This window comes from Flavobacterium notoginsengisoli (assembly GCF_014207905.1).
Taxonomy (GTDB): domain Bacteria; phylum Bacteroidota; class Bacteroidia; order Flavobacteriales; family Flavobacteriaceae; genus Flavobacterium; species Flavobacterium notoginsengisoli_A.
In genome coordinates this window covers 461,372-576,714 of sequence record NZ_JACHLB010000001.1, presented here as the reverse complement: position 1 = coordinate 576,714, position 115,343 = coordinate 461,372, and the positions used below count along the sequence as shown (strand labels likewise).

Genomic DNA, 115,343 nt, shown 5'->3' with positions numbered 1-115,343 from the left:
CAAAAACCTTAGCCGACTTTCTTGGATCCAATCCAGGCTTTTCAAGCTCTTTTATGATATCTTTCAGCGTCAATAAACCAATTTCTGGTGTTACATACTTTTCGGGCTTAATAAGCGCTGTTTTCTCTTTGTTTGCAATTAATTCATTCAAAGAAATATTCAAATCTTTCGCCATCTTTTCAACAACGGGATAAGCTTCCGGATGCACCGCCGAATTATCCAACGGATTTTTAGCATTTGTAATTCTGATAAACGCTGCTCCTTGCTGATACGCTTTATCTCCTAAACGAGGCACTTTTTTCAGCTGTTTTCTGTCTTCGAAAGGGCCGTTTTCAGAACGGTATTGAACAATATTTTCGGCCAGCTTCTCCCCGATTCCACTCACATAACTCAGTAAATGTTTACTTGCCGTGTTGATATTGATTCCGACCGAGTTTACACAACGAATTACAGTGCTGTCCAATTCTTCTTTAAGTTTCGTTTGGTCAACATCGTGTTGATATTGTCCTACTCCAATTGCTTTCGGGTCAATTTTTACCAATTCGGCCAAAGGATCTGAAAGTCGTCTTCCGATAGAAACTGAACCACGAACGGTTACATCATAATTAGGAAATTCTTCTCTCGCAATTTTTGATGCTGAATAAACCGAAGCTCCAGCCTCAGAAACCACAAAAACCTGAATTGGTTTATCAAAAGCAATTTTTTTGATGAAAAATTCAGTTTCTCTTGAAGCGGTTCCGTTTCCGATAGAAATAGCATCTATTTGATACGCATTGACCATCGAACGGATTTTTTTTATCGCCATTGTTTCCTCATTTTGTGGCGCGTGCGGATAAATGGTTTCGTTGTATAACAAATCGCCTTTTTCGTCCAGACAAACTACTTTACAGCCACTTCTGAATCCTGGATCTATTGCCAAAATACGTTTTTCTCCCAATGGCGGAGCCAATAATAACTGACCCAAATTGTTAGCAAAAACCTGAATAGAATTAGCATCTGCTTTTGCTTTTGCTTCTTGTAAAGTTTCGTTTCCAATTGCAGGATTCAACAAACGTTTATAACTATCCTCAATTGCTAATTGTAAGTGAGCTGTGGTATTATTTTGTTTTTTAATGATAATTTCATCGATAACATCGTAAGCGTCATCGATATCAACATCGATTTTCATTTTGATAAAACCTTCATTTTCTGCTCGTAACATAGCTAACAAACGGTGCGCTGGCGCTTTTGTCAATGGTTCTTCCCAATCAAAATACTGGTTGAATTTTTGAGCTCCTTCTTCTTCCGCTTTCTTTTTAACCACTTTTGTAGCGATTGTAGCTTTACGCTGAAACAATCTTCTTAATTGTTTACGAACATAAATATTCTCATTAATCCATTCGGCAACAATATCTCGTGCGCCCTGAATTGCTGCTTCTTCGTTGATAACATTTTCATTAATATATTGAGTCGAAATAAAATCAATATCGGCATCACTTTCAGATATAATCAATTTCGCTAATGGTTCTAAACCAAATTCACGCGCCACATCTGCTTTTGTTTTTTTCTTCTTTTTATACGGAAGGTAAAAATCTTCAATTTCTTGTAAGTCAAAGCTATCTTCAATTTTTTTCTTCAATTCTGGCGTAAGCGCTTTTTGTTCTTCAATCGATTTTAAAACCGCTTCTTTACGTTTTATCAAAGTATCGTAATCTTTTTGAAGTTTGGCAATCTGCTCAATAACAGTTTCATCCAGATTTCCTGTTGCATCTTTTCGATAACGAGAAATAAACGGAATCGTACAATCTTCTTCTAATAGTTTTACTGTATTTTGAATGCTTACAGCAGGTGCCTGCACTGACTTGGCGATGAATTGAATGTTAGTCATATTTTTAATGAAATAAATTCTTAATGTTAAAGTGATATATTTTACTTGTTAAAAACAAGATATATAGATCAATTAGTTTGCTAAAATAATATCTTTGTTTTTAATTTTTAGCCTATGAAAGTTTTATTACTCTATTTTTTATTTGTAAACTGCTTTACATTTCTCCTCGCTGGCTACGATAAATTTCAAGCTAGAAGACATAGAAGGCGAATTCCAGAAAGTGTATTGTTTATCATGGCTTTTATTGGCGGATCTGTAGGTTTGTTAATAGGTATGTTTTTCTTTAGACATAAAACGGCAAAAACTACTTTTATTATGAAGTTCTCTTATATTATTCTTGTTCAGATTGTCGTAATCTATCTAAAAATGACTCAAAAAATTTAGATATTAACATTGTTGATAACTCCAAAATTTAAAAATAACTATTTGAATTTTAAATATTTATAAAATAAAAAACCGGAAGAATTATTAAAAATCCGCCCGGTGTGTTTATTTTCTTAATGGTGCGCAGCACCGAATTTTTTCTACTTTTTAAGCGCAAGCAATTTTATTCACTCTATTTTGATGTCTTCCCCCTTCAAAAGCGGTATCTAAGAAAGTTTCAACAATTTCTACAGCCTGATGAATAGAAGTAAACCTTGCCGGAATACTCACAATATTTGCATCATTATGTAAACGTGTTAAATACGCGATTTCTTTAGTCCAACATAATCCAGCTCTCACTTTCGGGTGTTTATTAACAGTCATTGCAATTCCGTTACCGCTACCGCAGATTACAATTCCAAAATCAGCTTTTCCTTCAGACACATCATTGGCAACTGGATGTCCAAAATCAGGATAATCAACAGAAGCATCAGTATCTGTACCATAGTTAGTTACTTCATAACCTCTTGTTTTCAGCATTTCAACAATTGCTTTTTTATATTCTGGGCCTGCGTGGTCGTTTCCTATCGAAATTTTCATTTTTTATACTATTAAGTTGTGTTATGCAAATTTACTTAATTAATGAATGGTTGCCACGAATTACCCTAATTTTCACAAATTTTTTTCTTTTTAAATGGTGTATATAAACATTCCAATATAAATTCTTGTACATTCGTGTAATTCGCTTTAAAAGCCTCTGTTTTGCAACTATCTTACTGTCAAAATCTTAACAGTTATTAACAATTTTGATAACTCTCTAAGTATCTCATAATCAATAAAGAATAAACAGAATTTTTGTTAAAATTTTGAGGTGTTAATAGGAGTTTGTAATTGCTTGATATTCAATTAACTTTAAGTTAACAGAAAATGTTAATAAGTTCGAAAAGAAAATTAGAAGTTTTTTTTGGTTGTTTACAAAAATTTCATAATCCAAAACTGGAATTAAATATGCAAGAAAAGTTTCGTGAATTTTTGGAAAAGTTATCAATATCAAAAATACCATTTTCAACAACTATCAACATGTTAACTTATTTACAAAATCAATTCACTTTTGGTTGTCAACCGTTGTTAATTAAAATACAAAAAGTCTTATAAATAAGTAATTTAACTAAAAATAACTATGTTGATAACTCAGAATAAATAAGTAAAACGAGATTTCAATGACTTCAAAAAAAAATTTATTCGACATATTAACAAGCTATAATAACCATAAATTTTTTTTAAATTTTTAAAAATCTTTTTTGTTGTATTTAATATATGTTGAAAACTAAAAAAGTTGAAAAGGAAAAAAATTAATTTTTTGAAATTGAGATTGAAACTTAAAATTGATTTTTGAGATTGTTTCAGACGATTTTAAGCGGATTATTGAGATTGTCCAAGATTTCTTGAACTTGCTCGAAATCGTTTGGATGAACTTTGAGTTTTATTCCGCCCAGCGCATTGGAGTAAAACGGCATGACAGAAAGTGTCATTTCGTTTTCGAAAAAATATGGGATTCCTTCCTGTTCCAGTAAGTGTTTGAGAACTACGGTTTCGTGCAGATAATTGAATACAGCAATCGTTTTAAAGCTTCCCATTTTAGGTGTTTTTGTAAATGTACGAAAAGTTATATTTTTAATAATTCTATTTGTTAAAAAGTATTATCTGATTTCTTATTTGTAATTTTAAACCTTATAAGAAAAGATTATATGAGTAAGAAAATTAGAAAGCCGATAAAAAAAGAGAAAGATTTCTCTGGGAAGATCCTGAAGATTTTATCGCAAAACGCCAATAAATCATTTAATTACAAACAGATAGGAGCAAAGTTAGAACTTGATGATACAAAAAGTAGAAATCAGATTATAAAAGATTTAAAGATTCTGACAGCTCAAAAAAAGATTATAGAAACAGAACCTGGAAAATATTTAATTAAAGCGGTTAGCCAAGATTATTACGAAGGAACGATAGATATGACGAGCAGAAAAACGGCATATTTTATTTGTGACGAATTTGAAGAAGATGTTTTTATCCCGACCAATAACTTGAATCGTGCTTTAGATAAAGACAAAGTAAAAGTTTACGTTTATAACCGTAGAAAAGGGAAAAGACCTGAAGGTGAAGTTATTGAAGTTATTGAAAGAGATAAAACAGAGTTTGTTGGTGTAATTGATATGCAGCCAAATTTTGCATTTGTTTCTACTGCAAACCCGAAAATGTATACCGATATTTTTATTCCGAAAGATAAATTGGGAGAAGCAGAAAACGGTGATGTTGTTTTGGTTAAGATTGAAGATTGGCCAAAAAGAGCCGATAGTCCGTTTGGATCTGTAATTCGAGTTTTAGGAAAACCTGGAGAACACAATACAGAGATTCACGCTATTTTGGCTGAATATGGTTTGCCAGCTGATTTTCCGGTAGAAGTAGAGGTTTTTGCACAAAAATTGGATACTTCGATTCAGGAATCTGAGATTGCAAAACGTCGTGATATGCGTGATACGCTTACGTTTACGATTGATCCAAAAGATGCAAAAGATTTTGATGATGCCTTGTCTTTCAAAAAGTTAGAAAATGGAAACTTTGAAATCGGAATTCATATTGCCGATGTTTCTTATTATCTTGAAGAAGGAACAATTCTGGATGATGAAGCGTATCAAAGAGCTACTTCGGTTTATTTAGTCGATAGAGTAGTGCCAATGCTTCCTGAAGTATTGTCTAACTTTGCCTGTTCGCTACGTCCGAATGAAGAGAAATATACTTTCTCTGCCGTATTTGAAGTTTCTCCAACAGCCCAAGTTATTAACCAATGGTTTGGAAGAACTGTAATTTATTCAGATCAGCGTTTTGCATATGAAGAAGCACAATATATCATTGAAACAAAAGACAATACAATTCCAGTTGATGTTTCTATTACGGGAGAATCTTATGTCGTTTCAGATGAAATTGTTGAAGCTACTTTAAAACTAGATGAATTAGCTAAGATTTTAAGAAAGAAAAGAATGCAGCAAGGTGCAATTTCTTTTGATAAAGTGGAAGTTAAATTCAATTTAGATGCTGAGGGAGAACCAGAAGGAGTGTATTTCAAAATATCAAAAGATGCCAATCATTTGATTGAAGAATTCATGCTTTTGGCAAATAGAAAAGTTGCTGAATACATTGGAAAACAAAAGAAAACATTTGTTTATCGTATTCATGATGAACCAAATGAAGATAAACTAATTGCAATGCAGACAGTTATCGCTAAATTTGGTTATAAAATTGATTTTAGAAACAAAGGTGATATTTCGAAATCATTGAATGCTTTGATGGAAGAAGTAAATGGAAAAAAAGAGCAAAATCTTATTGATACTCTTGCAATTAGAAGTATGAGCAAAGCCAAATATTCGACAGATAATATTGGCCATTATGGTTTAGCTTTTGATTATTACAGCCATTTTACATCGCCAATTCGTCGTTATCCAGACGTTATGGTACACCGTTTGTTACAATATTATCTCGATGGAGGAGCTTCTGTAGACGAAGAAACATATGAAACAAAATGTTTACATTGTTCTAACATGGAAAACTTAGCAACAAATGCTGAACGAGATAGCATCAAATACATGCAGGTTAAATACATGCAGGATCATCAGGATGAAGAATTCCTTGGAGTTATTTCTGGTGTTACTGAATGGGGAATTTATGTTGAAATCGTCTCTAATAAATGCGAAGGAATGGTGAGAATCAGAGAAATAAAAGAAGATTACTATACTTTCGACGAAAGACAATATGCTTTGGTAGGAGCCACTTCAAACCGTTTATTGCAATTGGGAGACGAAATTTACGTTAAGGTAAAAAATGCAGATTTAGTTAAAAAACAACTGGATTTTCATTTTTTGAGACGAGCAGAATAAAGTAATTAATTAAAAAAAATAAAAGTATGAAAAAGCTAATTATTGGAGCAGCAATTTTATTTGTACAAATGTCTTTTGGTCAAGTTACCAAAGAGTTAGGAGATTTTGATACCGTAAAAGTTTACGATAAGTTAAGTGTAAAACTAGTTCCGGCATCTGAAAATAAAGTAGTTATAAAAGGAGCAAGAGAAACTGAACTGGAAGCTGTTAATAAAAATGGTGTTTTAAAATTGAGAATGCCATTTCCAAAACTTCTTTCAGGAAATGATCTTGAAGTAACTCTGTATTATAAACATTTAGAATTAATTGATGTTAATGAAGGAGCTGAAGTAACAAGTAAAGAAACCCTAAAAGCAACTTCATTTAAAGTATCTGCACAAGAAGGTGGAAAAATTAATGTAGATTTGAATGTTGATAAACTAAAAGTAAGTTCGGTTTCTGGTGGAGAAATCACTGTTACAGGTAAAGCAGATAACCTTGATGCAGGATTAGGAGCTGGTGGATATTTCCTTGGAAGTAAATTAGCCACTTCTCAGACCAAAGTAAGCGTTTCTGCGGGCGGAAAAGCCGATGTTAATGCTTCGACCCTTGTCGATGCAAAAGTGAGCGCAGGAGGCTCTATTTACATTTATGGAAAACCAAAACAAATTAACCAAAAAACAGTCTTTGGTGGTAAAATCGAAGAAGTAAAATAATAATTGGTACTTAATGATAAATGATATTTTAGCTGGACTGCCATGGGGACTTTTTCTAAGTTTTATGGTAGGTCCAGTATTTTTTATATTACTTGAAACCAGTATTACAAAAGGATTCAGAGCAGCAATTGTCTTTGATTTTGGTGTAGTATTAGGTGATATTTTTTTTATTGCAATTGCTTATTTGGGAAGTTATAGACTGATTTCCAGCTTAAAAGACAAACCGGCATTATTTATTTTCGGAGGAATAATAATGCTTGCTTATGGCATTATTTCTTTCGTAAAATTGAAGAAAGAAGAAAAAATTAATGACGAAGAAATTGACCGTGATATTATTAAAAGAAATTACGGAAGTTTATTTGTAAAAGGTTTTTTACTTAACGTTATCAACATTGGTGTTTTAGGTTTTTGGCTTGCTGTAATTATTTCTGTCGGACCAAAATTAGAAATGCAAAACTCAAGAATGTTTACTTTTTTTGCAGCTGTCATCATAACTTATTTATTGGTTGATTGTCTTAAAATATTATTAGCCAAACAATTAAAATCTAAAATGACACCGACTAATATCCTAAAAATTAAAAAAGGAATTAGTATTGTCTTAATGGTTTTTGGAGTTGCCTTAATGGTTCAAGGCTGGTTTCCAAAAGAAAAAGAAATGGTTAAAAATGCTTTTGAGAAAATAGAAAAATAAGATATTTTTTTGTTTAATTTTAAAATGTTATGTGTAGAAATCTGATATTTAAAATTCTTTTTTTATTATTTTTTTTTAAATGTATAGGACAGGAAAATGATACAAAAAAATTAGGAATTGGATTTTTATATGCTAATACCGAAAATCCAATTCCTTTATATAAAAATCCAAAAAATAGTGCTCCAGTCGATACTATAAAATTTGAAAAAGATGAATCTGGGGTAATGAAATTCATATCTAGTTTTAATTTAAAACCTTATATGATCTATGGTGGAGCTTCCTATGAAGAAGATAAAAGAAATGTATATCACCATTTTCCTGTACTAGCATTTAGAGTTATTGATACTTCTAAACAGTATTTTAAAGTAGTTTTAAATGAGCAAACTTTTGAAGAAGCTTTTATAAAAAGAAAAAAGGAGAATGTTTATTATTCAAAGCAAAAAGATTTTATTGACTATTTTGATGCTAATTACAATTCAAAGTGGTTTCTTTTTGAAACTTGGGAGAGAATGTTACTTGATGCTACTAATATTTCTTTCATTAATTTATCAATTTACGATAAACCTAATGGTAAACTAATCTATAAACAAGTTAACTATAGAGATTATTTTCCTTTTATAACCAATGAATGTAAAGGTGATTGGATTAAAGTGATAAAAAAGCCTGGAAGTGAATTTTTTTTCGAAAAAGATACAAACTATGATGGTTGGGTAAAATGGAAAGAAAATGGAGTGTTAAATGTTAATTTTGGTTCGACATCAAATGTATATGGTGGAATTAAAAAGTAATTTATAAAAACATTTTCATCATATGGATTTGAATTATTCTTCACTTAAATCTAAAATTTAGAAATAAAAAAAAGAGACACATTTCTGTATCTCTTTTAGAGGCATCGTCCGGATTCGAACCGGAGTAGGAGCTTTTGCAGAGCCCAGCCTAGCCGCTCGGCCACGACGCCATTACTTGAACGGTTGGCAAAAGTAACTAAAATCTTTAAATTTCAAAAGTTTCAAAGTAACTATTTTAAATTTTTCGAATTTTAATTTTCAAAATTACTTTCTAATTTCCGTCATTTTTATAGTAACTGACTCAACATCACCACCAATAGGCGGATTTATTTTTGAAACCCAAACTGTTGTTTTTTCTACCGTTTCTATTTCTGCCAGCACTCGAATATTGATTCTTTTGGCTACATGTTCCAATAAATGCGAACGAATTGCCATTTCTTCAGCCACAATTTTGTTCAAATGAACATAGTCAACAGTGTCTAAAAGATGATCAGTTTCTGCCGATTTCTGTAAATTGGTTTTAATTTTTAGATCAACTGTGTAATCAGATCCAATTTTTCCTTCTTCAATTAAACATCCGTGGTAAGAAAAAGTACGGATATTTTTCAGTTTTATAACTCCCATTTTTGTATTGTTTCACGTTTAAAGTTTCAGGTTTTATGCCAGTTAGATAACTTTAAACCTGAAACCTGAAACCTTTTTTTTATCTTTGCTAAAATTACTATAAAATAATGGCATCAGAAGAGAAATCACTCAATTTTATTGAACAAATCATAGAGGAAGACGTAAAATCAGGTCTTTCAAATACTAAACTTCGCTTTCGTTTTCCACCAGAACCAAATGGTTATTTACACATTGGGCACGCGAGTTCTATTGCGTTAAATTTTGGTTTAGGAATTGATTATCAATCTCCTGTGAATTTACGTTTTGATGATACAAACCCTGAAAAAGAAGAACAGGAATTTGTTGATGCTATTAAAAAAGATGTGGAATGGCTGGGTTATACTTGGGCTGAAGAATGTTATGCATCAGATTATTTTCAACAATTGTACGATTGGGCAGTTTTATTAATTAAAAAAGATAAAGCGTATGTTGACAGTCAATCTTCTGAAGAAATGGCGATCCAAAAAGGAACTCCAACAACTCCAGGAACTGATAGTCCGTACAGAAATCGTTCTGTTGAAGAAAACTTGGATTTATTCGAAAGAATGAAAAACGGTGAATTTGAGGCTGGTACACATATTCTTCGTGCAAAAATTGACATGAAATCAACCAATATGTTGATGCGTGATCCTATCATGTACAGAATTTTACATAAGCACCACCATAGAACTGGAGATGCTTGGAAAATTTATCCAATGTACGATTGGGCACACGGACAAAGTGATTATTTAGAGCAAATTTCTCACTCATTTTGTACACTTGAATTTTTGCCTCACCGTGAATTATACGATTGGTTTTTAGATCAGATTTTTGATGATAATAAGCTTCGTCCAAAACAAAGAGAATTCGCCAGACGTAACTTATCACATACGGTTGTTAGTAAAAGAAAATTACAGCAACTAGTTAAAGAAAAGCATGTTAACGGATGGGATGATCCAAGAATGTCAACAATTTCTGGATTAAGAAGACGTGGTTATACAGCTGCTTCATTACGTAATTTTGCCAACACAATTGGTATTGCAAAACGTGATAATTTAATAAATGTATCGGTTTTAGAATTTTGTATTCGTGAAGATTTGAACAAAATTGCACCTCGTGTAATGGCGGTTTTAGATCCTGTAAAATTGATAATTACAAATTATCCAGAAGGAAAAGAGGAGTGGTTGGAAGCTGAAAATAATCAGGAAGATGAAAATGCAGGTTTTAGAAAAGTACCTTTTTCTCGTGAATTATACATCGAAAGAGAAGACTTTTTAGAAGAAGCTCCAGCTAAATTTTTCCGTTTGACTTTAGGCAAAGAAGTTCGTCTTAAAAATGCATATATCATTAAAGGTGAATCGGTTATAAAAGATGAAAACGGAAATATCACTGAAATTCATGTTACTTATGATACTGATTCTTTAAGCGGAAGCGGGACAGAAGCAAGCCAAAGAAAAGTATCTGGAACATTGCATTGGGTTTCAATTCAGCATGCATTAGAAGCAGAAGTTCGTTTGTACGATCGTTTGTTTACAGATGAAGCTCCGGACAGTTATAAAGAGAAAAATTTCTTAGATTTTGTGAATCCAAATTCATTAGAAATTGTAACGGGATATGTTGAACCAAGTTTATCAACAGCTCAAAATGAAGATAAATTTCAGTTTCAACGTTTAGGATATTTTACTGTTGATAAAGACTCAACTGCTTCAAAATTAGTATTTAACAAGACCGTTGGATTGAAAGATGCATGGGAAGAAAAAGGTAAAAAAGAAGAAAACAGCATCAATAATTCTTTAAAAGAAATCAACAAATATTTTAAAGTTGAGACGAAACCAGAGCGTATTGCAATTGAAAGTGCAATAGGGGAGAATATTAAAAATATCTCTAGTTTTTCTTTATTACAGAATTCATTAAAGAAAAATATCAACAATAATAAAGCTTCGCTGTTGTTTTCTCAGTTTATTTTGAAATATTCAAACTGGAAATCTACTGATTTTGAAGAAGATGATATTAAAAAATTGTATTCAATGTCTTTAAAAAGTGAATCGACTTATGTTAGATCAAAAGCACTTTTGAATTTGAGAGATTTAGAGAAAGAAAGTTTTAGAGATTTATTTCAAGATGAAATTTTAAAATTATACTCTAATCCACCTAAAAATTCAACTGATAGAGAAAAAGAAATTTTAGAGAACGTTGTAAAAAAATAAAAATAATTAGAATCTATTGAAAAGCGCTTATAAAAAGCGCTTTTTTTATTATTTATAAAATCTATTCAATTTTTAAAATTATAATTTTAGTATATTGAAATTGACTTTCATATTTTTAATTTAAAGAAGAATTAAAATTTACTGGATAACTAATTCATTTTTTTAGTTTTAATTCTTTAAATCGCTTTATTTCAATTTTTGTACTTTTTAAGTGCAATTTTTTTGCTTTAACTTCTAATTATAAATATTAATTATAGTTTTTAAATTTCAACTATTATAATCACTATTATTTATAAAGTTTATTATTTTTATAATTACAATAGTTTTATTAAATTAAAATTGACTTTCATAAATTTGATTTAAGAGATGATTAGAATTTGCTAAATAAAGAAGACGTTTTTCTGATTTTCGTTCATTACAAATCTCTATTTTAAGTTTTTGCTTTTTTTGCTTTACTTTTCCTTTCTAAAATTAGAAAAATAGGCATTTTCTTATTTTTTGTATTTTTCCACCTCTTTTTTATTATATAAATTTTAATGATTAATTTTTATTTAAATTTAGTTTTTAATTATTATTTATAAAATTGATAATAAATTTAATTTTTATAGTTTTTATAAATTAATTTTAACCTTCATAAATCGATTTTAAGACGTTTTTAAAAGTTAGTTGATAGATAACTCATTTTTTAAATAATTGTTTATTTAGAGTCTTTATTTAACTTTTTGCTGTTATTTTTGTCAGTTTAACGGCTTGTTAACACACAATTGTTTATAAAGTTGCTATTTTTAACTCAATACCAAAAGTCAGAGATGATTTTTGTAAAAATTAAAATTTGCCGTAAATAATCTAAGTTGAAATTTATCGTTTTTAAAAACTCGTAATTTTTATGACAATAGATTTTCAAAATTGATTTCCCAAAAAGACAATTTTATGTTCTCATTTTTATTGTGATGTAACTTTGATAATATTTCGCGTAAAAGGTATTTTTCAATTTGTATCATAATGTACAAAATTCCATAATATTGAATTTGTGTGAAACTTTAGTTTTAAAATTTCAAATCTGATCATTTTTAATTTAAATCTAATAATCATGAAAATTTTATATTTTACGCTAGCGATGTTATTTGCAAATATTGCAATTTCTCAAACACATCAAATTACAAAACACAATGGTGAACAACTTGACGTTAATTTCATAAAAAATGAAAATGGCTTAGTTTATTATTCTACAGTTGGAAGTTCTGAAGAAATAAAAATTAGCAAACATGCGGTTTCATCTATTACTAACAAACAAACAAAAACAACTCAGAAAATTTCTGATAAAATAGTAGTAGATTCAAAAGACGATTACAAAATGGTAACTGTTTTACCTCAGGAAAAAACAATAGGACTGAAGCAAGTTGCAAGTTTTACAGGTGTCTCGACAAGGACAAAAGGTGAACCGCCAATTGCAAATCAGAAACAGACTGCTATGAGAATCAAAAGTAAATCTGCTTCAAATGGTTACCCTTTTGTAAGCATTGTAGAAAAAGCAAACGGCAAATATGAAGCTGTAGCTTATGCGTACTAATTATATTGTTAATTTTTAGTAAATAACAATTAATCAAAGTTTTATCATTTTAAAAATGAGTATCTTTAATAATAATTTAAAAATTGTAAAATCATGTCTAAGAATTTAAATACAGCGGCAGCAATTTTTGCAGCTGCGGCAGCAGGAGCGGCAATCGGAATTTTGTTTGCTCCAGATAAAGGATCAAAAACGAGAGCAAAAATTAAAGAAGGTATCGATGATGCTAAACATAATATCAAAGATTCTTTTGATGCTAGCTCTGAAGTTCTTCGCGAAAGATTTACAAGTGCTACTCAAAATCTTGATGGAACTTTGAATGATTTACTTTCAAATGTTAGCCATAAAACAGAAGAAGTAATTACTTTTCTAGAAACTAAATTAGCTGAATTGAAAGCACAGAACGCTAAACTTCAGAAATAATAATTTTTTAAAAGCACAGAACTTGCTTATTTTTATAGTAAAGTTTTGTGCTTTTTTTTTATTTTAAATTTATAATTATGGCTTTTGAAGAGTTAAAAGAAAACACTGAAAATATTCAAGATCAAGCTAAAGTGTATATTGATAGTCATTTAGCTTATTATAAACTTTGGGGATTTAAAGTGGCAATGAAATCTACAACTTTAATTTTCAAATTCACTTTGATATTGTTGTGTTTCACGATGGTTTTAATTTTCGGATCTTTTGCTGCAGCTTATGCTTTTGGTTCTTTATTTGGAAGTAATGCTTTAGGATTTTTAACAGTAGGAGGGATTTACCTTCTGTTTACTATTTTACTTTTCTTTGTAAAAGATAAAGTTGTTGAAGGTCCAATTTTAGAGAAGTTTTCAGAAATATTTTTTAATGATTAAGATTTATGGAAAAGAAAAAATACTCCTCTTATGCTGAAATTGACAGAGATCTAGAAATCTTAAAATTAGAAAAAGATATCAATTATCAGAAATTGGTTTTGAGTTTTCAGAGAACTAAAGAAAGCATTACACCGCAAAATATAGTAAACGGATTTGTTTCCTCTTACACAGGTTATATCAAAAAATCGTTTCCAGAAATTTTACAATCAGTTTTACCATTTGTAATCAATTGGTTTATTAATAAAAAAAGAGGCAATTAAGCCTCTTTTTTATTTTGTAATTATTGTTGAACATCTGGTTGAATGTCGTCTTCATAACCAGATTGTCTTGGTGCTTGTTTTGGTTTTTCAATTTTTTTGGTATTCTTTTTCATCATTTCACCAACTTGATTTGAAGCTGAGAACGAAGCAACCATATTGTTTAACATGTCACTTCCAGCTTGTGGAGAATTTGGAAGAAGAATTAAATTTGAATTTGTATCAGATCCAATTGATTGTAAAGTGTCATAATGTTGTGTAACTACAATCAGGGCAGAAGCTTCTTGAGAATTAATTCCAACTTGGTTCAAAACTTCAACACTTTCTACAAGACCTCTTGCAATTTCACGACGTTGGTCTGCAATACCTTGACCTTGTAAACGTTTACTTTCAGCTTCAGCTTTTGCTTTAGCAACAATTCTAATTCTTGAACTTTCTGCTTCAAATTCTGCAGCCGTTTTTTCTCTATCGGCAGCATTAATTCTGTTCATTGCATTTTTTACTTGAATGTCTGGGTCAATATCTGTAACCAAAGTATTGATGATATCATATCCGTAAGTAGACATTGCTTCGTTCAATTCGCGTTTTACTGCAACTGCAATATCATCTTTTCTTTCAAAAACGTCATCCAATTTTAGTTTTGGAACTTCGGCACGAACTACGTCAAAAACATAAGAAGTAATTTGATCGTGTGGATATTCTAGTTTATAAAATGCTTCGTATACTTTTTCTTGAATTACTTTAAATTGAACAGAAACTTTCATTTTGATAAAAACGTTGTCTCTAGTTTTAGTTTCGATAATAACATCCAGCTGTTGAATTTTTAGATTTACGCGTCCTGCAATTCTGTCCACAATTGGAATTTTTAATTGTAATCCTGAATTTCTAACACTAAGAAATTTTCCAAATCTTTCGATTACGATAGAAGTTTGCTGCTTCACTGTAAAAAATGAAGACATGAAAATAAAGAATGCCAATACTAAAAAGATAATAAATGCTGCGTTCATGGTTATGTATTTAATGTTTATGATTTCGGTAAATTACGAAAATTCTTCTAAATTAAAATTATCAAACATTAAAAAAACGCTAAGAACATTTTTGATATGTTGCTTAGCGTTTACTTTTATAGATTAAATTTCTAATTATAAACTTGAAATTGCTTTCTGAATTCTAGAAATAGTTTCTTCTTTTCCAATGATTTCAACAATGTCAAATAGGTGAGGACCTTTTAAAGCTCCAACCAAACTTAGACGGAAAGGTTGCATCACTTTACCCATTCCGATTTCGTTTTTAGTTAACCAATCTTTTACGATTGCTTCAATATTTGCTGAATCAAAACCATCAATATATTCTAGAGTTGAAATTAATTCTTGCATTAAAGCTGGAGTTTCTTCCTTCCAGTTTTTGCTTGCTTTTTCATCGTAAGATGTTGGCGCCTGGAAAAAGAAATCTGTCAAATCCCAAAAATCTGAAACGAAGTTTGCTCTTTCTTTTACAAGTGAAACAATACGGGTTGTCACTTCGAGCGGAGTCGAGAAGCCTTTTTCTTCTAAAATTGGAGAGAAGGTTTTCGCTAAATCTGCATCATTTTGTTTTACTAAATATTGGTGATTGAACCATTTGTTTTTCTCTGGATCAAATTTAGCTCCAGCTTTATGAACTCGGTTTAAGTCAAAAGCTTCTGCTAATTCTTCTAAAGAAAATAATTCTTTATCAGTTCCATCATTCCATCCTAATAAAGCAAGGAAGTTTACAACTGCTTCTGGGAAAAATCCTTTTTCTCTGTAACCAGATGAAACGCCTTCTTCAGTTTTCCATTCTAAAGGAAATACCGGGAATCCCATTTTGTCTCCATCTCTTTTTGATAATTTACCATTTCCAACTGGTTTCAAAATCAAAGGTAAGTGTGCAAATTCTGGAGCTTCCCAACCAAATGCTTTGTATAATAAAACGTGAAGTGGCATCGATGGCAACCATTCTTCACCACGAATTACATGAGAAGTTTCCATCAAATGATCATCTACAATATTAGCTAAATGATATGTTGGCATTCCGTCACTTTTGAAAAGAACTTTATCATCCAAAAGATTCGTTTCAAACTTAACATCGCCACGAATAATATCTTTCAAATGTAAAGTTTCATCAACCGGAGTTTTAAAACGAATTACATAATGCTCTCCATTTGCAATTCTTTTAGCAACTTCCTCAGCAGAAATTACCAAAGAAGTATCTAACTTTTCACGATTATGATGATTGTAAATAAATGTTTTTCCTTCAGCTTCGTGTTGTTTTCTATGTGCATCCAAAGCTTCCGGAGTATCAAAAGCATAATATGCCCAACCAGAATTAATTAATTGATCGGCATATTGTTGGTAAAGATCTTTACGTTCGCTTTGTCTGTACGGACCAAATTTTTCATTTTTTCCAACCGTTTCTTCAGGAGCAATTCCTAACCATTCAAGAGCTTCCATAATGTAAGCCTCTGCACCTGGAACAAAACGAGTCTGATCTGTATCTTCAATTCTTAGATAAAAAACACCGTTATGTTTTTTTGCAAATAAATAATTAAATAGGGCAGTACGAACTCCGCCAATATGTAACGGTCCAGTCGGACTTGGTGCAAAACGCACACGAACTTGCTTTGACATTTGTTTAAAATTTTGTTGCAAAGATACGACTCTGAATTAGAAAATTAGGTAATGAGAAAATTAGATAATTGCTCGTGTTAAGCTTAATTGACTAATTTTCTAATTGATCATTATCTAATTAATAATTACTACTTTTATAGGTTATAATTAAAACAGATTTATTTTGAAAACATCATCTGCAATATATCAAAAGTTAGAGGCTTTCATTAAGAAATATTATACCAACGAACTGATAAAAGGGATATTACTTTTTACCGGTTTTGGTTTATTATATTTTCTATTTACGCTTTTTGTAGAGTACTTTCTTTGGCTAAAACCTTTAGGAAGAACTTTTCTATTTTGGTTATTTGTCGGAGTTGAAGTTTTCCTTTTAGTCCGTTTAATTCTTTTTCCATTGTTTAAGTTATTCAAACTTCAAAAAGGAATTGATTATGCTCAGGCTTCAAAAATTATTGGAAGTCATTTTACAGAAGTGAGCGATAAGCTGACTAACTTTTTACAATTGTCATCTGAAAATAATGCTGAAAGTTCAGAATTGGTTTTGGCTTCGATTGAACAAAAAGCAAATTCTTTACAGCCAATTCCATTTGGAAATGCGATCAATTTTAAAGCTAATAAAAAGTATTTGCCATTAGCTTTAGTTCCAATTTTGCTTTTTGCTGTGTTTTATATTTCTGGAAATAGCAATATCATCTCGCAAAGTTTGAATAGAGTAGTGCATTTCAATTCTGCATTTTTACCACCAGCTCCTTTCAAATTTGTGGTTTTGAATTCTAATTTGCAAGCAGAACAAAACAAAGATTTCGTGATTAAAATGGAATCTGTTGGAAACGTTGTTCCAGAAAATGTGATGATTCATATTGGTGATGAAAGTTATTTTATGGAATCTTCTCAACCTGGAAAGTTTGAATTTAAAATTGAAAAACCTGTAGAAAATATTCAATTTTCTTTTGAAGGAAATTCGGTTGTTTCAGAAGAATATGAATTGAAAGTTATCACAGTTCCGTCAATTGCTAACTTCGAAATGGTTTTAAATTTTCCTTCTTATCTAAAGAAAAAATCAGAAACAATTCAAGGAACAGGAAACACAATTGTACCTGAAGGAACAACTGTAACTTGGAGAATGAACACCAAATCTACGCAAGAAGTAGTATGGAAAAGAGATAACGAGGTATTTAAGTTTAATAAGGTAGAAAATGAGTTCAAATTAGCTAAAAATATAAGTCAAAATACCGAATATCAAATACTTACGTCTAATGATAAGGTTAGAAACTACGAAAAACTGGATTATCAGCTGTCTGTAATCAAAGATCAGTTTCCAAGCATTAATGTTGGCCCAGCACCAGACAGTTTGAAGCTGGATAAGAACTATATCTTGGGTAGATTAGGTGACGATTACGGACTTTCGAAATTACAAATTGTATACTACGAACGTAACAAACCACAGTCTGCTAAGCGTGGAAACATTCCGGTAAAGTCTGGAGTATTTGATCAGTTTGTTTTTAATTTTCCAAGTAACCTTCTGGTAGAAGAAGGAGTTTCATACGAGTACTATTTTGAGGTTTTTGATAATGATGCTCCGCACGGATTTAAGTCTACAAAGTCTTCTACGTTTTCAGATCGTGTAGCTACAACAGATGAAATTCAGGATCAGGAATTGCAACAGCAAAATCAAAACATTAATAGTTTATCTAAATCTTTGAAGAACCAAACGAAGCAGATTTCAGAAATGGATAAGCTTCAGAATACAGGAAAAGAAAAAGATAATTTAGAGTTTAAAGATCAGCAGAAGATCAATGATTTTATCAAACGTCAGAAACAACAAGACGAAATGATGAAACAGTTTTCTGAGAAAATGAATAAGAATCTGGACAAGTTTAAAGAGGATAAGAAAGATAAAACGGCTGAAGATTTACAAAAGCGTTTAGATAATGCACAGAAAGATTTAGAAAAGAATCAGAAATTATTAGACGAATTGAAGAACTTAAACGACAAATTAAACAGTGAAGAACTGTTTGATAAGATGGAAAAGTTCAAACAAATCAGTAAAAACCAATCTCGTAATTTAGAACAATTGGTGGAGCTAACCAAACGTTTTTATGTTTCAAAGAAAGCAGAACAGGTTGCAGAGAAATTAAATAAACTGTCAGAACAACAGGAACAGTTATCAAATAAAGAGAAAGAAAATACTAAAGAGAAGCAAGATGAAATCAATAAATCTTTTGATAAAATTCAAGAAGATTTAAAAGACTTGAAAGAAGAAAATAAGACGCTAAAGAAACCTTTAGATATTCCGTCTGATGCTTCAAAAGAGAAAGATGTAGACAATGATTTGAATAAAGCTTCTGAAGAATTGAGCAAAAAGAATACATCTGGAGCTAAACCAAAACAGAAAAGCGCTGCAAAGAAAATGAAGTCTATGGCTCAGGAAATGCAAAGTGAAATGGAAGGTGGTGAACAGGAACAATTAGAAGAAGATGTAGCAATGCTTCGTCAGATTCTGGATAACCTTTTAGCATATTCTTTATCACAAGAAGATGTGATGAAACAGTTTAAAGCAATGAAATTAGGTTCTTCTGCATTCACAAAAAACATCAAGATTCAGCAGAATTTGAAACAGCAGTTCCGACATGTTGATGATAGTTTGTTTGCACTTTCATTACGTAATCCAAAGGTAGCTGAAGATGTCACCAAAGAGATTGGAAATGTTCAGTACAACATGGACAAAGCTATAGAAACTTTAACCGATGTTCAGATTCCTAGAGGAGTTTCACACCAACAATATGCAGTTTCATCTGCTAATAAGTTAGCCGATTTCTTAAGTGATTTATTGAACAATATGCAGATGTCTATGCCTAAACCGGGAGCAGGAAAACCAAAACCTGGAGACGGCCAAGGAATGCAATTACCAGATATTATTCAGAAACAAAAAGGTCTTGCAGACAAGATGAAAGAAGGAATGAAACCTGGACAGCAACTCGGAGATAAACCTGGTGAAGGTAAAGATGGAAAGTCTGGACAAGGACAAAACGGACAAGGCAAAGATGGCCAAGGCAAGGAAGGCCAAGGAAATAAAAGCAGTGATAAAGGCACTTCAGGTAAAGACGGAAAGAATGGAAAAGGGGAGAAGAACGCTAATGAAGGAGAAGATGGAGAAGGCGATGCTGAAGCAATAATGGAAATTTACAAAGAGCAAGTTAAGCTTCGTGAAGCGTTACAAAAAGAGTTAGCTAAGAAAGGTTTAGATGCCCAAGGCAGATCTATTATTGATCAGATGAAACAATCTGAAAAGCAGATTTTGAATAAAGGATTTAAGAATGAGAACCTGCAACGTATTCTAAATATCCAACAAGAATTATGGAAGTTAAACAATGCAGTTCAGCAACAAGGTCAGGATACACAAAGACAATCTGAAACGAATAAGGCAGAATTTACTAATAGATCAAATGCTTTACCGAGTTCACTATTGGAATATTTAAACAGTGTGGAGATATTAAACAGACAATCACTACCTTTGCGCTCGAATTTTAATCAAAAAGTTCAAGAATACTTTAATACAAAATGATAAATTTTAATTACGAAACAGATTTTACTTTAGGAGACGAGCAGGCTTTTAGTGACTGGTTAAGTGCTGTAATTGTTTCTGAAGGAAAGAATGAAGGCGAGATAAATTACATATTCTGTGACGATGAATATCTTCATAAGATTAATGTTGAATATCTAGATCACGACACTTTAACTGATATTATTAGTTTTGATTATACTGTTGGTAACGAGTTGAATGGTGATATTTTTGTTTCTGTAGAACGTGTCGCAGACAATGCAAAAGACTTCAATGTTTCATTTGCTGAAGAACTGAAAAGAGTACTATCTCATGGTATACTTCATTACTGCGGGTACAAGGATAAGACAGATGAAGATGCTCAATTAATGAGAGCAAAAGAAGAAGAAAAGATGAAGATGTTTCACGTGGAACAGTAATTAAATCTCTTTTATATATATGTTTCACGTGGAACGTTTTTAAATTTTGATTTTTTACAACGTTCCACGTGAAACATATTTAGAACTTACAAGTAAAATAATAACGTTCCACGTGGAACGTTATATAGAAATTTAAACAGTAGATTGAATCGTTCCACGTGGAACGATTTTTAGATTTGAATTTAAAAGAATAAAATATGATGTTTCACGTGGAACGATTCATGGAATTGAAATTTCGAGATTGATATTTTATAACGTTTAACGTGGAATATAAAAAGTTTTTGATTAGAAAGTTTAGTTTGGAAGTTCTAGTTTGGAAGTTCTAGTTTGGAAGTTCTAGTTTGGAAGTTCTAGTTTGGAAGTTCTAGTTTGGAAGAATTTTATAGCGTTCCACGTGAAACGTTGAATTTGATTTCAAGATTTGAAGATTCTGATTTGAAGATTCTGATTTGAACTTGAAACTTCAAACCTGAAACTTGGAACAAAAAAAATATCCGTTCCACGTGGAACAAGAAAAATATAAATGTAATTCTAGAAACCGCGCCAGCGGTTTTTAGAGAATAATAAAACAAAATGTTTTTAGAAGAATACGATGTTATTGTGGTTGGTGCTGGCCATGCTGGATCTGAAGCTGCGGCTGCGGCTGCAAATTTGGGATCCAAAACTTTATTGGTTACAATGAGTTTGCAAAACATTGCACAGATGTCTTGTAATCCTGCGATGGGTGGAATTGCAAAAGGACAAATTGTTCGTGAGATCGATGCACTTGGAGGATATTCAGGAATTGTTTCAGATCGAACTGCAATTCAATTTAAGATGTTGAATAAATCGAAAGGACCTGCAATGTGGTCTCCGAGAGTTCAAAGTGACAGAATGCGTTTTGCAGAAGAATGGAGAATGATGTTGGAGGTAACACCAAATCTTGATTTTTATCAAGAAATGGTAAAAGGGTTGATTATTGAAGACGGAAAGATAAAAGGAATTAGAACTTCACTTGGTGTGGAGATTCGTTCCAAATCTGTGGTTTTAACAAACGGTACTTTTTTAAATGGTTTAATTCATATCGGAGAAAAACAATTCGGAGGTGGTAGAGCTGGAGAAAGTGCTGCAACCGGAATTACCGAAGATTTGATTAAAGCAGGTTTTGAAGCTGGAAGAATGAAAACAGGAACGCCACCTCGTGTAGATGGACGTTCTTTAGATTATTCTAAAATGAACGAAGAAAAAGGAGATGCAAAGCCAGATAAGTTTTCTTATTCAGATGTGACTTCTCCGTTAACGCATCAGCGTTCTTGTTACATGACGTATACGTCTTTGGATGTTCACGATATTTTGAGAGAAGGTTTTGACCGTTCTCCAATGTTCAACGGAAGAATCAAAAGTTTAGGACCAAGATACTGTCCGTCGATTGAAGATAAAATTAATCGTTTTGCAGATAAAGAGCGTCATCAATTATTTGTAGAGCCAGAGGGATGGAATACTTGTGAAGTTTATGTAAACGGATTTTCAACTTCTCTTCCAGAAGATATTCAGTTCAAAGCGCTTCGTTCTGTAGCAGGTTTTGAAAATGTAAAATTCTTTAGACCTGGTTACGCAATCGAATATGATTTCTTTCCGCCAACACAATTGAAACACACTTTGGAAACGAAGTTAATTGAAGGTTTATATTTCGCTGGACAGATCAACGGAACAACCGGATATGAAGAAGCAGCTTCTCAAGGTTTAATGGCGGGAATTAATGCGCATTTAAAAGTACACGAAAAAGATCCGTTGATTTTAAAACGTGATGAAGCATACATCGGAGTTTTGATTGATGATTTGATTACGAAAGGAACAGAAGAACCATATCGTATGTTTACCTCAAGAGCGGAGTATAGAACTTTGTTGCGTCAAGATAATGCCGATTTCAGATTGACTCCAATGTCATACGAAATTGGTTTAGCTTCTGAAGCTCGTTTACGAAGAATGGAAAAGAAATTGAATGAATCTGAAAAGATGGTTCAGTTCTTTAAAGAAACTAGTGTAAGCGTTGCAGAAACAAATCCGATTTTGGAAGCAAAAGAATCTGCACCGATTTCACAGGGTGATAAAATGTTCAAGATTTTTTCTCGTCCACAAATTGAATTAGAGGATATGTTGAAGTTTGAAAAAGTTTCTGCATATATCGAAGAAAACGATTTGGATGAAGAAATTGTTGAGCAAGCCGTAATTCAGGTGAAATATTCTGGATATATCGAAAAGGAAAGAAATAATGCAGATAAACTGAATCGTTTGGAAGAAGTAAAAATTCCGGACAATTTCGATTATAATAAAATTAAATCAATGTCGATTGAAGCCAAACAGAAATTAAGCAAGATTCGTCCTGTAACCATTTCGCAAGCTTCAAGAATTAGCGGAGTATCACCAAGTGATATTTCCGTGCTTTTGATTTATATGGGAAGATAAAAAGTCTTCAGTCGCAGTTTTCAGTCGCATTAATATTGGAAACTGAGACTGAAAACTAAAATAATGTTCCACGTGAAACGTTTTAATGAAAAATGATCAAAAAATGAAAGTTGTACATCAAAATAGTTTTTCGGAAAATGAAAAAGAAACATTGTGGCAACTTCGAAATAATGAATATCCAATTCAATTTGGTCACGAAACTTTTCATGAATTTGAAAGTTATGTAAATGCTATTTTAGAAATCGATAATTATCTTTTAATTGATTCTAAAAATGAAATTCAAGGTTGGGCTTATACCTTTCTGCGTGACAGCGAAATTTGGTTTGCAATAATGTTGAATTATCAAATTCAGGGAAAAGGGTACGGAAGAATTTTATTAGAAGAAATTAAAAAGAATAATGAAGATTTAAACGGCTGGGTAATCGATCATGAAAATGATATTAAACGAAATAATGAATATTACAGATCACCATTGGAATTTTATGTTCTAAATGGTTTTGCTGTTTTGGACGATATCAGATTAGAAAATGAAAAGATATCAGCTGTAAAAATCAATTGGAAAAAGAACAAATAACAAAAACTAAGAATCCTAAAAATGATGAAATTTCGTTTTTAGGATTTGCTATAAATTAAACCCAAATATCTATAATTTAAAAAATGGACGTTTTAAACAAAAAACACTTTCTTACGGTAAAAGATCATTCTGTTTCAAAAGAAATTTTTGATTTGTATTATGATGAAGAATTAGATATGCTAATTACTTCACCACAGCCAGAACTGCAAAATTTAGGCAAATATTACGAAAGTGAAGATTATATTTCGCATACAGACAATAAACGTTCATTATTTGAAAAAGCATATCATTTTGTAAAAAATATTGCCCTTCAAAATAAATTGAATTTAATTAATAGCCAACAGCCTCAAAAAGGCAAATTGCTGGATATTGGTGCTGGAACAGGAGATTTTCTTTTAACAGCAAAAAATAACGGTTGGGAGACAGTTGGTGTAGAACCAAGTGATAGAGCAAAAAATATTGCAAAACAAAAAGGAATTTCATTTGTAGAAGAAATAAGCAGTTTAGAAAATAATTCTTTAGATGTAATTACGATGTGGCATGTTTTGGAACACGTTCCAGATTTAGAACATCAGATACAAGAATTGAAGCGTTTGTTAAAACCAACTGGAACTTTAATTGTTGCCGTTCCAAATTATAAATCATTTGATGCCAATCATTATGAAACTTTTTGGGCAGCTTATGATGTGCCAATTCACTTTTGGCATTTCTCTAAAAAATCAATTCAGTTGCTTTTTGAAAAAGTAGATATGAAATTAGAAAAAATACTTCCAATGAAATTTGATTCGTTTTATGTGAGTCTTTTATCAGAAAAATACAAAACTGGAAAAATGAATTATATTAAAGCTTTTTTTGTTGGTTTGAAGTCAAACTGGAAAGCAAAAAGCTCAAAAGAATATTCTTCGCATATTTATGTTTTGAAAAACAAATAATCGAAAGAAAATATAAACAGAAGCCATTTTGTCAAAATCTGATAAAAATGGCTTTTTTTAGTTGAAAAAGCAGAATAAATATTGATTTTTAAAGCAATAGTGACCGATTATTGTTATTATTTTTTCTATAAATAAAAACAATATCATAAAATTTGAGCATTTTTTAAACTTTATGTTAATCCTATTGATTTTTTTATATTTTTGTCTTTCATACTTAAAAAAATAGAATTTAAAAAAAATGAAAAAAGCATTAGTTATTATCGCACTTTCAGTTTTCGCAGTTTCTTGTAACAAAACAGCAGAGGTAAAGGAAGTAAAAACAGCTTACGTGGATACTTCGGTTTTGATGAAAGAATACACTGAGGCAAAAGATTTAGAGGCAAAGTACAAAGCTCAAGCGGAAGAAAAAGGAAGACAATTACAAGCTGAAATTTCACGTTTTAAACAAGACGCTGCTAATTTTCAAAGCCAGGCGCAAGCAAACGGTCAGGCTTGGGCACAGCAAAGAGGTGCTGAATTGCAAAAAAGAGAGCAGCAGTTAGGTTATGCACAACAAGCGTTGGCACAACAATTACAACAAGAAAGTGGAGTAGAAATGGATTCTCTTGTTAGTGGTGTTAAAAAATTCATTAAAGATTACGGAAAGAAAAACGGTTACGCTTATATCTACGGAACTGGAGATGCAGCATCTATTTTATATGCTGAAGACAAATTCGATATCACAAAAGACATCATTAAAGAATTAAATGATAAATACAAAGCGTCACCAAAAGCAGATGCAAAACCAGCAGCTGAAACTAAAGAAGGTGAAGCAAAAAAATAAAAACTACCCAAACTAACTAAATTACTGAAAACCTAAATCCACTACGATTTAGGTTTTTTCTTTTTTATAAAATGCGGTAATTTTATTCTTTAATACAACCCCAATGCAAAACGTTTCAGAAGCGGCAGCTTACACTTTACAATTCATCAACCAAACTCAAAAATCTATTTTTCTTACGGGAAAAGCGGGTACTGGAAAAACTACGCTTTTGCGCGAAATTATTGCGACGACTCACAAAAATACGGTGGTTGTTGCGCCAACTGGAATAGCTGCTTTGAATGCGGGCGGAGTTACAATTCACTCCATGTTTCAATTGCCGTTTTCTGCGTTTATTCCATCCTACGAAGCTAGTGCGCAGTTTACAGAAACGGTAAAGTTTGAAAATAAAGAATCACTTCGTCGCCATTTCAAAATGAATAACGTTAAACGAAATGTAATCAAAAACATGGAATTGCTGGTTATTGATGAAGTTAGTATGATGCGTGCCGATTTGTTGGATGCGGTCGATTTTATGATGCAAACTGTTCGAAGAAATACTCAGCCTTTTGGAGGAGTTCAAGTTTTGTTTATTGGAGATTTACTGCAATTGCCTCCGGTAATTCGCGATGAAGAATGGCGAACGCTGAAAAACTATTACCGCGGAAAGTTCTTTTTCCATTCTCATGTACTTCAAACCTATCCGCCGATTTACATTGAATTGTCAAAAATTTATCGTCAAACCGATGATGCTTTTATCTCGGTTTTGAATAATCTTCGAAATAATCAGATCACTCCAGAAGATATAGCCGTTCTAAATCAGTATGTTAAGCCTGATTTTGACTTTAAAGAGAACAAAGGTTATATCACGTTGACAACCCATAATGCCAAAGCAGATTCTATCAACTCACAATCAATCAATGACTTAGACGGTAAAGAATTTATTTATACGCCATTTGTGGTGGGTGATTTTCCTGAAAAGATATTTCCTGTCGAAGAAGAATTAAAATTGAAAGTCGGAGCACAAATCATGTTCGTCAAAAACGATTTGTCTTTTGAGAAAAGATATTTCAACGGAAAGATGGGAGTTATCAAATCGCTTTCAGATGAAGAAATCTTTGTTCACTTTCCAGAAGAGAACATGACTCTCGAAGTAGAAAAGTACGAATGGAAAAATATCCGTTACAAAGTCAACGAACAAACCAAAGAAATCGAAGAAGAAGTTTTGGGAACTTTTGCACATTACCCGATCAAATTGGCATGGGCGATTACAGTGCATAAAAGTCAAGGTCTAACTTTTGACAAAGCAGCGCTCGACGTATCGCAAGTTTTTCTGCCTGGGCAGGCCTATGTAGCACTTTCGCGTTTGCGTTCGTTAAATGGGCTTATTTTGCTTTCTCCGATGCAGATGAATGGTATTTCGAACGATCAGGATGTGATGGATTATGCTTTGAATAGAGCAACAGAGCAGGATTTACAAAATTCGCTTCATTTCGAAACCAAAAATTTTATCCATAACTATTTGATAAACAGTTTTAATTGGGGAGAATTGGCGCAAGAATGGCGAAATCATCGTTTCAGCTATAACGAAAATGCAGCTGGTTCGGAAAAATCGAAACATTCCGTTTGGGCACATAAACGAATGGATACTATTGAGCAACTTTTAGATCCTTCACAGAAATTCATTGCGCAGCTCAATAAAATTTTCATCAAAGAAACGGTCGATTTAATTTTTGTGAAAGAACGAGTAGAGGCAGCCTATGATTATTTTTTCAAACCAATGGACAAATTGGTCGATGATCTAATTTATAAAATAGCTGAAATTCAAAAATTTAAAAAAGTAAAAGAGTTCTATGAAGAACTTAATTTTTTAGAAGATCTTCAGACGAAAGCCGTTTTGAGATTGATGAAAGCCAAGTTATTGATTGAAGTAGTTGTTTCTGGCGAAGCGATCTCCAAAGAAAAATTATCATCGCCAATTATTAGAAATTATAAAATCAACAAAGCGGAAAGAATCCGTGAAGAGCTCAAAACGACAAATACAGACATTTTCAGAACAGAAGAACCTGTTGTTCGATACAAATCAGCTAAAGCGGATAAAAGTGAGCTTAAAACGGCTAAAAAAACGACGGTTGAAGAAACCTACGATTTGTGGATCGAGAAAAATTCTGTAGAAGATATTGCAAGAATGCGTAAATTGAATGTTCAAACTATCGAAGGCCATTTGATAAGACTTATCCAGTCAAAAAAGATTGAAATTACCGATGTTTTGCCCTATGATAAAATTTTGGCTTTGCGCGAAGCATTTCAGTTTTACCAGGAAGAATCTTTGAGTGGTTTGAAAGAAAAACATGGAGATGAATTTACTTGGGATGAACTGAAAATGTTCAAAGCGAGCATAAATTGATTTTTTGAACGTCCTACGTGAAACACTTTTTATGTTTTTCAAAAATCTAATTTATAACCGATTAAATAGTTTTTGACATGAAAATATTTAAAATATTGCTAACAATTCTGATGTTTAATTCTTCGTTTTTGATTGCTCAGGATTTGAAACCTGAGTATCAAAAATTCATTTCAAAATTTATTTCTGAAGTGAAAAATGGCGATAAAGAAGCAATTTCAAAACGTATAAAATTTCCGCTGAAGAGAGAAACTCCAATTCCTTCAGTAAAAGACAAGCAGGATTTTATAAAAAGATACAATCAGATTTTTGATAAAGTTTTGATTCAAAAAATAATAATATCAAATCCTGCAAAAGATTGGTCAGAAATGGGCTGGCGCGGGATTATGCTAAATCAAGGCGATTTATGGATTGATACCGATGGGAAAATTACGGCAATAAATTATCAGTCAAAAGCTGAAGAAGAATTAAAGAATTCATTAATTGCAAATCAGAAAAAAACAGTAAACGCTTCACTTTCAAAATTCAAAAAACCGATTGCAATTCTTGAAACTTCCAAATTCAGAATTAGAATTGATGATTTAGGAAACAACAATTATCGTTACGCTTCTTGGTCGATCAAAAAGAAAATGACTGACACTCCAGATCTTATAATTGAAAACGGAATTTTCTTCGGAGACGGAACGGGAGGAACTCATCTTTACGAATTTAAAAAGGGCAATTTCAGATACGAATGCCATTTTATTGTTTTGGGCGAAAAAAATTCGCCATCTGCGGCGTTATTAGTATTTGAATCTGATAAACAAATTCTTATGCAAAATGCAAAAATTGTTTCACGATAAACAATCAAAAAAGAATCGATGAAGCCCCAGAGGGGGAAAATATTTATAGAATTCGATTAAGAAGAATTAAAAAAGCTCCGGCGGAGCGACATTTTTTAAATTCAAATTATGTCGCTCCGCCGGAGCTGTTATATGGAAAAATTATTTTTTTCTATAAATATTTCGCTTCTCCGAAGCTTATAAAAAAGAAATGCTTTATTAAATATTCAACATCATTTTATCAAGCTCTTTTTCTTGATTAATTTGTGTTAATTTCAGCTTCTGAATATTCACCTCATTTTCTTTAGTTTTAATTCTTTGTTTTTGAATTTCTTCATCAGAAATGGAAGTAGTAGTAATTTTATTTTCAATTTTCTGATTGGCGAGTTCCAGTTTACTGATTTTTTCTTTTGTTGATTTTAAATTACTTTCAGATTTTAAAAGATTCTTTCTCTTGTTTTCCAATTCTTTTTGCTCTTTTTTTAGCTGATTGATTTTTTCATCAAGATTGGCATAATTTTCTTTAAGTGCTTTTTGCGTTTGCATTTCAGCTTTTTGACGCTCTAATTCTTGTGCCGCACTAGAAACTTGCTGAGCAAAGAAAGATTGGGAACTTATTAAAAATAAGAAAACTAATGTTTTGAAGATTTTATTCATCGTTGTATTATTTAAATTTTACCTAACGAATTTATAGTAAGAAGTCTTGATAAATTGCCAGTTAAGTTTTTTAAAACGATAGAATAAGACAAAAAAAAATCCTGTTCTCTTGAACAGGATTTTTTACATTTTATAGATTTTCGACCAGAATCCAAGCTTGTGGATTTTCGCCTTTTTGTATTTCTTTTTGAGCTTGTTCCGCTTCTTTCATTGTAGCATAACTTCCATACAAAACCGGAAATAAACCGTGTTTGTTTTCTTTCAGCATTCTAGCTTTAAAGCCATCTTTAATTAATTGATTGTAAGCTTTCTTTGCATTTTGTTCGCTTCTAAAAGCACCAGCCATAATGTGATAAGGCATTGTTGGTTCTGCCGTTTCAACAGTTGCAGAATCTACTGTAAGAGTAACCGCTGGAAGAGGATTTTTGATTAAAAATGTTGCTTCCTGAATTTTATTCTGTACTTTTTTCTGAACGGCTTGTTCTACTAAAAGTGTTTGATTTTCAATTTGATTTTGATACAAAGGATATCCGATACTTCCTGAAATTCCAAGTCCTAAAACCAAAATAGCAGCATATCTCAAGAATGAGTTAGATGATTTAGTTGGCTCTTCATTGTCATCCAATAAAACAACTTCTTTTTCTTTAGCAGCAATCTTTTCGATTTTTTTCTCGAAAAGCTCTTTTTTCACCATTGGAGAAACAAATGGGCTTAATCCGAAAGAAGTAGACAAATAATTAGTTTGATCATTTGGAGTGAAGATAATATTGCTTTCAGAATTTAAACGCAATTCACCAATGTTTTTCAAAGAGATTACGCCATCTTCTTCCAAGGATTTTTTCCAATTCGTAACTTCAAATGCAATAGCACTTACGGCAAATCCGTAAGATGTTTTTTCAGCTTGTGCAATATGATTTGCCAACAAACCGTCATTATTTTTGATACGGCTGTTGAAAGAAATGGTTTTTTTTGGAGGAAAAAACGAATTAGTGCTTTCATTTAGCTGAGCTGAATGAGTTTCGGTTAAAAATGCACCAAATCCTGGAACCGTTACACACTGATAACGATACAATAACTGTGAGATATATACTTCGATTTTCATAGTAACAAAGTTATGCAACGCTTATAGTTATCAAAATTTTATTCACAATTTTTATTAACAATTCTAATATATTTTTATACAATTCAAAATCAATATATTAAACATAATATTCTGTTATTCACATCGAACGCTTTCTTTTTAATTTTAAAAATTATTAAGAAATTACTTTGTTTTTATTGATATTTGCGCTTTCGAAAATTCAATTATAATTTTCTATTTTACATAATGTTTTAAAAATATGAACGATCAAGATTTGTTTAATTTACTGGCACTGCTAAAAGTGGATGGAGTGGGTGATATAATGGGTAAAAAGTTACTTCATTCTTTTGGGAATGCATCAGCTATTTTTAAAGCAAAAAGTGTTCAACTAGCAGCAGTTGATGGAATTGGATTAGTATTATTAAAAAATCTAAAAGACAAAACCATCTTTGAGAAGGCTGAAAAGGAATTAGAATTCATCAGAAAAAACAATGTAAATGTTTCTTTTTTTCAGGATCAAAATTATCCCGAAAGGCTTAAACATTGTTTTGATGCTCCGATTCTTATGTTTACGGCTGGAAATATAGATTTTCAAAACAAGAAGATGATCAGTATTGTCGGTACGCGACAAATTACTTCCTATGGTACAGATTTTTGCAGAAAGCTAATTGAAGATTTGGCGCCTTTGGATCCTCTGATTGTTAGCGGTTTTGCATACGGAGTAGATATTGTCGCACATCAAATGGCAATGGATTGTAATCTGCAAACTATTGGCGTTTTGGCTCATGGATTAAATCAGATTTATCCGCGTACGCATAAAAAGTACATGGCAAAAATGGAAGAAAATGGTGGATTTATTACTGAATTTTGGAGCGATTCTAATCCTGATAAAGAAAAATTTGTTCGTCGAAATCGAATCGTAGCTGGAATGACAGAAGCTACAATTGTAATTGAATCTGCAGACAAAGGCGGTTCTTTAATCACAGCTAATATGGCAAATGAGTATAATCGAGATGTTTTTGCCGTGCCTGGAAGAGTTACAGATAAATATAGTCAAGGTTGTAATAATCTGATTAAAACTCAGAAAGCTAATGTTCTAACAAGTGCTGCCGACTTAATTTATATGCTGAATTGGGATATTGAAGAAAAGCCAAAAAGCATTCAAAAACAGCTTTTTGTCGAATTAGAAAAAGACGAGCAAAAGATCTATGATTTTCTTCAAAAAAATGGAAAAGAATTATTGGATATCATTGCCTTAGAATGTGATTTTCCAGTTTTTAAAATATCCGGAATTCTTGTAAATATGGAACTTAAAGGTCTTATTCGGCCGCTTCCAGGAAAACTTTTTGAGTCAATTTAACGCAGAAAATCTTATTTTATTTTCCTTTAAAATGTTTATACAATCGATAAAGAATATAAATCAGTAACAAACCAAAAACTATGTTTAGGATTTGAAACAAATAAGGTGGAACATCGTAATCTTCAATATATTTATTCATTTTTTTGTATTTTAAATGATTAATATTCTTGAAGTTACGAAAAATAAAATCAAAATAAGATATTTATTGAATGAAAAAGCGCTGATCAAATTGTAAATCGACCAGCGCTTTTTTTATTTTGAATAATTAAGATTTATTTGCCAAATCCTAAAACCTCTCTAACTTTTGCTAAAACACCATCGGCAATAACGGAAGCTTTTGCGGCACCTTTTTTTAATAAAGTATCTACTTCTTCAAGGTTGTTGATGTAGTAGTTGTATTTCTCTCTTTCTGTTTTGAATTTTTCTGTAATCAATTCAAACAAAGCTTGTTTTGCATGTCCGTAACCATAATTTCCACCTAAATAATTGGCTCTCATTTGTGCAGTTTGCTCTTCGTTTGCTAAAAGAGAATAAATTGCAAAAGCATTACAAGTATCTGGATTCTTTGGATCTTCAAGTGGAGTTGAATCCGTTTCGATACTCATTACTTGTTTTCGTAAAGCCTTATCATCCAAGAAAATATTAATAATATTATTGGCAGATTTACTCATTTTACCTCCATTTGTTCCTGGAATCAACATAATGTTTTCCTGAATTTTAGCTTCTGGAAGTACAAATGTTTCACCCATTTGATGGTTAAAACGAGAAGCTACATCACGAGTAATTTCTAAATGCTGCAATTGGTCTTTTCCAACAGGAACAAACTCAGCATCGTACAACAAAATATCTGCGGCCATTAACATTGGATAAGTAAAAAGACCAGCATTTACGTCGTCTAAACGATCTGCTTTATCTTTGAAAGAATGCGCTAAAGTCAATCTTTGGAACGGAAAAAAACAGCTCAAATACCAAGTCAATTCTGTTGTCTGTACAACATCAGATTGTCTGTAAAAAGTAACTTTTTCAGGATTTACACCACATGCAAGCCAAGCTGCAGCGGTGCTATAGGTGTTTTCTCTTAAAGTTTTTCCATCTTTAATTTGGGTAATGGAATGCAAGTCTGCAATAAACAAATAAGATTCGTTTGCCGGATTATTTGATAATTCAATTGCCGGAATAATTGCTCCTAATAAATTTCCTAAATGCGGTGTTCCTGTACTTTGAACACCAGTAAGTATTTTTGCCATTCTCGATTTTTTCTGAATTGCAAATGTCGTGATGTTTTTTGTAACCGCAAAGCACGCAAAGGTTTTACGCAAAGCACACAAAGATTTTTTATTTAGTGGATTCAAATCTTTAAAAGAAATAGCTACAGATTAAAATGATTCTCACAGATTTAAAAAATCCATTTAATTATTTTAATCTGTGGCTATAAACTTTGCGAACTTTGCGTAAAATCTTTGCGAGCTTTGCGGTAAAAATGAATCTCCAAATAAATTCAATGTCGAAAATCATTTCGGTTTTATTACATTTGAAACTATGAAAATATTAAAAATTGCTTTTTGGATTCTTTGGCGCGTTTGGTTTTACGTCTTAATGGCTATTCCCATAATAATCATGCTGCCACTTCTATTGATTTCTATTGCATCAGAGAAAGGTTATCCGTACTTTTTTAAAATGGCTCGTTTATGGGCGAGATTTATCCTTTTCGGAATGGGTTTCTATTACACCGTAAAACGCGAACAGAAGCTCATTAAAGGCAAAAGTTACATGATTGTAGCCAATCATACCTCGATGACAGATATCATGCTTATGCTAGTCTTAATTAAAAATCCTTTTGTTTTTGTTGGAAAGAAAGAATTAGTGAAGATTCCGCTTTTTGGATTTTTCTACAAAAGAACCTGCATATTAGTTGATAGAAATTCATCAAAAAGCAAAAATGAAGTTTTTAAAAGAGCGCAAAACCGCTTAAATCAAGGATTAAGTATTTGTATTTTCCCTGAAGGCGGCGTTCCAGATGACGAAAGTGTTTTGCTTGACGAATTTAAAGACGGCGCTTTTAGACTCGCAATTGATCACCAGATCCCGATCGTGCCAATTGTTTTTCCAGATAATAAAGAACGTTTTTCGTATACTTTTTTAAGCGGAAGCCCAGGTAAAATGCGAGTTCGAATTTTGCCATTTATAGAAACAGAAGGATTAACAATTGATCATAGAAAAGAACTGAAAGACAGAGTTAGAAATGTTATATACGATGCTTTAGTTGCTTTTGATAAAAAATAATTTGAAGGTAATAGAAAATAGAAAAGCCGGTAGATCTGATTAAATCTACCGGCTTTTATTTTGAATTAAAAACCCCCATTTTTATTCAAAATTTATCTATGAATTATCTTTTCGGAGATAAACCGCAATACTTTCTTTAACTTCAATTTGGTTTTTCTTCGGTTTTTATTGTACAACAATTCTATTTTTTCTTTCATGGTTAAAAATATTAATGGTTGATAATAAAGAGTTTAAAGTTATAACTCAAGTTAACGTCACATTATTATAGATGAAGAAAAATAAAAAAGGTTGCGTGGAAAATGAAAAAATATTTAAGCATGGAATAAAAATCCGTTAGCACCAAACAACTAACGGATTTTAACTCAAATAACCAACCAATGTAAATTCTAAAAAAACCTGCAAATTGATATATGGCAGTATCAAATTAGCAGACTACTTTTTTTTAATAGATGATGAATGAATGAAATGGTTGCGTCTAAAATGAAATTTTTTTGAGAAAAATAAAAAACCTCGACAATTGCCGAGGTTTATAGTAAGTTTTTTTGACTTTATAAGATTAAGCGTCTGCTAATTCTTTGATATGTTCTTTAATTTTAACTTCCAGTTCATCAGCAAGTTCTGGATTATCTTTAATTAAAGTTTTAACTGCATCACGTCCTTGACCTAGTTTTGTATCGCCGTAGCTGAACCAAGATCCTGCTTTTTTAACGATATCAAATTCTACAGCTAAATCTAGAATTTCACCAGTTTTAGAAACACCTTCTCCGTACATAATGTCGAATTCGGCAGTTTTAAAAGGCGGCGCCACTTTATTTTTAACGATTTTTACTTTAGTTCTGTTACCAATTACGTTTTCACCATCTTTAATTTGAGCAGAACGACGAATATCTAAACGTACAGACGCGTAAAATTTAAGCGCATTACCACCAGTTGTAGTTTCTGGGTTTCCGAACATTACACCAATTTTTTCACGAAGTTGGTTGATAAAGAATACCGTACAATTTGTTTTACTGATAGTTCCAGTAAGTTTTCTTAAAGCTTGAGACATTAAACGTGCATGAAGACCCATTTTAGAATCTCCCATTTCACCTTCAATTTCACTTTTTGGTGTTAAAGCTGCAACAGAGTCAATTACTACAATATCAATTGCTCCAGAACGAATTAAGTTTTCAGCAATTTCTAATGCTTGCTCTCCATTGTCTGGCTGCGAGATAATTAAGTTCTCAATATCAACATTTAATTTTTCTGCGTAGTTTCTATCAAATGCATGTTCCGCATCGATAAAAGCAGCAATTCCGCCAGCTTTTTGAGCTTCAGCAATGGCGTGAAGTGTCAAAGTAGTTTTTCCAGAAGATTCTGGACCGTATATTTCGATAATTCTTCCTTTTGGATATCCGTTTACACCAAGTGCTAAATCAACTCCAAGTGAGCCAGAAGAAATTGTTTCTACTTCTACAATAGCTCTGTCCCCCATTTTCATTACGGTTCCTTTTCCGTAGGTTTTGTCAAGTTTATCAAGTGTTAATTGTAACGCTTTTAATTTGGCTTCTTTCTCTGAACTCATCTTTTATATTAATTATCTTGATTTTTATTTTTTAGTAATTCAAACAAAAGTAAGAAAAAACTTCTTTATTGATTTACTGCCGTTTTACAGTTTGTAAAATTAGTTCTTTTTTTTCGAGTTTGATTGTCACCAATTGTTCCAAATTGTCACAAATTTCACTATAAGAATAAAGCCTTTAATTCTGTTGCATCAGCGGGTTTTATCTTTCCTGCAAGTAGTAAACTCAATTGTTTGCGACGAAGTGCGGCATCAAAACGCTGAATTTCAATTTCAGTTTCAGGTACAATTGGTGGTACTTCTACTGGTCTTCCGTTGTCATCGACGGCAACAAAAGTATAAATTGCTTCGTTTGCTTTTGTTCTGTTTCCAGATTCGCGGTCTTCTACCCAAACATCAATAAAAACTTCCATAGAACTTTTGAATGATCTTGAGACTTTTGCTTCGACAGTGACAACACTTCCAAGCGAAATGGCTCTGTTAAAAGCAACGTGATTTACAGAAGCTGTCACTACAATTCGGCGTGAATGTCTGCGTGCCGCAATACTTGCCGCGCGATCCATTCTGGCTAATAATTCGCCACCAAAAAGATTGTTTAAAGGATTAGTTTCGCTCGGTAAAACTAAATCAGTTAAAATAGTTAGAGATTCTGAAGGATGTTTTGGATTCATTTTTTTGATCTAAATAATTTAAAAATTAGGTTGTCTAATTCAACCAATAAACCGCCATTACGGCTGGTATAAAATAAATGACAATGGTTCTCGCACCATCGTAATCTTTAGCAAGTCTTTGTCCGAAAAGCATCATTAACAAACAGATACAAGAAAAAATTGCGCCATAAAAACCAAATTCTCTTCCGTTATTTGTTAAAAGTTGAATGCCTCCAACAACACATAAAATTCCCGAAATTAATTCTAAAATCAGTAAATGTAAAAGAGCAAGCGGCACTTGATTTTTAAGAGGTGTTTTGGCAAAATGCTCTTTTAGCCAAGCTACATTATCTTTCCAATAAAAAATCTTTTCGTAACCTGATTGTAAAAATGTTAAAGCTAAAAAAGCTAAAAGTAGGATGGAGGCAACATTATTCATTGGAATCTATTTTTTATGAATTAAACGAGTTAATTTAATGGATAAATCGGTTAAAATTATTTTTGCATTTCCGTTTCTTTCAATGTGATACATCGCATCTGAAAGTTCTTTGAAAATTTCATGAATGTTATTTCCGTTTACGAAAGGAGCAAAATTTTCTAGTTTAAATTTATCGACTTTTGGCTCAATATAGACCAAGCTTGAGGCCTGATAATTTAACATCAATGCCTGTCTAAACATTTCGATACAAAACTGAATAAATTTTTTCTGGCTTTCGCGTCCCAGCGCAGCAATTTGCTCACTCCAAGTAATTAAATCCTGAATGGCTGCTGCATTTCCTTTTGCTCTAAAAGCAGCGCGAACCCAATTGACAAACCATTGTTCAAAGGGAAACTCGTCGTCGTCTTCTTTTAGCAAATGCAAAGCTTTATTAAAATTGCCCTGTGATTGATGCGCAATTTTTTTAGCTAAATTCAAATCTATATTTTCTTGTGAAACCAAAGCTTCAGCGATGACTTTTTCTGGAAGTGCATTAAAATGAATTACTTGACAACGTGAACGTATGGTCTGAATAATATCTTCTTCATTTTCAGAAATCAGAATAAACATGGTTTTGTCTGATGGTTCTTCAAGAAGTTTCAACAGTTTGTTAGAAGCTGCAATATTCATTTTATCGGCCATCCAGATAATCATGATTTTATAGCCGCCTTCGTAAGATTTCAGCGCAAGCGATTTTAAAACTTCTTGAGCATCTTCTACTCGAATTTCTCCTTGCTTGTTTTGAACGCCAAGAATTTTGTACCAGTCAAACAAACCGCCGTAAGGCATTTCTTGAATGAAACTTCGCCAGTCTTGAATAAAATCTAAACTTTTGGGTTTGGTTTTTACATCTTCGGTCGTAACAGTTGGGTAAATAAAATGCAAATCTGGGTGAGAAATATTGTCGAACTTTAGATTGCAAGAATCATTTCCGTTCGAATTTTCGTTACCAGTATTGCCGCATAAAATGTATTGTGCGTAGGCAATTGCGGTAATTAAAGTTCCACTTCCTTCTGGTCCAACGAATAATTGTGCATGTGGAATTCTACCAGATGCAGCACTTTTTGTCAAGTGGCTTTTGATGTAATCTTGACCTAAAATTTGAGAAAATTGCATGGAGCAAAGATAGCAGAAAATGATGTAGTCAAAAATTTTCGGGATAAAGTTTCTTTCGTAACTATAATTTTCAAATTATAAACTTAAAACGCCAAAAAAATTCTTTCGATTTGAATACAATTTTGTTAATAAACATCTCAACCTGAGCATTTATCAAGATGTTTTTGTTAATATTTTTTTTCAAAAAACGGCAAACGTAAGGTTTTTTTGATTATTTAAAGTTTGAAAATTTTATTTTTTATAGCGAATACCTTACTTTTTAAGACTACGCTGTTTTAACAAAAAGAGCGTTAAAACGCACATTTTCTCGACATAACGCTGGTTTTTAAGCTTTTTTTAAGAAAATATTTTGAAAAAAAAATCCATTAGAGTTGTTAATTAAGTTAATTTCTATATTTTTGTTTTTATCAACAACCAATTATAAAATAAGAATCTATGAAAGGGAAAATTACTCTATTAAGTGCTTTTTTTATCTTAACTACTGCTGCTGTTTCAGCACAAGCAAAGAATGCTCCTAGAAGTATTATCAGTACAACGGCTCTTATCCGTAAATACCATGATCAAAAAGAATTGAGTGGTATGCAAAAAGGTGAGCTTTTGGAATTATACATTGAGCGTATTAAAGTTTTAGTAAAAACTCTCCCTTACATTGCTTTGGTTACTAAACCAGGAGTTACAATGGCGGACTTAGGTATTCCAGACGATGGTGATCACAAAAAAATCTTAGATGCTCAGGCAGTTGGTACTTCAACATTTTTGGATACTACTGTAGAGTTTCAGAGAAAAATGATGCCTTACTCAGATAAAGGAAATCTTATCGCTGCAATTTTATTTTACGAAAGTACATTGAAATCATTACACGAGTTCAACGATTTGAACGAAATGTAATAAATGATTAAATTTTTTTAAAACCTTTTTCGAAGTGTTTACGTAGATGGAAATCTAAAGTGGAATGCTTTTGAAAAACAAAATAAAAAAAGACTCATTCTCGGAGGTTCTGAAATTTCGGAAAATTCGAGAGGAGTTTTTTCATTTACGCATACCCAAATTTATTATTAACCGTAATACCCCCTTATCATGAAAAAAATTACTCAATTAATCTGCGTTCTTTTGACAGTTACGAGTATGAGTGCTCAACAAGAGAAAGGAATTATGGGCTACACTAATTGGTTAAACAACTGGACCGAATTTAAGCCTAACAAAGTAGACTATGGAGAAGCAAACCAAATTTTAGCAGGAAACATTTCTGTTAATACTAAATTGCTGAAAAGAAACATCTACGTTTTGCAAGGAAACGTATACGTTACAAACAATGCTGTTTTGACTATTGAGCCAGGTACAGTAATTATCGGTGACTTTGAAACTAAAGGAACTTTGGTAGTTACAAAAGGTGCACAATTAGTTGCAGACGGTTTAGAAACAGATCCAATTGTATTTACTTCAAATCGTAGCATGAAAAAAGCTGGAGATTGGGGTGGAATTGTAGTTCTTGGAGATGCTCCAATTAACAAATTTGGAAATGTTGGTTCTTACAACCTTGACCTTGATCCAACTCTTACTACCTACGGTGGAGATAACGTGGCTTCTAACTCTGGAATTTTAAGATTCGTAAGAATCGAATTTGCTGGTAAAAAAGTTAAAGGTGTAGATACTTTCAATGGTTTAACTCTTGCTGGTGTTGGAAACAAAACAGTTTTAGAAAATATCATGGTTAGCTATGCTGGAGGAGATTCATTCGGAGTTTTAGGTGGTGACTTAAATGCTACAAAATTTGTTTCTTATAAATCAGTTAATGATGACTTTAAATTTTCTCAAGGAGTACAATGTCGTTTCTTTAACTCTTTAGCAGTAAGATCTTCTTACTTCTCTAGTACTAAAGACGGATCTCGTTGTATGGAAGTTAGATCTTTTGAGAAGAAAAGTGAAACAGACTTTACTAAAAAACAAACTTTAGTTGTTGCAAGTAATATTACAATGGTTAATGACAGTGAAAATATTAAAGCTGATATTCAAGCAGGTTTAGTAAAAGAAGCTGTTTATGTTGCAGAAGGTGCTTCTCTTGAAATGAAAAGAAGTGTAATCTCTGGATTTAACCCTGCGGTATTATTAGACAGCAAAACAGAAATCAATGATGCCAATCTTAAAAAAATCAAGTTTGAAGAAATGTATTTCAATTTATGTAATGGAAACATCTTTACAGAATACAATTCAAATAATGAAGATTTAGAAAGCTGGTACGGAAATAGTATTTTCTTTAACGTTTACTCTCAAAGTGACAACAAAGAAACTTTCATTGATATCTTCAATCCTAAAAAACCAGATTTCAGATTACAATTAGGAAAAATCACGGCTTCAAGCGGTAAATAGATAATAGTTTCGATTTTTATTCCCTCGCGTAAATTTTATTAATAAAGTCCCCAGACACAATTTATGTATCGTTAAAGGACCCCAAATAAAGATCAAGACATAATGGTATCTACGAAAAAATATTTTATATATATAATATTTTTGGTTTCGCCTATATCGTTAACTCTATATGCACAGAATACAGCAGGAAAACCTACAAAGGCTGCTGATTCTGAGTGCAGTTTAACTTTAGGTAATGTTAACCAAAATAGTACTACTGCTGTTGTAGAAAACAGCAATTCAGACAAATTTAATCAGTTTATAGTAGGGATGTCCAACCCCAAGGACAGCCTTACTATAGTTGCTGAAACCCATACAGTATCTAACGATTGTAAAGATGATTCATCATTTGCAGCAACTTCAATTTTAGCAAAAGATATTATTGAAAACTACAAATATGATTTCTCAGAAACATTCATTGATATTTTGTTTTTTGAGCGTATCGACTTAGCAAGAACACGCACTATATGATTCAAAAAACTACTTTATCTTTACTTAAAGTTTTATTCCTATTTAGTATATTCTTATGTACTGAATCAAGCTCCTATGCACAGGCCGTAATCGTTCCTCAACCTTTTGATGGAATAGAAAAACTCTGCGCAGGAGCTTCTTTTAATGAATTCAACGTTACTTTTAGTTACGTTAATTTTCCAGCAGGAACAACGTTCGAAGTTGAAATTACTGATGCTTCAGGAAACTTTACGACTCCTCCTACTTATGCGCCAAAAGTGCAGCCGCCTACAGATATCAATGCAACTCAACAATCTATAAAATTTGCTCTTCCAACAAATTTAGTCGGATCTGAAATTTATGGTTTTAGAATTAGAAGTTCTGTTTCTACTGCCGCTCCAAGTGCTAGAATTAGAAGTTCAATTAATAGCTCAACAGATTTTCCGGCTTATTATAAAGCCTTTGAAACTGCCTTTTTTATAAACAACAAGAGCACTAGTGCTGCAATTTGTTCTGGCGGAAGTTTAACCCTTTCCGTAGACAATGATACCCCAAGTGTTCCAAATTCGTCTCCAGCAAATTATCCAAATCTTAAATACAAATGGTACAAAGATGATGTTTTAATTGCAGGACAAAGTGCTAAGTCGTTAGTGGTAAATGCTGCAGGTGAATATTATGCAGTAGTAGATTATGGTGCCTGTACAGAAGTAAACATTAGCTCTAATCGTGTTAAGGTTATAAGTGCAAGCTCAGGATCTAGTGCGACAATAGATTCAAGCTTAGGAAATCCATTTTGCGCAAGTGGTACAGGAACTGTTTTGACAGCAACTTCTGGAAATAGCTATGTATGGAAAAAAGACGGAGTAGTTATTAGTGGTGCAACTGGAAGAACTTATTCTACAAATGAATCTGGTGTTTATACTGTAGAGGTTGATTTTGGAGGATGTAAAGCTACTGGATCAATTAATCTTCAAAGCAATGGTTTTGACGCAAGTATTGATGTAGAAGATGGATACAAGTTAAGTGAAGGTGAAACTTTAAGCGTTAATGTTACAACAGATGCTACGAGCCCTACTTTTGAGTGGTATTTAAATGATAATTTAATTTCTGGAGAAACTGGTAGTTCTTACACTGTTTCTGTAAAAGGTAATTATAAAGTAAAGATCTCTCAAGCATCGGGCTGTATTGCAAACAAAGAGTTTTCTTTTAGAATTAATGGTGATTCTGGTCCAGCGACGGTTATTCCGAACATTATTAAATTAAGCGGAATGAATCCGTATTGGAATATTCCAGATGAATATAAAAATGCTTCGACTAAGGTAATCATTATTAGTTCAAACGGAGATAAAGTCCTTGATGTAGTAAATTATCAAGGCGATTGGCCCCAAAGCAATATAGATTTTAAAAATGTAAATCCGGTTTATTACTATGTCATTCAATCAGACACTGGTGAAAAAAAAGGATCAATAACTGTTATAAAATAATATGAAGAAAATCCTACTATTCATCACTTTATTTTACGGCTTTTCAAATGTACTCTATTCTCAAAATGCAAATGAGGATGGAGTTGTTTCGTTTTCATTACCCATTAGAAATTCTTTAAAATTTAATAGATACTTAATTAACCCAACATTTAGTTTTGTTAGAGAAGCAAATCCCTATATAAGTTTTTACAACAAAAGACAATGGGTTCAATTTGACAATGCACCGCAGACTTATATAGCCAATTATTCTGGTCGTATTAAAGAAAATGATGCTTTCGCAATTGCCTTATTCCAACAAAATTACGGATTGATGACCGTTTTTGGTGGAGTTGCCAATTTTGCTCACAATATTGTCCTTGATCAAGATAGCAATTTGACTTTTGGTTTAAATGTAGGTGCTTATCAAAGTGGTTTAAACAAAGGAAAAATTATATCTGATGATTCTGATATCTTGATGGGAGAGTATCCGTCTAGCACTTTGCTTACTGTTAATCCAGGAATTAACTATGGTACAGAGTTTTTAGACTTCGGATTGTCTATTAATAATTTGATATTGTACAATTTTGGTGCTGGAATGGTAAAAGAAGATCCAGAAAGAGCTATCCAATTGCATGCTATGTACACAGGATATATTGACAGTTACGGATTCTTTGATAGAAGTAAATTTTCGGGAATTGTTAGAACAGAAATTAAAAAAGACAAAACAGTTATTTCAGGTCTTGCGATGCTAACCTTGCAACAGGGAATTTGGGCACAAGCTGGATATAACACTTTATATGGAGTTTCAGCAGGACTTGGGGTAAATATTTCTCCGAGTATTGCTATTGAATATAATTACGAAAGAGGAATGGGCAATTTCTCTAATTTAGGTGGTTCTCACGAATTTGCCATTGCCTACAGATTCAAAAACAGAAATTACTATTACGCAGATGAAGATGAAGGATCATTAATAGATCCTGCAAAACCAAAACCAGTAATGGCTAAACCATCTACAACTGCAAAAGTAACAAGAGAAGATGGTGCTGAAAAAGCGAGATTAGCTGCTGAAGCGAAAGCAAAAGCCGATGCCGAAGCAAGACAAGCTAGACTTGCGGCTTCAGAAAAAGTTAAAGCAGACGCAGAAGCTGCAGCAAAAGCAAAATTAGAAGCAGACAATAAAGCCAAAGCAGATGCTGAGGCTGTTAAAATAAAACTAGCTGCAGAAGCCAAAGCAAAAGCAGACGCCGCGGCAGCAGCAAGAGCACAAACAGCAACGGCAAATAGAGCGGTTGCAACAACACAAAAAACGCAGGCACAGTTAGCAGCAGACAAAGCTAGAGCTGATGCTGAAGAGCGTAGAATTAAATTAGCTGCAGACAATAAAGCAAGAGTAGATGCCGCCGCTGCTGCAAGAGCACAAGCAGCAGCAAATAAGCCAGCTGCAGCTGCACCAAAAACACAAGCACAATTAGCTGCTGATAAAGCGAAAGCCGATGCAGAAGCAATGAAATTGAAATTGGCAGCTGATGCAAAAGCAAAAGCTGATGCAGAAGCCGCAGCTAAAGCGAAAGCAGAAGCCGCAAAACCTGCTCCAGCTCCGCAAAAAACAGCAGCACAATTAGCTGCTGATAAAGCAAAAGCCGATGCTGAAGCGGCAAGACAAGCAAGATTAGCAGCAGCAGAAAAAGCGAAAGCAGATGCGGAAGCAGCGAGAATTAAACTTATTGCAGATAATAAAGCAAAAGCAGATGCTGCAGAGGCAAAACGTAAAGCAGAAGCAAAAGCGAAGGCAGAAGCTGCAGATATGCAATCTATTTTAGCAGCAGATGCAAAAGCGAAAGCAGATTCAGATGCATTACAGGCAAGATTAGCAGCAGAAGCGAAAGCAAAAGCCGCTGCAGAAGCAAAAACGAAAGCATCTATTGATGCAGCAAATAAAGCTAAATTGGCCGCAGACGCTAAAGCAAAAGCAGCTGAAGAAGCAGCACAAAAAGAAAAACTAGCAGCAGATGCAAAAGCCAAAGCAGATGAAGAAGCAAGACAAGCTCTTATTGCGGCTGAAGCAAAAGCAAAAGCAGATGCGGAAGCATTAAAAATAAAACAAGCTGAAGAGGCGCGTCAGGCTAAATTAGCAGCAGATGCAAAAGCTAAGGCAGATGCAGAAGCACTTCAAGCTAAATTGGTCGCAGATGCAAAAGCGAAAGCAGACGCCGAAGCTGCAGCTAAAGCTAAATTAGCAGCCGATGCAAAAGCAAAAGCAGATGCCGAAGCAGAAAAAGTAAGATTAGCAGCAGAAGCCAAAGCGAAAGCAGATGCAGAAGCTGAGAAAGCAAGATTGGCTGCCGATGCGAAAGCAAAAGCTGATATGGAAGCTTTACAAGCTAAATTAATTGCCGACGCAAGAGTGAAAGCAGATGCTGAAGCTACTGCAAAAGCAAAAGCCGATGCTGAAGCGAAAAAATTACAAGAAGCTGAGGATGCTCGTCAAGCTAAATTAGCGGCAGACGCAAAAGCTAAGGCGGATGCAGAAGCAGAAAAAGCAAGATTAGCCGCTGAAGCGAAAGCCAAAGCTGATGCTGAAGCATTAAAAGCAAAACAAGCTGCTGAAGATAAAGCTAGATTGGCAGAAGAGGCTCGTCAGGCGAAATTAGCTGCTGATGCAAAAGCTAAAGCAGATGCAGAAGCATTGAAAGCAAAACAAGCAGAAGAAGCACGTCAAGCTAAATTGGCAGCAGATGCAAAAGCTAAGACAGACGCAGAAGCGCTAGAAGCAAAAGTAGCTGCAGATGCAAAAGCGAAAGCAGATATGGCAGCTTTACAAGCAAAATTATTAGCTGATGCAAAAGTAAAAGCAGATGCTGAAGCTACTGCAAAAGCAAAAGCAGATGCTGAAACGAAAAGATTACAAGAAGAAGAAAATGCTCGTCAAGCGAAATTAGCAGCTGATGCTAAAGCAAAAGCAGATGCAGAAGCATTAAAAGCGAAACAAGCTGCAGATGAAAAAGCAAGATTAGCAGAAGAAGCACGTCAGGCTAAATTGGCTGCCGATGCAAAAGCTAAAGCGGATGCAGAAGCAGAGAAAGCAAGATTGGCTGCCGAAGCAAAAGCGAAAGCAGATGCTGAAACATTAAGAATAAAACAAGCTGCTGAAGAGAAAGCAAGATTAGCAGAAGAAGCTCGTTTAGCTAAATTGGCTGCAGATGCAAAAGCAAAAGCGGATGCTGAAGCTGAGAAAACAAGATTAGCTGCAGAAGCAAAAGCGAAAGCAGATGCAGATGCGTTGAAATTACAGCAAGCGGCCGAGGAGAAAGCAAGATTAGAAGAACAGGCTCGTCAAGAAAGATTAGCGGCTGAAGCAAAAGCAAAAGCGGATGCTGAAGCAGAAAAAGCTAGATTGGCAGCTGAAGCAGCTAACAAAGATGCAACGGCAAAAGCTATCGAAGAGTTGACGGCATCTATTGCGAATACAAGTAAAATGCAGAATGAGTTATTAGCGCAGTTTACAGCAACAGTTGCTAATAAACAAAAAGACTTGAATGACTTAAAAGAGGAGAATGATTTAAGTGAAAAAGGAATTTATAGAGAGCCAAAACCATTCAAAAGTGTAGCGGCAGAGAACAGTCAAATTGAAGCATTGAAATTACAGATTGCTGATGCAAACACTAGCATGAAAAATGAAATTGCGAAGATGACTAATCTATATAATGACAGGCTTAAAAAATTCCCTAAAAATGATCCTTTAAACAAGGCTTATTTAGAGAAGATAAACGAGTTGAAAGCAGCTCAGTTGAGAATGGAACAACAAGGCGCTGCATTAATAGCAGATTTAGAGCGTATCAAAACGGAAACTGAAATTGAGCGTAAACGTAGAATTAAACGTGCTGCTTATGAGAATGATCAAGGAAGATATGCACAGGACGTTGCTGCTCTTAAACGTATAAAAGAGACAACTAAAATAAGTAATACGCCATTGACGGCAAATGATTTTGATTTTGGTGAAGAGCAGTCAAACATGCAGATTATTAAGAATATTAAAAATTCTGATAGTGGTTATTATTTAATTCTTGCGGTTCACAACAGTGTTCAGAAACGTGATGAATTCTTAACGAAAGCAGTTGCTGCCGGAAGAACAGATATTAATTTCTTTTACAATGTAACAACAAGTAAATATTACATCTACTACGAGAAGTTTGATGGTTTACAAGAAGCTACAAAAGCATTGGAGGCAAAAGGCAATAAACCTTATAACGGAAGAATGGCCATTGTAAAAGTCGAGAATTAATAAAGAAAGTATAAAATAGTCTCTCTTCAATTTGGAGAGAGACGTTGAAATAAATGTTATCAAAAATAAATGGTTTTATAGACTAATGCCCCTTAGCTATAAAATAGAAGTAACAAAAAAATGATTATGAAAAAACCTACTACTTTAAGAACGCTGTTTTTTGCTTTAGTTCTGCTATTCAATTTTGTCTCCCATGCACAAAATGGAATTGCATTTAATTCAAAATTTGCTTCAAGTTCAAATGGGAATTTATTTGTAAAAACCGATCAGTCCGCTAATCCATTTAGCCTTGATGCAAATGATGGTGGGGGAACCCTTAAAGAGGAAGCTGTACCAGAGATTCCAAACCCGGTTATTAAATACGCTCAAGGTAATTATGCTGGAGTTGTTGCAGAGTGTCCTAATGATGGTAAAAAGCTTCCTAAATTATTTCTGTGTGGACTTAATGACTCTAGGTTAATAGAAACGGGAATCACTAATGCTACTCTTATTACGTGGCAAAGAAGAACGGGAGGTTGTGCTCCAATGGCTAATTCTGATTGTGCTAATACAGGAAATACTTGTACTTGGGCAGATGTAGCCAATGGACCAAACTATAATGCAAATGCTGCAGGTGAATTTCGTGTAAAAATAAGATATGCAGACGCTACTGAATTTGTGTTTTATTTTAACGTTTATAAAAATGAAGTAGACCCAAGCGGAATTGTTAAAAGTGATATCGTTAAAGACTCCAATAATTGTACTATTCCTGGAAGAATTGTTGCAAGTAATTTTGGAAGTAGATATGAATATAGCTTTACACCAAATCCAGCTGCAAATGTTTGGCAAGACAGTAACACTTTTGACGTGACTACTGCGGGAACTTATAATGTTTTCATTAGATTAAAAGATGTACCAGAAAGTTGTGTTTTTAATGTAAAAGGTATCGTTGTTACTACTATTAATTTTTCTTCTACAGTAACAGCAACACAACCTTCGTGCTCGGGTCAAAACGGTAGCATTAAAGTGGTTGCTAATACATTAAATAATCAATATAATTATAAACTTTATGCTGGTACTGATACAACAAAGCCAGCAGTAGCTTCTTTTGGACCTTCAACTATTTCAGAATATACATTCTCAAATGTGGCAGCGGGTTCTTATACAATAGTTACAAGTATAGAAGGTGGGTGTGCTACAGATTCGCAAACAGCAACTCTTACGGCAGCTAGTGCGATTGTAAATAATTCTTCACAGACTACAACCTTAACAAGCTGTAGAAATGGAGTAATTACTGGAAGTGCAAGCGGGGGAACTAAACCTTATATCTATTATATAAGTTATGCCGGCGGTGCTTTTGAACTTGTTCCAAATGGTAAATATACGGTGCTACAATCGGGATCTTATGTGATGCGTGTTACAGACCTTAATGGATGTAGCGTTGATAAAACCATTACTGTGGCTCCAATTGACAAACCAGAATATACTATTGCAGTGACAAATGGAAAATGTGGAGAATCTGGAACGATTAGTGTAAATGTTATAGATGCAAAGAGCTATACACTTCAATATAGTATTGATGGAGGAAGCTTTTCAGCTACTAAATCCTGGTCTCGAGCTCCTGGACAATATACGATTGTTGTTAGATATGCAAAGTCTGGTGTTAATAGCGGAAATTATTGTACTGACGCTGGACAAACTGTAAACATCGGAGCAACAACTGCATTAACAGCTTCTGCTGGTGTTGCAGGTTTATCTGGTTGTGGACCTGAAGGAGATGAACTTAAAGGTATTGTTAGAATTACGAATCCACAAGGAGGAACTCCGCCATATCAATATTACATTAGTCCTATAGTGGGGTGGTCAAGTGCAAATGAGGGATACCTTGATCCAGGAACTCATACAGTAAAAATTAGAGATTCGGCTCCAGGTGGTAGTTGTGAATATGTAATGACAAACATTACTATTGATCCTAAACCAGCAAAACCAAATATTCAGCTTGGAACTACAGTTTATAATTGTGATGGAACGGCAACAAGTACTGTTACTGTAAATGGAGGTAGTGGTGATCCTAAATTTAGCTACCAATATTATTTAGATGGTATGCCAAATACGAATACAGCTCAGCCTAACGTATTTTTAAATGTACCTCAAGGAGATCATATTATTACAGTAGATTATCAAGTATTATCTGCTACTACAAATAGTATATTATTAGATGAAAGTTTTGGTAGTGGAGCGAATACGCAGTCTCCTGGTATTAACACTTTCTATTACTGTTTTGAGAGACAAATTAAAGATGCAGCATTATGGTGTAATGGATCTGAGGCAATTAATGATGGTGATTATTCTGTAACAAGTTCTATCGACAAAGCATCAACTAATGGTTGGAGTTGGAGATATCCAATTGATCATACTAAAAATGGTGCAGATCCAAAAGGAAGATTCTTAGCAGTAAATATTGGAGATCAGATTCCGGAAACTACTATTTTGTATGAAAAACAAATTAATGATGTTATTCCGGGTCAGCCTATCATGTTTGAGTTTTATGCCATGAACTTGATGATGCCTGGAGCAGGTAAAACAGATCCTAATTTAAGAATTGCTCTAGTAGATGCTAGTGGTAACGAAATTTCTTGGTTTGCTACTGGAAATATTCCGAGATCAAATACAGATTCTGATTGGAAGAAGTTCCCTCAAACAGCAATTACATTAGATCCAGGTAATAATACTACATTACGATTAATTGTTCGTTCTAATATTAAACAAACCAATGGTAATGACGTTGCTATTGATGATATTAAGGTTTTCCAAACTCCTAGAGCTTGTGGAACGTCTGTTAACTTCCCATTTAAAATTAATACAGATAAAATCTTTACAGCAAGGGTTGATGATATTAATAATGTAAAATGTAATGGAGAAACTAATGGTTCATTCAATATTTATGCTGAAAACTTTAATGGTGATTTTGAATATTCAACAGAAGGTGGTGCAGCTGGAACATGGAAAAAATCTACAACTTCACCAGTTACAATTAGTGGATTATCGCCAAAAACATACGATGTAAGAATTCGTTATAACTCAACAGCTACAGGATGTAATTTTACAATTCCAACTGTAGTAGGTTCTCCAGCTAAATTTACTGTAACAGCTACTACACAAGCGGCTACTTGTGCAAATGACGGTAAAGTTATTTTAACCGCAACAGGAGGTGTTGGACCTTATAATTTTACATTAACAAAAAAATCAGATGGATCAACATCTAATTTTGTTTATAATAGTGCTACAGATAAATATGAAGTAAGTGCAGCAATTGGTGTTTATACTGTTGCAGGAACAGATACTAATGGCTGTCCAGCTTTAATAAGTACTGATGTTACTATTTCTGGAACAGCCGGACCTGACGCAAAAATTGATGAAACTTCAAATTTATGTTTTAATAATACAACCGGAGCATCAATAAAAGTAAATGTTTCAGGTGGTAGAGTTCCTTATACGTATGAAGTTAGCCGTGATGGCGGACTTAATTATGGTCCTAAAAGTGCCGAATTTTCAACTTCAAGCTTTACTTATCCAGTAACAACAATTGGAGATTATGTTTTTAGAATTGTTGACAAAAATAATTGTGATGTAAAAACAGCTAATACAACAATTAATCCTCAATTGGGCGCTAAACCAGCAATCAAAGCAGCATTAAGCTGTAAAGCTGGTGCAACAGCAGCCATTATTGAAGTTACAGTTGAAGGCGGAACAATTCCTTACAATTATGTAATTAAAAACAGTTTAGGTAATCAAGTTGCTAGCGGATCGACTTCAACAACAACAATTGATTACAGTACTACAATTGCAGATACTTATACTTTCGAAATTTCAGATTTCAATAAATGTCCGATTACAATTAAACAAAAAGTAGACGATTTAGTGCAGGTAACTGCAAAATCAGATCCACATAATGCAACTTGTTTTGGCGGAATGGGTTCAGTAGATCTTGAAGGACTTACAGGATTAGCACCATTTACTTTTGAATTTAATGGTACTGGTGGTTTCGTAGATCAGACTCATTTTGGAAATTTAGCAGGTTCTGTCGCAGGAACTTCTTATAGTTTTAGAGTTAAAGATGCGAACGACTGTATTAGAAGTTATACATTTACAATCTATCAGCCAGCAGATATTTCTGGACAAGCAAGCATAACAACCCCTTACACTTGTGATACACAGGCTACAATTACAGTTTCAAATGTAGGAGGAGGAACACCACAATATACCTACACTTTAATAAGAGACGGCGTAGCGGTTGTTGGTCCACAAGCGGGACTTACTTTTGCAAACTTAAGTACACCTGGTGTTTACGAAGTTAGAATTACAGACAAAAATTCTTGTTCTAAAACAGTACCAGCAGGAACAATTAATGCGTTAAATCGCCCTGCTGCAATGACAATTTCGACTACTACGGCAGCGACTTGTCCTACAAACAAAGGAAGTGTTACAATCACAAATGTTAGAAATTCTTCTGGTGTTGTTATTACAGGAGCATTAGAATATAGAATTATTGCTCCAATAACAGCTGGTCCTAATACTACAGGTATATTTAATGGTCTAGATGCTAATGTTGAATATACATTTGAAGTAAGAGATGCTAATCAATGTAAGTTTACTGATAAACATACGATAGCTCCTCCAGCAAGTTTTACAGTAGGAAGTAAATCAACTCCTGTAAAATGTTTTGGAGACAGCAATGGTACAGCTACATTTACTGTAACTGGAATTGCAGCAGGTACAAATTATTCTTATAAAGTTGATGCGTTACCAGTGGTTAATGGAACATCAACAGCTAGTCCTTTTGATATTACAATTCCTGGATTAAGTGCAGGAAGTCATAGTATTGTCGTAACAAATTTAACTACAAACTGTCCAATTACCGAAAATGTGATTGTTGGTGGACCAACGGCTGCATTAGCTTTAAATGCACCAACTCTTACACATGTAACTTGTCTAGTTAAAGGTACTGCTGAAATTAATGCAGTAAACGGTTCTGGTTCTTACACGTATACAGTAACACCAACTTCACCAGCAGGAACACCAAAAGTTCAGGTAAATGACAATAAATTTATTAATCTTGATGCTGGAGACTACAGCGTTTCGGTTACAGATTTAACGGGTTGTACAGTTACAGGACAAACATTTACAATTAATGGCTCAGTAAATCCATCAGCAACTATAAGTGTAACATCTTCTTATTGTGCTGGAGGCGCTGGAGCAACATTAATTGCAACTCCATCTGTAGCACCACAGCCAAATCCAAACTATGAGTATAGCTTAGATGGTGTAAATTACCAAGGTTCAGGAACATTCCCAGGATTAACTCCAGGAAAATATACTATTACAGTTAGAGATATTGTAACAGGTTGTACAGCAGATTTAGCTGAGCAAACAATAGCTGCGCCATTATCAGCTAGCGCAAAAATTGATACAGATTTAACTTGTGATCCAACTAGCCCAGAGGCTATCATTGGAGTTACAATTCAAGATGGATATCCAGATTACAGATACAGAACAAACACAACGGGAGCTCCTTTTACAGGGCTTTATACTAATGTAGCTGCAGGTTCAAATACATTTACTGTACCTCGTTTAGCTGGAACTTATTATTTTGAGATTACAGATAGTAAAGGTTGTACTGTTGTAATTTCTCAAACTGTAAACTCAACTGTAAAACCAGATTTTACAACAAGTAAAGTTGACGTTTTATGTAAAGGAAATTCAACAGGAAGCATTACTGTAAATGCTACTCCAGTAGGTACCTTTACTTATGAAGTAACGCCAATTTCTCCAGCAGGAGCTAAAATTACACAGACAACAAATTTATTTGAAAACTTAGGTGCAGGAAGCTATAGTGTTGTTGTTATTGATGCTAAAAAATGTGCTTCGGACCCCAAAACGGTTACTATTATAGAACCAATAAATGGATTAAATGCAACGGCTGATGTAGATGTAAAATTGAGTTGTGATACTTCAAACGGTCCTCAAGCTGCAACAATTGAAGTTACGGCTTCTGGAGGTACTCCGTTCCCAGCTCCAAATCTTTACAGATATAGCTATAACGGTCAAACGCCAGTTACTTCAAATACTTATAGTACAACTACAGCAGGTAATGTAACGGTAGAAGTATTTGATGCTAGCGGATGTTCATATGTAGTTCCAACTGGAGTTACAATAGATGCTTTGGATCCTCCACAATTACTTACAATAACACCATCAAATGCTATTACTTGTGCTGCAGGAAATGCAAATTTAACTTTAGCATTTACACACGGTGTTGGACCATTTAAATATGAAATTACTAGTCCAACAGCAAGTATAGTTTCAGTAAACGGTACGAATAGAAATCATACTTTTAATAACTTAACTCCAGGTCATTATTACTTTAGAGTAACTGATGCTAATAATTGTACAATTACAGGAGATTATGAAATTTTAGATGTTGTAGCTATTCAGTCAGTTGGTAAAATGATCAGCAATGTAACTTGTAATGGAGCAAATAATGGTTCTATTGAATTTACAGTTTCTGGAAACAGAACAGGAGATTACACTTACACTTTAGTTGGAGATGTTACTGGAACAATTACTTCAACTCCAGCGGTATTAGGTGATGTTATTACTTACTCAGGATTATCTGGTGGTCAGAAATATACCTTTACGGTTACAAATACAGCAACGCAATGTTTTGCTATAAGCGAAGTGACTCTAACAGAACCAGTTGCTATTACTGCTTTTGCAGCTACAGCTTCACACGTTTATTGTTCAAATGCAAAAACGGATATTAAACTTAGTGCAACAGCAACAGGAACAACATTATATTATGCACTTGTAAAAACTGGTGATCCAGCTCCTACATTCCCTGCAGATTATAATACTACTGGGGTATTTAATAAAGATACTAGTGTTGATGGTCTTTCTTACACTGGTTATGTTATTAATAAAGATGGAAATTGTCGTCAAAATATTCCTGTAAATATTATTACAGATACTCCTCCTACAATTAATCCAATAACTGCTGCACAATGTTATTCAGGAACAAACTTTAATGTAACAATTACTGGTTCTACATATAACAATTTAAACATAACGTATGGTCTTGACGGAACATATGATACAAATCCTGTAAAAACAATTACAGGACCAGGAACATATACTTTAGGAATAAAAGATGACCATGGTTGCGAGAGAACTACATCAATAACGGTTAATGATATATTGACAATTAAGGCAGATTTAATTAAAGATCTTACTTGTACTACTGTACCACCAACAGCAACAGCTGCACAAATTGATTTGTCTGCGACTGGAGGTGATGGTATTAATTATACTTACGAATACAAATTAGGAACAGGTGGAACTTATGCTTCTACTGGTACAACATTTAATCCAACTGTTGATGGTGATTATTATTTCAGAGTAACTTCAGATGGTTGTTCAACAGAAACAACTGTTGCTGTTAATGTAACTATTCCTGTACCACCAGCAATTACTAATATTTCAGAAGTACAATCTATTAAATGTAATGGAGATGAAACAGCTGCAATTAGTATTACAACTGATGATACAAGAGGTGTTGGTCCATTTACCTTTAGAGTAGAAAGAACTAGTCCTACTTATCAAGATTATGGTGCACAAACGACTGGCTTAGCTGCGGGTGATTATACAGTTACGGTTACAGATTCTAAAGGATGTACAGGTACTGGAAATATTAATATTGCTCAACCGAATGCGATAACTTTCACATTAGATAAAGTAAACATTCAATGTACGGGAGGAACATATACATTAGGTTCTGTAATTGTACAAAATGTTATGGGAGGTACAGCACCATTTACATATTATATTACTAATAACTTTGGTGACATAATTCCTTTTAATCCTTATGCTGCTACAGCTAGAGAAAATCATACATTTAATGACCTAATTAACTTTGGTATCTACACTGTAACAGCTGTAGATGCAAACGGATGTAAACATTCTGAAGATATTTCGATAACATCTCCACCTAGTGATTTATTAGTTGTTATTGATACCTCTGCTCCTAACTGTTCAAGCGGTACTGCGGTTGTTACAGTAAAAGCTTCTCCTTTAGGAACTAATTATACATTTGGTATTCTTACTAGTAATGTACCACCATTCTCAACTAGCTTCGTTGCACCAGATGTTGTAGGAGGTGACACTAAAACTTTTACAGGTTTAACTCCAGGTGTGACATACACATTTGTGGTTCATGATGGTGATACAGGTTGTGATTTTGTTAATACTGCTAATATTCCAATTCCTGGAAATTCTACATTAGCGCCAGTTGTTACAGCTAAAAATGTTAGTTGTAAAGGAGCAAATGATGGAAGTGTTTCAATTAACATTTCAGGTTATGATGCAGCGGCTACCTCTATTAGTTATCAAATATTCACGAATCAGTCTAATCTTCCTGTTACAGGAGTATTGACTTACAATGTTGGAGATCCTCAACCAATAACTTATCCAGCGCTTCCAGCGGTAGGAAATATGGTTCCAGGATACTATTACATTACATTTACTGAAAATGGAGGACCAAATAACGGATGTAAAAAAGCATCTGATCCTTTCTACATTAAAGAATCTTCTGTAGAATTATCAGTAAAAGCGACTATACTTAAAAATGAAAATTGTAGCACTTTAGGAACTATCATTGCTGAAGCAAAAGATGGTACAGGGCCTTATTCTTATTTTGTAAATACTACAGGTGCTTTACCAACAGTAAGTTCAGCTTGGCAAACAAGTGGAACATTCAATTTAGCAGCAGGAACATATTATATTTTTGCTAAAGATTCTTATGATTGTATCAAACAAGCTACAACTACAATTGTATTGCCTAAAGATCCAGATCCAGACTTTAGTTTAGCTGTTGCTGATAGATGTGTTGCGCAAGGAAATTTTGTGGTTAATGTTACTATAACAGATCCAACTCCAACAATGGCACCATATACTATAAGTGTAAATGGAGGAGGTTTCGTAGGTGTTACCGGTACAACTTATGCCGCAACAGGTCTTAATTCGGGAACTCAAACCATCATTGTTAAAAACAAAAATGGTTGTCCAATTACTCATACAATCGACATAAACGAAAAACCAACTGCAAAAGCAGATCCAACTAAAGTAATTGCTTGTGCTGCTGATGGTACAACAATCGAGGATGCAATCATTCACGTTACGATTACAAAAGGAACCGGAGATTTCGAATATTCATATAAAAAAGATTCAGATCCGTATACTGCGTTTGTGCCAGTAGGAACTGGATTAACAGCATTTGATTTCACAGTAACTTCTGCTAATGCAGGTACATATACATTCCAAATTAGAGATGTAAATAACTGTATTGCACAAACTAGTTCTGTAATAATTGAACCGAATGTGCCTATTATTCCAACTGTAACACCAGTACAGCCATTATGTTATGGTGGTTCTAATGGATCAATTGAATTATCGGCAACTGGAGGAAAAGGAACTTATACATATACACTTACACGTACATTACCAGCACCAGCTGCTCCGGTAGTACAAACGAACAATGGAGTGTTTACAGGTTTAGCAGCAGGAAGTTTCACATACATTATCAAAGATGATTTAGGTTGTGAAGTTACAGGACCTGCAGTTCTTGGTGAACCAGCTGATTTAGTTTTAGGTACACCAACAATTGATCAGCCAAAATGTGGTCCAAATAATGCACCACAACAAGCTAAGGTTGTTTTATCAGCAACAGGAGGTACGGGTACTTATGAATACAGTTTCAATAATAGTGCTTTCAGTACAGAAACAACATATTATGTAACTGAAAATGGAGCAAGTCAAAATATTTCTTATGCTATAAGAGATGCAAACAATTGCCCTAAGACAGGATCGGTAAATATCTTATGGTTAAATCCTCCGACAGATTTTGATTTTAATCAGCCAGATCCAATTACTTGTTCTAGATTAACAACTAGCGTAGAAATTCAAAATGTTACAAATGGTATCGGACCATTGTCATATCAAATTGTTTCGCCTCTTTCGGCAGCAGTAAATAATTTTGCAAATCCAGTATTTACAAATCTATTGCCAGGAGATTATGTTTTCCAAGTTACCGATGCAAATGGCTGTATTAAACAATTGCCATATAAAGTTGAAGATGTCATTAAAATTGATATCAAAGGACAATCTATAACTAATATAACTTGTTTAGGCGCAGATGATGGAAAAGCTAGTTTCTTAGTAACTGGTTTTGAAACAGGTACAAATACAGGTTATAATTATGTGTTAGATACAAATGGTGCTGTTGCAATGACATCAGGAACAATCGATTTAACATTATTGACTCCAGGACCTCATAGAATAACAGTAACAGATACTGAAACGGACTGTTCAGATTTTATTGATTTCAATATTGATACTATTACAACAGCATTAGATTTCAGTATGGTTGTTACACCACTAGGTTGTAAAACGACAGGTGCGGTAAATGTTACAGCAGCTGGAGGATGGGGAACTTATACTTATACAGTTACAGAACCTGCTCCAGGAAGTGCAGTTTTACCTTCAAACACAGATGGAATCTTTACAGGTCTTACAAAAGCTGGTACTTACTCAGTTTCTGTTAAAGATGCTAATGGTTGCGTTGTAACAAAACCATTCGATTTGACTACACCAATAGAACCAGTTGCTTCAATTGATGCAGCATCAGTTTATTGTTATACAGGTACAGGTGCTGGGCAAGGTGCGACAATTATTGTAAATGCAACTACACCGGGAACACCTGCATATACGCCAGTTTACCAATATAGTATTGATAACGGTGTAACATGGAGCGGAACTAACACATTTGTAGATTTAGGACCAGGTACATATCAAATTACGGTTAAAGATCAGTTTGGATGTGAGGCAGTAACATCTGTTCCGGTTGAAATTAAAGGTCAGATTTTTGCTTCTGCGAAAAAACAGACTGAAATTTTCTGTGGACCAGTAGACGGATCAATTAAATTAGAAGTAATTGGTGGTTATGCACCATTTAGCTATACAGTTACTAAAGATGGAATTTTAGACTCAACACCTATTCCATTCCCAAGTGCTACAGCAACTACGGCAGATTACGCTGTAAATGGAGCAACAGGCGCTGGTACTTACACATTTACTATTACAGATGCTCATTCATGTCCTGTAACGACTAATGCTGTTATTATGACTAATCCGACTCTTATTACTTATAATGCAACACCAACTTCGCCAAGTTGTGATACTACGCAAGGTAATGGAGCAAACGGACAAATTTTAGTAGAACTTACAGGAGCTGCACTTGCAGATAACCAACAATATACTTTCACGTTAACTCCAACTGTTGGATTACCAGTTACACAAAATATTGGTTTATTCACTGGATTAGCGGCAGGAACTTATAGTGTTACAGTATCATCAGCAAGATCATGTCCAGTAACTCAAAATAATATTATTATTGCTGCTCCAGCATTAGCTGTGGCAGATGCAACAGCAACAGCATTCACTTGTACTCCAGCAAATGTTATTAGAGAAACAGTTGTTACGGTTACGGGTAATCATGGTGGAGCTACTGAGCCAATTGCGAATTTTACATATAGCGATAATGGAACAGATTGGTACACTACAAACACTTTCAAAGTTTTTGATAATGGTTCTATTCAACATTTAACGTACTATGTTAAAGATTTAAAAGGTTGTGTTGACTCTTTTGATTTAGATGTTAATCCATTCCCACAATTAGTTTCGGCTACACCTTCATTAGTAACTTTAGCTGATTGTAAAAACGGAGGATTAGAAACAATTAGAGTTGATATCGTTGGTGGAGCAACTCCATACAACTTCGAATACCAAGTTTCTGTAGATGGAGCATCATATAGTACTCCTGCAACTGCAGTAAATCCAGGTGATAATACATTTAATTATGTAGCACCACAAGCAGGTCATACATATCAATTTAAAATTACAGATGTAACTACTGGTTGTACTGTTATTTCAAGTGCTTACGAAGTAAAATTATATGACTTAATGACTGTTACAGCAACTGCTTCAACAATGGTTAGCTGTGATGGATTCAATGATGGTGCAATTACAATTAATATTGAAAATTACACTGGATTATATGATTACAGAGTTCTTTTAGCTGGAGCTCCAGTTGCTGGTGCAACAGGAACTAATATTGATGCAGCAACGAACAATCCTTATGTAATTACAGGATTATTAGCTGGATTAAATTATACAGTTGAGGTAACTCAAAATACTTACCCTGAGTGTACAGTAACTTCAAATACAGTTGAAATTACGCAACCAACACCAGTTGACATTAGTTTAATTAATATTACAGTTAAAAATCAAAACTGTCAAACAAGTACAACAGGAGCTGTAATCACGGTTGATCCAGCTAGTATTTCTGGCGGAACTCCAGGATATGTGTATGCATTTGTACCAGCAGGAACAACTCCAGTTGATGCAGATTATCAATCTTCAAATATTAAATCGTTTATTACGGCTCAAGTAGCACCACTATTTGATTCTTACGATGTATATGTAAAAGATATTAATGGATGTAACAGATTCCAAAATGTACACATTTCATTAGATCCAATGCCGGTAATCAACAGTGTAACTGTGGCAAGCCAATGTGCTAGCGCAGCAGGATACAGAATTGACATCGCTGCAACAGGATTAGCAAAATTACAATACAGCTTAGATGGAGTTCAATATCAAGATGATAATTTCTTTATCGTAACAGATCCAGGAGATTATACAGTTTGGGTATGGGATAAAAACCAATGTGCAGTAAAAGCGACAACCCCAGTTACGGTTTTCGAACCATTAACTTTAAGAGCTGAGACAACGCTTCCAATTTGTAACAATGCTGACGGAACAATTACATTGTTTGCAACTGGAGGATCTGTAACACCAGCAAATAACTATGTGTATACAAAAGACAACTGGTTGACTTCTCAAGTAAATTCAGACTTTACAGGATTGTCTTCAGGAGTTTATACATTTAAAGTTAGAGATTTAGGTACTAATTGCGAGAAAGAAATCACAGAAGAAATTACAGTTCCTACTAGTATTTTAGGAATGGTATTAACTCCTAGAAAAGTTTCTTGTAAAGGATTCTCTGACGGAGCAATCTCAGTAAGTATTTCAGATACTAATGATAATCCAGTTTATACATACAGTATTTCTGGCCCTGGTGTAAATATTGTTGATCAGGTTTCATCAGAGTTTAAAAATTTAGCTTACGGTACTTACACGGTAACAGTAAAATCTGGTAGAGGTTGTGAATTACCAATGTCAATTCTAGTTGATGAGCCTGCAGAAGTTGTAGCTACAACAAGCTATACAGAATTTGCTTGTACAACAGGAAACACTAGAAACAATGCTACAATTTCGATTGATAACGTTACGGGAGGTTCTGGTAAATATATCTTGTACCAATTTATTAAAGGTACAGATATCCTTCAAAGTGGTACTTCAACAACTTATACTGTAAATGATCGTACAGGAGGAACTTATACAGTGAAAGTATTTGATGAAAATGGTTGTGTGGGAACATCTGCAACACCAATTCAAATTGCACCGTTTACTTCTTTAGATGATATTACTTTCACTGTTACAACACCTATTACTTGTGTTAACAATGAAACAATTCAAGTAAATGTTCCAATAACAGGAACTTTAACAGCTCCTCTAGAGTACACTATTAGCGGTACAAACGGAACTGTTTTTGCACCTGTAATGAACAATACTGGATTATTCTCAGGATTAGGAATAGGAGATTACTTAATTTCTGTTTTAAATCCTGCGACTGGATGTGTAATTTCAGATTACCACCACGTATTTAATCCAAACACATTTGTTCTTGATGTGAAAGCTATTCAGACTGAAATTTGCTACGGAACATCAGATGGAAATGTAGAAATCACGATGGTAGATACTCAACCACTTCCTTCAGACGAAGCAGGAATATTTGATTACACTATCACTGGTCCAACTGGCAATGTTACGGGAAGAACAACTGGAGTTACGCTTCCATTAACAGGCTTAATTGCCGGTAAATACACAATTGTAGCAAGATTAGTTAACAGCCCTGAATGTGAGGTTACTGGAGCTTTCGAAATTACACAACCAGTTACTCCATTGACTATTACCGTATCTCATACAAGAATTACTTGTGCTGCAGGCGGAAATGATGGTACAATTTCAGTTGCTGTAGATGGCGGATGGCCAGGTGGTCACTTCTTTGAATTAGTTGGTCCTGTAAGCCATGACTATTCTGAAGAGTTCTACTTTGAGAATTTAACTCCTGGACACTACATTGTAAATGTAAAAGATAGCGAAGGATGTATTGCTTCAGATGTTGTAGACTTAGTGATTCCAGATCCAATTCAATTCACGGCAGTAGCTACTACTCCAGTATTGACTTGTTATGGAGATGATAATGGTATTATTACAGTTTCAATTCCAACAGGAGGAGAAGGTGCGAATTACACTTATACATTAAACCACACAACAGCTGATGGTGAAGTAATAACTTCAATTCCTCAGGATTCAAATGTATTTACAGGTTTAATTGCAGGAAACTACACAGTTACTGTAGTAGATTCATTTGGTTGCCAAGCTACATCAGCAAATGTGACAATCAACAATCCTGTAAAAGTGGAAGCAAGTTTAGCTCAAGAAACTCGTGTTACTTGTTTAACTGATGCTACTCTAACGCTTACAGCAACAGGTGGTACAGGTCCTTATACTTATAGCGAAGATGGAATTACTTCATTAGGAAGCTTCAATAGTTCAGTGACATTCTCAGTTTCGGTTGGAGCACATCGTTATTTCGTAACAGATAATTTAGGCTGTGTGAGCGAGGCATCTGGAGAAGTAAAAGTTTCACCAATTGAGCCATTAACTATCGAATTAGACTTGAATTATGCACATGTAAATTGTACAGGAGAAAACAGTGCAATTGTTAATGCTGTTGCAAAAGGAGGTTTAGGAAATTACCAATACTCTCTATTAGATAGTGCTAAAAACGAAATTAGACCTGCTCAAGCAGATGGTCTTTTCACACAACTTTATGCAGGAACTTATTTCGTTCATGTTATGAGTGAAGATTGTCAGCGTGACGAACAATTTGTAGTTACTGAAACATTAACGGCATTAAATTCTGATTATACTGTTGAGCCAGTTAAATGTAACGGAGATAAGACTGGTAAAATTACCATTACCGCTTCTGGTGGAACGGGAGTTATTAAATATGCAATTGAACCGCATTTAGATCAATTTTTAGACAATGGCGTTTTTGATGGTTTAGCTGCTGGTACTTATACTGTTCTTGTTCAAGATATTTTAGGTTGTATTAATTCACATGAGATTACAGTTGATCAGCCTGGAATTTTAATCGCTTATGAAGTGCCAAATTCTATGATTCCTGAAATTTGTGAAGGAGATAAAGATGGAGCATTTAGCATTGAAATTGCTGGAGGAACAGCGCCATATTTTGCAAGTCTTGATAACGAAAAAGGTCCATTCGTTCCTGTGAACGGAACAACAGTAGATTACACTGGTCTTTCAGGAGGAACACATACAGTTTATGTTAGAGATACGAACTTATGTAGCATTCCTGTTCAAGTTAATATGCCAGAACCAGTAATTCTTAATCCAATTGCTGAGGTAACGTATGACTGTATTGATAATGCACAAGCGAATAGAGTGGTAGTAACTGTTGATGCTTCTAATACAAACCCTGCAGATATTGATTATGCTCTTGACAACGGAACATTCCAGCCAAGTAACATCTTTACAAATGTGGCTCCTGGACAACACTTTATCGTAGCAAGACATACTAATGATTGTAGAAAACAAACTGTACCATTTACTATTAATGCAGTTGCTGAATTAGATTTAGTAGATGTAACAAATTCAAGTAAAGACATCAACATTCTTGAAGTGAAAGCTTCTGGTGGTATTGCTCCTTATGAGTACAGTTTCAATGGAGAAGCATTCTCATCATCTAATACATATAGAATCTATAAAACTGGTGATTATCCAGTAACAGTTAGAGATAAAAACGGTTGTGAGAAAACAATAATTCTTCATGGTATTTTCTATGATTTCTGTATGCCAAACTATTTCACACCAAACGGAACAGGTACAAATACAACAATTGGTCCTGACTGTGGTGCATTAGCATACAAAGAATTAACATTCGATATTTTCGACAGATACGGTAGAGTAGTAGCGAAATACCGTGTTGGTCAGAAATGGGATGGTAAATACAATGGAAATGAATTGCCAACCGGAGATTACTGGTACGTTCTTAAGTTAAATGACCCGAAAGATCCAAGAGAGTTTGTTGGACACTTCACTTTATACAGATAACAAAATTATAGCCCCAAATGATGTTATCTAAAAAAATTATTACAATGAAAAAGTTTATTCTATCCTTAGTACTCATGGCTGTAACAACAAGTTACAGCCAAGAGTTAAACCTACCAGTGTTTACTCAGTATTTGGCTGATAACCCTTTTATTCTTTCACCTGCTTATGCCGGAATTGGAGATAATCTTCGTATTAGAGCCAATGGTCTTACGCAGTGGGTTGGAATTAAAGATGCGCCAGATAACCAATCATTGTATGCCGATTTTCGTGTTTTAGACCGTTCAGGAGTTGGTTTGTCATTGTACAATGATAGCAACGGAAATACTAGACAAACCGGAGCTAAGGTTTCGTTTGCGCATCACCTTATCTTAGATTATTATTCAGAGCAATATTTGTCTTTTGGTATTTCGTATAACTTCAATAGCTTTCGTTTAGAAACAGGAAATTTCATCGGAGATGTAAATGCTCCAGGAGGACCGATAGATCCGACAGTAACTGACAATCGCCAAACATCAAACAACAACTTTGATATTAGTGCTTTGTATCGTTTTAAAGGCTTTTATTTAAGTTTTAATGCCAATAACGTTTTAAAGAAAAACTTGACTAAAGAAAGAACAAACGAACCAGATTTGCTTTCAAACTTTCAGGTTTATTCTGGATTTACTTTCAAAGATGGAGAAAATAGACGTATCGAATACGAACCATCAGTTTTCTTGCAATACTTTGCGAGTGACGGACGTTCTACAACCGATTTCAACTTCAAATACAGACGTTACAATCGTTACGAAGATTATTATTGGATTGGAGTTTCATACCGTTTCTTAAACGACCAATTTCCAAAACCGTTGGCAGCAGGTCCAATGGCTGGTTTTATGAAATCTAAGTTCTATTTCGCTTATTCATATCAAATGATGTTTAACGGACTTGGAAGCTATAATTCAGGAACACATTCGATCACAATCGGATTCGATTTCTTACAATCAATCAGTAACTGTCCTTGTACGCAGAGTCCAGTTCACGATTAATTTAATGCTCAAAAGAGCACAATTTTTAAAGCGAGCCGCAACATTAGGTGTTTTCACCGCAATAATTTGAAATAAAGTTCTAATAATATTAAATTTGAGTTTTATCGTTTTGTTTTTCAAAAGGATATAAATCAAATTTGATTCATGAAAGCAAAATTTTCACTTTATGCGAAACACATAGTTTTGTGCCTCGCTTTTTTATTTTTGCCGTATGCGTTTACGTCAACAAATACCGTTTTTTCATTACCGCATTTGTATACGAACGCACACGATCGAATTTACCTTTTCATTTATTGCACGCTTCTCGGGTTCTTTTATTTCAATTATTATTATTTGATTCCGAAGCTTTATTTCTCAGATAAAAAGTTTTTATACTATCTAATAATCATAGTTTTTCTTCTATTCTTTCTTTGGATTTCAACCGTTTTAGATCATCCAAGCCGCAATTTTTTAGATTTTGAATATCATTCAGGAAAGTTTCCCGTACATCCAAAACCATTCGATCCAAGATTTCCACCTCCGCCACACGGCAGCAATCCGATGTCTTTTGAATTCAATGGCGGTCCTCCAACACAATACGGACATACAACACTTGTATACTTAATTGGAGTAGTATCGAGTTTGCTTTTTGCCATTACCGGAAGGCTTCAAAGTGTAGAAAAAGAAAAAGTAAAATCAGAATTGGCTTTTCTAAAAGCACAAATCAATCCGCATTTTTTGTTTAATACATTAAATAGCATTTATGCGCTTGCGCTAAAGAAAGACGATAAAACTCCAGATGCAGTAGTTCAGTTATCTGAGTTAATGCGTTATATTATGACCAATTCCAACGATGAAGTTATAGAATTAAGCAAAGAAATTAATTATATAAATAATTACATTTCACTACAAAAAACGCGTTTAGGAAACACCGTAAACATTATTTATTCTGTAGTTGGTAATACTTTTGGCAAAGTTATAACCCCTCTCATTCTGATTTCGTTTATTGAAAACGCATTTAAATACGGAGTAAATCCTGATCAGACTTCCGAAATTTATATTAAAATTGATATTGAAGAAGAAATACTAACTTTATACGTTTCTAATAGAAAAACATTTTCAGTTCAATCAGATTCTGGAATTGGACTTCAGAATACAATAGAAAGATTAAAGCTCGTTTATCCGAATAAACACGCTTTAATGATTGAAGATGCTGCAGAAAAATATATTGTCAATTTGAGTATTAAAATACAATGATAAAAGCGATAGCATTAGATGACGAGCCATTGGCGCTAGAAATCCTCCAAAGTTTATGTGATACGATTGAATACATAGATTTGGAAAAAACGTTCACAAAGTCTGATGAAGCATTCAAATATTTAAAAAAATATCCTGTAGACTTATTGTTTCTAGATATCAATATGCCGTCTATTTCTGGATTAGATTTTTATAAAAAACTGCCTCATAAAACCATGGTTATTTTTACCACAGCATATTCTGAATTTGCTGTAGAAGGTTTTACGTTGAGCGCAACAGATTATCTGCTCAAGCCCATTTCACTTTCCAGATTTCAGCAAGCCACAGAAAAAGCCTATTCACAATGGAAATTGCAAAATCAAAATATAGAACAGCAATATCTTTTTATCCGTGCGGATTATAGTCTCATTAAAATCCTATTTTCTGATATTCTGTTTATAGAAGGATTAGACGATTATCTAAAAATTCATATTCAAAACCAAAAAACAGTTGTAGCACGTATGACGTTAAAGGCAATTCTTCAAAAACTGCCCGAAACAGAATTTGTACGTGTTCATCGTTCGTTTATAATTCCTGTTTCGAAAGTTTCAAAAATTAGAAACAAAATCATTTTTATAGATCAGACAGAAATTCCAATAAGTGCCAGTTATGAGGAAGCTTTCTTCGCCCTTTTGGACGGAAAGTGATATAATATAAACAGTCTAGTTTTAGACAATCATATTTGTTTTTTTATCTCAGTTTATAAAGCTTCGGAGAAGCAAAATATTTATAGAAATTACAATTGCGTCAATGTAAAAGAGCTCCAGCGGAGCGACATCCACAAAGGCATTGTAAAAATATATCGCTCCGCTGGAGCTTTATCAGCTATGATAATACGATTGCTATAAATATTTCGCTTCTCCGAAGCGGATTTCTTTTCCTATACATTTAATTAAAATGGAATATTTTTCAACTGAATTTTATTACAAAAAAATATATTTCACCAGTTTACCGCATAAATAATCTCGTTTACCTCAAACTTTTTACATCGGCTCAATTTCCGATAATTTTACTTCAAAATAACTGTTAATCATTTAATTGAATAACATTTAAAAAAGCAAAAAAATGGAAAGAAAAGAGTTTTTAAGAGGTTTGGGTTTAGTAGGTATTGGTACTTTAGCAATTCCAATCATAAACTCATGCAGTAAAGATGACGATGTTACATCAGATTCTTCAACAGGTACAGATTCTAGTTCAAGCTCAGGCTCAAGTTCTGGATCATCTTCAGGATCATCTTCAAGCTGTTCTGTTACACCATCCGAAACAGCGGGACCGTTTCCAACTATCACGCCATCATCTTTAGTAAAATCTAATATTGTGATGGATAGAACGGGTGTAGCTTTTACTATTAAAATTACAATTAAAAATACCAAAGCAAGTTGCGCAGCATTAAAAGATGCAATTGTTGATATCTGGCATTGCGACAAAGACGGTTATTATTCAGAATACGGTGGAACTTCGATGCAATCTGTAAATTATACATCTTATCACTTTTTAAGAGGAAGACAAACTACAGACGAAAACGGATTGGTTACTTTCACGTCTATCTTTCCAGGATGGTATTCTGGACGTGCCACTCACATTCATGTTCACATATACAATTCTAGCGGAACTTCTCTCTTGGTAACACAAATTGCTTTTCCAGAAGGAACAGGCAGCGCAGTTGCGACCGTAAATGCATCAACAGCAAACGGCTATACAAAAGGAATGTCTGGTTATACTTATAATGCTTCAGATAATGTGTTTTCAGATTCAGTGGCAAATGAGTTAGGAGCAGTAACAGGAAGTGTAAGTGAAGGTTACACTTTAACGCATACCATTAACGTAGCAAGTTAATTGTCTTAAAATTAGTTTACCATGATAGCGCAGATTCCAGCCCAAATTTATAAGTCAGATTCAAGAGGTTTTTTCAATTCGGAAAGACACAATCGTTTTGCGACTTTTAATTTTGAACAATATCAAGATTTGTCCAGAAATGCATTTGGCTCATTAAAGATTTTGAACGAAGTAATATTAGCTCCGCAAGAACGTATTTCTAGAGTCATAAAATCAAGGACAAATGTTATCATTCTACCTTTGTTTGGCGGAATTGATTATAAAGATAGTATTGGTAATGAAGAGTTTCTGCGTGTAGATCAAATTCGAGTTCTTGCGGCTGATGATGAATTGACGGTGGAAACCTTTAATCCGTACGAAAATGAAAATGTGAGTTATTTGGAAATTGAATTTGAAATGGGAAGACAATATTTTAAAAACTATTTTCAGCAGTATAAATTCGATTTTAATGCTCATAATAAACTTCATTCTTTATTTGAAGTTGAAAGAGCGCTCGGATTTATTGGACTTTTTGATGGAAGAAAACACGGATCATTTACTTTAAGAAATGCTAAAAATGGTGTTTTCGTATTTGTTCTAAACGGTGCTTTTGAAGTCGAAGATCGATTGATGGAAGCTAAAGACGGATTGGCTTTAAAAGAAACAAAAAAAATTGAATGGGAAGCGCTTTCAGAAAATGCAATTCTAATGGTAATCGAAGTTCCGATTAAAACACTTAATTCATGAAAATCACTAAAATAAAGTTGGCGTATCGTATTGTAATCGATAATTCGTCTACGTTTCTGTGGGATAAATATGTTTTTGAAGATACTTTCAAAGAATATCAAATGCAAAGCCAACAGTTCAATTCGGCGACAAATCCGAAGAATACTTTTAGAGAGTTATTGAGTGAAAACGAAAAAGCAACTCAGTTGCATTTCTTAACCGGAATTGCCGCAAACGGTTATGTAGAGCAGTTAAAAGGAAATTTTCATCGAGTTGCAGACGTTTTAGGAAACAATTATTTTCCATTTATCAATTATCAGTTAGACATTATCAATACAGATATTACAGATTCTTCAAAACATAAAATTGGAATTACTTTTTATACGCCTTTATTGAATTATTTCGGAATCATCGAAGGGAATTATCTCGTGTCAAAAAACATTGAAAACAAAAAAGAATACGAGACCATCATGTTTCCAGTTCAGAACAATTTGTCTATCTGTTATATTCAGACAGAAGACTAGATTTATCCTCCAAAAACAAAAAATAAATCTATTTCATTTTTTGCCTTTCCTGTTTTTCTGTTGACAGGAAAGGTTTTTTTATTTCTAGCGGTAATGATTTACTGCCTAAAATTGTTTTTAATCTCAAATAAATCATTTTTTTTGTAATATTATAACGTTTTCGTTCTTTTTCTGGCTTCTTTTTTAGTTTATTCGAATTTATTAGAAGTCTAAAAGTCCTATATTTGTTTTTCTTTCTAAAAAAACTAAAAAATATCAAGATGAAAACTTTAAACGATTTCGATTTTAAAAATAAAAAAGCAATTATCCGTGTAGACTTTAACGTGCCTTTGGATGAGAACTTTAATGTAACTGATACAACACGTATTGAGGCTGCTAAACCTACAATTGATGCTATTTTAGCACAAGGCGGAAGTGTGATTTTAATGTCGCATTTAGGAAGACCAAAAGGAGCTGAAGAAAAATATTCTTTAAAACATATCTTAAGCACAGCTTCTGAAATTTTAGGAGTTCAAGTAAAATTTGCTGAAAACTGTGTTGGAGAAGCGGCTCAAGCAGCAGCAAAAGATTTAAAACCAGGTGAAGTTTTATTATTAGAAAATTTACGTTTCCACGCAGAAGAAGAAGCTGGAGATGTTGCTTTCGCTAAAGAATTAGCTTCTCTTGGAGATATTTACGTAAACGATGCATTTGGTACAGCTCACAGAGCGCACGCATCTACAACAATTATTGCACAATTTTTCCCGAACGATAAAACTTTCGGAACATTATTAGCAAAAGAAATTGACAGTTTAAATAAAGTGCTAAAAAACAGTGAAAAACCTGTTACTGCTGTTCTTGGAGGATCTAAAGTTTCTTCTAAAATCACAGTTATCGAAAATATCTTAGATAAAGTTGATCACATGATTATTGGTGGAGGTATGACATTTACTTTCATTAAAGCGCAAGGCGGAAAAATCGGTGAGTCTATCTGCGAAGATGATAAATTAGATTTAGCTCTTGAAATTTTAAGATTAGCAAAAGAAAAAGGAGTTCAAGTTCACATTCCAGTTGATGTTGTGGCTGCAGATGATTTTTCAAATTCAGCAAACACACAAGTTGTAGATGTAACGGCAATTCCTGACGGATGGCAAGGTCTTGATGCTGGTCCAAAATCTTTAGAGAACTTCAAAAAAGTAATTTTAGAGTCAAAAACAATTCTTTGGAATGGCCCATTAGGAGTTTTTGAAATGGAAACTTTCTCTAAAGGAACTATTGCATTAGGAGATTATATCGCTGAAGCTACAGCAAACGGAGCATTTTCATTAGTTGGAGGTGGAGATTCTGTTGCGGCAGTAAAACAATTCGGATTTGAAGATAAAATGAGCTATGTTTCTACTGGTGGAGGAGCAATGTTAGAAATGTTAGAAGGAAGAATTTTACCTGGAATCGCGGCGATTTTAGACTAAAATATCACAATTAACATTTTTTTAATTAGTTTTCTTTAATAAAGAACTTATTTTTGCAAAAGTACGCTTCTCGTAATTATTTGAATTACAGAATTTTAAAATAATGTTATATGATTGTAAGGAAAATATCAATAGTGGTTTCTGCTTTCTTTACGATGGCTGCCTTTTCACAAGAAACAGCATCAACTTTAGAAAGTAAGCCCGAAGTTAAGGTAACATATTTAGACTCTATAAAAAGCACATTCAAAAAAAATGAACTAGCTTCAAAAGTAGATAGTTTATGGATGAACGAATTAGTAAGTCTAGATATATATGAAGACCTGACCAAAGACATTCAAACCATCAACAAAGATGTTACGGTTGATGAAGAATTGCCAACAGAATTGCTAAAACAGCGTTTGGCAGCGATGAATGAGAAATCACCTTTTGAAATTGAATACAATCAAGGTTTAGAAAATATAATAAAGTCATTTCTTAAGAACCGTAAAAAATCGTTTTCTCGATTAATGGCTTTATCAGAATATTATTTCCCAATCTTTGAGGAAGCTTTTGCCAAACAAAATGTTCCTTTGGAAATAAAATATTTAGCTGTTGTAGAATCTGCTTTAAATCCTAAAGCAGTTTCTAGAATGGGCGCTACGGGACTTTGGCAGTTTATGTACGGAACCGGAAAACAATACGCTTTAAAAATAGATTCTTATATCGACGAAAGAAGCGATCCTCTTAAAGCTACAGCCGCATGCTCTGAATACATGACCAAAATGTTCAATATTTTTGGCGACTGGGAACTGGTTTTAGCTTCTTACAATTCAGGACCAGGAAATGTTACTAAAGCAATTCGTCGCTCTGGCGGAAAAACAAAATACTGGGATATTCGCAATTATCTTCCAAAAGAAACTCAAGGTTACGTTCCAGCTTTCTTAGCAACAATGTACCTTTTTGAATATCACAAAGAACACGGAATTAATCCGGAAAGAGCTGTGGTTAAAAACTTCGAAACGGATACTGTAGCAATCAAAAATCAAATGTCTTTCAAACAGATTGCCGATTTATTAGACATGCCGCAATCGCAGATTCAGCTTTTAAATCCTTCTTATAAAATGGGAGTTGTTCCTTTTTACCAAGGAGAACAGCATTTCATTCGTCTTCCAAAAGATAAGATAGCAACATTTGTATCTAACGAACCTCAGATTTATGCTTACGTAAAGTATGATTCTGAAATGAAATCTACTTCATCAAGATTAGCTGTAAAATATGCTCCAAAAGCAAAACCAGCTTCGGTAAAACCAACTACAATTGAAAATAATAACAGCGATTTCGAATTTTATAAAGTTCGAAAAGGAGATAATTTAGGAGCAATTGCTTCTAAATATAATTGTACAACAGCAGAACTTAAGAAGTGGAATAATTTGAAAACCAATTCGGTTGCAATCGGAAGGAATTTGAAAATTAAAACTGAGGAAGAAACACCTGTTAAATCTGCTCCAATTATTGATAAAAGAGAAGAAGCTATCGCATCTGCTGACGAAAAATCAAAGGGAGGAGCTGTTGATATGGACTATGTTGTGGTAGCAGGAGACAATTTAGGTAGCATTGCAAAGAAATTCGGTACGACTATTGCGGAGTTAAAAGAACTTAATAATTTGACTTCGAATAATATTGGTTTAGGAAAAACGATTATTATTTCGAAAGCGGCTATAATTATTGAAGAACCTGCTTCAGCTTCGACAGCAATTGCATCAAACTCGGTTGATTCATTCAAGAAAAAAGCAGTTTCTAAAAGCGTTAGTGAAGATTATTACGTAAAAAAAGGAGACTCTTTATACAGCATTTCTAAAAAATATCCTGGAGTGACAATTTCAGATATTAAAAAATGGAATGGTATTAAAGATGAAGATATTAAACCGGGAATGAAACTTAAAATAAACGGATAAATACAAAATCTTATTTAAATTTGGGTTTTATTTCATAAATTAAGAAAATGAATAAAACCCATTTTTTATTGCTATTACTTCCATTTTTTCTGACTTCATGTTTCAAAAGTGAAAAACAAAATGAAACAGTTTCAGGAAAAACAAATACCATTTCGGTCATAATCGATGATCAGTTGTGGTATGGAGAAGTGGGAGATAGTATTCGAAATAAATTTGCTTCGCCAGTTCTTGGACTTACGCAAGAAGAACCTCTTTTTACCATCAATCAATATCCTGCAAGATTATTGGAAGGCTTTGTTACCGACAGCCGAAGCATTATTGTGGTAAAAAAAGCGCCAGTCGATAAATTCGAAATCATTCACAACAAAGCATTACCTCACAATACTTTTCGCATTTACGGAAAATCTGTCGATGATATTATCTGTAGTATCGAATTAAATTCTGCTCAAATTATAAAAGAAATTCACGATGCAGAAATCCAAAAAATCCAAGAAGACAATAGCTCTTCATTACTGAATAAAGCCATTATAAAGAACAAATTTCACATTGATATTCAGATTCCAACGGGTTTTGAATATATGCTACATAAGAAAAAATTTATTTGGCTGAAAAAAGAAATCATTAGTGGAAACACTAGTCTATTGCTCTATCAGATTCCGCTGAACAATTTTAAAAAGAAAAAAGATGTCGTTAATGCCATTGTAAAAATGCGTGATTCGGTTGGAAAATATATTCAAGGACGAGAACAAAATACGCAAATGATTACCAGTGAAGCTTACGCGCCTTACTTTTCAAAAGTAAAAGTAGATGGTAAAGAAGCTTATGAAACAAAAGGAACGTGGGAATTAAAAAACGATTTCATGACCGGACCTTTCATCAATTATGCAATCTTAGACGAAACCTTCAACCGAGTTTTAGTTATAGAAGGATTTTGCTATTCTCCTTCGCATCAAGAACGTGACTTAATGTTAGAATTAGAAGCGATTATCAAAACAGTCAAAATCGATAAACGATAAAAGAATTTGTTTCAGGTTTCAGGTTTGAAGTTTGTGTAGAAGTTTTCCAAGTCATAATAACAATAGCGCTCTTTGCGTAATCCTTTGCGAACTTCGCGGTTAAATACACAAAGCAGATAAAACTTGAAACCTGAAACTTCAAACTTGAAACAAAAAATATTTCGTAACTTTATTTGTAACAAACATAAAAACAAATAGTTATGAAAAAAGTAGCAACCGCATTAGCACTTATAACCTTGTGTTTTATTTCCTGTAAAAAAGAAGTAAAGACAGAAATTCCAACCACAGCCGATTCTCTTGCTGTTAAAACCGAAGAACCGCTTATAGAAGAAACTGTAGATTCTGCAGCACAAATGAAAGCTTGGCAGGAATATGCAACACCAGGAAATCCGCATAAAATGATGGCAGACGAAGTTGGAACTTGGAATTGCGATATGACTTTCTGGTCGGAAGCAAATGGAAAACCTGAAAAAGCAACTTCTGTTGCCGTAATTAGAATGATTTTGGGCGGACGCTATCAAGAATCCGATTACAAAGGAACCATGATGGGACAGCCTTTTGAAGGTAAAAGTACTCTAGCTTACAATAATGCTAGCCAAGAATACACAACAACTTTTATCGACAATATGGGAACAGGAATGATGGTTGCCATGGGAAAATATGATGAAAGCAAAAAAAGCATGGAACTAAAAGGCGAAATGGTTAATCCGGTTAATGGCAAAAAAACAGCTTATAGAGAAGTCTATACAATTGTGGATCCGAAAACAAGAAAAATGGAAATGTACGATGTCAAAAACGGATCAGAATATAAAAGCATGGAAATTGTAATGACTAAAAAATAGTTTTCTATTTTAGTTACAAAGAAACAAAGCTGCAAAGGCACAAAGGTATATTTCTACGAAGTATACCTTTGTGCCTTTGCAATTTTTATAAAAAACTTTAGCACAGCTAAAAATAAATCTAACTTTGCGTTTTAGTGCCTTAGCGGCAAAAAATAAACAAGAATGGAATTAAAATGGAAAATAAAGCCTTTTGAGGCATTAAATGTAAATGAGCTATATGATTTGCTCAAACTTAGAAGTGAAATCTTTGTAGTGGAGCAAAATTGCGTTTATTTGGATCTTGATGGCAAAGACAAGAAAGCTTTACACTTAATGGGAGAATTTGAAGGTAAAATTGTTGCGTATTCGCGTTTATTCGATGCCGGAATTTCATTTGACAATGCCTCAATCGGAAGAGTTGTTGTTGATGAAAACTACAGAGACAGAAAATGGGGACATGAATTAATGCAAGTCGCAATTGCTGAAATTAAGTCTAATTTCGGGAAAGATAAAATTACTATTGGAGCTCAATTATATTTAAAGAAATTCTACGAAAGCCACGGTTTTGTACAAACAAGCGAAATGTATTTAGAAGATGATATTGAGCATATTGAAATGATTCGAGAATAAAAAATCTTAAATATCAGTAATCAAAAACTCCACACGCCGATCGTATTTATCTCCTTTTTTTAGCGGATATTTATTCCCACATCCAAGATAAGTCATACGGCTTTTGGAGATTTTTTTGGAGATTAGATAATGAAAAACAGTTTTGGCTCGATTCCAAGAAAGTCTTCTTTCTTTAGTGTCTCGATCAATGCCGTCGCTGTAAATTTCGGGTGTACAACAGACATGGCCGCGAATTTCAAACTTTATATTTTGATGCGTTAAAAGTGTTAATGCAACGTTGTTCAGTTCTTTTTTAGCAGTATCTGTTAGCTTTGCACTTCCAATATTAAATAGAATATTTTCCAGATAAACCCTATCGCCAACTTTTAACTTCTCTTTAAAAGAAGTGTGTACATCCTTTCCGAAATTTTCTTTTGTAACAAGAATTAAATCAACCCGCCGATTTTGTAAGCGGGTTTCATGAAGATTTTTTACAGTATCTGTTTTAACGATTATGCGCCCTCGTCCTTCTAGAATAATAATTTTATTCTTTTTGAAGCCGTTGCGAACTAGAAGATTCTGAATAGTAATTGCACGTTTATCTGATAATCTAAAATTGTATGAATCTGTTCCTCTATCATCGCAATAACCATAAATCTGTATAGACTGAACCTTTGAGGTGTCTAGATTTTTTATAAAGTTCGAAACAACCGTTTTTTGTTTGTTGGTCAAATCATATCTGTCGAACTCAAAATAAATGGTTTCAACAGGTTTTTGCTGCGCCGATACTGTATAAAATGAAAGAAGAAGTATGGCTAGAGATAGCTTCATTCACTACATTTTTAAAATCGTTTTATATTCTGTTTGGTTATTTAATACGCTCACTGCTCTTTTAATTTCCGAATTGTTTTTGATATAAAACTGATACAGACCTTCCTGATATTGATACCTTTTAATCAGTTCTTCTTGAATCATGTTTTTGATTTCCTTTTGGTTTTTATCCAGCAAAGTAGTTTCACTTTTTTCTAAAGCAGCCAATAATTGCTGATATTCAGGAGCAATAGTTTCGTCAATTTTTTCATTTTTAGCTGCAGCTAAAGTGTTTTTCAGAGCAACTTCGGTTTCAGTGTCAAATGTAATTTTATTCGTTTTCAAATATTGTTTGAAAGCAGAGTAATCTGCATCTGTTATTGTTGGAATCTTATCTCCCAAATTCGGATTTTTATAATAATAACTCGTTGCATAATCGAAAACTCCATCATTTTTAATTAAAGCTGTAGCAATTGCACTTGTTTTGGCTTCTTCCAATTCGATGTCTGGTAAAACTCCGCCACCATCATAAACGGTTCTTCCTTTTCTGGTTTTAAAAGCATTATAATTTTTAGCATCGGTTTTTTGTGCCACACCATTTTTGTCTTTGTGCGCATAATCTAAAGCCTGAATGCATCTTCCTGAAGGTGTGTAATATCTAGAAATGGTCACTTTTAACTGAGTTCCGTAAGTCAAATCAACAGAACGTTGCACCAAACCTTTTCCGAAACTTCTGCTTCCTAAAATTACCGCACGATCCAAATCTTGTAAAGCACCTGAAACAATTTCAGATGCTGAAGCACTTCTTCCGTTTACTAAAATTGCCAACGGAATTTGTGTGTCAATTGGTTCTTTTTGTGTTTTATAAGTATTGTTGTGTTTTTCGATTCTCGATTTAGTTGTTACAATAACTTCATTTTTTGGAACAAACAAATTGCAGATATCAATTGCTTCATTCAAAAGTCCTCCTGGATTTCCTCTTAAATCTAAAACAATTTGTGTTGCACCATCCGCTTTTAGTTTTTCAAGGGCTTCTTTTACTTCGTTTGAAGCTTTTCTGCTAAAATGTGCCAAAACAATATAACCCGTTTTATCGTCGATTTTTCCGTAAAAAGGAACCGATTTAATATCAACTTCATCCAAAACCAAAACAGTTGTAAATGGTTTTCCTTGACGAAGATATTTAATGTTGATTTTAGTGTTTTTTGTTCCTTTTAATAATTGCGAAGCATCATCTTTAAAATCAGCAATTAGAACATCTCCAATCTGAATGATTTCGTCACCCGCTTTTAGTCCGGCTTTATCGGCTGGATAATTTTTATAAGGTTCGCGAACAACCAAACGGTCTTTTTTTCTAGAAATTAAAGCGCCAATTCCGGTATATTCTCCAGTATTATTGATTTTAAAATTGACAACATCTTGCTCGTTAAAATAAACCGTATACGGATCTAAACTTCCCAACATGCTTTTTATGGCCTTATCCATCAAATCGCCCGGATTGGTTTCGTCAACATAATTGGTATTTACGGCTTTAAATAGAGTTGTAAAAATCTCAATCTGTTTGGCAATTTCAAAAAAATCTTCTTTAAAACTGGTTCCAACAAACAACATTCCCGCAACAGCTACAGGTATAATAAATTTCTTTTTGAAATACGGATACATGATTATTCTTTTTTTCTTCTTTTTAATCTTTTTCTAATAAAATAGGCAAATACAACAAACAAAATTACAAAAGGCCAAGCACTTAATAGTGAAATTAATAAATCGGATAAAGTGTAGAATCCAGATTCGATTGCACTCCAAAGTTTTGAACCGTAAGATATTTTAACGCCCTCTTTTTCAGGTATTGTTTTATAAAATTCAATAGTAATTGTACTTTCAGAAACGCGGCTTTCCAAATATTTCAGCTGACCTTCTTTGGCTTCTATTTCTTCGCGAATGGCTGAAATTTGTTCTTCAATTTCTAAAATTTCGCTGACTTTGTTCGCTTTTTTTAGAATTTCAAGATAGCGTTCTTCTAGTTTTTTCTTTGTTTTTAATCTAGAAGTCAGATCAATATATTGTTCAGTAACATCTTGCGCAGATATATTTTTAACTTCAAAATACGAAACACCTTTTGAAACATCATTTATAAAACGGTCAAAATTCTGACTTGGTACTTTTATAGTAAGATTTCTAAAAAGAGTAGCAAAATCTTTTCCTTCAGAGTCGTTTATAATTCGTGCTTTACTATTCGCAACAGCTTTTCGAATTTGACCAAAGGAGTTTTCTAGATTATCGGTTTCAAATTTTAAAGTCGCTTCCTTTATAATTTTTTGCTCGATTTTATCTTTATTCTTCGGAGCTGGCGGCGGTGGAGTTACCGGATCAGGGCTTCTTTCATACGAATCACTTTCTGCTTTCGCCGGTAGTTTTACAGCCGAAACAATAATATTACTATCTTCCGCTTGGTAAGATTTATTACATCCAGAAAGAATTAGAAACAAAAAAGATAAAAAGAAAAGTCGACGCATAGAATTTCAATTTAGAGCTAAAACTACGATTTTTTTGTCTAAGTTGCTTATTAATCTTACGTTTTGAAATTTACGACTCGGTTTTCTGTTCGGAATCTAAAGGTTTATTGATTTGAAGTGAAAACTTCTCAAACAATTGAATCATTTTGGTATTGATTTCTTCGTAAGATAATCTGTCTTTTGTCTGATAAAAAAGCATAATCGAATAAGGTTGATCTAGATTATCTAAAAGCAAATGTTTGTTCAATCGATAGGTTTCTCTCAAAACCCTTTTGAAGTAATTGCGGTCAACAGCTTTTTTGAAATATTTCTTTGAAACCGAAACGCCAATTTTGGTTCCTTCTTCTGAATTTTCTTCCGCTTGACGGTAAACCAAACGTAGCGGATATTTAGAAACTGATTTTCCTTCAGAAAACAGTAATCCAATAGTAGTTTTGCTTTTTAAACGCTCGTTTTTAGGGTAATTGAAGTTCATTTAATTCAGAAAAAATTTGCAAATTTTGCTACAAAGGTACAATTAAACCAGAAAAACGGTTATTGTTTTTAATTTTAATAAGTCTAAAAATATATTTATTACTTTTGCGCATTAATTTTTGAAGCATGGAAAAAATTATATCTTATCCAATATCGGTAATTTACTATTTATTATTTGGTTTATGTTTGGCTGTTTTTCATCCCATTCAATGGATTTGTTTAAATGTTTTTGGTTACCAAGCTCATAAAAAAAGTGTAGATTATTTAAACTTCTGCCTTTTAAAATGTACCAATTTGGTTGGAACAACGTATACAATTGAAAATCGAGAAACAATTCCGCAAGGAGTGCCGATTATTTTTGTTGCCAATCATCAAAGTATGTACGATATCGTGGCAATGATTTGGTACTTTAGACGTTTTCATTGTAAATTTGTAAGTAAGAAGGAATTAGGCAGCGGAATTCCAAGTGTTTCTTTTAATTTGAAATACGGAGGATCTGTCTTAATTGACCGAAAAGACCCTAAACAAGCTATTCCAGTTATCAAAGGCTTGTCTGAATATATCGAAAAAAACACAAGATCTGCTGTTATCTTCCCAGAAGGAACAAGAAGTAAAACAGGAAAACCAAAAGAATTCGCGCAAAGCGGTTTAAAAATTTTATGCAAATATGCACCATCGGCATATGTTGTTCCAGTGAGTATTAATAATTCTTGGAAAATGGTAAAATTTGGTTTTTTTCCGGTTGGTTTAGGAAATCATCTAAAATTTACTGCTCATCCAGCTTTAGCTGTTAAAGATTACAAATTTGAAGAGCTAATGGAGATTACGGAAAAAGCAGTTAAGGAAGGAATAAATGAGTATAAACAGGTTTAAGTTTTAGTCCGAGCTAAAGCATAAAACCCAAATTTAATATAAGTAATGTCTATAAAAAACATTAGATTAGAAGTAATGCAGTTTTTGGAAAAAAACGTGGATAGCTTCGTTGAACAGTATTTAATTCCAGTGGAAAAAATTTGGCAGCCGTCTGATTTTTTACCAAATTCTGAAGGAGAAAATTTCTTTGAAGAGGTAAGAGAATTACGCGAAATAGCTAAAGAACTTCCATACGATTTCTGGGTTACGCTTGTTGGTGATACAATTACCGAAGAAGCTTTGCCTACATACGAATCTTGGTTGATGGATGTAGAAGGAGTAAATCAAGTTGAAGACGGTGGTAATGGCTGGTCTAAATGGATTCGCCAATGGACCGGAGAAGAAAACCGCCACGGAGATCTTTTGAATAAATATCTGTATTTGTCTGGTCGTGTTAACATGCGTGAAATCGAAATGACAACTCAGCATTTAATTAACGACGGTTTTGATATTGGAACAGGTTCTGATCCGTACAAAAACTTTGTTTACACAAGTTTTCAGGAATTAGCAACCTATGTTTCTCACAACAGAGTATCTCAGATTGCAAAGAAATTTGGAGATAACAAGTTGTCTAAAATGTGTAAAATGATTGCAGGTGACGAAATGCGTCATCACCATGCATATAGCGAATTTGTAACTAGAATTTTCCAAGTTGATCCGAGCGAAATGATGTTGGCTTTTCAATACATGATGAAACAGAAAATCGTTATGCCAGCGCATTTCTTGAGAGAATCTGGACAAAAAATTAGTACAGCTTTTGAACAGTTTTCAGATTCTGCGCAACGTATCGGAGTTTACACTGCAACAGATTACGTTGAAATTATGCAGAAATTAATGAACAAATGGGAAATCGATAAAATTTCTAATTTGACTGACGAGGCAGAAAAAGCACGTGATTATTTAATGAAATTACCAGCTCGTATGGCTAAAATCTCAGAAAGAATTGTGATTCCACAAGAATCTCACATTTTCAAATGGGTTGAACCTGCGAGACTTTAAATTTTAGAATGTAGATTTCAGATTTTAGATTTGAAATTTAAAAAATATACTTGTTGATTGTTGAGGTTTAGTATTAAACTTTGACAATCAACATTTTTTTATAAAATATAAATATCCCTTTATGAATACTTCTGAACTTATAAATAAAACGATTGCTTTTGTAAAAGAAAAACTAAACGATGCCGAAGGCGGTCACGATTGGTTTCATATCGAACGTGTTTATAAAAATGCACTTTTAATTGCAAAAGACACTGACTGCGATCTTACAGTTGTGCAATTAGGTGCTTTGTTGCACGATATTGCAGATAGCAAATTTCATAACGGAGACGAAACTATTGGTCCAAAAACAGCACGAGCGTTTTTAGAGGCTCAAAATGTTTCGGAGGAGATAATTGTTCATGTGGTGAATATCATTGAAAATATCTCTTATAAAGGCGGAAATTTCGAAAAGAAGTTCTCTTCTGTCGAATTGGATATTGTTCAAGATGCTGATCGTTTGGATGCAATTGGTGCAATTGGAGTAGCAAGAGCCTTCAATTATGGCGGATTTAAGAACCGAGCTTTATACAATCCAGAAATTGCGCCAGTAACAAATATGACAAAAGAGGAGTATAAAAAGAATAACGCTCCAACGATAAATCATTTTTACGAAAAGCTTTTGCTTTTAAAAGATAAAATGAATACAGAAAAAGGAAAAGAAATCGCTGCCGAAAGACATCATTTCATGGAATCTTTTCTGGCACAGTTTTATGCAGAATGGGAAGGTTTGAAATAAGTTTTCAGTCTCAGTCTCAGTTTTCAGATTTCTAACTCAATGATTGCCTTTCATTGCTAAATAAGTAATAATGGTTGCGGAGAAAAATCCTAAAGTAAACCATAATAATCTTGCAACTCGATTGTCTCGAATTATTTCTGAGTTATTTCTATTTGTCATTTGAACGAATTTATAAGCCAAAAGTAATCGCTAAAAAATATACAAATAATCCAGTTAAGCCTTAAAAACAACATTAAAAGGCATTTTTAAAAGAAAAAAAAGCGTCACATGAATTCAAAATTCATGTGACGCTTTTAATGTTTAAATCTTAGTAGCTTAGAATCTTAGCAACTTAGAACCTTAATTATGAACACCCGCAATCGGTTCCTCCGCCGCAGTCTTTTTTCTTTTTCGATTTGAAGAAGAACTTCTTAATCAAAAAAGCAACTGCTAATCCTAATATTGTAAAGGCGATAATTTCTTGAAACATAACTTTTTATTTTAAAAGTTGGTATGCAATTAAAGCGGTAAAATAAGCCAATCCGCTCATGAAAATTAGTTGCATTGCAGGCCATTTCCATGAATTGGTTTCTTTTTTAGTAATGGCCAATGTACTGGCGCATTGCATCGCAAAAGCGTAAAATAAAAGTAATGAAATTCCTGTTGGAAAATCGAAGACTTTTTTGCCCGTATCTGGGCGAACTTCTGCCTGCATTTTACTTTTTATAGTTGACTCATTATCAGAATCTCCAACACTATAAATAGTTGCCAAAGTTCCAACAAAAACTTCACGCGCGGCAAACGAACTAATTAATGCAATTCCGATTTTCCAATCGTAACCTAAAGGTTGAATTGCTGGTTCGATTGCTCTTCCCATTAATCCTATGTATGAATTTTCTAATTTTTGAGAATTAACTTCATTTTCAAACTGAGTTTCATCTAAGGTTGTATTTGCAAATCTTTCTTTTACAATTTTTTCAGCATCATTAAATTCTTCTCCAGGTCCATAAGACGCTAAAAACCAAAGAATAATCGAGATTGCAAGAATGATTTTTCCTGCTCCGGCAATAAATGCTTTTGTTTTTTCAACTACGTTAATTCCGACGTTTTTGAAAAGAGGCATTTTATAACTTGGCATTTCAACCACAAAATAGGTTTTAGATTCCAATTTTAAAACTTTATTTAAAATATAAGCCGATAAAATTGCCATAAAAAAACCTAAAACATAAAGAGCCATTAAGGTTAAACCTTGAACATTCAGGAATCCAAAAATGCGTTTGCTCGGAACAACAAGAGAAATTATAATAGCATAAACGGGTAATCTTGCAGAACAAGTCGTGAATGGCGTCACTAATATCGTAATAAGACGTTCTTTCCAGTTTTCGATATTTCGTGTTGCCATAATTGCTGGAATCGCGCAAGCTGTACCAGAAATTAAAGGCACAACACTTTTTCCTGAAAGTCCGAATCGGCGCATGATTTTATCCATTAAAAAAACTACTCGACTCATATAACCGCTTTCTTCCAAAACTGAAATAAACAAGAAAAGCACGGCAATTTGAGGTATAAAAATAACGACTCCGCCAATTCCAGGAATAATTCCTTGAGAAAGTAAATCTGTCAAAATTCCGCTTGGCAATTCTTCTGCTACCCAACTGCTTAATGAAGCAAATGTGCTGTCAATAAAATCCATTGGAATTGTTGACCAGCTGAAAATCGATTGGAAAATTAAAAACAAAATGGCAAAGAAAATCAAGTAACCAAAAACTTTATGCGTTAAAATTCGATCTAATTTGGCGCGAACGTCTTTTGCCATTGAGGCATCAATTTTTAAACCTCCTTTTAAAACATCATTGATAAACTGATATCTTTTAATCGTTTCTTTTTGCTGTAAACGTTTTAATTCTGAATGTGATTTGGTGAATGTGTTTCTAACTTCATTTCGATCTAAATTAGAAAAATTGACATCTTGCGTAATCACAAGCCACAATTTATACATCAACTGATTTGGAAATGCATGCTCTAATTTTTCAAAATATTCGGGATCAATTACAGAAGCATTCAAGCAAGGTTCGTGCGTAATGGTTTTATAAGAAACGATAAGTTCCTTTAATTGATCAATTCCTAAACCTTTTCGAGAACTTACTAAAGCAATTTTCGTTTTTAGTTTTTCTTCTAAATAAGGAATGTCAAGTGTAATTCCTTTGCGTTCCATACGATCAGACATATTGATTACTAAAATCGTCGGAATTTCAAGGTCTTTAATTTGAGTGTAAATCAGTAAGTTTCGTTTCAGATTTTCTACATCTGTAACTACAACTGCTACATCTGGATATAATTTGTCGTTTTTGTTTAATAAAAGCTCGATAACCACACTTTCATCCATCGAACTGGCATTCAAACTATAAGTTCCAGGTAAATCTAAAATGTTTGCTTTTACGTTATTAGGCAATTTGCAAAAACCCATTTTTTTCTCAACCGTAATTCCAGGATAATTTCCAACTTGTTGATTAAGACCTGTCAATTGATTAAAAACAGAAGTTTTTCCGGTATTTGGATTTCCGATTAGGGCAACATTGATATTCTGAACGCTCATTATAAATTGTTTTGGATAAGTTCAACTTCAATTTCACGAGCTGTTTCAATACGAATTGCAACATGTGAGCCGTTTATATCTAAATATAAAGGATCGCCAAAAGGTGCAACCTGAAGTAATTCAACTAAGCTGCCAGGCAGACAACCCATTTCTAATAATTTCAGTGGAATAAGATCGATATCAAAATCTTTGATAATGGCTTTTTCGCCTTTTTTCAGAGTGTGTATTGTATTTTGCAAGCTTATTTAGATTGAATTTAGATTGCAAAAATAGGTAATTATTATATAAATACGGGTATTTATTGCTTACACAAATGCTAAAAGTTTCTAAAAATAAGGGATTGAGCGAAAAAATTCGAGTTTTAAAATCTTAATTGAAAAAATAACTACTCCTTAAAACTATTTGATTTTTTTTAATTTATAGGTGCATTCTTCAATACAAGTGGAGGGATTAAGAAAAAGAGTTTTGTTTTCTATGCGAAAATATCTTGTCTGTTTGCCTTCATCATTTTCATGTCCTGTGTTAAAGTTTTCGCAATCATAATCCAATGCTAATATGCGACCAGAAGTTGTAAAACGACCGGTTGAACAACTTGAAAATTCTGTTGAGGTAAAAGTGCTATCAGTATTAAAAGTGTATTCGTAACCATTTTTTACTCCTCGCCATTTTGTGTCAATTCCACCATCGCTAATTTTTGCTTGAGTTAATTTCCAAGTACCCATAATTGTGGTGTTTTTAATAGCGTTTTCTTCGCGATCACAACTGATAAATAAACATGAAAATAAAATGGATAGAAATAGCGATTTCATAATCTTAAATATTTAGACAATTATTAAACACATCGCGTAATTTTTCTAAGAAAATCACATTCTAAAATTATAAAAAAAATCTCACTATTATAGAAAAATATTCTTGAGTATTTTTTTTAATGTGTTTTAAATCAAATAGTAAAGAAAATGATTCTTTGTAATTATGAAAAGTAAAAAAGTAAAAGATTTACTCTTGAGAAAGAAAATCAATATCTTCTAAAAGACGTTTTATATCTTCTTTATTTGTTCCGTCATAAAAACCTCTAACGCGACGTTTTTGATCGACCAAAACAAAATTTTCGGTATGAACCATATCATAAAGCTGGTCTGGTCTTCCCATTTTTACAGCCAAGTATGATTTTCTCGCCATTTTGTAGATGTCTTTTTTATCTCCCGTAACCAAATTCCATTTGCTGTCTACAACTCCATATTTTATAGCATACGCTTTTAAAACAGAAACACTGTCAACTTCTGGAAAAACAGTGTGAGAAAGCAACATTACTTTCGGATTATTTAAAACGGCTTTTTGAACTTCAACCAAATTTGTTGACATTTTTGGACAAATAGAACCGCAAGTAGTAAAAAAGAAATCGGCAACATAGATTTTTCCTTCGTAATTTTTCTGGGTAATCGTATCGCCATTTTGATTTACAAATGAAAAATCGGCAATTGTGTGGTATTTGCTTTTATATTGAATGGTACTATCTACTAATTCAGGATTTACATCTGCCGGATTGTAGATTGGTAAAGTTTTTTTAGGTTTTAATGCAGTATAAAACAGAGATATCGTAACAACCGAAAATACTATTAAAACAATAAAGAATTTTCGGTATCTGTATAAAAGCGATTTCATAAAAATAATTTGGCGCAAAAATACAAAAAGCAGATTTTAAAAACTTTACTGTCTTATTTTTTTAACAGGCTTTTGTAACATTTACAACTAAAGATTGTCTAATAATATAGTTTTAAACTTCTAATTGTGAAATTTGCACGTCTTTTTGACTTTGCAGTTAGAATTTTAACACAAATTTCAAGATAATAACAATATGTTTGTATTTTCCCTTAAACACTAAAATTTTATGAAAAAACAATTTGCTAAACCTGTGTTTGGTGTTTTATCTGCAATGTTTTCGCTAACAGCAGTTCACGCACAAAACGCTCCAAAAGAACCAGGTATCAATGTATCTTATATGGATACCAAAGTAAAACCGAGTGAGGACTTTTTTAAATATGTAAATGGAACTTGGTTGGATAAAACTGAAATTCCTAGCGACAGAACAACTTGGGGAAGTTTTAATGAACTCATTAAAAGAACAGATAAAGATGTAATGGCGGTTTTGAAAGAAGCTTCGAAAAACCCAAAATACAAATCGAATACAGATCAGGGAAAAGCAGTTAATTTATTTAATACTTATTTAGATTCTGTTGGAAGAAATAAAAGAGGAATTGAGCCTTTAAAGCCTTATCTGAAAAAAATTGACGCTATTAAAAATGTTGCTGATGTTCAGAAATATTTAGTGGAAATGGAAAAAGAAGGTGGTTCTGGATTTTTCGGAATTTACATTGGCGCTGACGATAAAAACAGTTCTATAAACTCTGTAAATCTAGCACCAAGCAGTCTTGGACTTTCTGATAAAGATTATTATACTTCAGATGATAAGGATTCTAAAGAAAAACGTGCTAAATACGAATTGCACGTGGCAAGAATGATGCAGTTTATTGGAGAATCTCCAGAAAAAGCAAAACAAAGCGCTGCTGAAATTTTGGCTTTAGAAACAGAATTGTCTAAACCAAGATTAAACAGAGTTGAAAGAAGAGATAGCCGTTTGCAATACAATCCGATGACAATTGCTGAAATTCAGAAATTGACTCCAGCAATTAAATGGAATGAATATTTTGCAGGTTTGGGAATTACGAAATTAGAAACGGTAATTGTTTCTGAGCCTAAATACATGACCGCTTTAGAAACTGTTTTTAAAGAAAATAAAGTAGCTCAATGGAAAGAATACCTAAAATGGGATCTTCTAAACGGTGCAGCTAGCCAATTGACTACAGAAATTGACCAAGCTAATTTCGATTTTTACAGCAAAACATTAAGAGGAGCAATTAAGCAGCTTCCTGCTGAAGAAAGAGCATTAAATCTAGTTAACGGAACAGTTGGTGAAGCTCTTGGAAAGCTTTATGTGGAGAAAGTTTTTCCAGCTGAAGCTAAAGCTAAAGCTCTAGATATGATTCATAATGTTATTACGGCTTACCAAAATCGTATTAACAATTTAACTTGGATGTCTAAAGATACAAAGGCAAAAGCAATCGAAAAGCTAAATAAAATTACGATCAAAGTTGGATATCCTGATAAATGGAAAGATTATTCTGCTCTTGAAATTAAAAGTATTGCTGAGGGAGGAAACTATTTTGATAATATGAAAAACTTAGCAAAATGGAACTTTAAGAAAAGTGTAGATAAATTGCCTAAACCAGTTGATAAAACAGAATGGCATATGTCTCCACAAACTGTAAACGCTTATTACAATCCATCTTACAACGAAATTGTATTCCCAGCGGCAATTTTACAACCACCTTTCTATAATTATCAAGCCGATGAAGCGGTTAATTATGGTGGAATCGGAGCTGTAATCGGACACGAAATCTCTCACGGTTTTGATGATTCTGGTGCACGTTACAATGCTGACGGAAATTTAGTTGACTGGTGGACAGAAGAAGACTTAAAACAATTTACAGCTTTAGGAACTGCTTTAGCAAATCAATACAGTGCACTTGAGCCATTGCCAGGCGTACACGTTGATGGTAATTTTACTTTAGGTGAAAACATTGGAGATTTAGGTGGAATTAATGCTGCTTACGACGGTCTTCAATTATACTTGAAAGAAAAAGGAAATCCAGGTTTAATTGACGGATTTACTCCAGAACAGCGTTTCTTTATTTCTTGGGCTACAGTTTGGAGAACAAAAACTAGAGATGAGGCAATCAAAAATCAAGTAAAAACAGATCCACACTCTCCAGGAATGTACAGAGCTTATGTGCCAATTCAGAATGTTGATGCTTTCTACAATGCTTTCAACATTAAAAAAGGAGACAAAATGTATGTTGAACCAGAAAAACGAGTTAAAATCTGGTAATCAAATAATAAATAAAAAACGGCGCTAAAATAGTGCCGTTTTTTTATTTGAATACATTACAAAAACCGTCAAATATATTTTTAGGTTAATTATTCGAAAATTTTAACACAGAGTTAGAAATAATAACAATATGTTTGTAAATATACTAAAACACTAAATAAAAATGATTAAAAAGCTTTCTAAACCTATGTTTTGTGTGGTTTCTGCAATGTTCTCGTTAACAGCAGTACAGGCACAAAATGCAAAGCCAAAGGAACCGGGAATTAATGTTTCCAACATGGATCCTAAAGTTAGTGCAAGTCAGGATTTTTTCCGTTATGTAAACGGTGCCTGGTTAGATAAAACAGAAATTCCAAGTGACCGTAATTCTTGGGGAAGTTTTAATGAACTTCGTCAAAAGACAGATAACGATGCACTTGCTATTTTAAAAGCAGCCTCAAAAGATCCAAAGTACAAATCAAACACTGATCAGGGTAAAGCAATTGCTTTATTCAACACTATTTTAGATACTGTTGGAAGAAACAAAAGAGGCGTTACGCCACTTCAGCCTTATTTGAAGAAAATTGACGCAATTAAAAATGTAGCAGATCTTCAAAACTATATTACTGAAATGCAGCTTGCAGGAGGATCTGGTTTCTTCGGAGTTTACGTTGGCGCTGATGCTAAAAACAGTAATAAAAATTCGGTAACATTAAGTCCAGGAGGATTAGGTTTGTCTGATAAAGATTATTACAATTCAGACGATAAAGATTCTAAAGAAAAACGTGAAAAATATGAAGTTCACGTTGCTAGAATGTTGCAATATATTGGAGAATCTCCAGCAAAAGCAAAAGAAAGTGCTAAACAAATTTTAGCTTTAGAAGTTGAAATGTCTGCACCAAGATTAGATCGTGTAGAAAGAAGAGACAGAAGAAAACAATACAACCCAACGGCTGTTGCTGATTTGAAAAAAAATACGCCATCTATTCAATGGGAGAAATATTTCGCTGGAATCGGAATGGCAAAATTAGATACTGTAAATGTTGCTCAACCTCGTTATATGATCGCTTTAGAAAAGACTTTTACAGAAAAGAAAGTAGAAGCTTGGAAAGAGTATTTGAAATGGTCATTGTTAAACAAAACTGCTTCAACTTTAACGACAGATATTGAAAATGCTAATTTTGATTTCTACGGAAAAACATTAACTGGAGCTTTAAAACAACGTCCTCGTGAAGAAGTAGCTTTACAAGTAATTAATGGAGCAACGGGAGAAGCTTTAGGAAAATTATATGTAGAAAAATTATTTCCTGCTGAAGCAAAAGCAAAAGCAAAAGACATGATTGCGAATGTAATGCTGGCTTACGAAAACAGAATCAACGCTTTGCCTTGGATGTCTAAAGAAACTAAAGCTAAAGCGATTGAAAAACTAAATAAATTGACTGTTAAGATTGGATATCCTGATAAATGGAAAGACTATTCTAAACTAGAACTTAAAAATGTAAACGAAGGCGGTACTTATTTTGATAACATGAAAAACTTATCAAAATGGGCTTACTCAGAAAACTTGGCAAAATTAGGTAAACCAGTTGACAAAACGGAGTGGGGAATGTCTCCGCAAACGGTAAACGCTTATTTCAATCCTTCTTATAACGAAATTGTATTCCCAGCTGCAATTTTACAGCCACCTTTCTACAATTATCAAGCTGATGAAGCTGTAAATTATGGTGGAATCGGAGCTGTAATCGGTCACGAAATCTCTCACGGTTTTGACGATTCTGGAGCACGTTACAATGCTGACGGAAACTTAGTTGACTGGTGGACTCCTGAAGATTTAAAACAATTTACTGCTCTTGGAGGTGAACTTGCTGCTCAATATAGCGCTTTAGAGCCACTTCCTGGAATTCATGTGGATGGTAAATTTACATTAGGTGAAAACATCGGAGATTTAGGTGGTACCAATGCTGCTTACGATGGTTTACAGTTGTATTTGAAAAAACACGGAAATCCAGGTCTAATCGACGGATTTACTCCAGAACAGCGTTTCTTCATTTCTTGGGCTACTGTTTGGAGAACAAAATCTCGTGATGAAGCAATTAAAAGTCAAGTTAAGACAGATCCGCACTCTCCAGGAATGTACAGAGCGGTTGTGCCAATTAAAAACTTAGATTCTTTTTATGAGGCTTTCGGAATCAAAAAAGGAGATCCTATGTATTTAGAACCAGAAAAAAGGGTTAAAATTTGGTAATTTTTAATGAATTATAAAAAAAGCTGTTTCAATTTTGAAACAGCTTTTTTGTTGCAATGTAATCTGTTCCGTAGGAACATCTGATCGGTAGAAAAAATTATATTGATTTGATGTTTTACGTTCCGTAGGAACGTTTGATTGTGGTTTTGTATTTTGAGGATATAATTTTCAAACGTTCCTATGGAACGTAAATACGGCGTGTCAACATTTTTTTCTACCGATCAAACATTCCTACGGAATGATAATTCTGATATAGAATTAATAATTCATTAAAACAAAAAGAGCTGTCTCAATTGTTGAGACAGCTCTTAATATTGTAAAAAAAGTTAATTATTTTAGATGACTGTTGATATAAGTTTCAATAGCTTTAAGTTCTTCATCAGACATTGCCTGAGTGATTGCAAAATTGGTCTTCATAACCGCAAACTGACTCGGATCGACAATTGGTTCTGCATTTCCTTTTAAGAAAGTAACGATATTGCCATTTTTGTCTTTATAGATTTTGGCAATTTCTTTAATACTTGGACCAATCACTTTTTGATCTGGCTGATGGCATGCAAAGCAATTTCCTGTTCCTTCAAAAAGTTCTTTTCCTAATTCTTCTGGTGTTTTGGCTTTCGCCGATTCTCCTTCAGAATAGGTTTCGTTTGTTTGGTCTGTTTTTTCAGAACTCTCTTTTTTACAAGAGGCAAAAGCTAAAACAGCAGCTAAAAATACTGCTTTATTCATATTTTAATATTATTTCATTGCTTCAAATTTGTAGCCATTGTAAAGTAATTTTGCTACAATTTGTTTTTCAAGTAAATCTTTATCTCCTTTAGAAAAAGAAAGATTAATTTTTTCAGTATCAGTAAGTGTTCCTTTTAAAGGGAAATATTTATTGTCTGCAGTAATAATCTCGTCTTTAATATTTTTACCCGTTTTCGGATTAGCATAACCTGTTTTAGTAGCATACCAACCACCAATTTCTCTAACTCTTACTTGCTCTCTGTTGTTGTTATCTACAGTTGTAAATACAGAATTTACCATGTAAACTAAACTAGGAGGCCAGTTTGCCATAAATGTAATGTTTTGTTTTACTACGCTTCCAATTTTCACGTAATCTTGCACCACACCGTTTTCTTTTAAAACGTCCTGTTTTTGGTAAATAACTCCGTCTGTTACTTTTATTTTTAAAGCTGCCATAGCATCCATTTCAGTTTTTAACTGATCAACTGTTTTTTGATTGGCATCTGCAATTACTTTCTCAATGTCGGTTGGAGTTCCGTTTATAAATTCTAAAACTCCTTTTTCATCGATTCCTGCCGAACTGATAAATTTGTATTTGTCATTACAAACACTGGCAACAATCGTTTTTTGAAAACTTAAACCTTGATCTTTACCGTAATCAACTACTTCATTTGTTTTATTATTACTTAAATCAGTAAGAACTGACCAATAAAATGTTGATCCGTCTGCCATCAAAGCACTTTTTCTTTCTATAGAAAAGATAGGTCTGCTGTCTAGAGATAAGATTTTGTAATTTACTTTTACTTTGTCCAGAATGGCAACCTCGGTTCCATCAATGCTGATTTTGTCTTTTTTAAATTTAATGTCTTGTGCTACTGAGGTTAAGCCAGTAAGCATCATAAAAGAAAGTAATAGATTTTTCATATATTCTAGTTTAGATTTGTGGCGCTAAAATATATGTTTTTTTTGTAATTAATTACTTATTTAAAAAGATTGCAGCCTCTTTCGCAAAATATGTTGAAATAAGGTTAGCACCCGAACGTTTGATGCACATTAATTGTTCCATCATAATTTTATCGTGGTCTAACCAGCCTCTTTCAGATGCTGCTTTAATCATGGCGTATTCTCCAGAAACCTGATAAACAGTAACAGGAACATGTACAGTATTTTTTATTTCGCGAACAATATCCAAATAAGCAATTCCTGGTTTTACCATCACCATGTCTGCACCTTCTTCTACATCCGACAAAGCTTCTTTAATCGCTTCGATGCGATTAGCATAATCCATTTGGTATGTTTTTTTGTCTTTTGGAACAACAACATCAGCTTCTCTTGGAGCAGAATCTAAAGCATCTCTAAAAGGGCCATAAAAAGCAGAAGCATATTTAGCAGAATAACTCATAATTCCAACATTCTGAAATCCTGCCGCATCTAAACCTTCGCGAAGACGTAAAACGCGTCCGTCCATCATATCGCTTGGCGCAACAAAATCGGCACCAGCTTCTGCGTGCGAAACGGCCATTTTTACTAAAGCATCAACTGTGCTGTCGTTTTCTACATCACCATTTGTTATAATTCCGTCGTGACCGTAAATAGAATACGGGTCTAATGCTACATCTGGCATTACGATCATTTCTGGACAAGCGGCTTTTATAGCACGAATAGCTTGCTGCATTAATCCGTTAGAATTCCAAGCTTCTTTTCCTGTATTGTCTTTTAGGTTTTCGCTCACTTTTACATAAATATTTACGGCGCGAATTCCTAAATCATAAAGTTCTTTTACTTCTTCAACCGTTAAATCTATAGATCTTCTGAAAATTCCCGGCATTGACGGAATTTCGACTTTTACATTTTCTCCTTCAGCGATAAACATTGGAAACATAAAATCCGATGGACTTAAACTGGTTTCACGAACTAAAGAACGAATGGATTCATTTACTCTTAATCTTCTGCCTCTTTGTAATGGGAACATATAATTTTAGATTTTAGATTTTAGATTTTAGATTGCGTAATCTTTGTTTCTAAAATGAAGTTGTTTTTTATTTTTTTTGAAGTTTATCTCACATTTTAATGAGTGGCGCAAAGTTAAAGAAAAAGGAACATAATAAGGCATTTAGCCTGCTCTAGAATCCGTTAATATTATCTAAAAATTTAGATTTTTATTGTTTGAATTAAAGCATGGTTTTTAAAATATTTCCATCTAAATTTGTAAAATGAAGAAAATTCTCGCTTTATTTTGCTGTTTGCTCTTAACAAGCTGTTTTGAGATTACAGAAAGAATTAAACACCATGATGACCAAAGTGGTGAATATACTTTGATGATTGATTTTTCGAAATCCTGGTTTAAGACCAAATCGGCTATTTTTCTGGAAGAAGTTGATGGAGTGAAAATTCCGAACGAACAGGAAATCACTCAAAAACTGGAAGATTTTAAGAACAAAGCTTTAAAGATTGACGGAATTTCGAATGTATCAACCAAAACAGATTTTGATAATTATGTCTTTATTATCAAACTCAATTATGCCAACCTGAAAGCATTAAATGCCGTTGTAAACACTATCAATAATCAGCGCGATCAAATTCACTTTAGCGGAAGCGATAAAAATTTTCAGCGAATAGCTTCATATCCAGTTCCAGAAAAAGTAGTCAATGATCCGAAGAAAAAGAAAGATCTTGAAGAGGCTACAATTACTGCTATCTATACTTTTGATAAAGATATTGCAGCAGTAGATAACGCCAACAGCAAGATTTCGAAAAACAAGAAAACCGTTTTCTTAAAACAAAGTATGTACAGCGTTTTTAAGAAATCAACATTAATGAATAATACCATCCAATTAACGCCTTAATTATGAAGCATTTCTACACTTTAATTTTTCTATTCGCCACGTATTTTACTTTCGGTCAAGCGAATCCAAATAGATACGACTATTTTGTGCAATTTAATGGAAATCAGCTTTCTAAAAAAGTAAGCGTTGATGCTGTTTTAAATCATCCGATTATTACGAAATACATCAGTAAAAAACCTGATTTTGATCTTAGAAAATATACCGATATTATTCAATTAGATCAAAAAATAACCGTTCATGGAAATTTTTTAGACAGTGTTCCATTTTATCAGGTTACTATTCCAATAAAAAGCAAAGAAGCTGTTACGAAATATTTGATTGAAAAACAGGGAGCTAACGGAAATAATGGTTCGATTCAGGATTTTGAAAAATATGCTGTTTTCACGCCAAATGGAGTAAAAAGAACTTTTGCGTGGAATGATAATCATTTGGTTGTGTTTGAATTAACAAAAAGACTCCCAACAAAATTTTATGATAAAACGACTTCGGCTGCCGCAATGGATTCTGTTTCTGTAGTAGATTATTATGAAAAAGACACTATCGGAGAAATACCTGTAAGGGATGTTCCAACAATGTCTGTTCCTAATTCTCCGAAAATTGCAGAACCAGCAACCAATACCGAACCAGTTGTATTTAGTGATCCTGCAGACGAATATTTATACGATGGAAATCCGTACGAAGAATATACTGCCGAACAAGCAGAATTTGATAAAAAGTTAGCAGAAAGCCAAAGTGAGATTATCAAAAAATTATTCGAAAATGGTTTTACGGCTCCAACTTCTTCTAAGATTAATGTGGCAGCAGATATTTCATCTTGGGTAGATTACGGCGGTATGATTTCGACTTTATATTCTGCTTACAGTTATCCAATGTCTTTGTTTGGAGGTTTTAACAATTATCTTCCGATGCAGAAGAATTTCGGAAATTTTGTAAAAGGGGTAAATCTTGATTTCTATTTTGATAATGATAACGCCAGAATCGAAGAAATTGTAGAATATTCTAAAGAGATTGCTGAAGTTGTGAGCAAAATTGGAGATCGAAAAATCAATAGAAATATCTTTAATTATTTCCCAGCTGAGAAACCTTTAGGTTATATGTCTTATCACATTAATACTAAAGCAGCGCTAGAAAAGTTTCCTGCTTTAATGACAGATATGTTTCAGAATCCAAAGTTTGCAAAAGAGGATATTTTAGTTATTACAGATTTAATTTCTACCATTGTTGACGAAGAAGCCACAGCAAAGCTTTTTGATGGTGATTTAAGCGCTTTTTTATACGATGTGAAAGAAGTTGAGGTAATGAGCAAGAAATATGGTTATGACGATAATTATGAAGAAAAAGTAACAGAGGAGAAAGTGAAGAAAACAATTCCGTTGTTTTCGGTAGTTTTTACATCCACACATCCAACTTTTGGAGACAAATTGTTACAGTTAGGCGTTCGTAAAAAAGTTTTGGTTCAAAATGGAAATTATTACCAGATTTTAGGAACTAAAGAATATGGAGATATTTACATTCTGAAAGACAAAGACGTTGTTGTAGTGAGTAATACTTTGGATTATTTTAGTAAAGGAAGCGGTTCTTTTGTGAAAGAAACAAAGAAAGATTTAGGCAAAAATGCCATTTTCGGGAAACTAAATATTTCTCAGACAGTAAGAGCTTTTGGGACAAATACTAACGAAGACGAATTGAATAAACTGAATAAAATTGCAGCCCAATTTTCAGATTTTACAATGGAATCTCCTAAAAAGCTGGTTGACAATAAATTTAAATTTGTGATTAAATTGAATTCTTTACAAAACAATAAAAACATCATTTTACAGACATTAGATTTGGCAGATGAAATGATGGATTCAAAATAAATTTCAAAAACAAAAATCCCCGAAACAATTCATTTCGGGGATTTTTTTATTTAGGAAATGGCTTTTATGTAATGGAAGCTTTGTAAATGGTTTTTATGGTTTCACCAAGTACAGCATTAAAATCTTGATCAGATTGACCTGCGCTAAGGCCTTCAGACAAGGCTCTTGAAAAACTGGCAATTAATCCGTGGTTTTGAGCGAGCTTGATATTGGCTTCATCACGAGAATATCCGCCTGACAATGCCACAACCCGAACCACATGCGGATCTGTTATCAATTCTCCATAAAAATTATTTACTGTCGGAATCGATAATTTCAGCATTACTCTTACTTCTTTGTCAAGAGCATTCAGTTGTTTTATGATTTCGTTTTTCAAAATCTGTTCTGATTTTTCTTTGTCAGCGCTGTAAATATCAACTTCAGGCTCAATAATTGGAATCAATCCTTTTTCGAAAATCTGCAAACCAACTCTGAACTGCTGTTCTACTATATCGCGGATTCCGTCAGGATTTGCTTCTTTAATTACGGAACGCATTTTAGTTCCAAAAACATTTCGTTCCACAGCTCTTGTCAGCAATTCATCCAGATTCGGAATGGGTTTCATTAATTGAACACCGCTGGCGAGATCAGCAAGTCCTTTATCTACTTTTAGAAACGGAACTATATTTTTCTTCTCCCATAAATAATCGGCAGTCCACAAACCATCAATTTTACGATCCATGGTATTTTCAAATAAGATAGCACCGAGAATATATTCGCTGTCAAAAGCGGGGCTTTTAATAATTCTAGTTCTCATTTCATGTACAAGAGTGTACATTTCTTCGTCGTTAGAATAGCTGTCTTCTTGAACGCCGTATTGCAATAATGCTTTTGGTGTGCTTCCGCCGCTTTGATCTAATGCAGCGATAAATCCTTTTCCAAAATGCATCCGATTTAATTGTTCCTGGTTCACATTTGCCATAATAATGAATTTAAGTTTTGTAAATCCATGTAATTTAAGCAATTTTTACAACTTATTGATTACGAGTTGATAGCTTTTTTAAAGTCCGATTTTCTCATTGACTTTATCATAAACTTCTTTTACTTTTTTGGGAGGATCGAATCGATAACCTGCAGAAATTTTTAAGGTTACGATATTATCATTTAATCTCGGATCGACTTTATCATCCTGAGCAAAACTGATGGTGTTGAGAGTTGCGAAAGCAAAGAAACGGTCTTTGTTGTAAGCCAGTTTTAAATTGAAGTCGGCCTGATATAATGCTGAGGTATCTTTGTCAATTACATTCAGTCCAGCACCCAGCGCCAATCCAGCGCCAATTAAAACCCGATCGCTAATCACAAAATTATAGAAATAGGACGGAGCTAATGTGAAAACATAAATATCTCCAGGCGATGAATCTGGAGTATTTAAATCCAGATTGGTGTAATAAAAAGAGAAAGTAGGAACGAAACTTCCAGAACTTTTGGTCTGCCATTCATTTTGACTGACCAGTGTTTTAAAAGAAAATTTATCATTGAAAACGTATGCTGTTGTTCCGCCTATTTTGGTCGTTCGCATGTCAGGCAATTGAGCCGTAATGTTATCATCTTTGATATAAAACCCTTTCTGATTAATGAAAGTAAACGACTGCATCCATTTTTTTAAATAAAAACGGGTACTGAAATTGAAATGTTTAGAATGTGAATCGCCTTTATTCTGACTCAGGAATTTAGGCGCAAAACCAAAACCAACGTCAATAATTTTATAATTTAAGTTAAAACCAATCTGTTCTCTTCGATTCGGAATGAGATCGACATACATTTTGGTTTCAGGATTGTCTGAAGCAATCTGAAAACTATTGGAGGTGTCTAAATAATAAACGCTTGCCGTAATTTTATCGTTGTAGGTTTTAAAATAGGGATTTCGTATGGAATCGTTTTGGGCGAAACATCCAAAAATGCTAATAAAGAATGTAGAGTAAATTAGTTTTAAACACATAGAAACATAGTTTTTGGATTTGCTTAAAAAAAGACATTTCCTTCAAAATAAATCACATAGCATTGTGTGAAAAAATGTGATTTTTTAAAATCTCCTCTAAGATAGGTCTTTAAATCTATGTTTCTATTGGTTATATAAATTTTTGTGATGGAAAATTAAACCCAATCAATCGGATTCTGCAACACATTAATCAATTTTTCTTCCACACTTCCTGCTTCTGGATGATGATCATAAACCCATTGCACATGAGGAGGCAAACTCATTAAAATACTTTCAATTCTTCCATTCGTTTTTAAACCGAATAAAGTTCCTTTGTCATGAACCAGATTAAACTCAACATAACGGCCACGACGAATTTCCTGCCAGTTTCTATTCTCAGACGTATATTCCAGATTTTTTCTTCTTTCAACAATTGGAACATAAGCTTCAAGGAAACTATTTCCAACTTCGGTTACAAAATCGTACCAGTTTTCCATCGACATTTGTTCATTTGCTTTGCAATAATCAAAGAATAAACCACCAAGTCCGCGTGCTTCGTTTCTATGTGCATTCCAGAAATATTCGTCACATTTCTTTTTGTAAAGCGGATAAAATTCTGGATTATGTTTGTCGCAAGCCGTTTTACAAGTTTGATGAAAGTGTTTTGCATCTTCTTCGAACAAATAATAAGGCGTTAAATCCTGTCCGCCACCAAACCATTGATTGATTACTTTTCCAGATTCGTCATACATTTCAAAATAACGCCAATTGGCGTGCACAGTAGGAACCATTGGGTTTTTCGGGTGAATAACCAAACTTAGTCCGCAAGCAAAGAAATCGGCTTCGCCAACACCAAACATTTTTTGCATGGTATCGGGCAATTTTCCATGAACGGCAGAAATGTTTACACCGCCTTTTTCGAAAACCGATCCGTTTTCAATAACGCGCGTTCTTCCGCCACCGCCTTCTGAACGTTTCCATAAGTCTTCACGGAATTTTGTAGTTCCGTCAACGGCTTCTAATCCAGCACAGATTTGATCTTGTAATTGTTGTATGTATGCGTAAAATTGGTCTTTCATTGCAATTATTTTTTGGCTTTCGCCGAAGCAATTTTAGTGTTAATTCCAAAAGAAAAAACCTTGCTCTCAAGTTGGATAAATTGATAAATAGCCAAAGCTTTATCGGTAAAATTATAATTTTCTTCTTTAGAGAATTCGATTAAAATATCTCCGAATTGCTCTAAATGTTCCCAATCAAAATGAAGACGCATTAATAATGTAATTAATTCTTGATTTGTTTGGTTGGATAAAGTTTCGAGATTCAGCCCAATTTCTTTTAGTTGATCTTCAATTTTTTCTTTTTCCAGATTGTTTAAAGGATAAGGAACATAAACAAGAGTTCGTAACGTTTTGAGCACGTTATCAATTCTTATTTTTTCTTCATCTCTTAAGCCTTTGTTGAGCATATTTTTTGAGTCTCCTGCAAGGTTTTCAAAACCTTGTAGGTATTGTTGTAAAATTTAAATAGCAAACTTTATTTATACTTACAATGTTTTAAAAACCTTGTAAGAAAACCTAAATCATTCAAAAATATAAGTTTCATTTAAAAAATCATTTTTCTGATTATGGCAAAAGACAAAATTTTCAAAATCCCCAAAGAGATCTAAAACCTCATCTCGTTCTATTTTTGTTTCTTTATTTGATAAAAAGGTTTGATAAGATGAAAACTTGAAGTTGGTAAAATCCAAATCGAAATGATATTTCGGATTTAAATGAACATAAACAATCAATTGTCTTAAATAGTTTTCATCTTTTAAGCTTATTCTTTTAAAATGTTTTTCAAACAAACTTCCTGTTCTATTAGTCTGTCTATTAAATGCCTTTGCATAAGAATTAAACAAGTTTGAAAATGCTTGAGTAACTTCTTTTTCTTCTGTGTTCAACCGAATAACTAAATGAAAATGATTATTCATTAAACAATAAGCAAAAATGGAAATCTTATTCTCCAAATATTTTGCTAATTGTTTTAAGAAATAAATTTTATTAACGTCATTTTCAAAAATATTTGTTCCATTAATTCCTCGGTTGTAAATATGATAGTAACAATCTTTTTTCAATACTTCAAGTTTCATTTTTAATTTACTGTAAGTTTTTACTGTAAATATAAAAACAACTTTTAAACCTACAAGGTTTTAAAAACCTTGCAGGAATGCCAATCGGAGCTGAAATACTAATTCCCGTATTCCTTCACTGCGTCAATAAACGCTTTTGCGTGATCTACAGGGATATTTGGTAAAATTCCGTGACCTAAATTTACAATATATTTATCTTTTCCGAACTCGTCGATCATTTCATGAACCATTTTCTTAATCGTCGGAATTGGAGAAAGCAATCTTGATGGATCAAAATTTCCTTGTAAAGTGATATTTCCTCCTGATAAGTAACGAGCATTTCTTGCAGAACAAGTCCAATCTACTCCAAGAGCAGAAGCACGGCTTTTACCCATGTCGCCAAGTGCAAACCAGCATCCTTTTCCGAAAACAATAACCGGAGTGATATCGGCTAAAGCGTCAACAATCTGGTTGATGTATTTCCATGAAAATTCCTGATAATCAACAGGAGAAAGCATTCCTCCCCAAGAATCAAAAATCTGAACGGCATTTACACCCGATTTTACTTTTTCTTTTAAATATAGAATAGTTGTGTCTGTAATTTTTTGCAATAAAGTATGCGCAGCAGCTGGATTTGAGAAACAGAATCCTTTTGCAGTATCAAAACTTTTAGAACCTTTTCCTTCAACAGCGTAGCAGAAAATTGTCCAAGGCGAACCAGCGAAACCAATTAATGGCACTTCGTCGTTCAGCATTTCTTTAGTCAATTTTACAGCATCAAAAACGTAACCTAGTGTTTCATTTACATCTGGAACATAAACTTTGTGAACATCTGCCAAAGAACGAATCGGATTTGGAATAATTGGTCCCAAATTGTCTTTTAATTCTACATGAATTCCCATCGCGCGAGGCACTACCAAAATATCTGAGAATAAAATTGCAGCGTCCGGAGCGATTCTGCGAATAGGCTGTACAGTGATTTCAGCAGCTAATTCCGGAGTTTCACAACGTGTGAAGAAATCATATTTATCACGCAGTTCTCTAAACTCTGGTAAATATCTTCCTGCCTGACGCATCATCCATACCGGCGGACGTTGAACAGTTTCTCCTTTTAATGCTCTTAAAAATAAGTCGTTTTTTAACATTTCGTATTTGTTTTTCCTGCAAGGTTTTCAAAACCTTGTAGGTATTGTTTATTTATATTTATACTCACAAGGTTTTGAAAACCTTGCAGGACGTCTTAAACATTACTTGTATTCGTGAATCACATCTTCGATCACATCTTCAATTGTTGGCTGATCTGCAACGATGATGTTTTTTGTGATTTTATGCAAAGCTTCTGCGGTTGTATCACCAATGCAGAAACAAATTTGTTTGTTTATAGTATTGTGTTTCAAGTAACTTTTAACTCCAGACGGACTAAAAAACAAAATCGCTTCTGGATTTGCTTTTAATTTTTGAGGTTGAAGCGTAGTTTCGTAAACCTGGATTTCGTTGAATTTAATTCCGTTTTCTTTTAAAGCTTCAGGTAAAGTGTCTCTTCTTAAATTTCCACTGAAAAAAGTGTAACTCTCATTTCCGTAAATCAAAGTGATAATTTCTGCTAAATCTGAAGCGTAACCTGTATAAGCCACAACATTAAACCCGTTTTCTTCTAAAAGAGCTTTGGTTTTAGTTCCAACGCAATACACGTTTTTTTTCTTTAATTCTTCTGATTTTGGATTTGATAAAACACTATGAACGGCATTCTGACTTGTAAAAATCAGACTTTCGTTGAGGTCTTTTAACTCGAAAGGTTTGTTTTCGGTTTTAATGAAATCGGCTTCGATTAATTCAACGCCATATTTCATTAGCTCTTGTTTATGAAGAGGTGATAATATTTTAGTAGATACTATTTGAACTTGGTTTGCCATTATTTTTTCAGGGATTCTTTAATCTGCTTCATTAATTCCGTTCCACCATTATTCAAGATTTCCTGAGCACAGTTAAAACCTAGTTTTTTCCATTCCGAAATATCAACGGTTTTGTTGATTTCCAGTTTTTGTTTTCCGTCAATAGAAAGTAAAACACCTTGAAAATGTAAAGTGTCTTCATCTTCATTATAAGTAACCAAAGATCCAATTGGTGCTGTACATCCGCCTTCAAGCGTTCTTAAAAACTGACGTTCGATATAGGTACAGATTTCGGTTTCAATATCATTCAACTGTGAAAGCGCATCCAATGTATAATTGTCATTTTCCATTGCCACCACAAGCATTGCGCCTTGAGCTGGTGCAGGAATCATCCAATCTAAATTGATGTAATTTTCAGGTTTTAAGTTAATGCGTTCCAAACCTGCAGCGGCAAAAACAGCTCCGTCCCAATTATTGTCTTGGAGTTTTTGCATACGAGTATTCACGTTTCCACGTAAATCAACTACAGTATGATTAGGATATTTATTGAACCATTGTGCCTGACGACGTAAACTTCCCGTCGCAATGGTACTTGGATTTGTAAAATCGGGATTTCCTTTATGGACTAAAATATCCAGAACATTGGCTCTTTCTAAAACTGCGGCCTGAACAATTCCTTTTGGCAAAGCTGTTGGAACATCTTTCATTGAATGCACAGCGATATCACAATCACCATTAATCATGGCAATGTCAAGCGTTTTGGTAAAAATTCCAGTGATTCCTAATTCATAAAGTGGCTTATCCAGAATAATATCACCTTGAGATTTTACCGCAACAATTGAAGTTTTATAACCTAAATCGTTTAGTTTTTTCTCTACAGTGTGTGCTTGCCAAAGTGCTAATTCGCTATCGCGCGTTCCAATTCTGATTGTTTTTTCAGCCATGTTTTATTTTTTGAACCATATAAGTTATACAAGTAAATTTAAGCAGTTTGGGTAAAACACAGTTTTTAAATGAACTTATATAACTTATATGGTTTAAATTTTATTTAAGATGCTTTTATTTTGAAGACTTTTTCGATCCATTCAATGCTTTCATCAACCATGGTATCGTCGTCTTTTAAATGATTTGCAAAATGTGTAGTGATTTTTTGGATGATTCTGTTACTGATAATTTCAGCTTGTTCTTCGTTAAAATCGGCGATTTTTTTGCTTTGAAAATCCAATTCTGAAGCTTTGATTGCGTTTAGTTTGTCTTTTAACGCATTGATAGTAGGCGCAAATTTTCGGCCTTTCATCCAGGTAACAAATTCTTCTTTGATTTCTTCAATAATCGCTTCGGCAGCTGGAATGTGTAATTTTCTGTTTTCCAAAGTTTCATCTGTCAATTGAGACAAATAATCCATGTGAATTAAAGTTACACCTTCTAATTCCTCTACGTTTTCGTTTACGTTTTTCGGAATTGATAAATCCAGAATCAACAAAGGTTTTTTAAGATTCAAAATTGCTTTATCAACCGTTGGATTTTGCGCGCCAGTTGCTACAACCACAACATCAGCTTTTTGAAGTTCTAAATGCAGTTCCGAATAATCTTTAACAATCAAATTTAGTTTTCCAGCCAATTTCTCCGCTTTGTCTTTCGTTCGGTTGATTAAAGTAATATGTTCGTTTTTAGTATGTTTTACTAAATTCTCGCACGTATTTCTTCCGATTTTTCCAGTTCCGAAAAGTAGAATGTTTTTGTTGCTTATATCTTCAACATTTTTCAAAATATATTGTACAGAAGCAAAAGAAACTGAAGTGGCTCCAGAACTAATTTCCGTTTCTGTTTTAATTCTTTTACTTGCCTGAATCACTGCATTTACCAATCTTTCCATAAAAGCATTGGCTAAATTCATTGATTTTGAATGAATAAAAGAAGTTTTAATTTGAGATATAATTTCGAAATCACCTAAAATCTGACTGTCTAAACCAGTTCCAACACGAAATAAGTGATTGATTGCTTCTTGATTTTTGTACACGAAACCCACTTTTTGAAAAGCGTCTACAGATCCGTTACTATTATCGCAAATAAGTTTTATTAATTGAAATGGGTGCTCAGCAAAACCGTAAATTTCGGTTCTGTTGCAAGTTGAAGTAACTATTAAGCTTTCTATTCCCTCGTTTTTAGCTTGTTCGAGCAATCGCGTTTTAGCAACGGCATCCAAACTAAATTGACCTCTGACCTCAGCATCAGCTTTTTTATAACTCAGACCAACTGAGTAAAAATAAAGGTGTTTCGGTACGTTATTGTTTTCCATAAATTCACTTTCATAAAAGTGCAACAAAATTATTACTATAGCATTGATAAAAATAACGCTAAAAGTACTTTTTATGTCGCTGTATGTTTTTTTGAACCTAAATAGGTGTTTTTGAGTAAAAAAGGCTACTTTTGTAGCAAAATCAACTCATTTGAAGTGATTAGTTTAGAGTGATTCTAAATAACATTTTGAGTTTGTTTTGATTTTCGTTTCAAAAAAATATCGCTATGAGTTCTCAAGAAGTTATAAAAATTGAAGACGACTTTACACTGATCCGTTTTCAAAATGATGGTTCTGAACCTTTCTACGCACAGCACGAAATAATAGGTACTGGCCTGATACAGTTTCACTTCGGAATAAAAGGAAACGCAAAATTCTTGTTCAATCAGGGTAATTATGCTTTAGAATTGAAAGAGGAAAAATCGCTTCTTTTATACAATCCACAGAAAGAATTGCCGCTAAATTTAGAGTTGGCTCCAAACTCGTGGGCAATTTCAGTAATTGTATCGATCAAAAAATTTCACGCGTTATTTTCTGCCGAAGCAGATTATATTACTTTCCTAAGCCCTGACAATAAGGATAAGAAGTATTATAACGAAGGAAATATTAGTCCGTCAATGGCAATTGTACTGAGCCAGTTGTTTCATTACAATCTTCATCCATCGATAAAAAACCTTTATTATAAAGGAAAAGGATACGAATTGTTGAGTCTGTATTTCAACAGAACTGAAGATCCAAATGCCGAACAATGTCCATTTTTGATTGACGAAGACAATGTTTTGAAAATCAGAAAAGCAAAAGAAATTGTAATCGCGAATATGGCCGAACCTCCAGGACTGCAAGAATTAGCAGATGAAATTGGTTTGAATTTGAAAAAACTCAAAATGGGTTTCAAACAAATTTACGGCGATACGGTTTACGGTTTCTTGTTCGATTACAAAATGGATTTCGCCCGAAAACTTTTAGACAGTGGTTCTTATAATGTAAATGAAGTGGGATTGAAAATAGGTTACAGTACAGGAAGTCATTTTATAGCCGCATTCAAGAAGAAATTCGGAACAACACCAAAAAAATATTTGATGTCGATTAATGCGAATGTTTAATTTATTAGCCACGAATTCACGAATTACTCCGCAAAAATCTGCTTTAATCTGTGTAAATCTGCGTGAAAAAATTTCTCGAATTAGTTTAATCAATTTTGAATATTCAATAATAATCAAAAAGTAATAAATATCATATTTCGAAAAAGTTTCAAATTATACTTTTGCCGAAATTATTAAAAACAAACAAAAAGCTTAAAGCCTAATGCTTAAAGCCTAAAGCAAAAAACACATAATGAAAGGCGCACTTTTAATAAACTTAGGATCACCAGACAGTCCAACTCCAAAAGATGTAAAACCCTATTTAGATGAATTTTTAATGGATAAATACGTAATCGACGTTCCGTATTTATTGAGAGCATTATTGGTTCGCGGAATTATTTTAAGAAAAAGACCAGAAGAATCGGCACATGCTTATTCTAAAATCTGGTGGAAAGAAGGTTCTCCATTAATCGTTCTTTCTGAAAGAATGCACAAAAAAGTACAGCCTTTATCAAACGTTCCGGTTGCTCTTGCGATGCGTTACGGATCTATGACAATCGAAAAAGGTTTACAAGAATTAAACGACCAAGGCGTGACAGAAGTTTTACTTTTTCCGCTTTATCCACAATATGCGATGGCTTCGACTTTGACAATTTTAGTTTTGGCAGAAGAAATCCGCAAGAAGAAATTTCCTCACATGAAATTCTCTGATGTTCCGGCATTTTACAATAAACCAGATTATATCAAAAATGTTGCAGATTCAATTCAAAAGAATCTTCAAGGATATGACTATGACCAATTGGTGTTTTCATATCACGGAATTCCAGAGCGTCATGTACGTAAAACCGATAAAACAAAATCTCATAAAAAGTTTGTTACTAATGAAATGTGCTGTGAAGTTGGAACTCCAGAAGCTGAATTCTGCTACAGAACACATTGTTACGAAACAACGCGTTTGGTAGTTGAGCAATTAGGAATTCCGAAAGACAAATATTGCGTTACTTTCCAATCGAGATTGGCTGGAGATAAATGGCTAGAACCTTATACCGATGTTGAAATCGACAATATGCCTAAAAGAGGTATTAAGAAAATTGCGGTTGTAACTCCTGCTTTCGTTACGGATTGTTTAGAAACTTTAGAAGAAATCGCCATGCGTGCCAAAGAAGATTTTGAAGCAAATGGAGGAGAAGAATTCCTTGCGATTCCTTGCTTGAATGATGATGACGAATGGTGCCAAACGGTTTCGAATTGGATTAACGATTGGGCTAAATAAAATTTGTTTCAGGTTTAAAGTTTCAAGTTTTTCTCAAAGTTGATTAACTTGAAACCTAAAACCTGAAACCTGAAACAAAATAATAATGGAGTACTATAATTACTTAAAATCACTGCATCTTATTTTTGTAATTACCTGGTTTGCGGGTTTGTTTTACATTGTGCGTTTGTTTGTGTATCAAATTGAAGCCAATGAAAAACCATCACCGGAAAAAGAAATTCTTCAGGCACAATACAAAATTATGGCCTACCGTTTGTGGTATATTATTACATGGCCGTCGGCGGTTTTGGCGAGTATTTTTGCTTTTTGGATGCTGTTTTTTACAGATGCAGGGCATATTTGGATCAAAATGCCGTGGATGCACGTAAAATTATGTTTCGTTTTTCTGTTGTATTTATACCACGGAAAATGCCATCAGATTTTTAAGCAGCTGCAAAGAGACGAAGTAAAATATTCGAATAATTTTATGCGTTTATGGAACGAAGGCGCAACGATTATTTTGTTTGCCGTAGTTTTTTTAGTAGTTTTAAAAAGTGCCATCAACTGGATTTTCGGCGTAATCGGAATTATTTTATTTTCGGTTTTAATTATGCTAGGGTTCAGGTTTTACAAACGAATTAGAGAAAGGAAATAGTTTTTTAGTTTCAGGTTTCAAGTTTCAAGTTGCCAGACGCAACCTAACCGAAACAAATAAAACAAAATCTTATGCGTAATAAATTTACAATACTTTTTATTTTAATATCAATGACGCAATTTGCACAATCAAAATTTGAAAATGAAAAAGTGGAAATATCTTTTGATAAGAATATTGACAGTAAAAAAGTATCTATAAATTTATCTCAGGGGACTTGGAAAATAGATTTATACCCAATATTTCAGAATAGTGAATTAGTTCAAAATGCATTTCCTAATGAAGCTGGAATCTACACTTTAACGATAAACTATTCTGATAGTTTATTTTATAACGAAATTGTTTTATACAAAATGAAACCAGATCTCGAGAAGCTGTCTTTTGACTTTTATCAGGATTCGGGAAGAGTATTTTGTCGTATAAAATCAGAGTACGCTCAGGAATTGAATAAAGAAGTCGTTTTAAATAAATTTAATAATGATCTTCAAGAAATTATGAATTCTATAAAGGAAAAATAGTTTTTTGCTTCAAGTTGCCAGACGCAACGTAACCTGAAACTTGAAACCTGAAACCAACAAAACAAAAAGAAAATGTTAAACTTCAAAATGACAATGCTTTCGCTTCGAACCAGGATTTTCCTGTCGATGATTGTATTGATTGTTGTGGCATCTTTTTTATTGGCTTCGATTTCGATTATTCAGTTTAAAACTGAGGCCAAAGAATATCATCAAGAACGATTAGAACGAAAAGAAAATGCAGTAAAAGAGCATATTAATTACGTTCTTTCTACTACAACTTATCCGCTTAAAACCCAGAATTTGGATTTAATCTTCAAAGATAAAATTCATGAGCTGGCGCAGATTCACAAAATTGAAATCAACATTTACAGTTTAGACGGAAAACTGCTAAAATCATCCAAAGAGTCTTTTGCAGTTGATAAAATTGCCCCGCCAATTCCAGAATATATTCTTAAACTCGTTCGTTCTTCAATCGAAAAACGTTTTGTAGACATTAAAACGATTGATGGAGTTAAAAATAGATCTTCATACAGTTTAATAAAAGACGAAAAATTCAAACCGCTCGGAATTTTAAACCTTCCGTATTTAGAAGACGATGGTTATTACGATAATGAGTTGAATACCTTCTTGATTCGTTTAAGCCAGGTTTACTCTTTTATGCTGATTGTGGCTTTCGCTTTAGCGTATTTCCTTTCGACTTATATCACAAAATCGTTAAAAACCATTTCTGACCGTTTGGAAGAAACCAATTTGGATCAGAAAAATGAGAAAATTGTTCTGGAAGCGAATAGCAAAGAAGTTAACTTCCTTATAAAAGCGTATAACGGAATGGTGGACAAACTGGAAACAAGTGCCATAAAATTAGCACAAAGCGAAAGAGAAGAAGCTTGGCGCGAAATGGCAAAACAGGTGGCGCACGAGATTAAAAATCCGCTTACGCCCATGCGCTTGACGGTTCAGAGTTTTCAACGAAAGTTTGATCCGAATGATCCTGATGTGAAGCAGAAAATGAATGATTACTCTGAAACTTTAATTCAGCAAATTGATACCATGACTGCAGTTGCTTCGGCATTTTCGAACTTTGCTTCGATGCCGGCGCAGCAAAATGAAACACTAAATGTTGTTGAAGTTGTCGAATTGGCTTTGGATATTTTCAATGAAGATTATATTTCTTTCCATAGCGACGAACAAGAAATTATTTCTAAAATGGATCGTACGCAGTTAATTCGTGTCATTACCAATTTGGTGAAAAACGCGACTCAGGCAATTTCGGAAAGTCAGTTTCAGAAATCTATTGAAGTTACGGTAAAAAGACGAAACGATAATGTTGAAATCGCCGTAAAAGACAACGGAATCGGAATTCAGAAACAAGATATTGGACGAATTTTCGAACCTAAATTTACTACCAAAACCAGCGGTATGGGACTTGGATTAGGAATTATTAAAAACATTATCGAAAATTACAAAGGAACAATTACCTTTGAGTCAACTTACGGGAAAGGAACCACTTTTAGAGTTTCTTTGCCTATCACAAACTCCTAAAAAAAGCGTCATGAACTACGAGAATCTTTTAATTACAATTGAAGAAAATATCGCGACTATTACGATAAACAGACCGACAAAATTGAACGCTTTAAACAAAGCAACAATTAGCGATTTGAGTAAAGCGATCAAATTATTGGGTAAAAATGATGATGTTCGAGTTATTATTTTAACGGGAAGCGGCGAAAAAGCATTTGTTGCTGGAGCTGATATTTCTGAATTTGCCAATTATACTATTGTTGAAGGCGCTCAATTGGCGGCAGAAGGTCAGGAATCACTTTTTGATTTTATTGAAGGACTTAAGAAACCAGTTATTGCTGCAATTAACGGGTTTGCTCTTGGAGGTGGATTGGAATTGGCAATGGCTTGTCATTTCAGAATTGCTGCTGATAACGCCAAAATGGGACTTCCAGAAGTAACTTTAGGATTGATTCCAGGTTATGGAGGAACACAACGTTTACCACAATTAATTGGTAAAGGACGCGCAATGGAATTAATTATGACCGCAGCAATGATTACTGCTGAACAAGCAAAAGATTATGGTCTGGTAAATCATGTTGTGCCTCAGGAAGAATTACTGTCTTTTACAAATGTAATCGCTCAAAAAATCATTAAAAACGCTCCGTTTGCTATCGGAAAAGCGATAAAAGCAATCAATGCTAATTTTACAGATGGTAAAAATGGCTTTGATGTCGAAATAAAATCATTCGGAAAATGCTTCGGAACGCAAGATTTTAAAGAAGGAACAACCGCTTTCTTAGAAAAACGTAAAGCAGAATTTACTGGAAAATAAAATTTTCTTAACCGCAAAGGTCGCTAGGGACTACGCAAGGTTCGCAAGTTTTTCTAAAATCTTTGTGACCTTTGCGGTTAAAAAAGACAAAGATTCAAAAAAACTTAGCATCTTAGTACCTCAGAACCTTAGCACCTTAAAAAAAAATGTACGAACCAATATTTGCCCTTTTTTGTGAACGAGTTAAAGAAAGTATCCAAAGCGGAACTTTCGCTAAACTAACTTTAGCCAAAACAATGGGCGATACAGAACTTAAAAATGTTTATTTCCGACTAGTTCTCAATGAAGACAATACATTCTCGATTTCATTAACTTTTCGATACAAAACAGAAGAAATAGAAAGTATTCATACTTTAGATGAAGCTTTATTGATTTTGGGTTCACACATTAAAAAGCCTTTTTTAACAGCGCTTTTGTTTACAACAAATGATGATGTTACTTTCAAAGTCAATAAAAAAAATGCAGGAAGTATTATCGAACAGCCACCTACATTTAAAAACGCTTCGCCAGTAATGTTGGAAATGATTGAAAAAGGAATTGTTTAGTAAATTAAACTTTTATGGAAATTAAAACGTTTTGGAGAATTGTTGTTAAAGGAATCGGTTTGTGGCTTTTAATAAATAGTATTTATGTTATTCCGCAGTTTGCTTCTACATTTTCATTTATCGAACAAGGAAGTTTAAATTGGGAAAGCTTAATTGCTGTTTGGGCTATACTATTTGGGACTCTTGCTGTATATCTTGTTGTAACGGGATTTTTTCTTTTTAAAACAGAGTGGATTGTTAGTATATTGAAACTCGATCAAAAATTTACTGAAAACAGAATAGATGCAAATATTCCCTACAAAAGTGCTCTTTCTATTGCCGTAATTGTTATTGGAGCTCTTGTTTTCGTGGAAGCAATTCCTAGACTTTGTTCCTCAATTTATGAATTTGTAAAACAGAAAGAACTAATTAAAGATTATGTTGGAACTTCGTGGCTTATTTTTTACTTTTTAGAAGCACTTTCAGGTTATTTAATAATGACAAATAGCAAAACAATTATTAAGTTTATTGACAAACAAACAAAAGACGATACAGAACAATAAAAAATCTAGATATGAAACAAATAATTACTCTTCTTACGGTTGCATTAATTTCTGTAACAGCATCGGCTCAGACCAAAATGAAAGAATATAAAGCTGGTCACACTTTCAATGTAAGCATTCCTGATTACATGAATAAAACAATTGGTTTAAATGAAGATTCTGCAATAGAATATGCAAGTGAAGTAAAAGAACTTTATGGTTTTGTTATTTATGATTTGAAAGAAGATTTGAAAATGGTCGAATTGAATTTCAATTCAGCAAAAGAGTTTTACGATGGTTTTATGAAAGATTTCTTAAAAGACACGGAGAAAAAGACTATTTCAAATCCAGTTTCAAAAACAATTAACGATATCAACTTTATAGAAGCAGATGTTGATGCTTTTGATAAAGAGGCTAATATGGAAATTTATTATTTAATTGGTGTTGTAGAAACTAAAAAAGCATTTTATAAGATTCTCTCATGGTCTGGAAAAGAGAATAAAGAGAAGTTTAAAGGAGATTTTCAGAAGATACTCTATAGCATAAAAGACTAAACAAAAAATCCCAAAACTTGAGTTTTGGGATTTTTTGTTTTAAACCAGTTTTACAAATAGGTTAGAGGCAATTTTATTTGAAATAGATAATTCTCTATCATTCACTTTAATTTTAACCGATAAATCGAAAGATTCTTTGGAAATAAATTCAATTTTAGAACCCAAAGCAATTCCCTGTTTGTCTAGATATTTCAAGAACTCCGAAGAAGTATCTTTTACACCAACACAAACTCCGGTTTGATTATCTGATAATTCAGAAAGCAAGTGTTTTTCAATCTTAATAATTCGGCCGTTCGCATCTGGAATTGGATCTCCATGCGGATCTTCGGTTGGATTTCCAAGAAAATCATCCAAACGGTTAATCAGCTGTTCCGACTTGATATGTTCAAGCTGTTCTGCAATATCATGAACTTCATCCCAGCTGAAATTTAATTTTTCTACCAAAAAAACTTCCCATAAACGATGTTTTCTCACAATCATTTTGGCTGCCAGTTTTCCATTTTCAGTCAAAGAAACTCCTTGGTATTTTTTATAATTCACCAAATCTTTCTCCGCCAGTTTTTTAAGCATATCTGTAACCGAGGAAGCTTTCGTTTCCATAATTTCAGCAATAGCATTGGTACTCACTTCCGTTTCCAAAGCAGCGGTTAAGTGATAGATCGATTTAAGGTAGTTTTCTTCTGAAAAGGTCATTTTTTTTGAGGTTCTAAGGTTCTAAGGTTCTAAGGTTCTAAGATGCTAAGGTTCTAAGTTTAAAGAATCCAAAAGAAAATCTCAGAATCTTAGTATCTTAGAACCTTAGCAACTATTTTACTATCAACAAAGGTATTGAAATTTTATGTCTCAATTTGTCTACCGTTGTGCCGAAAAGAATATCTTTTAGTCCGGTGTGGCCGTGTGTTCCCATTACGAGAATGTCGAAATTACCGCTGTTTATGATTTCTGGAATTATCTTAGCTGGTTTTCCAAAACCAAGTTCGGTTTCGATATTAAATCCTTTTTCTGAAAGCATTTCTTTGTATTTCAGCAATAATTTCTCGTCAATCGTAGTTTCATGATCGTGGACGTGAATGCCGTACATTAATGCTCCAACCGTTTCTACAATGTGAATGAGCGTATATTCGGTGTCGATGCCACCCAATTCGAAGGCTTTGTTTAAAGCCGCTTCGTCGGCACTGGAAAAATCTACAGAAACAGCAATATTTTTAATGCTTTTACTTTCCTTGGGCGTAAAATGAAGTTTTAGATTGTGTGGCGAATGATTAATAACTTTTTTAGATTTCGCTTTGGCAATAAATGGTTTAAATACAATGTATAATAATAAACCTAAGAATCCAAAAGCAAGCGGTATAACCGTAAACCATAGAATTAATGGATGATTTGAGCTTTCAAGCCACGAAGTGATTTCATCATAAACCAATTTGGCATTTAGTGAAACAATAATCAAAGCAATTATCCATGAAACAACTTGAGTAGTTCTCGAAATATGAAAACCATTCATTTTCGATTTATCACTTACGAAATGAATTAACGGAATGATGGCAAAACCTAATTGAAGGCTTAAAATGACCTGACTCAAAATTAAAAGCTTTCCAGTAACGTCTTCGCCATAAATCCAAATCACAATCAAAGCAGGAACAATGGCAATTAAACGTGTTATAATTCTACGAACCCAAGGCTGAATCCTTAAATGTAAATAGCCCTCCATAACAATTTGTCCTGCAAGTGTTCCGGTCACCGTTGAACTTTGTCCTGCGGCAATCAGAGCGACGGCAAATAAAATTGGCGCCCATTTATTTCCTAAAAGCGGCTCGAGAAACTTGTGAGCATCCTGAATTTCGGCAACTTCAAACATTCCGTTTTTGTGGAATGTTGCAGCAGCAAGAATTAAAATTGCTGCATTGACAAAGAATGCCAGATTTAGCGCGATAGTAGAATCGATAAAATTGTATTTTAATGCTTGTTTGATTCCTGCTGGACTTCTGTCGAATTTTCTGGTTTGCACCAAAGAGGAGTGTAAGTAAAGGTTGTGAGGCATTACCGTTGCTCCGATAATTCCGATTGCGATGTATAAAGCGGCAGAATTTGGAATAGAAGGCACCAATCCTGCAATAATTTTAGAAACTTCCGGTTCTGCGAAAATCATTTCAAAAATGAATGAAAAACCAATTATCGCAACCAAAGCAATAATAAAAGCTTCCATTTTTCGAATTCCTTTATTGATTAAGAACAATAAAATAAAAGTATCTAAGACCGTAATCAAAACACCTTCAAAAAGCGGAATTCCGAAAAGCAGGTTAATCCCGATTGCCATTCCGAGTACTTCGGCCAAATCACAGGCAGCAATGGCAATTTCGGCTAGAAAGTATAAAATGTAGTTGATGTATTTTGAATAGGTTTCTCGGGAAGCCTGCGCTAAATCACGCTGCGTTACAATTCCGAGACGGGCACTTAAACTCTGTAAAAGGAGTGCCATTAAGTTGCTCATTAATAAAACCCAAACCAAAGTATAACCGAATTGGCTTCCGCCGGCAATATCTGTTGCCCAGTTTCCTGGATCCATATAACCGACACTTACTAAATAGGCTGGACCTAAAAAGGCTAATATTTTCCTGAATCCTGTTTTTTTATGTTCTGTAGAAACCGATTCGTAGACTTCTTCTAAAGATTTACTCATTGTAAATGTATTGTTTTCACAAATATATAGAAAAATGATATTCGCGGAACAATATTTTTAGGCGAGTCTAAAATTTATATGTTAGAATTCAAACATTTTGGACACAATCCTGATAATGTAAAGTTTATTTCGTTTACTTTATAGTTGTGCGGCATAATATAACTTGGCTTTACATTTTCAAGACAGGTAATTTCATGACAGTTCTCACAGCTGAAGTGTGCATGATTGTGAATGTGCACGCGCTGATGCGAATGATTGCATTTTGCATATTTTACCGTTCCGTCTAGATTGGAAATTTTGTGGATAATATCATCGTTAACCAAACGATCTAAAATTCTATAAATGGTCACGCGATCGCAGACATCGTTCAATTGTTTTTGAATCTCGGTATGTGATAATGCCGTTTTAGAATTCTCAAATACCTCTAATACAGCTGTTTTCGCGGTAGTATTACGTGTTGTTTTCATTTTTATAAATTAAAAAAATTAACGCAACAATGTTGCATTTGAATTTAATCTGTATATTTGCAACAAAATTGCATTAAGTAAAAGTACACAAAATGAAGAAATTAACAACACCCTTTTACGATATTTTAGGAATTTCAAGCGCAACGATTTGCCTCGTACATTGTTTGATTTTTCCACTTTTAACGATTCTTCCTTTAGGGCTGAGTCACAATCCAATTATCGATTTACTATTTGCTTCAATAGGTTTGTTTGCAATTGTCAAAATTACGAAAAAATCAACTCTTTTGGTTTCATCGATTTTGATTGTTTCCATGAGCCTAATCTGGATTAGTATTTTGGCAGATTTATTTCTGGAGATTCATCTGGATCTGATTTATTTTGGCGGCATCGGAATGATCATTGGACATTTAATTAATTACAAATTACACAAAAAGAAACATGATTAATATGGAACAGCAAAATTTTGAAGTAATTATCATCGGCGGAAGCTACAGTGGATTATCCGCAGCAATGAGTTTAGGGCGTTCTCTGCGCCAGGTTTTGGTTATCGACAGCGGTCTGCCTTGCAACAGACAGACACCGCATTCTCATAATTTCATTACACATGACGGTGAAAAACCTGCAGTGATTTCGGCGAAAGCCAAATTACAAGTTGATTTTTATAAAACAGTTCATTTCTACAATGGACTTGCTGTAAAAGCGGTTAAGAAAGAAAATAGATTTGAAGTAACTACAGCATCAGGAGAGGTTTTTATTTCCAGAAAAGTATTGTTTGCAACAGGAGTTAAAGATTTAATTCCAGAAATTAAAGGTTTTGCAGAATGCTGGGGAATTTCAGTTTTACATTGTCCGTACTGTCACGGTTATGAAGTTAAAAACGAAAAAACCGCCATTATTGCCAATGGTGAAATGGGTTTCGAATACGCTAAACTGATCTCGAACTGGACAAAAGATCTTAGATTATGCACCAATGGAAAATCAGAACTGAATTTGGAACAAACCAAAACTTTAGAAAATCATGGTGTTCAGATTTTTGAAGATGAAATAGAATCTTTTGAACATCAAGACGGATATATTCAGAATATAGTTTTCAAAAATCAGCAAAAAGTTGAGGTAAAAGCTGTTTATGCCAAACCGCCTTTTGAACAGCATTGTCCAATTCCTGAAGCTTTAGGCTGTGAACTCAACGAACAAAGTTTAATAAAAGTTGATGCCATGCAAAAGACAAATGTATCAGGAGTTTTCGCAAGCGGTGATTGTACAACTCCAATGCGATCTGTTGCGATTGCGGTTTCTACTGGTTCTTTCGCGGGAGCGGTTATCAATAAAGAACTTATCGACGAAGATTACACGAAGTGAAAATAAACCATATAAGTTATATAAGTTCATTTAAAGCTTGGCTTAATTTTCTTGTATAACTTATATGGTTTTAAATAAAAAAAAAATCTAACATATTGAATTCAATCCGTTTGAAAATTTTTGTTTCTAGAATCATTGTTTGTCAAATTTAATTTTTAGTTTTGTCTAAATTTAATTTTAAAACAATGAAATATTTATTTTTGACAATATTAATAATAACATCTAAATCTATATATTCACAAAACATTACAGGAAAAATAACTACAGATAGTCCTGTTGTGCAGGAAATTGACATTCGTTTATTAAACACAAACTTTAAAACTCAAGCAGATTCTATTGGACATTATCAATTAGAAAATATTCCAGTAGGAACATATAAAATTGCAGTAACCTCGACAGGATTCAAAACTTTGACCCAGAAAATAACAGTTTTAGAAAATCAGGATCTCAATCTGGATTTTGAATTAAAAGAAGATCAGAACGAACTTAATGAAGTAGTGGTTTCAGGAACTTTAAAACCTGTAAAACGTTTAGAAAGTGCCGTTCCGGTTGAGGTTTATTCTCCGGTTTTCTTCAAAAAAAATCCAACACCGAGTATTTATGATGC

Annotated in this window: 95 protein-coding genes and 1 tRNA gene (2 of these 96 running past the window's edge); 56 read left to right on the top strand and 40 right to left on the bottom strand. The window is 33.5% G+C overall.

The genetic code is table 11. The features are described from left to right. Positions 1-1,867, bottom strand: the 5' portion of a protein-coding gene (locus HNP35_RS02405; protein WP_184158811.1) for a Tex family protein. The gene continues 257 nt to the left of window position 1, outside the view; 1,867 of the gene's 2,124 nt are visible here — the first part of the coding sequence; the start codon lies at positions 1,865-1,867; the stop codon falls past the left edge of the window. 114 nt (positions 1,868-1,981) lie between these two features. Between HNP35_RS02405 and HNP35_RS02400 the strand changes: the two genes are divergently transcribed. After that, positions 1,982-2,251 (top strand): DUF1294 domain-containing protein, encoded by a 270-nt coding sequence (locus HNP35_RS02400; protein ID WP_184158813.1) that lies wholly within the window; start codon positions 1,982-1,984, stop codon positions 2,249-2,251. A gap of 147 nt (positions 2,252-2,398) precedes the next feature. On the opposite strand, the gene rpiB is transcribed toward HNP35_RS02400, so the two are convergent. Beyond that, positions 2,399-2,830, bottom strand: a complete 432-nt coding sequence (gene rpiB, locus HNP35_RS02395) for a ribose 5-phosphate isomerase B (protein ID WP_184158815.1) — start codon at positions 2,828-2,830, stop codon at positions 2,399-2,401. A gap of 803 nt (positions 2,831-3,633) precedes the next feature. Further along, positions 3,634-3,867 carry a putative signal transducing protein gene (locus HNP35_RS02390; RefSeq protein ID WP_184158817.1) on the bottom strand — a complete coding sequence of 78 codons (234 nt, stop codon included), beginning with the start codon at positions 3,865-3,867 and terminating at the stop codon, positions 3,634-3,636. 111 nt (positions 3,868-3,978) lie between these two features. Here HNP35_RS02390 and rnr point away from each other — a divergent pair, with 111 nt between their 5' ends. Genes rnr through HNP35_RS02370 form a run of 4 tightly spaced genes read left to right on the top strand, consistent with a single transcriptional unit; the run spans position 3,979 to position 8,333 of the window. After that, complete coding sequence (gene rnr, locus HNP35_RS02385) at positions 3,979-6,159, top strand: ribonuclease R (protein ID WP_184158819.1); 2,181 nt, start codon at positions 3,979-3,981, stop codon at positions 6,157-6,159. Between the two features lie 26 nt (positions 6,160-6,185). Further along, positions 6,186-6,854, top strand: coding sequence for a head GIN domain-containing protein (locus HNP35_RS02380; RefSeq protein ID WP_184158821.1), 669 nt, complete (start codon positions 6,186-6,188; stop codon positions 6,852-6,854). Between the two features lie 13 nt (positions 6,855-6,867). Further along, positions 6,868-7,545 carry a LysE family translocator gene (locus HNP35_RS02375; protein WP_184158823.1) on the top strand — a complete coding sequence of 226 codons (678 nt, stop codon included), beginning with the start codon at positions 6,868-6,870 and terminating at the stop codon, positions 7,543-7,545. 29 nt (positions 7,546-7,574) lie between these two features. Beyond that, complete coding sequence (locus HNP35_RS02370; protein WP_184158825.1) at positions 7,575-8,333, top strand: hypothetical protein; 759 nt, start codon at positions 7,575-7,577, stop codon at positions 8,331-8,333. 99 nt (positions 8,334-8,432) lie between these two features. On the opposite strand, the gene HNP35_RS02365 is transcribed toward HNP35_RS02370, so the two are convergent. Beyond that, positions 8,433-8,503, bottom strand: a tRNA-Cys gene (locus HNP35_RS02365). Positions 8,504-8,597: 94 nt separating this feature from the next. Next, positions 8,598-8,957, bottom strand: coding sequence for a dihydroneopterin aldolase (gene folB / locus HNP35_RS02360; protein ID WP_095930566.1), 360 nt, complete (start codon positions 8,955-8,957; stop codon positions 8,598-8,600). A gap of 107 nt (positions 8,958-9,064) precedes the next feature. Between folB and HNP35_RS02355 the strand changes: the two genes are divergently transcribed. From HNP35_RS02355 to HNP35_RS02335, 5 genes are all read left to right on the top strand, one after another. Next, positions 9,065-11,182 (top strand): glutamine--tRNA ligase/YqeY domain fusion protein, encoded by a 2,118-nt coding sequence (locus tag HNP35_RS02355; RefSeq protein ID WP_184158827.1) that lies wholly within the window; start codon positions 9,065-9,067, stop codon positions 11,180-11,182. A 1,090-nt stretch (positions 11,183-12,272) separates the two neighbouring features. Continuing rightward, complete coding sequence (locus HNP35_RS02350; protein ID WP_184158829.1) at positions 12,273-12,752, top strand: hypothetical protein; 480 nt, start codon at positions 12,273-12,275, stop codon at positions 12,750-12,752. A 93-nt stretch (positions 12,753-12,845) separates the two neighbouring features. Then, a complete protein-coding gene (locus HNP35_RS02345; RefSeq protein ID WP_184158831.1) occupies positions 12,846-13,172 on the top strand; it encodes a YtxH domain-containing protein in 327 nt (108 codons plus the stop codon). Positions 13,173-13,249: 77 nt separating this feature from the next. Continuing rightward, positions 13,250-13,600: a competence protein gene (locus HNP35_RS02340; protein ID WP_184158833.1), complete on the top strand. Its 351-nt coding sequence runs from the start codon at positions 13,250-13,252 to the stop codon at positions 13,598-13,600. Between the two features lie 5 nt (positions 13,601-13,605). Beyond that, positions 13,606-13,860, top strand: coding sequence for a DUF6327 family protein (locus HNP35_RS02335; RefSeq protein WP_184158835.1), 255 nt, complete (start codon positions 13,606-13,608; stop codon positions 13,858-13,860). Positions 13,861-13,880: 20 nt separating this feature from the next. On the opposite strand, the gene HNP35_RS02330 is transcribed toward HNP35_RS02335, so the two are convergent. Beyond that, the gene (locus tag HNP35_RS02330) at positions 13,881-14,864 is read right to left on the bottom strand and encodes an SPFH domain-containing protein (protein ID WP_184158837.1); all 984 of its coding nucleotides are present in this window, start codon (positions 14,862-14,864) and stop codon (positions 13,881-13,883) included. A gap of 135 nt (positions 14,865-14,999) precedes the next feature. Continuing rightward, complete coding sequence (gltX, locus tag HNP35_RS02325; protein WP_184158839.1) at positions 15,000-16,505, bottom strand: glutamate--tRNA ligase; 1,506 nt, start codon at positions 16,503-16,505, stop codon at positions 15,000-15,002. A gap of 163 nt (positions 16,506-16,668) precedes the next feature. Here gltX and HNP35_RS02320 point away from each other — a divergent pair, with 163 nt between their 5' ends. The 8 genes from HNP35_RS02320 (at position 16,669) to HNP35_RS02285 (ending at position 28,482) form a co-directional block, all read left to right on the top strand. After that, positions 16,669-20,070: a DUF4175 family protein gene (locus HNP35_RS02320; RefSeq protein WP_184158841.1), complete on the top strand. Its 3,402-nt coding sequence runs from the start codon at positions 16,669-16,671 to the stop codon at positions 20,068-20,070. After that, positions 20,067-20,486 (top strand): rRNA maturation RNase YbeY, encoded by a 420-nt coding sequence (gene ybeY, locus HNP35_RS02315; RefSeq protein WP_111368316.1) that lies wholly within the window; start codon positions 20,067-20,069, stop codon positions 20,484-20,486. The genes HNP35_RS02320 and ybeY overlap by 4 nt, the downstream gene beginning before the upstream one ends. Positions 20,487-21,059: 573 nt before the next feature. Next, the gene (gene mnmG, locus HNP35_RS02310; RefSeq protein ID WP_184158843.1) at positions 21,060-22,931 is read left to right on the top strand and encodes a tRNA uridine-5-carboxymethylaminomethyl(34) synthesis enzyme MnmG; all 1,872 of its coding nucleotides are present in this window, start codon (positions 21,060-21,062) and stop codon (positions 22,929-22,931) included. Between the two features lie 103 nt (positions 22,932-23,034). Beyond that, on the top strand, positions 23,035-23,505 hold the full coding sequence (locus HNP35_RS02305; RefSeq protein ID WP_184158845.1) for a hypothetical protein: 471 nt from the start codon (positions 23,035-23,037) through the stop codon (positions 23,503-23,505). A gap of 83 nt (positions 23,506-23,588) precedes the next feature. After that, positions 23,589-24,437 (top strand): class I SAM-dependent methyltransferase, encoded by an 849-nt coding sequence (locus HNP35_RS02300; protein WP_184158847.1) that lies wholly within the window; start codon positions 23,589-23,591, stop codon positions 24,435-24,437. A 238-nt stretch (positions 24,438-24,675) separates the two neighbouring features. Continuing rightward, positions 24,676-25,260: an OmpH family outer membrane protein gene (locus tag HNP35_RS02295; protein WP_184158848.1), complete on the top strand. Its 585-nt coding sequence runs from the start codon at positions 24,676-24,678 to the stop codon at positions 25,258-25,260. A 103-nt stretch (positions 25,261-25,363) separates the two neighbouring features. Further along, complete coding sequence (locus tag HNP35_RS02290) at positions 25,364-27,643, top strand: helix-turn-helix domain-containing protein (RefSeq protein ID WP_184158849.1); 2,280 nt, start codon at positions 25,364-25,366, stop codon at positions 27,641-27,643. 77 nt (positions 27,644-27,720) lie between these two features. After that, positions 27,721-28,482: a hypothetical protein gene (locus tag HNP35_RS02285; RefSeq protein WP_184158850.1), complete on the top strand. Its 762-nt coding sequence runs from the start codon at positions 27,721-27,723 to the stop codon at positions 28,480-28,482. Positions 28,483-28,680: 198 nt separating this feature from the next. On the opposite strand, the gene HNP35_RS02280 is transcribed toward HNP35_RS02285, so the two are convergent. Continuing rightward, positions 28,681-29,118: a hypothetical protein gene (locus HNP35_RS02280; protein ID WP_184158851.1), complete on the bottom strand. Its 438-nt coding sequence runs from the start codon at positions 29,116-29,118 to the stop codon at positions 28,681-28,683. 130 nt (positions 29,119-29,248) lie between these two features. Continuing rightward, complete coding sequence (locus HNP35_RS02275; RefSeq protein WP_184158852.1) at positions 29,249-30,220, bottom strand: SPOR domain-containing protein; 972 nt, start codon at positions 30,218-30,220, stop codon at positions 29,249-29,251. Between the two features lie 238 nt (positions 30,221-30,458). Between HNP35_RS02275 and dprA the strand changes: the two genes are divergently transcribed. After that, positions 30,459-31,559 carry a DNA-processing protein DprA gene (gene dprA, locus HNP35_RS02270; RefSeq protein WP_184158853.1) on the top strand — a complete coding sequence of 367 codons (1,101 nt, stop codon included), beginning with the start codon at positions 30,459-30,461 and terminating at the stop codon, positions 31,557-31,559. 16 nt (positions 31,560-31,575) lie between these two features. On the opposite strand, the gene HNP35_RS23860 is transcribed toward dprA, so the two are convergent. Together HNP35_RS23860 and trpS are read right to left on the bottom strand one after the other, a co-directional pair. Then, positions 31,576-31,698: a hypothetical protein gene (locus tag HNP35_RS23860; protein ID WP_260402233.1), complete on the bottom strand. Its 123-nt coding sequence runs from the start codon at positions 31,696-31,698 to the stop codon at positions 31,576-31,578. 133 nt (positions 31,699-31,831) lie between these two features. After that, entirely contained in the window at positions 31,832-32,806 is a 975-nt protein-coding gene (gene trpS, locus HNP35_RS02265; protein WP_184158854.1) for a tryptophan--tRNA ligase, read from the bottom strand. 292 nt (positions 32,807-33,098) lie between these two features. On the opposite strand from trpS, the gene HNP35_RS02260 reads away from it, so the two are divergent. Continuing rightward, complete coding sequence (locus HNP35_RS02260; protein ID WP_184158855.1) at positions 33,099-33,842, top strand: lysophospholipid acyltransferase family protein; 744 nt, start codon at positions 33,099-33,101, stop codon at positions 33,840-33,842. A 556-nt stretch (positions 33,843-34,398) separates the two neighbouring features. On the opposite strand, the gene recA is transcribed toward HNP35_RS02260, so the two are convergent. From recA to HNP35_RS02240, 4 genes are all read right to left on the bottom strand, one after another. Beyond that, a complete protein-coding gene (recA, locus tag HNP35_RS02255; protein WP_184158856.1) occupies positions 34,399-35,406 on the bottom strand; it encodes a recombinase RecA in 1,008 nt (335 codons plus the stop codon). A 158-nt stretch (positions 35,407-35,564) separates the two neighbouring features. After that, positions 35,565-36,074 (bottom strand): acyl-CoA thioesterase, encoded by a 510-nt coding sequence (locus HNP35_RS02250; RefSeq protein ID WP_184158857.1) that lies wholly within the window; start codon positions 36,072-36,074, stop codon positions 35,565-35,567. Between the two features lie 34 nt (positions 36,075-36,108). Beyond that, positions 36,109-36,492 carry a DoxX family protein gene (locus HNP35_RS02245; RefSeq protein WP_184158858.1) on the bottom strand — a complete coding sequence of 128 codons (384 nt, stop codon included), beginning with the start codon at positions 36,490-36,492 and terminating at the stop codon, positions 36,109-36,111. 6 nt (positions 36,493-36,498) lie between these two features. Further along, on the bottom strand, positions 36,499-37,647 hold the full coding sequence (locus HNP35_RS02240) for an ATP-binding protein (protein ID WP_184158859.1): 1,149 nt from the start codon (positions 37,645-37,647) through the stop codon (positions 36,499-36,501). Positions 37,648-38,082: 435 nt separating this feature from the next. Here HNP35_RS02240 and HNP35_RS02235 point away from each other — a divergent pair, with 435 nt between their 5' ends. From HNP35_RS02235 to HNP35_RS02155, 17 genes are all read left to right on the top strand, one after another. Next, positions 38,083-38,535 (top strand): hypothetical protein, encoded by a 453-nt coding sequence (locus HNP35_RS02235; protein ID WP_184158860.1) that lies wholly within the window; start codon positions 38,083-38,085, stop codon positions 38,533-38,535. A 189-nt stretch (positions 38,536-38,724) separates the two neighbouring features. Beyond that, entirely contained in the window at positions 38,725-40,014 is a 1,290-nt protein-coding gene (locus HNP35_RS02230) for a hypothetical protein (protein WP_184158861.1), read from the top strand. Between the two features lie 102 nt (positions 40,015-40,116). After that, the gene (locus HNP35_RS02225) at positions 40,117-40,524 is read left to right on the top strand and encodes a hypothetical protein (RefSeq protein WP_221433421.1); all 408 of its coding nucleotides are present in this window, start codon (positions 40,117-40,119) and stop codon (positions 40,522-40,524) included. Beyond that, entirely contained in the window at positions 40,521-41,987 is a 1,467-nt protein-coding gene (gene sprC, locus HNP35_RS02220; RefSeq protein ID WP_184158862.1) for a gliding motility protein SprC, read from the top strand. Before HNP35_RS02225 ends, sprC begins: the two co-directional genes overlap by 4 nt. A 1-nt stretch (position 41,988) precedes the next feature. Next, on the top strand, positions 41,989-46,248 hold the full coding sequence (locus tag HNP35_RS02215; RefSeq protein WP_184158863.1) for a PorP/SprF family type IX secretion system membrane protein: 4,260 nt from the start codon (positions 41,989-41,991) through the stop codon (positions 46,246-46,248). Positions 46,249-46,374: 126 nt separating this feature from the next. Beyond that, positions 46,375-62,661 (top strand): T9SS type B sorting domain-containing protein, encoded by a 16,287-nt coding sequence (locus HNP35_RS02210; RefSeq protein WP_184158864.1) that lies wholly within the window; start codon positions 46,375-46,377, stop codon positions 62,659-62,661. Positions 62,662-62,705: 44 nt separating this feature from the next. Continuing rightward, a complete protein-coding gene (locus HNP35_RS02205) occupies positions 62,706-63,686 on the top strand; it encodes a PorP/SprF family type IX secretion system membrane protein (RefSeq protein ID WP_246453307.1) in 981 nt (326 codons plus the stop codon). Between the two features lie 333 nt (positions 63,687-64,019). Next, positions 64,020-64,922 carry a sensor histidine kinase gene (locus tag HNP35_RS02200; protein ID WP_184158867.1) on the top strand — a complete coding sequence of 301 codons (903 nt, stop codon included), beginning with the start codon at positions 64,020-64,022 and terminating at the stop codon, positions 64,920-64,922. Then, positions 64,919-65,608: a LytR/AlgR family response regulator transcription factor gene (locus tag HNP35_RS02195; RefSeq protein ID WP_184158869.1), complete on the top strand. Its 690-nt coding sequence runs from the start codon at positions 64,919-64,921 to the stop codon at positions 65,606-65,608. Before HNP35_RS02200 ends, HNP35_RS02195 begins: the two co-directional genes overlap by 4 nt. A 418-nt stretch (positions 65,609-66,026) precedes the next feature. Then, positions 66,027-66,797 (top strand): intradiol ring-cleavage dioxygenase, encoded by a 771-nt coding sequence (locus HNP35_RS02190; RefSeq protein ID WP_184158872.1) that lies wholly within the window; start codon positions 66,027-66,029, stop codon positions 66,795-66,797. A gap of 21 nt (positions 66,798-66,818) precedes the next feature. Continuing rightward, positions 66,819-67,523 carry a hypothetical protein gene (locus HNP35_RS02185; protein ID WP_184158873.1) on the top strand — a complete coding sequence of 235 codons (705 nt, stop codon included), beginning with the start codon at positions 66,819-66,821 and terminating at the stop codon, positions 67,521-67,523. Continuing rightward, positions 67,520-68,026, top strand: a complete 507-nt coding sequence (locus HNP35_RS02180) for a hypothetical protein (protein WP_184158875.1) — start codon at positions 67,520-67,522, stop codon at positions 68,024-68,026. The genes HNP35_RS02185 and HNP35_RS02180 overlap by 4 nt, the downstream gene beginning before the upstream one ends. 260 nt (positions 68,027-68,286) lie before the next feature. Then, on the top strand, positions 68,287-69,474 hold the full coding sequence (locus HNP35_RS02175) for a phosphoglycerate kinase (protein WP_184158877.1): 1,188 nt from the start codon (positions 68,287-68,289) through the stop codon (positions 69,472-69,474). 110 nt (positions 69,475-69,584) lie between these two features. Continuing rightward, positions 69,585-71,408 carry a LysM peptidoglycan-binding domain-containing protein gene (locus HNP35_RS02170; protein ID WP_184158879.1) on the top strand — a complete coding sequence of 608 codons (1,824 nt, stop codon included), beginning with the start codon at positions 69,585-69,587 and terminating at the stop codon, positions 71,406-71,408. A gap of 47 nt (positions 71,409-71,455) precedes the next feature. After that, on the top strand, positions 71,456-72,424 hold the full coding sequence (locus tag HNP35_RS02165) for a DUF4837 family protein (protein WP_184158881.1): 969 nt from the start codon (positions 71,456-71,458) through the stop codon (positions 72,422-72,424). Positions 72,425-72,624: 200 nt separating this feature from the next. Further along, the gene (locus HNP35_RS02160; RefSeq protein ID WP_184158883.1) at positions 72,625-73,266 is read left to right on the top strand and encodes a DUF1579 domain-containing protein; all 642 of its coding nucleotides are present in this window, start codon (positions 72,625-72,627) and stop codon (positions 73,264-73,266) included. A gap of 162 nt (positions 73,267-73,428) precedes the next feature. Next, a complete protein-coding gene (locus HNP35_RS02155) occupies positions 73,429-73,875 on the top strand; it encodes a GNAT family N-acetyltransferase (RefSeq protein ID WP_184158885.1) in 447 nt (148 codons plus the stop codon). Positions 73,876-73,881: 6 nt separating this feature from the next. Here the strand turns inward: HNP35_RS02155 and HNP35_RS02150 are convergent, their stop codons facing one another. The 4 genes from HNP35_RS02150 to rnpA form a co-directional block, all read right to left on the bottom strand. Beyond that, positions 73,882-74,685, bottom strand: a complete 804-nt coding sequence (locus HNP35_RS02150) for an OmpA family protein (RefSeq protein ID WP_184158887.1) — start codon at positions 74,683-74,685, stop codon at positions 73,882-73,884. A gap of 3 nt (positions 74,686-74,688) precedes the next feature. After that, positions 74,689-76,326 carry a S41 family peptidase gene (locus HNP35_RS02145; protein ID WP_184158889.1) on the bottom strand — a complete coding sequence of 546 codons (1,638 nt, stop codon included), beginning with the start codon at positions 76,324-76,326 and terminating at the stop codon, positions 74,689-74,691. A gap of 2 nt (positions 76,327-76,328) precedes the next feature. Further along, positions 76,329-77,177, bottom strand: coding sequence for a DUF4349 domain-containing protein (locus HNP35_RS02140; protein ID WP_184158891.1), 849 nt, complete (start codon positions 77,175-77,177; stop codon positions 76,329-76,331). A 70-nt stretch (positions 77,178-77,247) separates the two neighbouring features. Further along, positions 77,248-77,652: a ribonuclease P protein component gene (rnpA, locus tag HNP35_RS02135; protein WP_184158893.1), complete on the bottom strand. Its 405-nt coding sequence runs from the start codon at positions 77,650-77,652 to the stop codon at positions 77,248-77,250. Positions 77,653-77,777: 125 nt separating this feature from the next. Between rnpA and HNP35_RS02130 the strand changes: the two genes are divergently transcribed. The 3 genes from HNP35_RS02130 (at position 77,778) to HNP35_RS02120 (ending at position 80,337) form a co-directional block, all read left to right on the top strand. Continuing rightward, a complete protein-coding gene (locus HNP35_RS02130; protein ID WP_184158895.1) occupies positions 77,778-78,524 on the top strand; it encodes a lysophospholipid acyltransferase family protein in 747 nt (248 codons plus the stop codon). 45 nt (positions 78,525-78,569) lie between these two features. Further along, the gene (locus HNP35_RS02125; RefSeq protein ID WP_184158897.1) at positions 78,570-79,562 is read left to right on the top strand and encodes an acyl-ACP desaturase; all 993 of its coding nucleotides are present in this window, start codon (positions 78,570-78,572) and stop codon (positions 79,560-79,562) included. A 121-nt stretch (positions 79,563-79,683) separates the two neighbouring features. After that, positions 79,684-80,337, top strand: coding sequence for an HD domain-containing protein (locus HNP35_RS02120; RefSeq protein ID WP_184158899.1), 654 nt, complete (start codon positions 79,684-79,686; stop codon positions 80,335-80,337). 36 nt (positions 80,338-80,373) lie between these two features. Here the strand turns inward: HNP35_RS02120 and HNP35_RS23855 are convergent, their stop codons facing one another. The 6 genes from HNP35_RS23855 to HNP35_RS02095 all read right to left on the bottom strand — a co-directional run bounded on the left by HNP35_RS23855 (position 80,374) and on the right by HNP35_RS02095 (position 84,574). Next, a complete protein-coding gene (locus tag HNP35_RS23855) occupies positions 80,374-80,496 on the bottom strand; it encodes a hypothetical protein (protein ID WP_260402234.1) in 123 nt (40 codons plus the stop codon). 184 nt (positions 80,497-80,680) lie between these two features. Continuing rightward, positions 80,681-80,806, bottom strand: coding sequence for a FeoB-associated Cys-rich membrane protein (locus tag HNP35_RS02115; RefSeq protein WP_184158901.1), 126 nt, complete (start codon positions 80,804-80,806; stop codon positions 80,681-80,683). Between the two features lie 6 nt (positions 80,807-80,812). Further along, positions 80,813-82,912, bottom strand: coding sequence for a ferrous iron transport protein B (feoB, locus tag HNP35_RS02110; RefSeq protein ID WP_184158903.1), 2,100 nt, complete (start codon positions 82,910-82,912; stop codon positions 80,813-80,815). After that, on the bottom strand, positions 82,912-83,151 hold the full coding sequence (locus HNP35_RS02105) for a FeoA family protein (RefSeq protein ID WP_144216515.1): 240 nt from the start codon (positions 83,149-83,151) through the stop codon (positions 82,912-82,914). Before HNP35_RS02105 ends, feoB begins: the two co-directional genes overlap by 1 nt. Before the next feature lie 159 nt (positions 83,152-83,310). Further along, entirely contained in the window at positions 83,311-83,721 is a 411-nt protein-coding gene (locus HNP35_RS02100; protein ID WP_184158905.1) for a lipocalin family protein, read from the bottom strand. 187 nt (positions 83,722-83,908) lie between these two features. Further along, positions 83,909-84,574 carry an SCO family protein gene (locus HNP35_RS02095; RefSeq protein ID WP_184158907.1) on the bottom strand — a complete coding sequence of 222 codons (666 nt, stop codon included), beginning with the start codon at positions 84,572-84,574 and terminating at the stop codon, positions 83,909-83,911. A 226-nt stretch (positions 84,575-84,800) separates the two neighbouring features. Between HNP35_RS02095 and HNP35_RS02090 the strand changes: the two genes are divergently transcribed. After that, positions 84,801-86,858, top strand: a complete 2,058-nt coding sequence (locus HNP35_RS02090) for a M13 family metallopeptidase (protein ID WP_184158909.1) — start codon at positions 84,801-84,803, stop codon at positions 86,856-86,858. 163 nt (positions 86,859-87,021) lie between these two features. Then, on the top strand, positions 87,022-89,082 hold the full coding sequence (locus HNP35_RS02085) for a M13 family metallopeptidase (protein ID WP_184158911.1): 2,061 nt from the start codon (positions 87,022-87,024) through the stop codon (positions 89,080-89,082). 330 nt (positions 89,083-89,412) lie between these two features. Here HNP35_RS02085 and HNP35_RS02080 read toward each other — a convergent pair whose 3' ends face one another. Genes HNP35_RS02080 through hemB form a run of 3 tightly spaced genes read right to left on the bottom strand, consistent with a single transcriptional unit; the run spans position 89,413 to position 91,783 of the window. Further along, positions 89,413-89,811: a c-type cytochrome gene (locus HNP35_RS02080; protein WP_184158912.1), complete on the bottom strand. Its 399-nt coding sequence runs from the start codon at positions 89,809-89,811 to the stop codon at positions 89,413-89,415. A 9-nt stretch (positions 89,812-89,820) separates the two neighbouring features. Next, entirely contained in the window at positions 89,821-90,735 is a 915-nt protein-coding gene (locus HNP35_RS02075) for a hypothetical protein (RefSeq protein ID WP_184158914.1), read from the bottom strand. Between the two features lie 52 nt (positions 90,736-90,787). Next, positions 90,788-91,783: a porphobilinogen synthase gene (gene hemB / locus HNP35_RS02070; protein ID WP_184158916.1), complete on the bottom strand. Its 996-nt coding sequence runs from the start codon at positions 91,781-91,783 to the stop codon at positions 90,788-90,790. A gap of 241 nt (positions 91,784-92,024) precedes the next feature. Here hemB and HNP35_RS02065 point away from each other — a divergent pair, with 241 nt between their 5' ends. Together HNP35_RS02065 and HNP35_RS02060 are read left to right on the top strand one after the other, a co-directional pair. Beyond that, positions 92,025-92,657, top strand: coding sequence for a hypothetical protein (locus tag HNP35_RS02065; RefSeq protein WP_184158918.1), 633 nt, complete (start codon positions 92,025-92,027; stop codon positions 92,655-92,657). Between the two features lie 2 nt (positions 92,658-92,659). Beyond that, the gene (locus HNP35_RS02060) at positions 92,660-94,516 is read left to right on the top strand and encodes a hypothetical protein (protein WP_184158920.1); all 1,857 of its coding nucleotides are present in this window, start codon (positions 92,660-92,662) and stop codon (positions 94,514-94,516) included. 64 nt (positions 94,517-94,580) lie between these two features. Here HNP35_RS02060 and HNP35_RS02055 read toward each other — a convergent pair whose 3' ends face one another. The 9 genes from HNP35_RS02055 to hemA form a co-directional block, all read right to left on the bottom strand. Next, positions 94,581-95,468, bottom strand: coding sequence for a fructose bisphosphate aldolase (locus tag HNP35_RS02055; protein WP_184159724.1), 888 nt, complete (start codon positions 95,466-95,468; stop codon positions 94,581-94,583). Between the two features lie 87 nt (positions 95,469-95,555). Further along, positions 95,556-96,494, bottom strand: a complete 939-nt coding sequence (locus HNP35_RS02050; protein ID WP_184158922.1) for a DUF4421 family protein — start codon at positions 96,492-96,494, stop codon at positions 95,556-95,558. A 155-nt stretch (positions 96,495-96,649) separates the two neighbouring features. Further along, entirely contained in the window at positions 96,650-97,552 is a 903-nt protein-coding gene (gene hemF, locus HNP35_RS02045; protein ID WP_184158923.1) for an oxygen-dependent coproporphyrinogen oxidase, read from the bottom strand. A gap of 5 nt (positions 97,553-97,557) precedes the next feature. Continuing rightward, positions 97,558-97,938, bottom strand: coding sequence for a hypothetical protein (locus HNP35_RS02040; RefSeq protein WP_184158925.1), 381 nt, complete (start codon positions 97,936-97,938; stop codon positions 97,558-97,560). Positions 97,939-98,052: 114 nt separating this feature from the next. Then, positions 98,053-98,604, bottom strand: coding sequence for a transposase (locus HNP35_RS02035; protein WP_184158927.1), 552 nt, complete (start codon positions 98,602-98,604; stop codon positions 98,053-98,055). Between the two features lie 98 nt (positions 98,605-98,702). Then, entirely contained in the window at positions 98,703-99,728 is a 1,026-nt protein-coding gene (gene hemE, locus HNP35_RS02030; protein ID WP_184158929.1) for a uroporphyrinogen decarboxylase, read from the bottom strand. Between the two features lie 102 nt (positions 99,729-99,830). Continuing rightward, positions 99,831-100,496 (bottom strand): uroporphyrinogen-III synthase, encoded by a 666-nt coding sequence (locus tag HNP35_RS02025; protein WP_184158931.1) that lies wholly within the window; start codon positions 100,494-100,496, stop codon positions 99,831-99,833. Further along, on the bottom strand, positions 100,496-101,419 hold the full coding sequence (hemC, locus tag HNP35_RS02020; protein WP_184158933.1) for a hydroxymethylbilane synthase: 924 nt from the start codon (positions 101,417-101,419) through the stop codon (positions 100,496-100,498). Before hemC ends, HNP35_RS02025 begins: the two co-directional genes overlap by 1 nt. A gap of 104 nt (positions 101,420-101,523) precedes the next feature. Beyond that, positions 101,524-102,774: a glutamyl-tRNA reductase gene (hemA, locus tag HNP35_RS02015; protein ID WP_184158935.1), complete on the bottom strand. Its 1,251-nt coding sequence runs from the start codon at positions 102,772-102,774 to the stop codon at positions 101,524-101,526. Between the two features lie 227 nt (positions 102,775-103,001). Between hemA and HNP35_RS02010 the strand changes: the two genes are divergently transcribed. From HNP35_RS02010 to HNP35_RS01970, 9 genes are all read left to right on the top strand, one after another. Next, positions 103,002-103,877: an AraC family transcriptional regulator gene (locus HNP35_RS02010; protein ID WP_111368228.1), complete on the top strand. Its 876-nt coding sequence runs from the start codon at positions 103,002-103,004 to the stop codon at positions 103,875-103,877. A gap of 232 nt (positions 103,878-104,109) precedes the next feature. After that, positions 104,110-105,129, top strand: coding sequence for a ferrochelatase (gene hemH / locus HNP35_RS02005; protein WP_184158937.1), 1,020 nt, complete (start codon positions 104,110-104,112; stop codon positions 105,127-105,129). 85 nt (positions 105,130-105,214) lie between these two features. After that, positions 105,215-105,763, top strand: a complete 549-nt coding sequence (locus HNP35_RS02000) for a CopD family protein (protein ID WP_184158939.1) — start codon at positions 105,215-105,217, stop codon at positions 105,761-105,763. 71 nt (positions 105,764-105,834) lie between these two features. Further along, entirely contained in the window at positions 105,835-106,278 is a 444-nt protein-coding gene (locus tag HNP35_RS01995) for a hypothetical protein (protein WP_184158941.1), read from the top strand. Positions 106,279-106,404: 126 nt separating this feature from the next. After that, positions 106,405-107,820 (top strand): sensor histidine kinase, encoded by a 1,416-nt coding sequence (locus tag HNP35_RS01990; protein ID WP_184159725.1) that lies wholly within the window; start codon positions 106,405-106,407, stop codon positions 107,818-107,820. Between the two features lie 10 nt (positions 107,821-107,830). Then, positions 107,831-108,613, top strand: a complete 783-nt coding sequence (locus HNP35_RS01985; protein ID WP_184158942.1) for an enoyl-CoA hydratase/isomerase family protein — start codon at positions 107,831-107,833, stop codon at positions 108,611-108,613. A gap of 146 nt (positions 108,614-108,759) precedes the next feature. Next, positions 108,760-109,158: a hypothetical protein gene (locus HNP35_RS01980; RefSeq protein WP_184158944.1), complete on the top strand. Its 399-nt coding sequence runs from the start codon at positions 108,760-108,762 to the stop codon at positions 109,156-109,158. A 14-nt stretch (positions 109,159-109,172) separates the two neighbouring features. Next, the gene (locus tag HNP35_RS01975; protein WP_184158946.1) at positions 109,173-109,700 is read left to right on the top strand and encodes a hypothetical protein; all 528 of its coding nucleotides are present in this window, start codon (positions 109,173-109,175) and stop codon (positions 109,698-109,700) included. Between the two features lie 11 nt (positions 109,701-109,711). Then, entirely contained in the window at positions 109,712-110,233 is a 522-nt protein-coding gene (locus HNP35_RS01970; protein ID WP_184158948.1) for a hypothetical protein, read from the top strand. Between the two features lie 39 nt (positions 110,234-110,272). Here HNP35_RS01970 and HNP35_RS01965 read toward each other — a convergent pair whose 3' ends face one another. From HNP35_RS01965 to HNP35_RS01955, 3 genes are all read right to left on the bottom strand, one after another. Next, entirely contained in the window at positions 110,273-110,926 is a 654-nt protein-coding gene (locus tag HNP35_RS01965) for a metal-dependent transcriptional regulator (RefSeq protein WP_184158950.1), read from the bottom strand. Between the two features lie 112 nt (positions 110,927-111,038). Further along, the gene (locus HNP35_RS01960; protein ID WP_184158951.1) at positions 111,039-112,910 is read right to left on the bottom strand and encodes an Nramp family divalent metal transporter; all 1,872 of its coding nucleotides are present in this window, start codon (positions 112,908-112,910) and stop codon (positions 111,039-111,041) included. 74 nt (positions 112,911-112,984) lie between these two features. After that, on the bottom strand, positions 112,985-113,377 hold the full coding sequence (locus HNP35_RS01955) for a Fur family transcriptional regulator (protein WP_068841836.1): 393 nt from the start codon (positions 113,375-113,377) through the stop codon (positions 112,985-112,987). A 92-nt stretch (positions 113,378-113,469) separates the two neighbouring features. Here HNP35_RS01955 and HNP35_RS01950 point away from each other — a divergent pair, with 92 nt between their 5' ends. The 3 genes from HNP35_RS01950 to HNP35_RS01940 all read left to right on the top strand — a co-directional run. Beyond that, complete coding sequence (locus HNP35_RS01950) at positions 113,470-113,823, top strand: MerC domain-containing protein (RefSeq protein ID WP_184158953.1); 354 nt, start codon at positions 113,470-113,472, stop codon at positions 113,821-113,823. A gap of 1 nt (position 113,824) precedes the next feature. Then, positions 113,825-114,736: an NAD(P)/FAD-dependent oxidoreductase gene (locus HNP35_RS01945; RefSeq protein ID WP_184158955.1), complete on the top strand. Its 912-nt coding sequence runs from the start codon at positions 113,825-113,827 to the stop codon at positions 114,734-114,736. A gap of 185 nt (positions 114,737-114,921) precedes the next feature. Continuing rightward, a protein-coding gene (locus HNP35_RS01940) for a TonB-dependent receptor (protein WP_184158957.1) crosses the window boundary here: on the top strand, positions 114,922-115,343 show its 5' end (the start). The gene runs 1,831 nt beyond the window's last position; the window shows 422 of its 2,253 coding nt (coding positions 1-422); it begins with the start codon at positions 114,922-114,924; its stop codon lies beyond the right edge, outside the window.

Coding starts and splice junctions, on each gene's coding strand:
- HNP35_RS01980 (WP_184158944.1), top strand. CDS start 108,760: ATGTACGAACCAATATTTGCCCTTTTTTGTGAACGAGTTAAAGAAAGT.
- HNP35_RS02080 (WP_184158912.1), bottom strand. CDS start 89,811: ATGAATAAAGCAGTATTTTTAGCTGCTGTTTTAGCTTTTGCCTCTTGT.
- HNP35_RS02300 (WP_184158847.1), top strand. CDS start 23,589: ATGGACGTTTTAAACAAAAAACACTTTCTTACGGTAAAAGATCATTCT.
- HNP35_RS02260 (WP_184158855.1), top strand. CDS start 33,099: ATGAAAATATTAAAAATTGCTTTTTGGATTCTTTGGCGCGTTTGGTTT.
- HNP35_RS02305 (WP_184158845.1), top strand. CDS start 23,035: ATGAAAGTTGTACATCAAAATAGTTTTTCGGAAAATGAAAAAGAAACA.
- HNP35_RS02035 (WP_184158927.1), bottom strand. CDS start 98,604: ATGAAACTTGAAGTATTGAAAAAAGATTGTTACTATCATATTTACAAC.
- hemB (WP_184158916.1), bottom strand. CDS start 91,783: ATGTTCCCATTACAAAGAGGCAGAAGATTAAGAGTAAATGAATCCATT.
- rpiB (WP_184158815.1), bottom strand. CDS start 2,830: ATGAAAATTTCGATAGGAAACGACCACGCAGGCCCAGAATATAAAAAA.
- HNP35_RS02145 (WP_184158889.1), bottom strand. CDS start 76,326: ATGTATCCGTATTTCAAAAAGAAATTTATTATACCTGTAGCTGTTGCG.
- HNP35_RS02115 (WP_184158901.1), bottom strand. CDS start 80,806: ATGTTTCAAGAAATTATCGCCTTTACAATATTAGGATTAGCAGTTGCT.
- HNP35_RS02180 (WP_184158875.1), top strand. CDS start 67,520: ATGAAAATCACTAAAATAAAGTTGGCGTATCGTATTGTAATCGATAAT.
- HNP35_RS02235 (WP_184158860.1), top strand. CDS start 38,083: ATGAAAGGGAAAATTACTCTATTAAGTGCTTTTTTTATCTTAACTACT.
- hemH (WP_184158937.1), top strand. CDS start 104,110: ATGAAAGGCGCACTTTTAATAAACTTAGGATCACCAGACAGTCCAACT.
- HNP35_RS02380 (WP_184158821.1), top strand. CDS start 6,186: ATGAAAAAGCTAATTATTGGAGCAGCAATTTTATTTGTACAAATGTCT.
- HNP35_RS01955 (WP_068841836.1), bottom strand. CDS start 113,377: ATGAAAACAACACGTAATACTACCGCGAAAACAGCTGTATTAGAGGTA.
- trpS (WP_184158854.1), bottom strand. CDS start 32,806: ATGGCAAAAATACTTACTGGTGTTCAAAGTACAGGAACACCGCATTTA.
- HNP35_RS02335 (WP_184158835.1), top strand. CDS start 13,606: ATGGAAAAGAAAAAATACTCCTCTTATGCTGAAATTGACAGAGATCTA.
- rnpA (WP_184158893.1), bottom strand. CDS start 77,652: ATGAACTTCAATTACCCTAAAAACGAGCGTTTAAAAAGCAAAACTACT.
- HNP35_RS02330 (WP_184158837.1), bottom strand. CDS start 14,864: ATGAACGCAGCATTTATTATCTTTTTAGTATTGGCATTCTTTATTTTC.
- sprC (WP_184158862.1), top strand. CDS start 40,521: ATGATTCAAAAAACTACTTTATCTTTACTTAAAGTTTTATTCCTATTT.
- HNP35_RS02245 (WP_184158858.1), bottom strand. CDS start 36,492: ATGAATAATGTTGCCTCCATCCTACTTTTAGCTTTTTTAGCTTTAACA.
- HNP35_RS01945 (WP_184158955.1), top strand. CDS start 113,825: ATGGAACAGCAAAATTTTGAAGTAATTATCATCGGCGGAAGCTACAGT.
- HNP35_RS01975 (WP_184158946.1), top strand. CDS start 109,173: ATGGAAATTAAAACGTTTTGGAGAATTGTTGTTAAAGGAATCGGTTTG.
- HNP35_RS23855 (WP_260402234.1), bottom strand. CDS start 80,496: ATGACAAATAGAAATAACTCAGAAATAATTCGAGACAATCGAGTTGCA.
- HNP35_RS02125 (WP_184158897.1), top strand. CDS start 78,570: ATGTCTATAAAAAACATTAGATTAGAAGTAATGCAGTTTTTGGAAAAA.
- HNP35_RS01965 (WP_184158950.1), bottom strand. CDS start 110,926: ATGACCTTTTCAGAAGAAAACTACCTTAAATCGATCTATCACTTAACC.
- HNP35_RS02100 (WP_184158905.1), bottom strand. CDS start 83,721: ATGAAATCGCTATTTCTATCCATTTTATTTTCATGTTTATTTATCAGT.
- HNP35_RS01990 (WP_184159725.1), top strand. CDS start 106,405: ATGATTGTATTGATTGTTGTGGCATCTTTTTTATTGGCTTCGATTTCG.
- HNP35_RS02350 (WP_184158829.1), top strand. CDS start 12,273: ATGAAAATTTTATATTTTACGCTAGCGATGTTATTTGCAAATATTGCA.
- HNP35_RS02240 (WP_184158859.1), bottom strand. CDS start 37,647: ATGCAATTTTCTCAAATTTTAGGTCAAGATTACATCAAAAGCCACTTG.
- HNP35_RS02155 (WP_184158885.1), top strand. CDS start 73,429: ATGGAATTAAAATGGAAAATAAAGCCTTTTGAGGCATTAAATGTAAAT.
- HNP35_RS02295 (WP_184158848.1), top strand. CDS start 24,676: ATGAAAAAAGCATTAGTTATTATCGCACTTTCAGTTTTCGCAGTTTCT.
- HNP35_RS01970 (WP_184158948.1), top strand. CDS start 109,712: ATGAAACAAATAATTACTCTTCTTACGGTTGCATTAATTTCTGTAACA.
- HNP35_RS02225 (WP_221433421.1), top strand. CDS start 40,117: ATGGTATCTACGAAAAAATATTTTATATATATAATATTTTTGGTTTCG.
- HNP35_RS02345 (WP_184158831.1), top strand. CDS start 12,846: ATGTCTAAGAATTTAAATACAGCGGCAGCAATTTTTGCAGCTGCGGCA.
- HNP35_RS02150 (WP_184158887.1), bottom strand. CDS start 74,685: ATGAAGCTATCTCTAGCCATACTTCTTCTTTCATTTTATACAGTATCG.
- HNP35_RS02195 (WP_184158869.1), top strand. CDS start 64,919: ATGATAAAAGCGATAGCATTAGATGACGAGCCATTGGCGCTAGAAATC.
- HNP35_RS02095 (WP_184158907.1), bottom strand. CDS start 84,574: ATGAAATCGCTTTTATACAGATACCGAAAATTCTTTATTGTTTTAATA.
- HNP35_RS02275 (WP_184158852.1), bottom strand. CDS start 30,220: ATGAAAATCGAAGTATATATCTCACAGTTATTGTATCGTTATCAGTGT.
- HNP35_RS02190 (WP_184158872.1), top strand. CDS start 66,027: ATGGAAAGAAAAGAGTTTTTAAGAGGTTTGGGTTTAGTAGGTATTGGT.
- HNP35_RS02175 (WP_184158877.1), top strand. CDS start 68,287: ATGAAAACTTTAAACGATTTCGATTTTAAAAATAAAAAAGCAATTATC.
- HNP35_RS02230 (WP_184158861.1), top strand. CDS start 38,725: ATGAAAAAAATTACTCAATTAATCTGCGTTCTTTTGACAGTTACGAGT.
- mnmG (WP_184158843.1), top strand. CDS start 21,060: ATGTTTTTAGAAGAATACGATGTTATTGTGGTTGGTGCTGGCCATGCT.
- HNP35_RS01960 (WP_184158951.1), bottom strand. CDS start 112,910: ATGAGTAAATCTTTAGAAGAAGTCTACGAATCGGTTTCTACAGAACAT.
- HNP35_RS02285 (WP_184158850.1), top strand. CDS start 27,721: ATGAAAATATTTAAAATATTGCTAACAATTCTGATGTTTAATTCTTCG.
- ybeY (WP_111368316.1), top strand. CDS start 20,067: ATGATAAATTTTAATTACGAAACAGATTTTACTTTAGGAGACGAGCAG.
- HNP35_RS02165 (WP_184158881.1), top strand. CDS start 71,456: ATGAATAAAACCCATTTTTTATTGCTATTACTTCCATTTTTTCTGACT.
- hemA (WP_184158935.1), bottom strand. CDS start 102,774: ATGGAAAACAATAACGTACCGAAACACCTTTATTTTTACTCAGTTGGT.
- HNP35_RS01950 (WP_184158953.1), top strand. CDS start 113,470: ATGAAGAAATTAACAACACCCTTTTACGATATTTTAGGAATTTCAAGC.
- HNP35_RS02075 (WP_184158914.1), bottom strand. CDS start 90,735: ATGAAAAATCTATTACTTTCTTTTATGATGCTTACTGGCTTAACCTCA.
- HNP35_RS02185 (WP_184158873.1), top strand. CDS start 66,819: ATGATAGCGCAGATTCCAGCCCAAATTTATAAGTCAGATTCAAGAGGT.
- dprA (WP_184158853.1), top strand. CDS start 30,459: ATGAACGATCAAGATTTGTTTAATTTACTGGCACTGCTAAAAGTGGAT.
- HNP35_RS02375 (WP_184158823.1), top strand. CDS start 6,868: ATGATAAATGATATTTTAGCTGGACTGCCATGGGGACTTTTTCTAAGT.
- HNP35_RS01985 (WP_184158942.1), top strand. CDS start 107,831: ATGAACTACGAGAATCTTTTAATTACAATTGAAGAAAATATCGCGACT.
- HNP35_RS02000 (WP_184158939.1), top strand. CDS start 105,215: ATGGAGTACTATAATTACTTAAAATCACTGCATCTTATTTTTGTAATT.
- HNP35_RS02065 (WP_184158918.1), top strand. CDS start 92,025: ATGAAGAAAATTCTCGCTTTATTTTGCTGTTTGCTCTTAACAAGCTGT.
- HNP35_RS01995 (WP_184158941.1), top strand. CDS start 105,835: ATGCGTAATAAATTTACAATACTTTTTATTTTAATATCAATGACGCAA.
- HNP35_RS02210 (WP_184158864.1), top strand. CDS start 46,375: ATGAAAAAACCTACTACTTTAAGAACGCTGTTTTTTGCTTTAGTTCTG.
- hemF (WP_184158923.1), bottom strand. CDS start 97,552: ATGAAAGACCAATTTTACGCATACATACAACAATTACAAGATCAAATC.
- HNP35_RS02085 (WP_184158911.1), top strand. CDS start 87,022: ATGATTAAAAAGCTTTCTAAACCTATGTTTTGTGTGGTTTCTGCAATG.
- gltX (WP_184158839.1), bottom strand. CDS start 16,505: ATGTCAAAGCAAGTTCGTGTGCGTTTTGCACCAAGTCCGACTGGACCG.
- HNP35_RS02290 (WP_184158849.1), top strand. CDS start 25,364: ATGCAAAACGTTTCAGAAGCGGCAGCTTACACTTTACAATTCATCAAC.
- HNP35_RS23860 (WP_260402233.1), bottom strand. CDS start 31,698: ATGAATAAATATATTGAAGATTACGATGTTCCACCTTATTTGTTTCAA.
- HNP35_RS02025 (WP_184158931.1), bottom strand. CDS start 100,496: ATGGCAAACCAAGTTCAAATAGTATCTACTAAAATATTATCACCTCTT.
- hemE (WP_184158929.1), bottom strand. CDS start 99,728: ATGTTAAAAAACGACTTATTTTTAAGAGCATTAAAAGGAGAAACTGTT.
- HNP35_RS02140 (WP_184158891.1), bottom strand. CDS start 77,177: ATGCGTCGACTTTTCTTTTTATCTTTTTTGTTTCTAATTCTTTCTGGA.
- HNP35_RS02010 (WP_111368228.1), top strand. CDS start 103,002: ATGAGTTCTCAAGAAGTTATAAAAATTGAAGACGACTTTACACTGATC.
- HNP35_RS02130 (WP_184158895.1), top strand. CDS start 77,778: ATGGAAAAAATTATATCTTATCCAATATCGGTAATTTACTATTTATTA.
- HNP35_RS02040 (WP_184158925.1), bottom strand. CDS start 97,938: ATGCTCAACAAAGGCTTAAGAGATGAAGAAAAAATAAGAATTGATAAC.
- hemC (WP_184158933.1), bottom strand. CDS start 101,419: ATGGCTGAAAAAACAATCAGAATTGGAACGCGCGATAGCGAATTAGCA.
- HNP35_RS02390 (WP_184158817.1), bottom strand. CDS start 3,867: ATGGGAAGCTTTAAAACGATTGCTGTATTCAATTATCTGCACGAAACC.
- HNP35_RS02340 (WP_184158833.1), top strand. CDS start 13,250: ATGGCTTTTGAAGAGTTAAAAGAAAACACTGAAAATATTCAAGATCAA.
- HNP35_RS02120 (WP_184158899.1), top strand. CDS start 79,684: ATGAATACTTCTGAACTTATAAATAAAACGATTGCTTTTGTAAAAGAA.
- HNP35_RS02400 (WP_184158813.1), top strand. CDS start 1,982: ATGAAAGTTTTATTACTCTATTTTTTATTTGTAAACTGCTTTACATTT.
- HNP35_RS02370 (WP_184158825.1), top strand. CDS start 7,575: ATGTGTAGAAATCTGATATTTAAAATTCTTTTTTTATTATTTTTTTTT.
- HNP35_RS02215 (WP_184158863.1), top strand. CDS start 41,989: ATGAAGAAAATCCTACTATTCATCACTTTATTTTACGGCTTTTCAAAT.
- feoB (WP_184158903.1), bottom strand. CDS start 82,912: ATGAGCGTTCAGAATATCAATGTTGCCCTAATCGGAAATCCAAATACC.
- HNP35_RS02280 (WP_184158851.1), bottom strand. CDS start 29,118: ATGAATAAAATCTTCAAAACATTAGTTTTCTTATTTTTAATAAGTTCC.
- HNP35_RS02090 (WP_184158909.1), top strand. CDS start 84,801: ATGAAAAAACAATTTGCTAAACCTGTGTTTGGTGTTTTATCTGCAATG.
- HNP35_RS02170 (WP_184158879.1), top strand. CDS start 69,585: ATGATTGTAAGGAAAATATCAATAGTGGTTTCTGCTTTCTTTACGATG.
- HNP35_RS02250 (WP_184158857.1), bottom strand. CDS start 36,074: ATGAATCCAAAACATCCTTCAGAATCTCTAACTATTTTAACTGATTTA.
- folB (WP_095930566.1), bottom strand. CDS start 8,957: ATGGGAGTTATAAAACTGAAAAATATCCGTACTTTTTCTTACCACGGA.
- recA (WP_184158856.1), bottom strand. CDS start 35,406: ATGAGTTCAGAGAAAGAAGCCAAATTAAAAGCGTTACAATTAACACTT.
- HNP35_RS02355 (WP_184158827.1), top strand. CDS start 9,065: ATGGCATCAGAAGAGAAATCACTCAATTTTATTGAACAAATCATAGAG.
- HNP35_RS02050 (WP_184158922.1), bottom strand. CDS start 96,494: ATGTGTTTAAAACTAATTTACTCTACATTCTTTATTAGCATTTTTGGA.
- HNP35_RS02160 (WP_184158883.1), top strand. CDS start 72,625: ATGAAAAAAGTAGCAACCGCATTAGCACTTATAACCTTGTGTTTTATT.
- HNP35_RS02060 (WP_184158920.1), top strand. CDS start 92,660: ATGAAGCATTTCTACACTTTAATTTTTCTATTCGCCACGTATTTTACT.
- HNP35_RS02205 (WP_246453307.1), top strand. CDS start 62,706: ATGAAAAAGTTTATTCTATCCTTAGTACTCATGGCTGTAACAACAAGT.
- rnr (WP_184158819.1), top strand. CDS start 3,979: ATGAGTAAGAAAATTAGAAAGCCGATAAAAAAAGAGAAAGATTTCTCT.